The 115,343-nt window shown below is 53.7% G+C and carries 102 protein-coding genes, 1 pseudogene and 1 other annotated feature (2 of these 104 running past the window's edge); of the genes and pseudogenes, 60 read left to right on the top strand and 43 right to left on the bottom strand.

All coding sequences use genetic code 11. The features are described 5' to 3' along the window. The 7 genes from BJF97_RS19520 to BJF97_RS19490 all read left to right on the top strand — a co-directional run. A protein-coding gene (locus BJF97_RS19520) for a proline iminopeptidase-family hydrolase (RefSeq protein ID WP_032693720.1) crosses the window boundary here: on the top strand, nt 1-104 show its 3' end. Its footprint begins 796 nt before the window's first position; 104 of the gene's 900 nt are visible here — the last part of the coding sequence; its start codon lies beyond the left edge, outside the window; it ends in the stop codon at nt 102-104. After that, complete coding sequence (locus BJF97_RS19515) at nt 104-1,042, top strand: ABC transporter permease (RefSeq protein ID WP_004852520.1); 939 nt, start codon at nt 104-106, stop codon at nt 1,040-1,042. Before BJF97_RS19520 ends, BJF97_RS19515 begins: the two co-directional genes overlap by 1 nt. After that, nucleotides 1,039-1,884: an ABC transporter permease gene (locus tag BJF97_RS19510; RefSeq protein ID WP_032693721.1), complete on the top strand. Its 846-nt coding sequence runs from the start codon at nt 1,039-1,041 to the stop codon at nt 1,882-1,884. Before BJF97_RS19515 ends, BJF97_RS19510 begins: the two co-directional genes overlap by 4 nt. Further along, nucleotides 1,881-2,855: an ABC transporter ATP-binding protein gene (locus tag BJF97_RS19505; protein WP_032693722.1), complete on the top strand. Its 975-nt coding sequence runs from the start codon at nt 1,881-1,883 to the stop codon at nt 2,853-2,855. The genes BJF97_RS19510 and BJF97_RS19505 overlap by 4 nt, the downstream gene beginning before the upstream one ends. Next, nucleotides 2,855-3,889 carry an ABC transporter ATP-binding protein gene (locus BJF97_RS19500; protein WP_032693723.1) on the top strand — a complete coding sequence of 345 codons (1,035 nt, stop codon included), beginning with the start codon at nt 2,855-2,857 and terminating at the stop codon, nt 3,887-3,889. Before BJF97_RS19505 ends, BJF97_RS19500 begins: the two co-directional genes overlap by 1 nt. Continuing rightward, nucleotides 3,870-5,384, top strand: coding sequence for an ABC transporter substrate-binding protein (locus BJF97_RS19495; RefSeq protein ID WP_025107772.1), 1,515 nt, complete (start codon nt 3,870-3,872; stop codon nt 5,382-5,384). Before BJF97_RS19500 ends, BJF97_RS19495 begins: the two co-directional genes overlap by 20 nt. 276 nt (nt 5,385-5,660) lie before the next feature. Continuing rightward, nucleotides 5,661-6,893 carry a dicarboxylate/amino acid:cation symporter gene (locus BJF97_RS19490; RefSeq protein WP_206044987.1) on the top strand — a complete coding sequence of 411 codons (1,233 nt, stop codon included), beginning with the start codon at nt 5,661-5,663 and terminating at the stop codon, nt 6,891-6,893. Nucleotides 6,894-7,189: 296 nt separating this feature from the next. Here BJF97_RS19490 and BJF97_RS19485 read toward each other — a convergent pair whose 3' ends face one another. From BJF97_RS19485 to BJF97_RS19475, 4 genes are all read right to left on the bottom strand, one after another. After that, nucleotides 7,190-7,807 carry a helix-turn-helix transcriptional regulator gene (locus BJF97_RS19485; RefSeq protein ID WP_032693734.1) on the bottom strand — a complete coding sequence of 206 codons (618 nt, stop codon included), beginning with the start codon at nt 7,805-7,807 and terminating at the stop codon, nt 7,190-7,192. Nucleotides 7,808-7,915: 108 nt separating this feature from the next. Then, nucleotides 7,916-8,056 (bottom strand): small membrane protein, encoded by a 141-nt coding sequence (locus BJF97_RS34305; protein ID WP_142394548.1) that lies wholly within the window; start codon nt 8,054-8,056, stop codon nt 7,916-7,918. A gap of 366 nt (nt 8,057-8,422) precedes the next feature. Beyond that, nucleotides 8,423-9,121: a response regulator transcription factor gene (locus tag BJF97_RS19480; protein ID WP_032693725.1), complete on the bottom strand. Its 699-nt coding sequence runs from the start codon at nt 9,119-9,121 to the stop codon at nt 8,423-8,425. After that, nucleotides 9,118-11,079, bottom strand: coding sequence for a sensor histidine kinase (locus BJF97_RS19475; protein WP_223240608.1), 1,962 nt, complete (start codon nt 11,077-11,079; stop codon nt 9,118-9,120). The genes BJF97_RS19480 and BJF97_RS19475 overlap by 4 nt, the downstream gene beginning before the upstream one ends. Before the next feature lie 841 nt (nt 11,080-11,920). Between BJF97_RS19475 and BJF97_RS19470 the strand changes: the two genes are divergently transcribed. Beyond that, nucleotides 11,921-13,204 (top strand): citrate synthase, encoded by a 1,284-nt coding sequence (locus tag BJF97_RS19470; RefSeq protein ID WP_014230079.1) that lies wholly within the window; start codon nt 11,921-11,923, stop codon nt 13,202-13,204. Between the two features lie 90 nt (nt 13,205-13,294). On the opposite strand, the gene yegD is transcribed toward BJF97_RS19470, so the two are convergent. Beyond that, on the bottom strand, nt 13,295-14,647 hold the full coding sequence (gene yegD, locus BJF97_RS19465) for a molecular chaperone (protein WP_032693727.1): 1,353 nt from the start codon (nt 14,645-14,647) through the stop codon (nt 13,295-13,297). A 136-nt stretch (nt 14,648-14,783) separates the two neighbouring features. Between yegD and alkA the strand changes: the two genes are divergently transcribed. The 4 genes from alkA to asmA all read left to right on the top strand — a co-directional run bounded on the left by alkA (nt 14,784) and on the right by asmA (nt 18,935). Then, complete coding sequence (gene alkA, locus BJF97_RS19460) at nt 14,784-15,632, top strand: DNA-3-methyladenine glycosylase 2 (RefSeq protein WP_032693728.1); 849 nt, start codon at nt 14,784-14,786, stop codon at nt 15,630-15,632. 114 nt (nt 15,633-15,746) lie between these two features. Next, nucleotides 15,747-16,388: a uridine kinase gene (gene udk, locus BJF97_RS19455; protein ID WP_070082973.1), complete on the top strand. Its 642-nt coding sequence runs from the start codon at nt 15,747-15,749 to the stop codon at nt 16,386-16,388. Nucleotides 16,389-16,478: 90 nt separating this feature from the next. Next, nucleotides 16,479-17,060: a dCTP deaminase gene (dcd, locus tag BJF97_RS19450; protein ID WP_004852489.1), complete on the top strand. Its 582-nt coding sequence runs from the start codon at nt 16,479-16,481 to the stop codon at nt 17,058-17,060. A 27-nt stretch (nt 17,061-17,087) separates the two neighbouring features. Continuing rightward, on the top strand, nt 17,088-18,935 hold the full coding sequence (gene asmA, locus BJF97_RS19445; RefSeq protein WP_014230076.1) for an outer membrane assembly protein AsmA: 1,848 nt from the start codon (nt 17,088-17,090) through the stop codon (nt 18,933-18,935). A gap of 238 nt (nt 18,936-19,173) precedes the next feature. On the opposite strand, the gene BJF97_RS19440 is transcribed toward asmA, so the two are convergent. After that, on the bottom strand, nt 19,174-20,760 hold the full coding sequence (locus tag BJF97_RS19440) for a TerC family protein (protein WP_032693729.1): 1,587 nt from the start codon (nt 20,758-20,760) through the stop codon (nt 19,174-19,176). A gap of 976 nt (nt 20,761-21,736) precedes the next feature. Here BJF97_RS19440 and galF point away from each other — a divergent pair. The 19 genes from galF (at nt 21,737) to ugd (ending at nt 45,733) form a co-directional block, all read left to right on the top strand. Further along, nucleotides 21,737-22,633 carry a UTP--glucose-1-phosphate uridylyltransferase GalF gene (gene galF / locus BJF97_RS19435; RefSeq protein WP_016946203.1) on the top strand — a complete coding sequence of 299 codons (897 nt, stop codon included), beginning with the start codon at nt 21,737-21,739 and terminating at the stop codon, nt 22,631-22,633. A 474-nt stretch (nt 22,634-23,107) separates the two neighbouring features. Then, nucleotides 23,108-23,737 (top strand): phosphatase PAP2 family protein, encoded by a 630-nt coding sequence (locus BJF97_RS19430; protein WP_016946204.1) that lies wholly within the window; start codon nt 23,108-23,110, stop codon nt 23,735-23,737. Between the two features lie 1,001 nt (nt 23,738-24,738). Next, complete coding sequence (locus BJF97_RS19425; protein WP_032693871.1) at nt 24,739-26,172, top strand: capsule assembly Wzi family protein; 1,434 nt, start codon at nt 24,739-24,741, stop codon at nt 26,170-26,172. A 72-nt stretch (nt 26,173-26,244) separates the two neighbouring features. After that, on the top strand, nt 26,245-27,381 hold the full coding sequence (locus tag BJF97_RS19420) for a polysaccharide export protein (protein ID WP_032693870.1): 1,137 nt from the start codon (nt 26,245-26,247) through the stop codon (nt 27,379-27,381). Nucleotide 27,382: 1 nt separating this feature from the next. After that, the gene (locus BJF97_RS32850) at nt 27,383-27,820 is read left to right on the top strand and encodes an arsenate reductase/protein-tyrosine-phosphatase family protein (RefSeq protein WP_071993378.1); all 438 of its coding nucleotides are present in this window, start codon (nt 27,383-27,385) and stop codon (nt 27,818-27,820) included. 14 nt (nt 27,821-27,834) lie between these two features. Next, nucleotides 27,835-29,997 carry a polysaccharide biosynthesis tyrosine autokinase gene (locus BJF97_RS19415; RefSeq protein WP_032693869.1) on the top strand — a complete coding sequence of 721 codons (2,163 nt, stop codon included), beginning with the start codon at nt 27,835-27,837 and terminating at the stop codon, nt 29,995-29,997. A 110-nt stretch (nt 29,998-30,107) separates the two neighbouring features. Further along, nucleotides 30,108-31,535 carry an undecaprenyl-phosphate galactose phosphotransferase WbaP gene (gene wbaP / locus BJF97_RS19410; protein WP_032693868.1) on the top strand — a complete coding sequence of 476 codons (1,428 nt, stop codon included), beginning with the start codon at nt 30,108-30,110 and terminating at the stop codon, nt 31,533-31,535. 39 nt (nt 31,536-31,574) lie between these two features. After that, nucleotides 31,575-32,486 carry a glycosyltransferase family 2 protein gene (locus tag BJF97_RS19405; protein WP_032693867.1) on the top strand — a complete coding sequence of 304 codons (912 nt, stop codon included), beginning with the start codon at nt 31,575-31,577 and terminating at the stop codon, nt 32,484-32,486. A gap of 464 nt (nt 32,487-32,950) precedes the next feature. After that, nucleotides 32,951-34,738 (top strand): hypothetical protein, encoded by a 1,788-nt coding sequence (locus tag BJF97_RS32845; protein WP_223240602.1) that lies wholly within the window; start codon nt 32,951-32,953, stop codon nt 34,736-34,738. A gap of 27 nt (nt 34,739-34,765) precedes the next feature. Further along, nucleotides 34,766-35,536: a glycosyltransferase family 2 protein gene (locus BJF97_RS19400; RefSeq protein WP_032693866.1), complete on the top strand. Its 771-nt coding sequence runs from the start codon at nt 34,766-34,768 to the stop codon at nt 35,534-35,536. Nucleotide 35,537: 1 nt separating this feature from the next. Next, nucleotides 35,538-36,788, top strand: a complete 1,251-nt coding sequence (locus BJF97_RS19395; protein ID WP_032693865.1) for an O-antigen polymerase — start codon at nt 35,538-35,540, stop codon at nt 36,786-36,788. Continuing rightward, nucleotides 36,781-37,632 carry a hypothetical protein gene (locus BJF97_RS19390; protein ID WP_032693864.1) on the top strand — a complete coding sequence of 284 codons (852 nt, stop codon included), beginning with the start codon at nt 36,781-36,783 and terminating at the stop codon, nt 37,630-37,632. The genes BJF97_RS19395 and BJF97_RS19390 overlap by 8 nt, the downstream gene beginning before the upstream one ends. 73 nt (nt 37,633-37,705) lie before the next feature. Beyond that, nucleotides 37,706-39,136 (top strand): MOP flippase family protein, encoded by a 1,431-nt coding sequence (locus BJF97_RS19385; RefSeq protein WP_032693862.1) that lies wholly within the window; start codon nt 37,706-37,708, stop codon nt 39,134-39,136. A gap of 198 nt (nt 39,137-39,334) precedes the next feature. After that, nucleotides 39,335-40,741 (top strand): NADP-dependent phosphogluconate dehydrogenase, encoded by a 1,407-nt coding sequence (gene gndA / locus BJF97_RS19380; RefSeq protein WP_014838945.1) that lies wholly within the window; start codon nt 39,335-39,337, stop codon nt 40,739-40,741. A 212-nt stretch (nt 40,742-40,953) separates the two neighbouring features. Next, nucleotides 40,954-42,018 (top strand): dTDP-glucose 4,6-dehydratase, encoded by a 1,065-nt coding sequence (gene rfbB, locus BJF97_RS19375; RefSeq protein ID WP_032693861.1) that lies wholly within the window; start codon nt 40,954-40,956, stop codon nt 42,016-42,018. A gap of 13 nt (nt 42,019-42,031) precedes the next feature. Further along, nucleotides 42,032-42,901, top strand: coding sequence for a glucose-1-phosphate thymidylyltransferase RfbA (rfbA, locus tag BJF97_RS19370; protein WP_032693860.1), 870 nt, complete (start codon nt 42,032-42,034; stop codon nt 42,899-42,901). A gap of 31 nt (nt 42,902-42,932) precedes the next feature. Next, the gene (rfbD, locus tag BJF97_RS19365) at nt 42,933-43,823 is read left to right on the top strand and encodes a dTDP-4-dehydrorhamnose reductase (RefSeq protein WP_014230058.1); all 891 of its coding nucleotides are present in this window, start codon (nt 42,933-42,935) and stop codon (nt 43,821-43,823) included. A gap of 15 nt (nt 43,824-43,838) precedes the next feature. Then, a complete protein-coding gene (gene rfbC / locus BJF97_RS19360; RefSeq protein ID WP_014230057.1) occupies nt 43,839-44,393 on the top strand; it encodes a dTDP-4-dehydrorhamnose 3,5-epimerase in 555 nt (184 codons plus the stop codon). A 173-nt stretch (nt 44,394-44,566) separates the two neighbouring features. Further along, a complete protein-coding gene (gene ugd / locus BJF97_RS19355) occupies nt 44,567-45,733 on the top strand; it encodes a UDP-glucose 6-dehydrogenase (RefSeq protein WP_032693859.1) in 1,167 nt (388 codons plus the stop codon). Between the two features lie 573 nt (nt 45,734-46,306). Here the strand turns inward: ugd and BJF97_RS34300 are convergent. Together BJF97_RS34300 and BJF97_RS19350 are read right to left on the bottom strand one after the other, a co-directional pair. Further along, the gene (locus BJF97_RS34300; protein ID WP_139512586.1) at nt 46,307-46,429 is read right to left on the bottom strand and encodes a small membrane protein; all 123 of its coding nucleotides are present in this window, start codon (nt 46,427-46,429) and stop codon (nt 46,307-46,309) included. Nucleotides 46,430-46,900: 471 nt separating this feature from the next. Further along, nucleotides 46,901-47,905 (bottom strand): NAD-dependent epimerase, encoded by a 1,005-nt coding sequence (locus BJF97_RS19350; protein ID WP_032693858.1) that lies wholly within the window; start codon nt 47,903-47,905, stop codon nt 46,901-46,903. A 1,305-nt stretch (nt 47,906-49,210) separates the two neighbouring features. On the opposite strand from BJF97_RS19350, the gene BJF97_RS19345 reads away from it, so the two are divergent. The 7 genes and pseudogenes from BJF97_RS19345 to BJF97_RS19315 all read left to right on the top strand — a co-directional run. Further along, nucleotides 49,211-49,978, top strand: a complete 768-nt coding sequence (locus tag BJF97_RS19345) for an ABC transporter permease (protein ID WP_004138730.1) — start codon at nt 49,211-49,213, stop codon at nt 49,976-49,978. Further along, nucleotides 49,978-50,718, top strand: coding sequence for an ABC transporter ATP-binding protein (locus tag BJF97_RS19340; RefSeq protein ID WP_004852439.1), 741 nt, complete (start codon nt 49,978-49,980; stop codon nt 50,716-50,718). The genes BJF97_RS19345 and BJF97_RS19340 overlap by 1 nt, the downstream gene beginning before the upstream one ends. 13 nt (nt 50,719-50,731) lie before the next feature. Further along, nucleotides 50,732-52,624 carry a DUF4422 domain-containing protein gene (locus tag BJF97_RS19335; protein WP_032693857.1) on the top strand — a complete coding sequence of 631 codons (1,893 nt, stop codon included), beginning with the start codon at nt 50,732-50,734 and terminating at the stop codon, nt 52,622-52,624. Between the two features lie 18 nt (nt 52,625-52,642). Next, entirely contained in the window at nt 52,643-53,797 is a 1,155-nt protein-coding gene (gene glf, locus BJF97_RS19330; protein WP_004852435.1) for a UDP-galactopyranose mutase, read from the top strand. Next, complete coding sequence (locus BJF97_RS19325) at nt 53,794-54,687, top strand: glycosyltransferase (RefSeq protein WP_032693856.1); 894 nt, start codon at nt 53,794-53,796, stop codon at nt 54,685-54,687. Before glf ends, BJF97_RS19325 begins: the two co-directional genes overlap by 4 nt. Continuing rightward, nucleotides 54,688-55,833 carry a glycosyltransferase family 4 protein gene (locus BJF97_RS19320; RefSeq protein ID WP_161505337.1) on the top strand — a complete coding sequence of 382 codons (1,146 nt, stop codon included), beginning with the start codon at nt 54,688-54,690 and terminating at the stop codon, nt 55,831-55,833. 131 nt (nt 55,834-55,964) lie between these two features. Then, a pseudogene (locus BJF97_RS19315) lies at nt 55,965-56,984 on the top strand (glycosyltransferase family 2 protein); the annotation flags it as partial. A 55-nt stretch (nt 56,985-57,039) separates the two neighbouring features. On the opposite strand, the gene BJF97_RS19310 reads toward BJF97_RS19315, so the two are convergent. Beyond that, nucleotides 57,040-58,008, bottom strand: a complete 969-nt coding sequence (locus BJF97_RS19310; RefSeq protein ID WP_077270219.1) for an IS5 family transposase — start codon at nt 58,006-58,008, stop codon at nt 57,040-57,042. 38 nt (nt 58,009-58,046) lie between these two features. On the opposite strand from BJF97_RS19310, the gene BJF97_RS19305 reads away from it, so the two are divergent. Further along, nucleotides 58,047-58,349 carry a hypothetical protein gene (locus tag BJF97_RS19305; protein ID WP_228706690.1) on the top strand — a complete coding sequence of 101 codons (303 nt, stop codon included), beginning with the start codon at nt 58,047-58,049 and terminating at the stop codon, nt 58,347-58,349. An 83-nt stretch (nt 58,350-58,432) separates the two neighbouring features. Here BJF97_RS19305 and hisIE read toward each other — a convergent pair whose 3' ends face one another. From hisIE to hisL, 9 genes are all read right to left on the bottom strand, one after another. After that, nucleotides 58,433-59,032 carry a bifunctional phosphoribosyl-AMP cyclohydrolase/phosphoribosyl-ATP diphosphatase HisIE gene (gene hisIE, locus BJF97_RS19300; RefSeq protein WP_004122447.1) on the bottom strand — a complete coding sequence of 200 codons (600 nt, stop codon included), beginning with the start codon at nt 59,030-59,032 and terminating at the stop codon, nt 58,433-58,435. Continuing rightward, complete coding sequence (hisF, locus tag BJF97_RS19295; protein WP_014230048.1) at nt 59,026-59,802, bottom strand: imidazole glycerol phosphate synthase subunit HisF; 777 nt, start codon at nt 59,800-59,802, stop codon at nt 59,026-59,028. Before hisF ends, hisIE begins: the two co-directional genes overlap by 7 nt. Next, nucleotides 59,784-60,521: a 1-(5-phosphoribosyl)-5-[(5-phosphoribosylamino)methylideneamino]imidazole-4-carboxamide isomerase gene (gene hisA, locus BJF97_RS19290; RefSeq protein ID WP_014230047.1), complete on the bottom strand. Its 738-nt coding sequence runs from the start codon at nt 60,519-60,521 to the stop codon at nt 59,784-59,786. Before hisA ends, hisF begins: the two co-directional genes overlap by 19 nt. After that, a complete protein-coding gene (gene hisH, locus BJF97_RS19285) occupies nt 60,521-61,111 on the bottom strand; it encodes an imidazole glycerol phosphate synthase subunit HisH (RefSeq protein WP_014230046.1) in 591 nt (196 codons plus the stop codon). Before hisH ends, hisA begins: the two co-directional genes overlap by 1 nt. After that, nucleotides 61,111-62,178: a bifunctional histidinol-phosphatase/imidazoleglycerol-phosphate dehydratase HisB gene (gene hisB, locus BJF97_RS19280; RefSeq protein ID WP_014838934.1), complete on the bottom strand. Its 1,068-nt coding sequence runs from the start codon at nt 62,176-62,178 to the stop codon at nt 61,111-61,113. The genes hisH and hisB overlap by 1 nt, the downstream gene beginning before the upstream one ends. Then, nucleotides 62,175-63,236: a histidinol-phosphate transaminase gene (gene hisC / locus BJF97_RS19275; RefSeq protein WP_014230044.1), complete on the bottom strand. Its 1,062-nt coding sequence runs from the start codon at nt 63,234-63,236 to the stop codon at nt 62,175-62,177. Before hisC ends, hisB begins: the two co-directional genes overlap by 4 nt. After that, entirely contained in the window at nt 63,233-64,537 is a 1,305-nt protein-coding gene (gene hisD, locus BJF97_RS19270) for a histidinol dehydrogenase (protein WP_032693853.1), read from the bottom strand. Before hisD ends, hisC begins: the two co-directional genes overlap by 4 nt. Before the next feature lie 39 nt (nt 64,538-64,576). After that, nucleotides 64,577-65,476 carry an ATP phosphoribosyltransferase gene (hisG, locus tag BJF97_RS19265; RefSeq protein ID WP_032693852.1) on the bottom strand — a complete coding sequence of 300 codons (900 nt, stop codon included), beginning with the start codon at nt 65,474-65,476 and terminating at the stop codon, nt 64,577-64,579. 47 nt (nt 65,477-65,523) lie between these two features. After that, nucleotides 65,524-65,646, bottom strand: a sequence feature (His leader region). Next, on the bottom strand, nt 65,622-65,672 hold the full coding sequence (gene hisL / locus BJF97_RS34295; RefSeq protein ID WP_009654477.1) for a his operon leader peptide: 51 nt from the start codon (nt 65,670-65,672) through the stop codon (nt 65,622-65,624). It overlaps the preceding feature by 25 nt. Nucleotides 65,673-65,847: 175 nt before the next feature. Here hisL and BJF97_RS19260 point away from each other — a divergent pair, with 175 nt between their 5' ends. The 4 genes from BJF97_RS19260 to BJF97_RS19250 all read left to right on the top strand — a co-directional run bounded on the left by BJF97_RS19260 (nt 65,848) and on the right by BJF97_RS19250 (nt 69,247). Further along, nucleotides 65,848-66,672, top strand: coding sequence for an SDR family oxidoreductase (locus BJF97_RS19260; protein ID WP_004852412.1), 825 nt, complete (start codon nt 65,848-65,850; stop codon nt 66,670-66,672). 38 nt (nt 66,673-66,710) lie between these two features. Further along, on the top strand, nt 66,711-67,601 hold the full coding sequence (locus BJF97_RS19255; protein ID WP_032693851.1) for a LysR family transcriptional regulator: 891 nt from the start codon (nt 66,711-66,713) through the stop codon (nt 67,599-67,601). Between the two features lie 235 nt (nt 67,602-67,836). Continuing rightward, a complete protein-coding gene (yoeI, locus tag BJF97_RS35700) occupies nt 67,837-67,899 on the top strand; it encodes a membrane protein YoeI (protein WP_096335043.1) in 63 nt (20 codons plus the stop codon). Then, a complete protein-coding gene (locus BJF97_RS19250) occupies nt 67,889-69,247 on the top strand; it encodes an APC family permease (protein WP_070082971.1) in 1,359 nt (452 codons plus the stop codon). The genes yoeI and BJF97_RS19250 overlap by 11 nt, the downstream gene beginning before the upstream one ends. An 89-nt stretch (nt 69,248-69,336) precedes the next feature. Here the strand turns inward: BJF97_RS19250 and BJF97_RS19245 are convergent, their stop codons facing one another. The 4 genes from BJF97_RS19245 to nifL form a co-directional block, all read right to left on the bottom strand. Then, nucleotides 69,337-69,840 carry a nitrogen fixation protein NifQ gene (locus tag BJF97_RS19245; protein ID WP_025107738.1) on the bottom strand — a complete coding sequence of 168 codons (504 nt, stop codon included), beginning with the start codon at nt 69,838-69,840 and terminating at the stop codon, nt 69,337-69,339. Beyond that, complete coding sequence (gene nifB, locus BJF97_RS19240) at nt 69,840-71,246, bottom strand: nitrogenase cofactor biosynthesis protein NifB (RefSeq protein WP_014838929.1); 1,407 nt, start codon at nt 71,244-71,246, stop codon at nt 69,840-69,842. The genes BJF97_RS19245 and nifB overlap by 1 nt, the downstream gene beginning before the upstream one ends. 164 nt (nt 71,247-71,410) lie before the next feature. After that, on the bottom strand, nt 71,411-72,985 hold the full coding sequence (gene nifA, locus BJF97_RS19235) for a nif-specific transcriptional activator NifA (RefSeq protein WP_032693850.1): 1,575 nt from the start codon (nt 72,983-72,985) through the stop codon (nt 71,411-71,413). Then, nucleotides 72,982-74,469, bottom strand: coding sequence for a nitrogen fixation negative regulator NifL (gene nifL / locus BJF97_RS19230; protein WP_032693849.1), 1,488 nt, complete (start codon nt 74,467-74,469; stop codon nt 72,982-72,984). Before nifL ends, nifA begins: the two co-directional genes overlap by 4 nt. A gap of 320 nt (nt 74,470-74,789) precedes the next feature. Between nifL and BJF97_RS19225 the strand changes: the two genes are divergently transcribed. Further along, entirely contained in the window at nt 74,790-75,320 is a 531-nt protein-coding gene (locus BJF97_RS19225) for a flavodoxin (RefSeq protein WP_014838926.1), read from the top strand. Nucleotides 75,321-75,342: 22 nt separating this feature from the next. Here BJF97_RS19225 and nifM read toward each other — a convergent pair whose 3' ends face one another. The 14 genes from nifM to nifH all read right to left on the bottom strand — a co-directional run bounded on the left by nifM (nt 75,343) and on the right by nifH (nt 88,960). After that, on the bottom strand, nt 75,343-76,143 hold the full coding sequence (gene nifM / locus BJF97_RS19220) for a nitrogen fixation protein NifM (protein ID WP_032693848.1): 801 nt from the start codon (nt 76,141-76,143) through the stop codon (nt 75,343-75,345). Beyond that, nucleotides 76,140-76,586 (bottom strand): nitrogen fixation protein NifZ, encoded by a 447-nt coding sequence (locus BJF97_RS19215; RefSeq protein ID WP_014838924.1) that lies wholly within the window; start codon nt 76,584-76,586, stop codon nt 76,140-76,142. Before BJF97_RS19215 ends, nifM begins: the two co-directional genes overlap by 4 nt. Then, nucleotides 76,583-76,843 (bottom strand): nitrogenase-stabilizing/protective protein NifW, encoded by a 261-nt coding sequence (locus BJF97_RS19210; RefSeq protein WP_032693847.1) that lies wholly within the window; start codon nt 76,841-76,843, stop codon nt 76,583-76,585. The genes BJF97_RS19215 and BJF97_RS19210 overlap by 4 nt, the downstream gene beginning before the upstream one ends. Next, nucleotides 76,843-77,985: a homocitrate synthase gene (gene nifV, locus BJF97_RS19205; RefSeq protein WP_032693846.1), complete on the bottom strand. Its 1,143-nt coding sequence runs from the start codon at nt 77,983-77,985 to the stop codon at nt 76,843-76,845. Before nifV ends, BJF97_RS19210 begins: the two co-directional genes overlap by 1 nt. A gap of 14 nt (nt 77,986-77,999) precedes the next feature. Beyond that, on the bottom strand, nt 78,000-79,202 hold the full coding sequence (gene nifS, locus BJF97_RS19200; RefSeq protein WP_032693845.1) for a cysteine desulfurase NifS: 1,203 nt from the start codon (nt 79,200-79,202) through the stop codon (nt 78,000-78,002). Nucleotides 79,203-79,232: 30 nt separating this feature from the next. Further along, nucleotides 79,233-80,057 (bottom strand): Fe-S cluster assembly protein NifU, encoded by an 825-nt coding sequence (gene nifU / locus BJF97_RS19195; RefSeq protein WP_014230029.1) that lies wholly within the window; start codon nt 80,055-80,057, stop codon nt 79,233-79,235. A 194-nt stretch (nt 80,058-80,251) separates the two neighbouring features. Beyond that, nucleotides 80,252-80,722 carry a NifB/NifX family molybdenum-iron cluster-binding protein gene (locus BJF97_RS19190; RefSeq protein WP_014230028.1) on the bottom strand — a complete coding sequence of 157 codons (471 nt, stop codon included), beginning with the start codon at nt 80,720-80,722 and terminating at the stop codon, nt 80,252-80,254. Beyond that, complete coding sequence (gene nifN / locus BJF97_RS19185; protein WP_032693844.1) at nt 80,709-82,094, bottom strand: nitrogenase iron-molybdenum cofactor biosynthesis protein NifN; 1,386 nt, start codon at nt 82,092-82,094, stop codon at nt 80,709-80,711. Before nifN ends, BJF97_RS19190 begins: the two co-directional genes overlap by 14 nt. 10 nt (nt 82,095-82,104) lie before the next feature. Beyond that, complete coding sequence (gene nifE / locus BJF97_RS19180; protein WP_032693843.1) at nt 82,105-83,478, bottom strand: nitrogenase iron-molybdenum cofactor biosynthesis protein NifE; 1,374 nt, start codon at nt 83,476-83,478, stop codon at nt 82,105-82,107. Between the two features lie 586 nt (nt 83,479-84,064). Continuing rightward, nucleotides 84,065-84,727 carry a NifB/NifX family molybdenum-iron cluster-binding protein gene (locus BJF97_RS19175; protein ID WP_032693842.1) on the bottom strand — a complete coding sequence of 221 codons (663 nt, stop codon included), beginning with the start codon at nt 84,725-84,727 and terminating at the stop codon, nt 84,065-84,067. 10 nt (nt 84,728-84,737) lie between these two features. Further along, nucleotides 84,738-84,956, bottom strand: coding sequence for a putative nitrogen fixation protein NifT (nifT, locus tag BJF97_RS19170; protein WP_014230024.1), 219 nt, complete (start codon nt 84,954-84,956; stop codon nt 84,738-84,740). A gap of 39 nt (nt 84,957-84,995) precedes the next feature. Next, nucleotides 84,996-86,558, bottom strand: coding sequence for a nitrogenase molybdenum-iron protein subunit beta (gene nifK, locus BJF97_RS19165; protein ID WP_032693841.1), 1,563 nt, complete (start codon nt 86,556-86,558; stop codon nt 84,996-84,998). A gap of 55 nt (nt 86,559-86,613) precedes the next feature. Beyond that, nucleotides 86,614-88,062 (bottom strand): nitrogenase molybdenum-iron protein alpha chain, encoded by a 1,449-nt coding sequence (gene nifD, locus BJF97_RS19160; protein ID WP_014230022.1) that lies wholly within the window; start codon nt 88,060-88,062, stop codon nt 86,614-86,616. A 16-nt stretch (nt 88,063-88,078) separates the two neighbouring features. Beyond that, entirely contained in the window at nt 88,079-88,960 is an 882-nt protein-coding gene (gene nifH / locus BJF97_RS19155; protein ID WP_004852391.1) for a nitrogenase iron protein, read from the bottom strand. Between the two features lie 404 nt (nt 88,961-89,364). Between nifH and nifJ the strand changes: the two genes are divergently transcribed. After that, complete coding sequence (nifJ, locus tag BJF97_RS19150; RefSeq protein ID WP_025107725.1) at nt 89,365-92,880, top strand: pyruvate:ferredoxin (flavodoxin) oxidoreductase; 3,516 nt, start codon at nt 89,365-89,367, stop codon at nt 92,878-92,880. A gap of 18 nt (nt 92,881-92,898) precedes the next feature. Here the strand turns inward: nifJ and BJF97_RS19145 are convergent, their stop codons facing one another. Then, nucleotides 92,899-93,210 (bottom strand): ArsR/SmtB family transcription factor, encoded by a 312-nt coding sequence (locus tag BJF97_RS19145; protein ID WP_014230020.1) that lies wholly within the window; start codon nt 93,208-93,210, stop codon nt 92,899-92,901. A 238-nt stretch (nt 93,211-93,448) separates the two neighbouring features. On the opposite strand from BJF97_RS19145, the gene fusA reads away from it, so the two are divergent. Further along, nucleotides 93,449-95,551 (top strand): elongation factor G, encoded by a 2,103-nt coding sequence (gene fusA, locus BJF97_RS19140; RefSeq protein WP_014838912.1) that lies wholly within the window; start codon nt 93,449-93,451, stop codon nt 95,549-95,551. 105 nt (nt 95,552-95,656) lie between these two features. Here the strand turns inward: fusA and sbcB are convergent, their stop codons facing one another. Continuing rightward, complete coding sequence (sbcB, locus tag BJF97_RS19135; protein ID WP_014230018.1) at nt 95,657-97,081, bottom strand: exodeoxyribonuclease I; 1,425 nt, start codon at nt 97,079-97,081, stop codon at nt 95,657-95,659. Between the two features lie 180 nt (nt 97,082-97,261). Here sbcB and dacD point away from each other — a divergent pair, with 180 nt between their 5' ends. The 7 genes from dacD (at nt 97,262) to cobS (ending at nt 103,496) form a co-directional block, all read left to right on the top strand. Then, nucleotides 97,262-98,428, top strand: a complete 1,167-nt coding sequence (gene dacD, locus BJF97_RS19130; protein ID WP_014230017.1) for a serine-type D-Ala-D-Ala carboxypeptidase DacD — start codon at nt 97,262-97,264, stop codon at nt 98,426-98,428. Between the two features lie 153 nt (nt 98,429-98,581). Further along, a complete protein-coding gene (locus BJF97_RS19125; protein ID WP_032693840.1) occupies nt 98,582-100,018 on the top strand; it encodes a capsule assembly Wzi family protein in 1,437 nt (478 codons plus the stop codon). Nucleotides 100,019-100,144: 126 nt separating this feature from the next. Next, nucleotides 100,145-100,618 (top strand): DNA gyrase inhibitor SbmC, encoded by a 474-nt coding sequence (gene sbmC / locus BJF97_RS19120; protein WP_014230015.1) that lies wholly within the window; start codon nt 100,145-100,147, stop codon nt 100,616-100,618. A gap of 98 nt (nt 100,619-100,716) precedes the next feature. Then, a complete protein-coding gene (locus BJF97_RS19115; RefSeq protein WP_004103626.1) occupies nt 100,717-101,775 on the top strand; it encodes an FUSC family protein in 1,059 nt (352 codons plus the stop codon). A gap of 168 nt (nt 101,776-101,943) precedes the next feature. Further along, entirely contained in the window at nt 101,944-102,279 is a 336-nt protein-coding gene (locus BJF97_RS19110) for a DUF496 family protein (protein WP_004103624.1), read from the top strand. Nucleotides 102,280-102,472: 193 nt separating this feature from the next. Beyond that, entirely contained in the window at nt 102,473-102,685 is a 213-nt protein-coding gene (locus BJF97_RS19105; protein ID WP_004852374.1) for a bifunctional adenosylcobinamide kinase/adenosylcobinamide-phosphate guanylyltransferase, read from the top strand. A gap of 70 nt (nt 102,686-102,755) precedes the next feature. Continuing rightward, entirely contained in the window at nt 102,756-103,496 is a 741-nt protein-coding gene (cobS, locus tag BJF97_RS19100) for an adenosylcobinamide-GDP ribazoletransferase (protein WP_014838908.1), read from the top strand. Nucleotides 103,497-103,981: 485 nt separating this feature from the next. On the opposite strand, the gene BJF97_RS19095 is transcribed toward cobS, so the two are convergent. Next, a complete protein-coding gene (locus BJF97_RS19095; RefSeq protein ID WP_032693839.1) occupies nt 103,982-105,091 on the bottom strand; it encodes an adenosylhomocysteinase in 1,110 nt (369 codons plus the stop codon). Between the two features lie 185 nt (nt 105,092-105,276). Here BJF97_RS19095 and BJF97_RS19090 point away from each other — a divergent pair, with 185 nt between their 5' ends. From BJF97_RS19090 to BJF97_RS19065, 6 genes are all read left to right on the top strand, one after another. Continuing rightward, nucleotides 105,277-106,008 carry an HPP family protein gene (locus BJF97_RS19090; RefSeq protein WP_014838906.1) on the top strand — a complete coding sequence of 244 codons (732 nt, stop codon included), beginning with the start codon at nt 105,277-105,279 and terminating at the stop codon, nt 106,006-106,008. Nucleotides 106,009-106,388: 380 nt separating this feature from the next. Next, nucleotides 106,389-107,813: a sugar porter family MFS transporter gene (locus BJF97_RS19085; protein ID WP_014230010.1), complete on the top strand. Its 1,425-nt coding sequence runs from the start codon at nt 106,389-106,391 to the stop codon at nt 107,811-107,813. 21 nt (nt 107,814-107,834) lie between these two features. Further along, nucleotides 107,835-108,845 (top strand): Gfo/Idh/MocA family protein, encoded by a 1,011-nt coding sequence (locus tag BJF97_RS19080; protein ID WP_032693838.1) that lies wholly within the window; start codon nt 107,835-107,837, stop codon nt 108,843-108,845. A 23-nt stretch (nt 108,846-108,868) separates the two neighbouring features. Beyond that, the gene (locus BJF97_RS19075; RefSeq protein WP_014230008.1) at nt 108,869-109,318 is read left to right on the top strand and encodes a PTS sugar transporter subunit IIA; all 450 of its coding nucleotides are present in this window, start codon (nt 108,869-108,871) and stop codon (nt 109,316-109,318) included. Next, the gene (locus BJF97_RS19070) at nt 109,315-110,256 is read left to right on the top strand and encodes a sugar phosphate isomerase/epimerase family protein (RefSeq protein WP_032693837.1); all 942 of its coding nucleotides are present in this window, start codon (nt 109,315-109,317) and stop codon (nt 110,254-110,256) included. Before BJF97_RS19075 ends, BJF97_RS19070 begins: the two co-directional genes overlap by 4 nt. A 123-nt stretch (nt 110,257-110,379) precedes the next feature. Continuing rightward, on the top strand, nt 110,380-111,384 hold the full coding sequence (locus tag BJF97_RS19065; protein WP_032693836.1) for a LacI family DNA-binding transcriptional regulator: 1,005 nt from the start codon (nt 110,380-110,382) through the stop codon (nt 111,382-111,384). Here the strand turns inward: BJF97_RS19065 and BJF97_RS19060 are convergent. Further along, complete coding sequence (locus BJF97_RS19060) at nt 111,381-111,770, bottom strand: tautomerase family protein (protein ID WP_032693835.1); 390 nt, start codon at nt 111,768-111,770, stop codon at nt 111,381-111,383. The genes BJF97_RS19065 and BJF97_RS19060 overlap by 4 nt on opposite strands. Before the next feature lie 112 nt (nt 111,771-111,882). On the opposite strand from BJF97_RS19060, the gene BJF97_RS19055 reads away from it, so the two are divergent. Then, on the top strand, nt 111,883-112,800 hold the full coding sequence (locus BJF97_RS19055; protein WP_004852363.1) for a LysR family transcriptional regulator: 918 nt from the start codon (nt 111,883-111,885) through the stop codon (nt 112,798-112,800). On the opposite strand, the gene BJF97_RS19050 is transcribed toward BJF97_RS19055, so the two are convergent. The 3 genes in view from BJF97_RS19050 to BJF97_RS19040 are tightly spaced (at most 17 nt apart) and all read right to left on the bottom strand, a layout consistent with a single transcriptional unit that may run on beyond the window. Then, a complete protein-coding gene (locus BJF97_RS19050) occupies nt 112,793-114,289 on the bottom strand; it encodes an EAL domain-containing protein (RefSeq protein ID WP_228706689.1) in 1,497 nt (498 codons plus the stop codon). The genes BJF97_RS19055 and BJF97_RS19050 overlap by 8 nt on opposite strands. After that, entirely contained in the window at nt 114,276-115,181 is a 906-nt protein-coding gene (locus BJF97_RS19045; protein ID WP_032693827.1) for a fimbrial protein, read from the bottom strand. Before BJF97_RS19045 ends, BJF97_RS19050 begins: the two co-directional genes overlap by 14 nt. A gap of 17 nt (nt 115,182-115,198) precedes the next feature. Next, nucleotides 115,199-115,343: the final stretch of a fimbrial protein gene (locus BJF97_RS19040; protein ID WP_025106063.1), read on the bottom strand. It continues 359 nt past the right edge of the window; 145 of the gene's 504 nt are visible here — the last part of the coding sequence; the start codon falls outside the window, past its right edge; its stop codon occupies nt 115,199-115,201.

Below are 115,343 nucleotides of genomic sequence, written 5' to 3'. Positions count from 1 at the left end.
TTTTTGCCAACAGCAGCCATATGCCGTTTTACGAAGAGCCGCAGGCTTACTACCCGGTGCTGCTCGATTTTCTGGCGCGCCAGCGCGACGCGGGAGGCTATTGATGCATCGTTACCGCTTTCTGCTTTTTCGCCCGCTACAGCTGCTGCCGGTTCTGCTGGGTATCAGCCTGATCACCTTCATGATGGTGCGCGCGATCCCCGGCGATCCGGCGCGTATTCTGCTGGGGGTGCGCAGCACGCCGGCGGCGCTGGCCCGCATTCGCGCGCAGTTTGCCCTCGATGAACCGCTGTGGGTTCAGTACGGCTATTTTCTGCGCAACCTGCTGCAGGGCGAGCTGGGGAAGTCGATTGTATACCGGGTGGATACCCTGAAGCTGATTGCCTCGCGGCTGGAACCGACGCTGTGGCTGGTACTCGGCAGCGTTCTGCTGGCGGTAGCGTTGACGGTGCCGCTGGCGGCGATAGCCGCACGCCAGCGCGGGCGTCTCGCCGATCGGTTGATTCGTCTGTTTACGACCGCCGGGCTCGGATTCCCGGCGTTCTGGCTCGGCATCATGCTGATTCTGCTGTTCAGTATCGTGCTCGGCTGGTTTCCGGTCTCCGGCTACGGCAGCGATTTTTTAGACCAGCTGCACCATATGGTTTTGCCGTGCCTGACCGTGGCGCTGGCGCTGTCGGCGGTATTGATTCGCAACCTGCGCGCCAGCCTGCTGATGGAGATGAATAGCGACTATGTGGTGGCGGCCCGGGCGCGCGGGCAGCAGGAAAGACGTATCTTCTGGCGGCACGTGCTGCCGAACTCGCTGGTGCCGACCATCAATCTGCTGGCGGTGAATATTGGCTGGCTTATAGGCAGTACGGTGGTGATTGAAAGCGTGTTTGCTATCCCCGGCCTCGGACAGCTGCTGGTTAAGGCGATTTTTAGCCGCGACTACATGGTGGTGCAGGGCGTGGTAATGGTCTTTGCCCTTGCCACCGTGGCGGTCAGCCTGCTGGCGGATATTCTGACCGTGGCCCTCGACCCAAGGATAAAACTATGAAGGCGATAGCGACCTTTTCCCGCCTGCGTCAGCGGGCGATCCCGCGTCAGCAGGCGCTCTTCGCCGGGCTGGCGATAGTCGGACTATGGCTACTGGTCGCCTGTCTGGCGCCGTGGATAGCGCCGTTCGATCCGATTGCCCAGGACGCCTCTTCCAGCCTGCTGCCGCCGGGCGGCGCGCATCTCTTCGGTACCGACAACTTTGGCCGCGACGTTTTTTCCCGCGTGCTGTGGGGGGCGCGGGTCGATCTGCAAATCTGCCTGCTGGGGGTCCTGTTCCCCTTTATGCTCGGCACCACCCTGGGGGCGCTGGCGGGCTATCTCGGCGGCGTGGCCGACGCGCTGGTGATGCGGGTTATTGATATCGTGCTGGCCTTTCCGTTTCTGGTGCTGATGCTGGCGATTATCGCCATCCTCGGGCCGGGGCTGAGCAGCTTTTATATGGCGATGGCGATGGTGGGCTGGGTCTCCTACGCCCGGCTGGTACGCGCTCAGGTACTGACGCTGAAACAGCGCGATTTTATTCTGGCGGCCCGCAGTCTGGGCTACGGCCATCTGCGGATTTTGTTCCGCCATCTGCTGCCCAATGCGCTAACCGGAGCCATCATTTTTTCGATGTCCGACTGCGTTCTGGTGCTGCTGAACGGGGCCTCGGTGAGCTATCTCGGGCTCGGCGTGCAGCCTCCTACCGCTGAATGGGGGATTATGGTGGCCGAAGGGCAGAGCTTTATCACCACCGCATGGTGGATAACCACCTTTCCGGGGCTTGCCATCGTGCTGCTGGCGATGGGCTTCAGCCTGCTGGCCGATGGGCTGGGCGATAAGCTAGGGGAACGCGTATGAGCTTGCTGAAGGTAAATCAGCTGACGGTTATGCGCGGCGAGGATGTCGCGCTGGTGGATAACGTCTCGTTAACGCTTGAAGCCGGGGAGATGCTTGGGCTGGTTGGCGAAAGCGGGTCGGGAAAAACCGTGACCTGCCGGGCGCTGATGCGCCTGCTGCCGGGGGCCGGACTGCGGATTACCGGCGGTGAGGTTCTGCTGGACGGCCGGGATATCTTGTCCCTCAGCGAAGGGCAAATGTCGGCGGTGCGCGGCCGGGAAATCGGCATGATTTTCCAGAACCCGACCAGCCATCTCAATCCGGTGATGACCATTGGAGAACAGATTGCAGAAAGTCGCCGCCTTCACTTTGCGGCAAACCGCCGTCAGGCGCGGGAGGATGCGCTGGCCTTGCTGCGCCAGGTCGGTATCCCGGACCCGCAGAATCGGCTCAATAACTATCCGCACGAATTTTCCGGCGGCATGCGCCAGCGGGCGATGATCGCCGTTGCCCTCGCGCCGGAACCCCGGCTGCTGATTGCCGACGAACCGACCACCGCGCTGGATGTCACCGTGCAGATGCAGATTCTGCGCCTGCTCAGCGACCTGCGCGCCGAGCTGGGGCTGGCGGTCATTATGATCACCCACGATCTCGGGGTGGTGGCGCAAACCTGCGACCGGATTGCGGTGATGTACGGCGGCAGGCTCTGCGAGGTGGGCGACAAACGCGAAGTGCTCGCCGGGCCGCTGCACCCTTATACCCGCGGGCTTATTGATTGTCAGCCGGCCAGCGAAGGCGGACGGGGGAGGCTGACGATCATCGACGGCCAGCCGCCCAGCGCCGACCACTTCCCATCAGGGTGTCGCTTTCACCCGCGCTGCCGCCGCGCCGATGAGGCGTGTCAGAGCCAGCCATTGCTGCGTTACGGGCAGGATTGCCATAGCCACGCGGTGGCCTGCCATCACATTTTGCCAGCACGGCAGGAGGGATAATGGTTAACGCTCGCTGGCCGCTGCTCGAGGCCGATAATCTTTGCGTCACCTTCCCGGTTTCCGGCGGCCTTTGGCGGCCGAAGCGGGTCGTACACGCGGTAAACCGGGTCACGATGCAGATCTTTCCTGGCGAGACGCTGGGCCTTGTCGGCGAATCCGGCAGCGGTAAGAGCACGCTTGGCCGAGCGCTGTTACAGCTTGAACGGGTTGCCGATGGCGAGGTGCGGTTCGCCGGACAGCGCATTACCCATGGCTTAACCAGCGATATTGCCCGTCTGCGCCAGCAAAGCGCGATGATTTTCCAGGATCCCTATGCCTCGTTGAATCCCCGGCAGACCGTAGGAGAAAGCATCTCCGAGGTGCTGCGCGTGCATCAGAAAATCCCGCGCGGGCAGGAAGCGCTGCGGGTTGCGGAACTGCTCACCCTGGTCGGCCTGCGTCCGCAGCAGGCCAGCGCGAAACCGTCTCAGCTAAGCGGCGGCCAGTGCCAGCGCGTCGGTATTGCCAGAGCGCTGGCCATGGAGCCGCGGCTGATCGTGGCCGATGAGTGCGTCGCGGCGCTGGACGTCTCTATTCAGGGACAGATCGTCAACCTGCTGATGGATCTGCGGGAAAAGATGGGGCTGGCGATTCTGTTTATCGCCCACGATCTGGCGATTGTGCGGCGGCTCTGCGATCGCGTTGCGGTGATGTATCTTGGGAGAATTGTGGAAGAGGGGCCGGCAGAAGCGGTCTTCACTCGACCGCTGCATCCCTATACCGCCGCGCTGGTCTCGGCGATCCCGGAAATCGACCCGGATAAACCGCTGCCGAAAAATTTGCTGGGGGGCGAGCCGCCCAGTCCCGTAGCCGTTCCACAAGGCTGTGCATTTCATCCGCGCTGCCCTTATGCGCAGGTGCAGTGCCGCACCGGCGCACCACCACCAACCCGGCAGATTGCCGATCGCGCTTATGCCTGCGTGCTCAACCTCGCGGGCGATGAGACCGTTTTTCCGTTAACTGGGGGATCTTTTGATGAAGCACAGGCAGATTAAGTTACTGGCGGCGAGCGTTTTTCTGGCGCTCAGCGTGGTGAGTGAAATAGCTCAGGCGGCCGGCGTATTGACCATTGGCCGCCGGGAGGACAGCACCACGTTTGACCCGATAAAATCGGCGCAAAATGCGGATAACTGGGTCTTTTCCAACGTCTTTGACCCGCTGGTGCGGGTGGATAAAAGCGGGACGAAGCTGGAGCCGGGCGTGGCCGAGAGCTGGACGATTTCCCCGGATGGCAAAGTCTATACCTTCAAAATTCGCGAAACCCGGTTCTCGGACGGTACGCCGCTGACCGCCAGCGATGCGGCGTTTAGCCTGATCCGTATCCGCGATGATGAAGGCTCGCTGTGGCGGGATTCCTATAGCATTATTGCCAAAGCGGAAGCCACGGACCCGCGCACGCTGGTGGTGACGCTGAAATCGCCTTCAGCGCCGTTCTTATCGCAGCTGGCGCTGCCGAACGCTTCGGTGATTTCCCAGCAGGCGATGAAGGCGGAAGGCGAAGAGGCGTTTGCCGAAAAGCCCGTGGGCTCCGGCGCGTTTAGCGTGAAAGAGTGGCTGCGCGGAGAAAAGATCGTGCTGGTGAAGAACCCGAACTTCTGGCAGGCGAAAAACGTCAGCCTGGATGGCGTGGAGTGGTTAACCATTCCGGACGACAATACCCGCATGCTGAAAGTGCAGGCCGGCGAACTTGACGCCGCGCTGACCGTGCCTTTCTCGCGCATTGCATCGTTACAAAAGGATGCCAATCTGAAGGTGGAGCTGGATCCTTCTACTCGCGAGGACCATCTGCTGATCAATCATTCTCACGGCGCGCTGGGCAAGGTGGAAGTCCGTCAGGCGCTGGACTTCGCGATTGATAAAGACGCGATTGTGAAAACCGTGACCTTTGGCTACGGTCAGGTCGCCAATTCCTATATTCCCGCCGGAGCGCTTTACCACTATCAGGATAATCTTCGCCGGCCATACGATCCGCAAAAGGCCAAAGCGATGCTGAAAGCGGCGGGTGCTGCCGACCTGAAGCTGAACTATGTGGTCAATGCCGGGGATGAAGTCGATGAGCAAATTGCCATTTTGCTACAACAGCAGCTGGCAAAAGCCGGGGTGACGGTGAATTTGCAAAAAGTCGACCCGAGCCAGAGCTGGGATATGCTGGTGGCCGGGGAGTACGATATATCGGTGATGTACTGGACCAACGATATTCTCGACCCCGATCAGAAAACCACCTTCGTGCTGGGTCACGATGCCAATATGAACTATATGACCCGCTATCATAACGACCAGGTTAAAGCGCTGGTGGCCGCCGCGCGCGTTGAAATGGACAGTAAAAAGCGCGAGCAGATGTATATCGACCTGCAAAAAATGGCCAAGGCCGACGTGAACTGGGTCGATCTGTATTACAGCCCGTACCGCAACGTCAGCCGCAAAAATATCGATGGTTTTTATCAGAATCCGCTGGGACGTTTCTTCCTGGAGGATACCGTAAAACACTAATGCCTCTTTGCGCCGGTTGTCTTCTGACGCCGGCGCCTTTTTCATCTTACCGGCGGCGCGGCACAGTTTGATGCACATCAACGAGCACATTAACTTTTACTATAAAAACTAAAAAAGAGTTGTAACCCCGCCTGCTTTTATTCAATTTATGTGGTGAATGTTTAGTGTATTTCAATAAATAAAACATATATACATTAAAAAACAACACGTTAAATAAATTAGGGGTTAATTTTTGTGGCAAGTGCAAACAAACTCACGCTGTTCATCGTCATCTTCATGCTGTTGGGGATCCTCTCCGGCGCGGCCATCCACGCTTACGCCGGGCAAACGACTATTACCGCATGGTCGGAAAACATTACGCTGCTTACCGACGTGTTTCTGCGCCTGATTAAGATGGTCATTGCGCCGTTGGTGTTCAGTACCCTGACGGTGGGGATTATGCGGCTGGGCGAAACGGCGACCATTGGGCGGGTCGGCGGTAAAGCCATGGTGTGGTTTATTACCTCGTCCATTCTCTCCATTCTGGTCGGGCTGGTGATTGTTACCCTCGAGCATCCCGGCGCCGGTTTGAACCTGGCGATCCCGAAAGAGTCCGTGGATACCGGGCTGGCGGTGAGCGGGATGAGCCTGAAAGGCTTTCTGACCCATACCATCCCCACCAGCATTACCGAGGCGATGTCCAACAACGAGATTCTGCAAATCGTGGTCTTCTCTATGTTCTTCGGTATAGCCGGGGCATCGCTGGGGGAGAAATTCAACGCCCCGCTGGTGGCGGCGCTGAACGTGGTTTCCCATATTATGCTGAAGGTGACCGGGTACGTGATGTACGTCGCGCCGCTGGCGATTTTCGCCGCGATCTCTTCGGTTATCGCCTCGCAGGGGCTGGGGATCCTGCTTAATTACGCCTCGTTTATCGGCGGATACTATGTCGCGATTCTGCTGACCAGCGCGGTGCTGCTGGCGGTGGGGTATATGGTGCTCAAAAAAGAGGTTTTTCGCCTGCTGAACATGCTCAAAGATCCGGTGCTGGTGGCGTTCACGACCAGCAGCTCCGAGGCGGCCTATCCGAAGACCCTGGAGCGTCTGGTGGAATTTGGCTGCTCGCGTAATATCGCGTCGTTTGTGCTGCCAATTGGCTACTCCTTTAATCTGGTCGGTTCAATGGTGTACTGCTCTTTTGCCGCCATGTTTATCGCCCAAGCTTACAATATTCAGCTGAGCTTTAGCGAGATTACCGTAATGATGCTGACGCTGATGCTGGCTTCGAAAGGGATTGCCGGGGTACCGCGTTCGGCGCTGGTGGTGCTGGCGGCGACCATCCCGAGCTTCAATATTCCGGTGGCGGGTATTTTGCTGCTGATGGGGATTGACCATTTTCTCGATATGGGGCGTTCAGCGATTAACGTACTGGGTAACGGGATTGCGACGGCGATGCTGTCAAAAAATGAAGGTCTGTCGCAGAATGAGGTACCTGAGGCTGAAGTCGCGCCTCAGCAGGCGCAAGCCTGATCGTCGGGCGGCCTCTCTGACGGGGTCGCTTTTTGCGCAGAAAAAGAGGCCCCTGACAGGCACGCCAGGGGCAATGTGACGAAGTAACAGATTCCCTGGTAGAGGCATTTTTTATTGTATAAAAATACGCTCCGGTATTTTCATACCAGGGAACCGGGTCATGTTACCCGCTGCCCGTAACGCCTGAGTAGATGTTTTTCATTTTACCGATCTTTTTCGGAATCCCGTTCCTCGCAAGCCAGCAAATTCTTAATTTTACGGTACATAATGCGAGCGTCGATGGCGCGTGCGCGCGTTTACCAGCGCTCTTTTAATAAGTTAATAAACTGGAAAAAGTCATAATTGTTATTAAGACTGTATTTTTCCATAATTTTGCTTTTGTGCCAGGTGATGGTTTTGGGGGTGACTTTGTTGAGAGCAGAAATTTTACCGATATCGAAGCCATGAATAATGCCGGTGGCGACGGCTACCTGCGATTTGGACAACATCTTATGCGGGCAGTTTGTGCAAATTAGCGGCGAGTCGATCCTCTGCGTCAGAGGAAGCAGTTCACTTCTTTTCAGCTCGTGGGCAATAATTTCAAACATCTTATCGATATTAACGGCTTTGATTGAGACAAAGGTAACGCCCTTAAGGCAGTTGACGATCAGCTCCTTTTCCGGAAGTTTGTCATAGCTGTGTAATATAATCACCGAACTGTTTTTTTTACGGTTCTTAATACTGGTATTGCACAGATAGATCTCGCCGGGAAGAACTTCAGCGATGATGATATCCTTATCTAAAAAATCATTATGCTTATAAGAAAAAGCGGCTTTAAGGTTGCCGCTGCGGCTGATGAGCTCATTGACTATGGCAACCAACGACTCTCGGAGAAAAGTATTCCTGGTGTTGATAGCGATGTTTATTTTTTTCATGGCGTTATTTTCCTGATAAATCAACATAACGCCATGTTGTGATCAATCCTCCGGGCGTATGCGGTGGCTGCTGCTGGACAGATTTGGTTATTATTCGCGGGGCTTTAGTTATTTTCTGCGCGATGAATTCTTAGTTGAAAACGGAATTTTTTGTTTTCTCCTGTCTCTGATATAGGAAACAAGGCTGTAAACAGACACGCAAAGGCAAAATATGCACAGCAATAAGGCTAACCATGTTTGCATGGCCATGATAGATATCCTTTAACTTAATTTTAGGTGTTAAAAATGTACCTCGCCGGCACGGGAATATTTTTATACTCTTCTTTAAACCGTGCTCGCGATACGCGTACGAAAAGCGCGCGGCAAGCGTCCTGAATTCAGCTATCGCTGGATCAGCAATAGTCGGTTCGCTCAGGGACGCTTTGGGCCGGTACGCTCACGACGCCATGTCAATGTAAGAAAATTCTTAATGTGCTGTCAGTCTCATTTCTCTCATTCCTCTCAAAAACTGAAAAAAATTAACAAGAGGAGCAAAACTGAAAACAACTTCGCAATGACGCCGCGCGGATGGCGGAATACTGACCGGCAGCGCTGCTGCTGCCGGCCGGGGAAAGGTCAGGAGAGAAACGCCAGCCCTTTGCCAAAAATCGCGCGAATCGGCAGGGTGATACCGTGAAGGCGGGCCTTGTGGCGCAGGCGGCTGATCACGACGTCGATTCGGTGCAGTTCCGGTTCGCCTTCATCGGTAAACAGAGAGGTGTGCAGGTCAACCTTGCTGCAGACCTCATTGCGGTTACGCATTAACACTTCCAGCAGCCGGTACTCTTGCTGCGTGAGCGGCAGGGCCAGCCCAGACGGCGCCACAAGGTGCTCGTTCTGGAGCACCCAGTGAGACGGCGCTGGCCGCTCTGCTGATAGCGCCGGGTTGACGCGTTCCGTCGGTTTTTGCTGGCGAAGCCGGGAGCCAAGCGCCTGAATACTCTCCGCGAGGTCGGAAAAGTTGACCGGCTTGATGAGGTAGAGATCGGCGCCGGCGTTTAAGGCCTGGAGCCGATCCTGCTCATGCCCTCTGGCGGTCACCACCACCAGGCCGAACTGGCCAATTTCGTGCAAATAGTCCAGCACGCTAAAGCCGTCCTCACCCGGCAAGCCAATATCGATAAGCACAATATCAACCGGATCGCGATGCAGCTGCCGCCAGAAGGCTTCGGCGCTGCGCACGCCCCAGGCATCGAAGCCGCGATGGCGCAGAAAAGCCAGCAGCTCGTCGAGTAAATCAGCGCTATCTTCGATGATTGCGACGCGTAATGTCATGATGTGTCCTTCTGCTGTCCGTTAGCCGGGAGCGTGAGCGCAAATTTGCATCCGGTCGACGTGTTCTCTGCCAGCCACAGGTCCCCGCCGTGAGCCTGGATGATTTGTCGGGCGACATACAGGCCAAGCCCGGTCCCGGCCGGCGTTGCGGTATCCGTTTCGCCGCGCCGATAGCGCTCGAAAATATGCTCGACCTGTTCAGGCGGGATGCCGGGACCGCGATCGCCAATGCGTAATTCCACGTGTTTTTCCTGCGGATAAATCTCGATGCTTATCTCCCCGGAGGCGGCATATTTCACCGAGTTGTCGAGCAGGTTGGCGATGGCGATACACAGTAGCCCGCTATCAATAAACAGCACCGGTGAAGGGGAGTCCGGACCCACAGTTTGCCCCTCAAGGGTGACATCCAGATAATGGTTAAGCGAAAGATCCACGACCGTCGCGGCCATATAGATGACCGGCAGCAGCGCTGCATCCTGCTTGTCGGCGTGCAGGTCCCTGGAGGAGAGCCGGGCGTCGGCCAGGCAATTATCGGTAAGCTGTACCAGACGGGTTGTCGCCCGCTGCATGCGGTCGAGGCGCGAGCTCTGCGTCACCGTTGCGGGGCACAGGCGCAGGTTTTCCAGCGCGGCCTGGAGGATCGCCAGCGGCGTTCTGAACTCATGCGCCACCATTCCCATAAACTGGCGCTGGTGGAAGCTGGCCTCGCGTTCAATCTGTAGCTCTCGCGCCAGCTGCTGCTTGCGTACCAGAGTCCGGTTTTCCGCCCGCACCCGCAGTACGGCGATGATCAGGACGGTGACGATATGAATAATCAGCGCGTACTGCCAGGTGGAATAGACCCCATTATGAAACGGAATGACGCCGTGGATAGAGAGCAGTGCCAGCCCGGCGGAGACGACATATATCGGCGGCAGCAGCCCCAGCAGCAGCGTATTGATATCAATCGCTTTGCGCCGCCACAGCATCCATGACGTGATTAACAGAATAGGGGCGGCGATAAAAAATATCCCGGCCTCTATCTGCATCGCCAGGCCGTAAAAGCCCAGCGGAATACTGATTTGCAGAACGATGTTTAAACCGATCGCCGCCAGCAGCAGTTGATGCAGCCGCGGCATATTTTTCTTGAGATCGAAAACTTCGCTATGCAGCCACAGCGCGGTGGCGTAGCTCACTAGCGACAGGCAGCTGATCATATAATCCTGAACCGGCAGCAGGGCGCTGCCAAATAACCACTCCGGGTAGCCATGCAGGGCCGCGACGAGCGGATAGTTTAGCGAGAACAGGCAGATCCCCCACAGCAGGCGCCGACGCAGCGCGATGGCAAGCCACAGGGCGATGCCGCTGGCAATTACCGCCAGGCCAAAATAGAAGCTCCAGAAAGCGGTATCGAGCGTGGCCGAACGCACGAACTCCTGCGGCGAGGAGAGCGTCGCCAGCAGAATCAGGGTGCTGCTGCTCTGGAGACGGAATACCATCTCGTAGCCAGCCGCCGTCGGCGGGGGCGGCAAAATCAGAACGCTTTCGCGGTAGTCGAGATCGTTATCCCGGGCAGACGCATGGTCGCCAAACTCTTTCTGTCGCCATGGACTGTCGCTGCCGTAGGGGCGATAAAACACGGTCAAACGATCGACAAACGACGGACCGAGCTGCAGCCAGCGCTGTTCGCCAGCAAATAAGGCCGCCGGGAGCGAAGTACGTAGCCAGTAGGCCTTTGTCGAGTAGCCGAACGACGGGATAAGCGGCGCCGTTTTTAGCACCTCTTCAGGGAGTGAAAGAAAGGCGTTGAGGGTCAGCGTGTCGCTGGCGTCGGCGTACCAGTAGACCGGAATATCAATACCCAGCTGGCGGACCTCCGCGCGGGCTGGCACCCCTATCTGCAGAGCGATAATGACGCCGCACCATGCCCAGAAATGCGCGCTGCGGCTCCTGCGAATAAGATCATAAAAAGCGCACAAACGATTCAATCACGCCCCCTTGTGGCATGGATTAATCAATCAGACGGTATAAACGCAGAGGAACGCTGCCGCAGGCACAGGTACCCCTCCGCATTCGGGAAATAAACGTCCAGGACCGGGCAACGCAGCATTCTGCTGGTGCCGAAGATATTATTCCAGCGTTATCTGCACGCCGGGTAACTGGCCAGACCTGCTGTAAGAAGATTCTCAATCAACGTTAACGTAGGGGGGAGGTGCATAATAAGCAACCTGAAAGTTCAGGCGCAGCATACGAGTTTATGATGTTATGCCATAAATTGACGCGACAGCTATATAAAATTGGCATTAGATTATTTAATCAGCGCATATAAAAGCAGCGGGTTATATTCAAGTTTAATTTACGCTGAAATAACGATAACGGACAATATCTGCGGCGAGTGAGGCGCATTTGGCGATGAATCCACCGCGGCTGATGGGATGACCGGTCGCACAGACCCTCATAAAAGACCGCCGACGAGCGTGTGATAAAAAACTGACACCGGCAGTCCATGGCACCGCGTGCGAGTAGCGGATTTATGCGGGCAAAAAAATAAAATGGTTATATATTGACCTGTGATGAAATAAAATCAGTATTCTAAGGCGTGATAGTAGAATTTAGATGAGGGTAATTTCGGGGTAAGCGTATTTTATGCGGTTGAAAGGGCGATTTTCTGTTTCTTCCCCACCCGTAATAGCGGTCCTTTATCAATGTTTTGGTTATTTACATCAAAGAATCCGCGGACGACTGTGGTTATGTTGGTTATTCCGCCTGGAAAAATGACCAGGTAAATCATTCACTCGTTGTGCAAGGAGACCTGACAGGATGACGACGAAATCGCTAACGCTGTCTTTGGATGAACAACAGTCCATTCCGTTGAGTACGGTCTCAGGGACGCAGGGCTATCCCGGCATGGATATTCGTCCGCTGGCGTCCGCAGGTATATGCAGTTTCGACCCCGGTTTTGCTAACACCGCAGGCTGTACGTCGGCCATCTCCTGGATTGATACCGAAAACAGCGTTTTGCTGCACCGCGGCTATCCGGTCGATCAGCTGGCTCGCCAGTGCGACTTCCTTGAGGTAGCCTGGATTCTGCTGCGGGGCGATGCGCCTGACGAAGCCAGCTATCAGTCGTTCAAAAACACGATTACCCGCCATAGCCTGGTACACGAGCAGATTGGCCGCATGTGCAGCAGCTTTCGGCGCGACTCGCATCCGATGGCCTTAATGTGCGCTCTGGTGGGCACGCTGGCGGCGTTCTATCACGATGTGCTGGACGTTGAAAATCCTGAGCACCGCGCGCTGGCCGCCACCCGCCTGCTGTCGAAAATGCCGACGCTGGCGGCGATGAGCTATAAGTTTTCTATTGAGCAACCGGCGCAGTATCCGCGCAACGATCTTTCCTACGCGGGGAATTTCCTGCATATGCTGTTTGCTATCCCGGCGGAGCCGTATCAGCTGAATCCGGTGATTGAGCAGGCGATGAACCAGATCCTGGTGCTGCACGCCGACCACGGCCAGTGCGCATCGACGACCACCGTCCGGGCGGCGGGCTCCTCCGGGGCGAATCTTTTTGCCTGCATTGCCGCCGGACTCGCTTCTTTATGGGGACCGGCCCACGGCGGGGCGAACGAAGCCAGTATGCGGATGCTGGAGGAGATCAACACCGTCGACCAAATTCCGGCGTTCCTGAGCAAAGCGAAACGCGATCCGCAGGCGTTTCGTCGTCTGGGATTCGGTAACTCTCGCTACCGTCATCTTGATCCGCGCGCCGCTATTTTGCGCGAAACCTGTCACCGGGTGCTGAAGGAACTGGGGATGTCCGATATGCCGCTACAGGTGGCGATGGCTCTTGAAGAGGTGGCGCTGACCGACCCCTACTTTGTTGAAAATGGCCTGTCGCCGAGCGTGGATTTCTACACCGCGGTGATCCTTAAAGCGATGGGGCTGCCTTCATCGATGTTTGTGGCAATTACCGCCGTAGGCAGAACGCTTGGCTGGGTGGCGCACTGGAACGAAATGCACGAAGCGCCGCTGAATATATATCGTCCCCGGCAGATTTATACCGGCGAAAAGCGGCGGGATTACGTTTCGCGGCGTGAAGGGTGACGGCAATCGGGAAGATTTAGCCCGGCTCGCGCTGCGCTGAGCCGGGCTACAAATTCACTGCGTTCTGTGGTGCGGGAACGCAGCGGATGTTTAGCGAAACATCACCTGCGCCCAGCGGGCCAGCCCGGCGGTAACCGAGCCAAAATCATCGCCTCCGGCAACCGGAATACCCGGCAGGTGCGCCGCCAGCGCTTTTTTAATCAACGGCGAGCGAGCGCTGCCGCCGGTCAGGTAAATCACGTCCGGTTTTTCATTACTGTTATCCAGCGCCAGCTGAACCTGCTCCATGATCCGGGCCAGCGGCTGATCCAGCGCAGCTTCCAGACCCTGCTGGCTGATGGCTGTCGCCAGCTCGTCGCTAATAAACGGCAGCCCGGCGGTGACGCTCGGCTGCGCGGAAAGGGCGATTTTACTCTCTTCCGCGCTGCGCACCAGGCGATAGCTCAGGCGCTGACGCCAGACCTTCAGCAGCAGCGCGACTTTTTCGCTATCGCGGGCGCTGCGCAGCAAATCGTTAAGCAGGCGACCGTTGGCGGCGCTGTAAAAGTCGGTCTGCGCCGGCACGTCGTTAATGGCCACCGCATTCCACCACGGCAGAATCGGCAGCGCAATGCCTTTTTCGGTATCGCCGCCCATCCCCAGCAGCGGCATCAGGCATTTAAAGGCCAGGGCGATATCCAGGTCGTTACCGCCGACGCGGCAGCCGCTGTGGCCGAGCAGGCTTTGCTGGCGATCGGCTTTTTCCCGCCACTGCGGCCCCATCAACAGCAGCGAACAGTCGGTGGTACCGCCGCCGATATCGACGACCAGCACGCGTTTTTCTTCACTCAGCGTCGCTTCGAAATCCAGACCGGCGGCGACCGGCTCAAACTGAAACACGACGTCGCGAAAGCCCGCGCGCTTTGCCGCACGTTCGAGAATGCCCTGCGCCTGGGCGTTGGCATCATCGCCGCCAAGCCCCTGGAAGTTAATCGGCCGTCCGATAACCGCCTGGTCGATGGTTTCCGGCAGCTGCGTTTGCGCCTGGAGTTTGATATGCAGCATCATGGCGCACACTAAGTCTTCAAACAGCGCTACCTGCTGCGGCTTGAGCCCGCTGGCGCCGAGAAACGATTTCGGCGACTTTACGAAGTAGACTTCTTGCGGATCTTCAACGTACTGATGCAGCGAAGCGAGACCAAACTGCACGCTGTTGCCGAGTACGTCGATATCTTCCTCGCGGTTGAAGCTTATCGCGCGACGCAGCAGCGCCTGGTTTTCATCGCCGTTGGGCGGGACGTCGTGATGGCGGTAGAGCCACTCGCTGACCGCTTCGCGGGTCGGCGCGCAAAGCATTGATGGCAATAGTGAACTACCGTTTTCCAGCGTCAGCAGCTGCGGCGTATTGTTGCGCATCACCGCCACTGAACAGTTAGCGGTACCGTAGTCAAAACCAATAAACATAGCCTGCAAAATCCCCATGCCGGTGAAGAAGGGGGGCGACTTTAGCGGATTGACGGCACTGCGACAACTGGAATTTAAAAGCAAGGCGCAGGCGGCGCGGAGCCGCTATGATTGAAGCGCTAAAAAAGGAGAAATGATGACGCTGCTACCCTGGCATTCCCCCTACGACTGGCAATGGATGTTTCATTTTCTTGGCGCGCGTACGGTGCAGGGGATTGAAACTTTTGCCGGCGACAGCTATTGCCGCAGCTTCGCCCTGAATGGCCACGCCGGACTCATCACGGTGACGCCGGATGACGCCGCGCAGGGCATGCAGGTGACGCTTTCCGCCGGGCTGCAGCCGGTCGCGGAGGCGTGCCTGGCGCGGGTTGCGCGTTTATTTGATTTATCCTGCGACCCGCAGCAGATTGCCCTGACGCTGGGAAGCCTTGCGCTGCCAAGGCCGGGGCTTCGTCTGCCGGGCTCGCTGGATGCGTTTGAACAAGCGGTACGTGCGGTGCTCGGCCAGCTGGTGAGCGTGGCCATGGCGGCAAAGCTCACCGGGAAAGTGGTGGCCGCCTTCGGGGAACCGTTGTCCGACGCGCCGGGCTTTTATCTCTTCCCGAGCGCGCAGCGGCTGGCGCAGGCCGATCCGCTGGCGCTAAAGGCGCTGGGCATGCCCCTGCGGCGCGCGGAGGCGCTGATCCACCTGGCGCAGGCGGCGATCCGCGGCGATCTCCCCCTCTTCGCGCCGGAGAATATCGATGCTGGAATAAAGCAGCTGCAGACGCTGCCCGGCATAGGCCGCTGGACGGCGAACTATTTCGCGCTGCGCGGCTGGCAGGCGCCGGATATCTTCCTGGCGGATGATTATCTGATTAAACAGCGTTTTCCCGGCATGACGCCGGCGCGGATTGCGCGCTATGCCAGCCGCTGGCACCCCTGGCGCTCGTACGCTTTACTGCATATCTGGTATACGCAAGGCTGGTCGCCGGTGGAGGAATAGACCCGGGAGGCGCTTAGCACTGGTATCGACGCGCTGAAATCCCTATAATTGCGGCGTTTGGCGGTCAACCGCCACCCTTCCTACATTCCCAGGTTAATCAGGTCGCAAAAATTTATGACTGATACGTCTCATCAGTGCGTCATTATAGGCATCGCCGGCGCATCGGCTTCGGGCAAAAGCCTTATCGCCAGTACGCTATATCGTGAATTACGTGAACAGGTCGGCGATGAACATATCGGCGTTATTCCGGAAGACAGCTATTACAAGGATCAAGGTCATCTGTCGATGGAAGAGCGTGTAAAAACCAACTATGACCACCCAAGCTCCATGGATCATAGGCTGCTGTTTCAGCATTTGCAGATGCTGAGAAGCGGCCAGCCGATAGAGTTGCCGGTGTATAGCTACGTTGAGCATACCCGTATGCCGGAAACCATCCATATTGAACCGAAGAAAGTCATCATTCTCGAAGGGATTCTGCTGCTGACCGACGCCCGCCTGCGCAACGAACTCAGTTTCTCCATTTTTGTCGACACCCCGCTGGATATCTGCCTGATGCGGCGCATCAAGCGAGACGTTAACGAGCGTGGGCGTTCGATGGATTCGGTAATGGCGCAGTACCAGAAAACGGTGCGCCCGATGTTCCTGCAGTTTATCGACCCTTCCAAACAGTATGCCGATATTATCGTGCCTCGCGGCGGTAAGAACCGTATCGCCATCGATATATTGAAGGCCAAAATCAGTCAGTTCTTTGAATAACACGAACGAATTGTGTAACGTGCAAAGAGAAGCCAATTTGCCCTTATCCCCGGAAGGCGTAGGGGCGCAATGCCTTAAAGGAGAACGTTCATGCGTCTGTGCGACCGAGATATAGAAGCCTGGTTGGATGAGGGGCGTCTGGCCATTAACCCGCGCCCGCCCGTTGAGCGCATTAACGGCGCGACGGTCGATGTTCGGCTGGGAAATAAGTTTCGGACTTTCCGCGGGCACACGGCGGGCTTCATTGACCTGAGCGGGCCTAAAGCGGAAGTCAGCGCGGCGCTGGATCGCGTGATGAGCGAAGAGATTGTTCTGCCGGATGGTGAAGCGTTCTTCCTGCATCCGGGCGAGCTGGCGCTGGCGGTGACCTTTGAATCGGTCACCCTGCCGCCGGATCTCGTCGGCTGGCTGGATGGCCGTTCTTCGCTGGCGCGTCTGGGCCTGATGGTGCACGTCACCGCGCACCGCATCGATCCGGGCTGGTCCGGCTGCATCGTACTGGAATTCTATAATTCGGGTAAGCTGCCGCTGGCGCTGCGTCCGGGGATGCTGATCGGGGCGTTAAGTTTTGAGCCGTTATCCGGGCCGGCGATGCGGCCTTATAATCGCCGCGAAGATGCGAAATATCGCGACCAGCAGGGCGCGGTAGCGAGTCGAATCGACAAGGATTGATAATTTTAGCGGTTTGCTGAGGATGCCATGAGACGAATTCTGACCACGCTGATGATCTTACTGGCGGTAGTTGTCGCCGGTCTTACCGCGCTGGTATTGCTGGTCAACCCCAACGATTTTCGCGCCTATATGGTTAAAGAGGTGGCGGATCGTAGCGGCTATCAGCTCGAGCTCAATGGGCCGCTGCGCTGGCACGTCTGGCCGCAGCTCAGCATTCTCTCGGGCCGCATGACCCTGACCGCGCCGGGCGCTGAAGAACCCGTTATTCGCGCGGATAATATGCGCCTTGACGTCGGGCTGCTGCCGCTGATCTCCCATCAGCTGCAGGTCAAGCAGGTGATGTTGAAGGGCGCGGTGATCCAGCTGACCTCCAAAACCGAAGCCGTGCGTAGCAAGGGGGCTCCGGTCGTCCCGCACGACAATACGCTGCCTCAGGTGCCGGAGGATCGCGGCTGGTCGTATGATGTCCAGAAGCTACAGATTGCCGATAGCGTGCTCTTTTTTCAGCATGAAGATGGCGAGCAGGTTACGGTGCGCGATATCCGTTTGCAGATGGAGCAGGACAGCAGCCATCGCGCCACGGTCGATTTCTCTGGTCGGGTGAACCGCGATCAGCGCGATCTGGCGCTTTCCTTCTCCGCCCAGGTGCAGGGCGGTGATTATCCTCATTCTCTGAAGGCGGATATTTCACAACTGAACTGGCAGCTTCGCGGCGCGGAGCTTCCCCCCGAAGGGATTAGCGGCCAGGCCAGCATGCAGGCCAGCTGGGTCGAGGATGCGAAAAAGCTCAGCTTCGATGGGCTGAACTTAACGGCTAACGGCAGCACCATTGCCGGCAACGGCAGCGTCGTGCTGGGCGACCAGCCTGACTGGACGCTGAACCTTCAGGCGGGCACGCTCAACCTCGATAGCCTGCTTTCTCATGCCTCCGCCTCTGGCGATAATAGCGTTAACCAGCAGGGACAAAGCCAGAACAGGCAGCTACGCCCGGTTATTGCGGATAACGATATTCAGCAGGATTACAACGCCCTGCGCGGTTTTAACGCCCGGCTGAACCTGACGGCTGACCAGCTGCAGTGGCGGGGAATGCACTTTACCCAGGTGAAAAGTGAAATCAGCAACCAGCAGGGGCTGCTGACGATTCATCAGATGCAGGGGAGTCTGGACGGTGGACGACTCTCGCTCCCCGGCTCGCTCGACGCGCGGGGCGCAACGCCGCATGCCTCTTTCCAGCCGCAACTCGACAACGTCGAGATCGGCTCGATTCTGAAAGCGTTTAATTATTCGATAAACCTCACCGGTAAGCTCTCGCTGACCGGTGAGTTCTCCGGCGGCAAGATTGATGCCGACGAGTTCCGCCGCAGCTGGCAGGGGCAGGCGGTAACGCAGCTCACTGATACGCGCACTGAAGGGCTCAACTTCCAGCAGCTGGTACAGCAGGCCGTCGAGCGCAGCACCAACGTTCAGGCGCAGGAAAATTACGACAATGCGACCCGACTGGACTCTGTCAGCACCGAGTTTGCGCTGAATAATGGGCTGGTCACCTTGACGCATATGCAGGGCCAATCTGACATGATGGCGCTGACCGGTCAGGGTGAGCTCAACCTGCTGAAAGAAGATTGTGATATGCTCTTCAACGTCCGGGTACTGGGCGGCTGGAAGGGCGAAAGCAAACTCATCGACAGGCTCAAGCAGACGGCGATCCCTTTGCGAATTTATGGTAACTGGCAGACGCTGAGCTACAGCCTGCAGGTTGACCAGATACTCCGCAAGCAGCTGCAGGATGAAGCCAGGAAACGGCTCAGCGAATGGGCTGAACGCAATAAAAACACCCAGGACGGCAAGGATGTGAAGAAGCTGCTCGACAAACTGTAAGTTAGCCAGGAAAAGCAGAAGAAGCGCATCGTGCTAAGATTGCCGGCAATGCGCATTCCTCTGGAATTGCCGGCGGCGCTTCGCCTGCGCGGGCCTACGGCTAAAGAGGGATGCGTTGAGCGTTTAGGTTTTGACGGCCGGGTAAGGCGATAGCCACTACCCGGAAGAAAGATTAGCAGACCCTTAAAAATCGGTTAACCGCCTGCGTCCGGCTTTTGATGCATCATCGAAGAGAGCATCACACTTCATAGTCCAGTTCATCTTCATCCTGCGCCGGCGGCACTATCAGTACTTTTTGTACCCGATGGCTGTCCACCTGCAGCGTGCGCAGCACGTAGCCGTCAAGTTTCACTTCTTCACCTTCCTGCGGCACATGCTGCAGGTACTCCATCAGCAGACCGGCAACCGTATGGTATTCACGTTTCTCATCCAGCGGCAGAGGAACGGACTGGACCAGGTCTTCCAGCGGCATATGCCCGTTGACCGTCCAGCTCCCGTCGCCGTTTTTGTGAATATCGTGACGGGCATCGATCTCTTCTGCTTCATTAGGCAGATTTCCGGCGATGGTCTCCATGACGTCGCTGAGCGTCACAATCCCCTCTACGGAGCCAAATTCATCGACCACAAAGGCGAAGTGGGTTCTGGCTCTGCGGAACTGCTCCAGCGCAGGAAGCAGCGGCAGCGTTTCCGGGAACACCAGCGGCTGACGAATCAGAACCTGCAGATTGAGCGGTTCATGACGTAATGATTGCTGCAGAAGATCGATCACGTGCACGACGCCAAGCATATCCTCGTCATCATCGCCGCCGGTAACCACGAGGCGGGTATGCTGATTTTTGTCGAGTAAGGCGCGAATCTCCTCTTCCGGCGCGCTGAGATCAATATGTTCAATGTCATGACGCGAGGTCATGATGCTGCTGACGGTACGCTGATTGAGATTCAGTACCCGCTCAATCATCCGCCGTTCCTGCGGATTGAAGAGTGGGTTATCGTCGCGATCGGCAATCAGCGAGGCGGTCTCGCTATCCAGCTCGCTACTGTCTTTGCGCCCGCTCAACAGATTCATCACCGCTTCGGTAGTTCGCTGGCGTAGCGTCAGGTTGGCCGAGAGAAAGCGATGGCGGTTAAAAATCGCCAGCTGGTTGAAGGATTCAATCATGACCGAGAAGCCGATAGCCGCGTACAGGTAGCCTTTAGGAATAGGGAAACCAAAGCCTTCGGCAATCAGGCTAAAGCCGATCATCAGCAGGAAGCTCAGACAGAGAATAACGATGGTCGGATGGCTGTTAACAAAGCGGGTGAGGGCTTTACTGGCCATCAGCATCAGGCTAATGGCAATAATCACCGCAGCCATCATGACTGCCAGGTGGTCAACCATGCCGACCGCGGTTATCACCGAGTCGAGAGAGAAGATGGCATCAAGCACCACGATTTGCGCTACCACCCCCCAGAACCTGGCGCCTTTACGCTGGGTCGGGTTATCGCTATCTTTCCCTTCCAGCCGTTCGTTAAGTTCAACGGTGGCTTTGAAGAGGAGGAATAATCCGCCAAACAGCATAATCAGATCGCGGGCGCTAAAGCTCAGATCGTGCCAGGTCATGAGCGGTTTGGTTAGCGTGACCAGCCAGGAGATCGAAGCCAGCAGCAGCAGGCGCATCACCATTGCGAGTAGCAGACCGGTGATGCGGGCCCGGTCTCGCTGCGCGGGGGGAAGTTTTTCCGCGAGAATGGCGATAAAGACCAGATTATCAATACCGAGTACCAGTTCAATAACGACAAGCGTAATGAGCCCGGCCCAGATAGAGGGGTCGGCAATCCATTCCATATTCAGTTAAAACCTTTACAACCTAAGAGTGCCATGAATCGATCATGGATAAGCTATAGATAAAATGCAATATTTTCTGCTGTTAATTAGCTCAGCCCCGAACCCGCCTCCCAATAAACCAGCAAATAAAAGAGTCAGTTGTGCAGGATATAACCTTTCCACAATGCGCCCATGGGATGGGACTTATTAATTAACGCGCGAAATTTCAGCGATACGGGCGGAGACGGTGCGTACGATTTTAAGCCAGATGTCACCCGAGCGGTGAAGGACCATGCTGCTCTGCAGCAGAAGGCGGATACGTTACTTAGATAACGCGAGAGTCAATCAATAGATTTGATGTATATATCAACGATTTTCTTGAATTTGGATTTTTATACTACTTAATGTCGTGGCTTGCCGTAGATCAATTTTTGCAGGACGATGTAATGAGCGTTATATGTGATGGCAAGCGGTAAAAACAGCAGCGAAGAGGGTTTAAGTCAGCGGGCTACCCGTCGTTTTTTTCAGCAATATCATTGCTGACCGTGAAGTCAGACATGACGGGTAATTGGCTGCAATTCAGGCGCTTTTGTACGTTAAATAATTTTATTATCAATATAATTGATTATTTGGGCTGGATTTTTATTTTTTTGCAGTCACTTGTTCTGTGTCAATTCATGATGAAAGATTACAAGGTATTAAAAGAGAAATGATGGAGAAGCGATGAGCGTCATTACGCTACCTTATGAATAAAATAAGGTGCTGCTGGTGAGTAACTCATTGTAATTAAATGGAAATTCTTTAGAAACCATGCGTATAAGAATTTTCTTAAAACTGTCTATTGGTATGTAGACTTTGCGTGTATTCTTAAATTCAGCGTGTAATTTCAGAATTTGACGGACAGAATGGCAGGTATCAAGCGTGTATCATCACTGATAAATGCCAGTGATACATACAAACTGACAGGATCAAAAGGTTTATAACCATACGGGTGGATATGAAAATGGTGAGTTTGAAAGCAGTTATACCGGTAGCAGGATTAGGGATGCATATGTTGCCCGCCACCAAGGCCATTCCGAAAGAGATGTTGCCGATCGTCGACAAGCCAATGGTGCAGTACATTGTTGATGAAATTGTAGCTGCGGGTATCAAGGAAATCGTGCTGGTGACGCATTCATCCAAGAATGCCGTAGAAAACCATTTCGACACCTCCTACGAACTGGAAGCATTGCTTGAACAGCGCGTAAAACGTCAGCTTCTGGCGGAGGTGCAGGCTATCTGTCCTCCTGGCGTAACGATCATGAACGTGCGTCAGGGCCAGCAGCTGGGTTTAGGTCACTCCATTCTTTGCGCGCGCCCGCTGATTGGCGATAACCCGTTTGTGGTGGTGCTCCCGGATATCATTCTGGACGACGCCAGCGCCGACCCTCTGCGCTATAACCTTGCCGCGATGGTGGCGCGTTTCAATGAAACGGGTCGTAGCCAGGTGCTGGCCAAACGGATGGAAGGCGATCTCTCCGAGTATTCCGTTATCCAGACTAAGGACGCTCTGGAATCGGCGGGGCAGGTTGCCCGAATCGTTGAGTTCATCGAAAAACCTGATGAACCGCAAACCCTGGATTCCGACCTGATGGCGGTAGGGCGCTATGTGCTTTCTGCCGATGTCTGGGCTGAACTGGAGCGTACCGAGCCGGGCGCCTGGGGACGTATTCAGTTAACCGATGCGATCGCCGAGCTGGCGAAAAAACAGTCAGTCGATGCGATGTTAATGACTGGCGACAGCTATGACTGCGGTAAAAAAATGGGCTATATGCAGGCTTTTGTCAGCTACGGGCTGCGTAACCATAAAGAAGGGGCAAAATTCCGCGAGAGTATTAAGAAGCTGCTGGCGTAGTTTTCGCGTCAGTGCTTATTAGCGCGTGAGAGTGAACGGTCCGAATTATCTGATGACGAAAAGAGGATTCGAGGCCGTTCACAACGTCAGATTCACAATATCAGATACTGCGCGTAGAACTGGTTAATAGCCCTATAAATACAATAAGTTAGCTGATTTTATTGTTATAGTGTATCGCTTTTGAACGCAGCAAATGTTCGGAGACTTCTGGTAGTCGAATAAGACGTAGCATGATGAAATGGTCAGACAAGCAAAATTTACTCTTTGCTGATAATTACTTACTAAGATTTTTCTTAAGTAAGCGGCCCTTAGTCAAGGTGTAACATGAAAATAAAACTTGACTGAGATCATGTTTGCGCATTAAACAACGGTAGCGTGTGCATATTAATGTGAACTTAAGGATTGCATATGCCCACACAAATGTCGCGGGAAAGGCGTTGCGAACTGGAGAGATCGTCAAAGGATGAAAGATAAATGAACTGGCAGGTTGTCACTTTTTTTGGCGATAGCACCGTACTGTTACCCAGTGCGGCAGTATTGTTTATCGTGCTTTTTCTGCGAAAAGATTCAAAGCAGCTGGCCTGGCACTGGGCGCTGCTGTTCGGCATAACCGGCGCAATTGTCTGCGCATCAAAACTGGCATTTATGGGTTGGGGTATTGGGATTCGCGAGCTGGACTTCACTGGCTTTAGCGGCCACACCGCATTATCTTCAGCTTTCTGGCCAATCCTCTTATGGCTGCTGTGCGCGCGTGCTACACCAGCTCTTCGTTTTACTGCTGTCATAGTGGGTTATGCTCTGGCCGGACTGGTTGGCTACTCCCGACTGATGGTCCACGCACATTCAACTTCTGAAGTCATTGCCGGCTTACTGCTGGGAGCCGCAGGCAGCGCAATTTTTCTGCTGCTACAGTCACGCGTTCGCGCCACTCATACAGCGCGGTTATCCTTTGGCAGTCTGGCGAGCATGGTGATTATCCCGGCGCTTCTGCTGAATACGGGGGCGAAGGCGCCAACCCAATCTTTGCTGAACGAGATTGCGGTGAAGATTGGCCCACTGGAAAAACCTTTTACCCGAGCCGATCTGCATAAGCGATTTTACTGATTCAGACAAACGTGGAAAAGATGAAGGATTCAGAAAGAATCATGTCGTGTTCACATTGTATGCAATATGAAATTTATGATGAAAGTGTCAGTAGCGGCGATATTTCATATCCATGAAATAAATTTGTGATGGGTCATTCTGCGCAATAATTAGCGCAATGATAATCAGCCAGGATGTTTCCTAAATAAGTTTTCTGGCTAAATATCGAATTTATTAATGATAACAACAGCGTGGCATACTTCTTTTTACTATCAATTTTTGTAGTTGACTAACTATAATTAACTTGAAGCTAAGTCAACACACTTTTTGTGGTGAAAAAAGCAATAAAATCATAAAGTTGAGATTATTCAGTTGCTTTGTACTGGTTCCATTTTTACGTGAAGAGCAGAAAACAATAGCGTTATCGGCAATTGGTTCGTGGCGCTGGCAACGTAACTGATAATGTGAGATTACGCTCCCAATTGAGGGTAGAATCTCGTAAACTTATGGCCGCGAAATTGTTTGCTTTGATGGATTAATCGCCGATTTATCGGAATCTACGATCGAATTTACAGGGAAAGAAGTACAGTGCATTGGTAGCTGTTAAGCCAAGGGCGGTAGCGTACCTGCGACCAGGCCTTTTCTCTATATCACATCTCATTTTATGCGACAGAAATTCCTAAAGTGGACTCGATGCAGGTGATTCTCTTCGCAACCTGTATATACTAGCGAGTTGTCATCAAATCAGGACGTATTCGTCTTGAGGCGGGCAGATAAACTGCGGGTATGAGGTGCGATGGAATAGCCTTCAATAACAATTTCGCATACATTGTGTACTGCAGGTAGCCTGCGAGTAGAAAACGAGCTTTAGCACGGCGTTCCGATCGGCATGCTTTCGTTTTCTCGGGCCAATACCTGTAGACCAAACATAGCAAAGGTTGGCGTCAGAGGGCGCTGCATCTATCAGTGTTCCCCTTGTCGCGCCAGCTTGCGAAAACGGGGCTTTAAATGGATCTTGTACAATGATAAAAATTGCGCGAATCGCACTCGCATTAGGGCTGTTTACTTCTGCCAGCTCACTTGCCTATGCCTCCGGGTTAGTGATGAATGACAACGAACTGCGCAACGATCTGGCGTGGCTCTCCGATCGAGGCGTTATTCATCTCAGCCTGTCGACCTGGCCGCTGAGCCAGGAAGAGATTAACCGGGCCCTTAAGAAGGCAAAACCCTCTTACTCTTCCGAACAGGTTGTTCTGGCGCGAATCAACCAGCGCCTCGACTCTTTAAAAGCGGATTTTCGGGTGAGCGGCTATACCTCAACGGATAAGCCCGGAACGCCGCAGGGCTTTGGTCAGAATCAGCCTGCGGATAGCTCTTTATCATTAGCCTTTAATAACAGCGGCGAATGGTGGGATGTGCACCTGCAGGGCAACGTTGAAGGTGACGAACGCATCAGCAACGGTTCACGTTTTAATGCTAACGGCGCCTATGGCGCGGTTAAGTTCTGGAACCAGTGGCTCTCATTTGGTCAGATGCCGCAGTGGTGGGGGCCGGGTTATGAAGGCAGCCTGATCCGCGGTGATGCGATGCGGCCAATGACCGGCGTTTTAATGCAGCGTGCTGAACAGGCCGCACCGGAAACCTGGTGGCTGCGCTGGATTGGCCCGTGGCAGTATCAGATTTCCGCCAGCCAGATGAATCAATATACCGCCGTACCGCATACCAAAATTATCGGCGGGCGTCTTACGTTTTCTCCTTTCCAGTCCCTTGAACTGGGCGCATCGCGCATTATGCAGTGGGGCGGGGAGGGGAGACCGGAGTCGTTTAGCAGCTTCTGGGATGGTTTTACGGGTAAAGATAACACCGGTACAGCGAATGAACCGGGTAACCAGCTAGCGGGTTTTGATTTTAAATTTAAGCTAGAGCCTACGCTTGGTTGGCCGATTAGTTTCTATGGGCAGATGATTGGTGAAGATGAATCTGGCTATTTACCTTCAGCGAATATGTTCCTTGGCGGCGTCGAAGGACATCATGGTTGGGGCAAAGATGCCGTCAACTGGTATCTTGAAGCGCATGATACGCGGACGAATATGAGCCGAACCAACTATAGCTACAGGCACCATATCTATAAAGATGGCTATTACCAGCAAGGCTATTCACTCGGTGATGCTATGGGAGGTGATGGTCAACTGTTTGCAGGTAAAGTCGAACTGGTTACGGAGGATAATCAACGTTGGAGCGCGCGTTTAGCATATGCGAAGGTTAACCCCGAGAATCAGACAATTAATAAGGCGTTTCCTCGTTCGGATACGTTGAAAGGTGTGCAATTGGGATGGAGTGGGGATGTGTATAAATCGGTAAGACTGAACACCTCTCTCTGGTATACAGATGCAGACAATAGCGATAGTGATGACGTGGGTGCGAGCGCGGGGATAGAAATCCCATTTAATTTATAGCCTTAACACAGCTTTGGAAATAGGCTGTTGTTTGGGAGTTAGAAACTTTTGGTTTACTGATGATGTGACATTATGAAGAAAAAAATTGTTAGATTTTCGGCATTGGCGTTAACAATAGGATTTTTATCTGGCTGTACTATCATGCCTGGTCAGGGGTTGAATAGCCTTCGTAAGAACGTCGTTGAGCTGCCGGATAGCGATTACGACCTGGATAAACTGGTTGATGTATATCCAATGACTCCTGGGTTAATTGAAAAATATCGCCCAGACGCGATTTTGGCTCGTTCAAATCCAAAATTAGATGATTTAATACGTAATTATGAGTATCGAATTGGTATCGGCGACGTGTTAATGGTCACCGTTTGGGATCATCCTGAATTAACAACACCGGCTGGTCAATATCGTAGCGCAAGTGATACGGGCAACTGGGTGAATTCTGATGGGACTATCTTCTATCCGTATATTGGTAAAGTTCAAGTTGCAGGAAAAACTTTAAGTCAGGTTAGACAAGACATTGCCAGTCGATTGACAACATATATTGAAAGTCCACAAGTCGATGTTAGTATTGCCGCCTTTAGATCGCAAAAGGTATATGTAACTGGCGAAGTTACAAAATCAGGTCAGCAACCTATCACTAATATTCCATTAACAATTATGGACGCGATCAACGCTGCAGGAGGACTTGCTCCTGATGCTGATTGGCGTAACGTTGTTCTTACACATAATGGTAAAGATACAAAAGTCTCTTTATACGAGTTAATGCAAAAAGGTGACCTTACTCAGAATCACTTACTTTATCCCGGAGATATTTTATTTGTTCCTCGAAATGATGAACTGAAAGTCTTTGTTATGGGAGAAGTAGGTAAGCAAACGACATTAAAAATGGATCGGAGTGGCATGACATTGGCTGAGGCATTGGGCAATGCTGAAGGAATGTCACAGTCTATGAGTGATGCAACAGGAGTTTTTGTTGTACGCCAATTAAAAGGTGATAAAAATGGTAAGATCGCAAATATTTACCAATTAAATGCTCAAGATGCATCCGCAATGGTTCTTAGTACAGAATTCCAGTTACAGCCATACGACATTGTCTATGTAACTGCAGCACCTCTTGTGAGATGGAATCGAGTTATATCTCAGCTTGTACCGACTATAACTGGAGTACATGATATGACTGAAACCATTCGCTATATTAAGAGTTGGCCATAATATGTTTGATTCAATTTTAGTTATATGCACAGGTAATATTTGCCGTTCTCCGATAGGCGAACGGCTTTTAAGAAAACTGCTACCCACAAAGGTGGTTGATTCGGCTGGAACTAACGCAATGGTTGGTTATAGCGCAGATCTAAATGCTTGCAAAATTGCTTCATTACATAATCTTTCGCTTGAAGGTCATGTAGGTAAGCAATACTCGGCTGCATTAGGGCGTCAGTACGATCTCATACTTGTAATGGAAAAAGCACATATAGAACAAATCGGACGTATTTCTCCCGAAGCTAGAGGGAAAACAATGCTATATGGTCACTGGTGCAACCAAAGAGATATCCCAGATCCTTATCGAAAAAGCGAAGAAGCATTTGCATCAGTATATAATTTAATAGAATTGGCCGGTGAACGATGGGCTGAGAAACTAGGCGCTAAATAATCAGGAATATTTTAATGTCACCAGTTATTAATAAACAACCATCTCAGGAATCTGATGAAATCGATTTTGGTCGCTTAATCGGTGAGTTGATTGACCATCGCAAATTGATAATATCAGTAACATCTCTATTTACACTTATTGCACTAATATATTCCATTTTTTCTACACCTGTGTATCAAGCTGATGCATTAATTCAGGTGGAGCAAAAACAAGGTAACAGTATTTTAAGTAATTTAAGCCAAATTTTACCAGATAGCCAACCTCAATCTGCTCCAGAAATTGCATTACTGCAATCCAGAATGATCTTGGGTAAAACGGTTGATGATCTGAATTTACAGGCCGTCATCAAACAAGATTACTTTCCTATTTTTGGACGTGGCATAGCAAGGTTGCGAGGAGATAAACCAGGTAGCTTAACTGTCTCCCGTTTTTATATTACAGGTAGCTATGACGACATTCCTAAAATTAAAATAACAGCGCAAGATAATAATAACTATACAGTAGAATATAATGATGAAACATTCAGCGCAAAGATTGGTAGTTTAATCAATAAAAATGATATAACGATTAAAATTGATAAAATAGATGCGGAACCTGGTTCTAGTTTTACTATTTATTACATATCAAAATTAGATGCAATAGCCGAGCTACAGAAAAAGTTCAGTATTGCTGAGCAAGGGAAAGATACAGGTATATTAAACCTATCCCTTACAGGGGATAACCCGAAGCTAATAAAGGAAATTATCAACAGCATTAGTGAAAACTATCTCGCTCAGAACATCGCAAGGCAAGCCGCACAAGATGCGAAAAGTTTGGCATTCTTAAATGAACAATTACCAATTGTAAGAAGCGATCTTGATACTGCTGAAAGTAAGCTTAATCAGTATCGTAGGCAAAATGATTCGGTTGATTTGTCATTAGAAGCTAAATCTGTACTTGATCAGATAGTAAATGTTGATAATCAGTTGAATCAATTGACTTTTAGAGAATCTGAGATATCGCAGCTATATACAAAAGAACATCCAACTTATAAAGCATTGCTTGAAAAACGAAAAACTTTGCAAGATGAAAAGTTAAAACTCAATAAAAAAGTTTCTGCAATGCCTGAGACCCAGCAAGAAATTTTACGCTTGAATCGAGACGTTGAGTCTGGACGGGCTGTATTCATGATGTTACTTAATAGACAACAGGAGCTGAATATAGCAAAATCTAGTGCTATAGGTAATGTCAGGATTATTGATAATGCGGTAACTCAGCCCGAGCCAGTCAAGCCTAAAAAAATATTAGTTATCATAGTCGGCTTAGTTCTTGGCCTTTTGGTTTCAGTTGGTGTTGTTTTGTTACGCGTATTCTTACGAAGGGGTATTGAAACACCTGAGCAACTCGAAGAGTTGGGTATAAACGTATATGCAAGTATTCCTGTTTCAGAGTTACTAACTCAAAAAGCTACCAAGGTGGAGGGGTGGAAAAGGAAGGAACAATCTGAAAGTCAAACGTTCCTTGCTATCGAAAATCCAGCTGATATTGCAATTGAAGCAATTAGAGGATTACGTACAAGCCTTCACTTTGCGATGATGGAGTCCAGAAATAATATTTTAATGATATCTGGTGCTAGTCCTAACGCTGGTAAGACCTTTGTTAGTACCAATTTATCCGCGGTAATAGCGCAAACTGGAAAATCCGTTCTTTATATTGATACCGATATGCGTAAAGGTTATGCACACAAGCTCTTTGCGTTAGATAATAATCATGGTCTTTCGGAAATATTATCAGGAAAAGTTGAAGTCTCTCGAGCTGTCAAAAAAGTAACTAGTGCAGGTTTCGATTTCATTTCGCGAGGACAAGTTCCTCCTAATCCTGCTGAATTGCTTATGCATAGGCGTTTTGGCGAGATATTAGCTTGGGCCGAGCAAAATTATGACATTGTAATTCTCGATACCCCACCCATATTAGCTGTCACTGATCCTGCAATTATTGGTCATTATGCCGGTACTACATTACTTGTTGCAAGATTTGAAAAAAATACAGCGAAAGAAATTGAAATAAGTGCAAAACGTTTTGAAAATAGTGGTGTTATTGTGAAAGGTTGCATTTTGAATGGAGTGGTGAAGAAAGCTAGTAGCTATTATGGATATGGCTACAATAACTATGGCTATTCGTATAATGATAAAGAGTAATATTGATTAAAACACTAACCCCAAGTTATTTTAACTATGCTTGGGGTAGTGAAAAACCAAATATTATATCAATATGATAATATTTATTTGATTAAATTTGAGAGGATTTCATGAGGCTTCTCGTAAAGAATGTTATTGTTAGTATCGCATTGGCTCTATCAGATTTTATTTCATTTATTCTATCTTTATATATAGCACTGGGCATTCTATCAATTAGTGTTGAGAAAAGTAATTATTTATTATTAACAAATGAAACTGATGGATGGTTTTTACTTCATTGGGTGCTCGGAGTATGTTGTATTGGTTGGTATTCAATCAGATTGAGACACTATTTTTATCGTAAGACATTCTGGTTTGAGCTTAAAGAAATACTTCGCACTCTAGTTATTTTCGCAATAATCGAAATTGCTGTAATGGCTTTTGCTACTTGGTCATTTTCTCGTTATTTATGGATAATGACTTGGCTATTGATAATGGTCCTTGTTCCATTATCAAGGATGGTAACTAAATCTCTATTGAACAATGCGGGGTTGTGGCAAAGAGATACCTGGATAGTAGGTAGTGGTGAAAATGCTCGGGAGGCATATAAGGCTATTAGCGGCGAGAAAAATTTGGGTTTAAACATTGTTGGTTTTATTTCGAGTCCTGGTGGTGTGCCAGCAAAAGACACAATTGATGATATTCCTGTTATCGAAAATAACTTAGAATGGCTTATTGATATCGATCCTAAAACGCAGTTCATTGTTGCAGTAGAGTCCCATCAAAGCGACATAAGAAATGCTTGGCTCAGAACCTTTATGATTAAAGGTTTTCGCTACGTTTCCGTTATTCCAACATTGCGTGGTATGCCACTTGATAGCACTGATATGTCATTTATCTTTAGTCATGAAGTGATGATATTCCGTGTCCAACAAAATCTCGCTAAATGGTCATCAAGGATCCTTAAAAGAGTTTTTGATATTATTGGTTCCTTATCTATAATTATAATCCTTTCACCAGCCTTATTATATATAAGCCGAAAAGTCAAAAAAGATGGAGGGCCAGCAATATATGGCCACGAAAGGATTGGGAAAGGAGGCAAACCTTTCAAGTGTTTAAAATTCAGATCAATGGTTATCAACTCTAAAGAGGTTCTTGAAGAACTTTTAAATAATGATATTGAAGCAAAACAAGAATGGGATCTGACTTTTAAGTTGAAAAATGATCCTAGAATAACAAAAATAGGAGGTTTTCTCAGAAGGACAAGTTTAGATGAGTTGCCACAGTTATTCAATGTGCTTAGAGGGGAAATGAGTTTGGTTGGGCCAAGACCAATTATAACCGCTGAGCTGGAGAGATATAATGAAGAGGTTGACTATTATCTCTTAAGTAAACCAGGTATGACAGGACTGTGGCAAGTTAGTGGGCGTAGTGATGTAGATTATGAAACTCGAGTTTATCTTGATGCTTGGTATGTTAAAAATTGGTCAATGTGGAATGATATCGCTATTCTATTCAAAACAATAGGTGTTGTATTAAAAAAAGATGGCGCATATTAATTTGTAATCTTTATACTATCTTTCAGGATAAATTTATAAATGAAATACTATATTGCTATCCCAACATATAATGGTGGGGAATTATGGCATACTACAGTCGAAAGCATTAAAAAGAATGTCCCTGAAAATACATTTGTGCATGTAATTGACTCAGGTAGTAAGGATGATACTGCAGTAATAGCAAAAAATAATGGCTTTGATGTGGTTTCAATTCAAAGTTCGGATTTCAATCATGGTGGAACTCGCAACCAAGCGATTAATAACTATATCGATAATTATGATGTGGTTATATTTTTAACACAGGATGCGATACCTGAACCTGGTTTTATTGATAATATTATGTCTGTTTTTCAAGATGAAGAAGTTGTATGTGCCTATGGTCGGCAATTACCACATTCAGACGCAAGCCCATTGGCACAGCATGCTAGGTTATTTAATTACCCAATTAATGGATATATTGCTTGTAAGGCCAACATACCATCGATGGGCTTGAAAACAGTATTCATGTCAAACTCTTTCTCAGCTTATAGATTGTCAGTCTTTAAAGAATTAGGCGGATTCCCTTCAAATACAATATTATGTGAAGATATGTATTTTACTGCTAAAGCAATATTGGCAGGTTATAAAGTAGCCTACGTACCTGAAGCGAAGGTACATCATTCTCATAATTACTCACCGATAGAAGAATTTAAACGCTATTTTGACATTGGTGTATTCCATACGGATGAACCCTGGATTAGACATAGTTTTGGTGGTGCCGGAGGAGAGGGGAAACGTTTCATAATTTCTGAGCTTAAGTATTTAATAAAAAATTCTCCATCGTGGATACCTGTATCATTTCTATATAATGTGATGAAAATTATAGGTTTCAAAATGGGGAAAAACTACAAGGTTTTACCAAAGTATTTAATTAAAAAATTTAGTATGCATAAAAGGTTCTGGAACTTTTAAAATATAATAGTTTGGATTTTTATATTTCATTTTGGATAGACATTTTTATTGCTACGGGCAAGAGTTGAAACAAAATAATATTCAGCTCATGAAATGTTTTTTAGCTTGATATGCCGGGCAATGTCACGTTTTATTGCTCGGCGAGTTTTAGATTGGATATTATTAGAATAATTAATGTCTATATTTAAAGAGTGTTCAATAAAACTATGTGCTTTCCTGGTTGAGAGTTAATATAATATACCCAAGATTCTAATGTTCGTAAATAATAAGAATTAACTAATCATTATTTTGATATCTGTCAAAAATAATGATTGGATGATTAAATGATATAAAATTAATAATAAACTTTTATAATTTTACATTAGTTATTGTTGAGGGTTTTTCTTGGTATAACACACCTATTATAATTTTTGATTATGCGGTTTTTACTGGCCCTGAAGATTTTGTATAGTAGTGAGGCTAAAATGAGACGTAGAGATTTACTAAAAAGTATAGCATTTTCGCCATTGGTTTTGAGCGTGCCATCAAAAGGTAAAGAAGGTTTTAAATCTGAAACCGATCCTTTAGCGTGCCAGAGTAATAAAAATTCAGTTACACCAGAAATGTTTGGAGCTAGGCCAGATGGGGTTTTTAACAATAAAGAAGCTATTGAAAAAGCTCTACAATATGCTTATCTTAACGGAATGAGTTGTACCTTTTTAAAAGGTGTATATCACAGCGATGATATAAGTATTAATGTTCCGGTAAAAATTAATATACCAAATGGAAGCTATCTAAATTTCGAGCTTTCTATCGCAGGAAGTCTTTTTTCTGCTGAAAGTAATTCAAGAATAAAAAAAGGGTGGAAATCTTTTTCTACAGGAACTAATACGTTCTCTAATGAAAACCTTAAAATAAAAACGGGCGATGTGGTTTCTGTTTCTCTAGATGATCAACATGGTGGAAGTTCACAGTTCGGAAATGAAAATGGCATTGATATTTTAAATGTTGTAGATGTAAATGAATCAAATTTTATAGTTAAAAACGGAACCCGATTTCCTTATACATATCCTATCATAAGCAAACTGAAAAGCGTTGTTGCCTTTAAGGGGGGCCTGCATAAAGGTTCATATACGATTGTTGGCGACTTCACTAGCAAGTTTAGTTCGGGTGATATTATTAGGATTGAAAACGTTGATGGCACCGATAGCGTCGGTGGTGGAAAAAATTATTTTGAATACGTTAAAATTAAATCTATCGATGAAACTCATATAATCTTGAGTTCGCGTACTATCTACTCGCACTTGAATCCATGGCTTATAAGAACTAGTTTTTTAAACGAAGTTGATGTGACTGGTCAAGGCCGCATAAAAAAATTAGTATTAAGAAATATTAATGATCTAAAGGTATCTTCTTTATCTATAGATCGTCTTATTATTTCTAATTGCTACAGTATTAATGTTAATAATTTGAATGTTACTGGACTCAGTGAACCATCAACAGTTAATATAACGTACTGTTTTGGCAAAAGTATAATACAGAATCTAAAGATTGCAAATTCAGAAAGTAGTAGTGATAATTCAACTTTGAAGGTTATGAGTTCACCACAACTTGTTTTGTCAAATATAGTCATAAGTGATTCAAATTCATATTCAAATAAACAAAGTAATTATTCTCTCTTTGTCGATGCTTTATATACGCCATATTCCTGCTGGAATGATAATATAATTCTTAACAATGTTATTTGTGAGCGGCCGAGATCCAATTTCAAACGTGGAATTTGGTTTTACGGTTTACGGAATTCAGTTATTGAATCTATAGTCGGGGCTGATGTATTTCTTCAAGGTTCAGTGGATTGTTTTTTTAATAATTTCAATATATCAGAGTATAAACTAGAAACTAAGGACTTAGTTAGGTGTAATTTAAGTTTTAAATGTCAGAGTGCAATTATCAGAGGTGGTACAGGCAATATGCTAAAGTTGGATTTTGGTGGCCCCTCGTCTGATGATTCTCCGGTTAATAGTTATTGCTGCAAATTTACAAAGGGAACAGTAAATCCTGAAACAGGAACTAAATATATCCGAGGTGATAATAATCATCTTAACTTCAATAACCCTACCCGACAAAATAGTGGTAATGACATAGAAATTGAATTCCAAAATGATTTAACTATTGAGTCAATGAATGTGTCTTTTCTAAAAGTTAAAAATCATTTAAGCATAGGCAAGGAGGTTTCAAATGTTTATGTTAAGAGTGATTTTCAGAAAATGTAATATTTAGTCAAATTTAAGGTGTTGTTAATGGATATAAGTGTAGTTATACCATGTTATAATCGAGAAGGCAGTATTCTTTCTGCAGTACTTTCGGTGTTGAATCAGGTTGGGAATCATAATGTTGAAGTTATAGTCGTTGATGATGGTTCAACAGACAGTTCAATTGACATAATTAAGGATTTAAATATCAGGATTTTGAAAACAAATGGTAGAACTGGAGCCTGTAATGCAAGAAATATAGGGATTTCAGCAGCTAGTCATGATTGGGTTGCTTTTAATGATAGTGATGACTATTGGAGAATAGATAAACTAAATTATATTGAGAAAGTTATCAACTCAAATGACGTTACCATTGATTACATCTTTCATCCATTTGTGCGCATGGTTGGACTGAAGTCTATGGTTGGTGGGGTTTATAATGGTTCATCAGGTGTTATTAATGAAGATTTTGTGAAAGAATTATTAGCATGTAATATGATTAGTACTCAATGCTTAATTGCAAAAAAAAATACATTGATTGAATGTGGCTGTTTTGATGTTGAATTGAAGAGGTTTCAGGATTGGGAGTTGGCATTAAGAATCGCCGCTAAAGCAAGAGGTTTTTATATAGCAGAACTTTTGTCTTTATGTATTGAGTCACCTGATTCAATATCAAAAGGATTCAAAAAGGGGATAATTGCTCGTCAATACATTCTTGATAAACATCGTTCTCTATTTTTAAAAAATAAGTTGTCAATGTTTAAGTTTTTATTTTCACTTCAGCTTCGAAGCATCGTTAGTGTATTAAAGAGAGACTGAAATGGCTATAGTAAATGCTATAAGGAATTTTAGGATAAATAAGGGAAAGTTAACGTCTCCGTTATTTACTTTTTGCTTTATATGGCTTGGTGTCTTTATTCTTTATTCTTTGAGTTTATCAGACCTATTAATTTTTCCTATAAGTGAAATTGGGGTTACAGTCACAATAATTATTGTGCCTTTCCTGGCGGGGTATTTTCTTTTTTCCTTTGTGAATAGGTTGGCTCCTAAGAAGAAGAAGAATGGACCATACCATGTGGTCGATTTCCAATCAGGCGCCAAAAAAGCTTTAAAGAAAACAAGAAATTTGACGTGGTTTTTTTTCGCACTTGTTGTGGTTGAGATTGCTATTGCCGGCTATATACCTTTAATATCAATGGCTATGGGGCATACGGTCTCCCAATTTGCTTTTGGAATTCCTTCATTACATGGCTTTGTCCTTGCTTTTGGCTGCCTTTTAGTTGCATCTAATTATTATGATTATATATGCTTTAAAAATAAAAAATCCCTATGGTTTGCCTTATTCATTATTTCTATCTTTGTACTTCTTGTCACTAGAAAAATGATTATGGTGTCATTTATACAATTGGGAATGATACATCTCATTACGACAAAAGTTAAACCAAAAACTATTTTTTTAGTGGTTCTATCTGTATTGCTTGTTTTCTTATTATTTGGGTATATCGGAGATATTAGAACTGGCAGGCAGCTCTTTATACAATTGGCACATCCAAGCTTTGAATATCCTGATTGGATGCCTAGTGGTTTTATGTGGGCTTACATTTATATTGTAACTCCAATAGTTAATTTAACAAATGCTATACACATGGGACAAACAGATACAAACCTCAATTTTCTGTGCAGTCTTTTGCCGAAAGTAGCTAGGGGGGCATTACAATGTGCCGTTACAGATGAAGATGCATTTGCCAGATCCTATCAAATTAGTGGAGCATTTAATGTTGGCAGTGGATATATCGAGATTTTTCTTTCACAGGGAATTCTTGGGATGGCGATTTTCAGTTTTATACATGGCGTAATCTCATCTTACGTGTTTAACCGAGTTAAAAAGAAAAAATCTACAATTTTACTCTTCTCTGTAATTAGTCAGATCAATTTACTGCTAATATTTGGTAATGGTTATTTCAATCTTAATGTGTTAGCACAGCTCCCAATGGCCATGCTTTTTTTTAATAATAAAAGAATAGATTATATTTATGATGCAAATAGTGACGATGGAGTAATTCGTGAATAATGTAATTGCGGTTATTTTATATGGTAAGGATTTCTCCTCTTCTTTAACTTTGATTAATTTATTGAGAGTTGAGTTTCAAAACGCTCATCTCGTAGTGATAAATAACGGGCCAGTTAAAATTGCGTTTGATTCAGCATATCAAGCATTGAAAAAAAAATTTATTGATGTGACTTATTATGAATACTTGGAAAACAGATCTTTGGCTGTGATTTATAATACTGTCATTAATAATTTTAACAATTATGAACGATTTATTTTCTTTGATGATGATACCAATGTATCTGATGACTTCTTCAAAGATATGCTTAAAAATTACAATAATCAAATAGGACTACAAATTCCTAGGATTGTTGATTCAGAACAAAAGCTAATACATTATCCATTATGCAATGGTCACGTATTTGATAAGGTAATCCCTTATATTTTCGAAAGTCATGAAAAAATCATTTCAATTGGCTCTGGCTTAGTCATTTATAAAAGTCTTGTTGAATCTTTTAATGCGGAGGAGCTTACCCTCTTTGACGAACGTTATGCCTTATACGGTGTTGATTACAGTTTTTTTCGCAGAATTGAAAAAATAAAAAATCGTTACAACATTCATATCCAAATATTTAGTACAATGGAACACTCACTTTCAAAAACTTCTACAACTTTTTCTGATTGGCGTCACCGCGAACATCTTTATGACTATGCGATTTCTTGTCGCTTTTATTCTAAGTCGATTTTTCATATGATTTTAGGTATGTCAAGGTGTATTTTTAAAGAAGTTATTGCTGGGAGATATAAAAGTTTAAAGTTACTTACTTTAACTTTTATTAAGGGACATCATCCAAGATGTCACTGATCTTGTAGCACGATGTACCCTTTTTTTTATGGCTTCGTTGCATGCTTAATGCATAATTAAAGGTTTGCCTAATATGACATTGCTTTCAAATGCCAAATGGAATATGGCATCACAATTTATTAAAATGTTGGTGCAACTAACAAACATAGTCTATTTAGCCAAGATTATCCCACCAAGCGAATATGGATTAATGGCAATGGCACTTGTTGTTGTTAATTTAGGTATTTTGTTACGAGATTTAGGTACGTCAGCTGCATTAATACAAAAAAGAGATCTTACAGAATCTCTAATAAATACAGTCTTCTGGTTAAACCTCCTTATGGGGTTAGGTCTCTTTGTACTTGTTTTTGCTGGCTCAAGCGTAATTTCAAATATTTATCATCAACCGAAGTTAACTCTCGTACTGATGTTGCTAAGTTTTACATTTCCACTTTCCAGCTGCGCTGCTGCACATCTTGCTCTGCTTGAGAGAGATTCAAAGTTCAAAACAGTCTCTAGAATAGAAATTTCTTCCTCTCTTACTTCGTTAGTATTAGCAATTACTCTAGCTAATTTGGGGTATGGTGTTTTTAGTCTTGTTGGACAAGCTGTAATACTTAATTTGATGTCGGCTATTCAATTTTGGCATGCTTCAAAGTGGCGTCCTTCATTTAAAATTTTCATCCATTATAAAGATTTAAAAAGTATTTTTAGTTTTAGTGCAAATTTATCCATGTTTAATTTTATAAATTATTTTTCACGAAATGCAGATAGCTTTATAATAGGGAAGTTCATGTCTGCTTCAATTTTGGGTAGCTACAATCTTGCATATAGAATCATGCTTTTCCCGTTACAAAGCCTTACTTTTGTTGCTACAAGGTCTCTTTATCCTATATTGAGTAAACAACAAAATAATAATAAAGATATATCAAAGATATATATGAATTGCGTTTATGTTGTTTTATTTATTACATGTCCTTTAATGTCTGGTTTGGCATTCTATAGTGAGCCTTTTATCCGATTGGTATTTGGAGAGGAATGGCATCTTACTGGTATTGTATTAAAGTGGCTTGCTCCGACAGCAATAATACAAGCAGTACTCAGTACTTCTGGTTCGGTGTTTATGGCTAAAGGCCGTACAGATACTTTATTGAAGTTAGGTATAATAGGAATGATATTACAGGTGGGTGCTTTTATAATTGGCGTCCAATATTCGATAACGACATTTGCTATGTGTTATCTCATTGCCAATATAATAAATTTCTTCCCTGTTATGTTCTTTCTAATGAATTTGTTGGAAGAGAATCTTATTGTTTTTTTTAAAAAGAACTATTCAATTGTTTTAGCTACGTTAGTCATGTTAGCTTATCTAAAAATCATTGATTATTTCTTTTTTTCTGGGGTTGTTAATAGTCTCTATTTGCTAGCGTCATTGTCATTTACAGGTGCTATAGTTTATTTTGTGGCATCTTTTATCCTATCTGCCTCACTTCGAAAGATAGTTCTTGCAAAGGTAAGAGGATGATTATAAATATTAATAGGCTATTTTCCCTGATGTTTGGGTTTTTTTAACTCCTCTTTGGATAACTAAGTGATTTTAGATTTTGTCACATCTACATGAACATTTTTGTTATACATTTGATATAAAAAATATAGTATAACTAGGTACTGGTTTAGGTCAGTATTAGTGTGAAATTGTTTTATTCGCCAACAGGAGTATGTAATGTCCAAGCAACAGATCGGGGTTGTCGGTATGGCAGTGATGGGGCGTAACCTTGCGCTCAACATCGAGAGCCGTGGTTATACCGTCTCCGTTTTCAACCGCTCCCGTGAAAAGACCGAAGAAGTGATTGCCGAGAATCCCGGCAAGAAGCTGGTCCCACATTATACAGTGCAAGAGTTTGTTGAGTCGCTCGAAACTCCACGCCGTATCCTGTTAATGGTGAAGGCGGGCGCAGGCACTGATAGTGCCATCGACTCTCTGAAGCCTTACCTGGACAAGGGTGACATCATCATCGATGGTGGTAATACCTTCTTCCAGGATACGATTCGTCGTAATCGTGAGCTTTCTGCTGAAGGTTTTAACTTCATCGGGACCGGCGTGTCCGGCGGTGAAGAAGGGGCTCTTAAAGGTCCTTCGATCATGCCTGGCGGTCAGAAAGAAGCTTATGAACTGGTTGCTCCCATTCTTAAGCAGATTGCAGCTGTCGCTGAAGACGGTGAGCCGTGCGTAACTTATATCGGTGCTGATGGTGCTGGTCATTATGTCAAAATGGTTCACAACGGTATTGAATACGGCGATATGCAGCTTATTGCAGAAGCCTACGCTTTACTGAAAGGTGGTCTGGCGCTTTCTAATGAAGAGCTGGCGCAAACCTTTACCGAATGGAATGAAGGTGAGCTTAGCAGCTATCTCATTGACATCACTAAAGACATCTTCACCAAAAAAGATGAAGAGGGCAAATACCTGGTCGACGTGATCCTCGATGAGGCGGCAAACAAAGGTACCGGTAAATGGACCAGCCAGAGCTCTCTTGACCTCGGCGAACCGCTGTCACTTATCACTGAATCTGTATTCGCACGCTACATCTCTTCGCTTAAAGATCAGCGTGTGGCTGCTTCGAAAGTCCTTACCGGACCGCAGGCGAAGAGTGCAGGCGATAAAGCGGAGTTCGTTGAGAAAGTTCGCCGTGCTCTGTATCTGGGCAAAATCGTCTCTTACGCTCAAGGTTTCTCCCAACTGCGCGCGGCTTCTGATGAATACCATTGGGATCTGAACTACGGTGAGATCGCGAAAATCTTCCGTGCCGGCTGTATCATTCGTGCTCAGTTCCTGCAAAAGATTACTGATGCCTATGAGCAGAATGCCGGCATTGCCAACCTGCTGCTGGCACCATACTTCAAGCAGATCGCCGATGATTATCAGCAAGCCCTGCGCGATGTTGTCGCATATGCTGTGCAGAATGGTATTCCGGTTCCGACATTCTCTGCTGCCATCGCCTACTACGATAGCTATCGTTCCGCAGTCTTGCCTGCTAACCTGATTCAGGCGCAGCGTGACTATTTCGGTGCGCATACCTATAAGCGTACCGATAAAGAGGGTGTGTTCCACACTGAGTGGATGGAATAAACTTTATAGTGTCATTTGCCCGGGGTATTAACCCGGGCATAAATTTTCAAAAAATAGAATTCCTCTCCTCTAATTAGTACTCCCTTATCCTAATTTTTTAAAAACGTAATTTGCAAATGTTTTTCTAAAGGAAATCATTTAATATGATACTCATATCCTAAGGAATATATTTCGAATTTTATTAGGCTCTGGTAATAAAAGGTAAGTTAAATATGAAGATCCTTGTCACTGGCGGTGCAGGTTTTATTGGTTCTGCAGTTGTTCGTCATATCATTGAAAACACCTCCGACGAAGTACGCGTAATAGATTGCCTCACCTACGCCGGTAACCTGGAGTCCCTGGCGCCGGTTGCTGGTAATAAACGCTACTCGTTTTCTCAGACAGATATCACTGATGCCAAATCTGTGGCAGAGCAGTTCAGCGATTTCCGTCCGGATATTGTGATGCACCTGGCCGCAGAGAGTCACGTGGACCGCTCTATCGATGGGCCTGCTGCCTTTATTCAGACCAACCTGATTGGAACTTTCACCCTGCTGGAAGCGGCCCGCCAGTACTGGTCAGCTCTCGATACGGCGCAGAAGCAGACTTTCCGCTTCCACCATATTTCGACCGATGAAGTCTACGGCGACCTGCATGGTACCGATGATCTGTTCACCGAAGAGACCCCGTACGCGCCAAGCAGCCCGTACTCTGCCTCCAAGGCCGGCAGCGACCATCTTGTCCGCGCCTGGAACCGTACCTACGGCCTGCCGGTGGTGGTGACCAACTGCTCCAACAACTACGGCCCGTATCACTTCCCGGAAAAACTTATTCCGCTGACCATCCTCAATGCCCTCTCCGGCAAACCGCTGCCCGTCTACGGCAATGGAGAACAGATCCGCGATTGGCTGTACGTGGAAGATCACGCCCGGGCGCTATACAAAGTGGCGACGGAAGGCCGCAGTGGTGAAACGTACAACATCGGCGGTCACAACGAGCGTAAAAATATTGATGTCGTGCGCACCATTTGCGCCATTCTCGATAAAGTGGTTGAACAGAAGCCGGGCAATATCAACCAGTTTGCCGATCTGATTACGTTTGTGAAAGACCGTCCGGGTCACGACCTGCGTTATGCCATTGATGCGGCGAAAATTCAGCGCGATCTGGGCTGGGTGCCCGAAGAGACGTTTGAAAGCGGAATTGAAAAAACGGTCCACTGGTACCTGAACAACACGACCTGGTGGCAGCGCGTGCTGGATGGCTCCTATGCCGGTGAACGTCTTGGCCTGAACAACTAAAAAGGAAAGAAGTATGAAAGGTATTGTACTGGCCGGCGGATCCGGCACGCGTTTATATCCGATCACCCAGGGTGTTTCCAAGCAGCTACTGCCCATTTATGACAAGCCGATGATTTACTACCCGATTTCTGTTCTGATGCTGGCGGGAATCAAGGATATCCTGATTATCACCACGCCGGAGGATATGCCCGCATTTCAGCGTCTGCTGGGTGACGGTTCTCAGTTTGGGGTGAATTTCAGCTATGCGATTCAGCCGTCGCCGGACGGTCTGGCGCAGGCCTTTATCATCGGCGAGAAGTTTATCGGTAATGATGCCTGTGCATTAGTCCTGGGCGATAACATCTACTTTGGTCAGAGCTTTGGCCGGAAACTGGATGCGGCGGCCAGCAAAACATCCGGAGCTACGGTATTCGGCTACCAGGTTCTCGATCCGGAACGTTTCGGTGTGGTGGAGTTTGATGAGAACTTTAAAGCGCTGTCGATTGAAGAGAAGCCGCTGAAGCCGAAATCTGACTGGGCGGTGACCGGACTCTATTTTTATGACACCGATGTGGTGGCAATGGCGAAGGAAGTTAAACCCTCCGCGCGCGGGGAGCTTGAGATTACCACGCTGAACCAGATGTATCTGGATCGGGGTGACCTGCAGGTTGAACTGCTGGGCCGTGGTTTTGCCTGGCTGGATACGGGAACCCACGACAGCCTGATTGAGGCCTCTCAGTTTATCCATACCATCGAGAAGCGTCAGGGGATGAAAGTAGCCTGCCTGGAAGAAATTGCTTATCGCAAGCAGTGGCTGAGCGCGGAAGGGGTGGCGGCACAGGCCGAACGATTGAAGAAAACCGAGTACGGTGCTTACCTGAAACGTTTGCTGAATGAGCATTAATGGCTGCCGGTCATCATTGGGATATTAACGTATGAAAATTTTACTGATTGGCAAAAATGGTCAGGTGGGCTGGGAACTGCAGCGTGCGCTGTCCACGCTGGGCGAAGTGGTTGCCGTGGACTTTTTTGATAAAACGCTGTGCGGTGATCTTACCAACCTGGAAGGGATCGCGCAGACGGTCCGTACGGTAAAACCGGATGTAGTGGTGAACGCGGCTGCCCATACGGCGGTGGACAAAGCGGAAAGCGAGCGCGAGCTTTCCGATCTGCTGAACGACCGGGGCGTGGCGGTGCTGGCAGAAGAGTCAGCGAAGCTGGGGGCGTTGATGGTGCACTACTCAACGGACTATGTGTTTGACGGCCAGGGAAGCCACTATCGTCTGGAAGATGAAGCGACCGGGCCGCTGAACGTGTATGGCGAAACCAAACGAGCCGGGGAAATCGCGCTGGAGCAGGCGAATCCGCGCCATCTTATTTTCCGTACCAGTTGGGTATATGCCACCCGCGGGGCAAACTTCGCTAAAACGATGCTGCGTCTGGCAGGTGAGAAAGAGGCGCTGTCGATTATTAACGATCAGCACGGTGCGCCAACCGGCGCAGAGCTGCTGGCGGACTGTACGGCAATCGCCATTCGTGAAGAACAGCGCAACCGTGCTGTAGCCGGGACCTATCATCTGGTGGCCAGCGGGGAAACCAGCTGGGCGGAGTACGCGGAATTTGTTTTTGAGGTGGCGCGGTCGCACGGCGCAGAGCTGGCAATTAAAGCAGTAAGCGGTATCCCGACCACGGCCTACCCAACGCCGGCAAAACGTCCGCTGAACTCGCGGCTGTCGAATGAGAAATTCCAGCGTGTATTTGGTGTGACGCTGCCGGACTGGCGTCAGGGCGTGGCGCGCGTGGTAACAGAAGTTCTGGGCAAGTAAACGGGCAGAAATATTATGAATATTATTAAGACAGATATCCCTGAAGTGCTGATTTTTGAACCTCGTGTCTTCGGCGATGCGCGCGGTTTTTTCTTTGAGAGCTTCAGCAGTAAAGTATTTGATGAAGCAGTGGGGCGGAAAGTGGAGTTTGTTCAGGATAACCACTCTCAGTCGCAGAAAGGCGTGCTGCGCGGACTGCACTACCAGCTTGACCCGCATGCCCAGGGCAAACTGGTTCGCTGCATTGAAGGCGAGGTGTTTGATGTGGCGGTCGATATCCGCCGTTCATCGCCAACGTTTGGTAAATGGGTGGGGGCGGTACTGAGCGCGGAAAACAAGCGTCAGCTGTGGATCCCGGAAGGGTTTGCCCATGGCTTCATGGCGTTGAGCGAAACGGTTCAGTTTGTGTACAAGGCTACGAACTATTATGCGCCGCAGTCTGAGCGGAGCATTATCTGGAACGATCCGGAGATTAATATCCAGTGGCCGGAGATTGCAGACTGTACGCTCTCTTTATCTGATAAGGATTTGCAGGCTCATACCTTAAAGACAGCTGAAGTATATAAATAAGCATAAAATATAGCTTCATTTACTGTATAGGCCCTTTATAGGCCTATACAGTATTTCAGAGACCTTTGGTGTCTTGCTTGACTTACATTGTTCCTGAGAGTAGAAACATCAACAGTTTTGCTTAATTTGCGGCCATCCGCCGCCGTCCAGTTAACTGATTAAAGTGTGATCGAATGAAAATTACTATTTCCGGTACCGGTTATGTTGGTTTATCGAATGGCATCCTGATTGCGCAAAACCACGAAGTGGTGGCGCTGGATATCATTCAATCCAAAGTTGATATGATTAACCAAAAGATTTCTCCGATTGTCGATAAGGAGATCCAGGAATATCTGGCGGAAAAACCGTTGAATTTTCGCGCGACAACTGACAAGCATGATGCCTATCGTGATGCAGATTATGTCATTATCGCTACGCCCACTGACTACGATCCGAAAACGAACTACTTCAATACTTCGACCGTTGAAGCCGTTATTCGTGATGTTACCGAGATTAACCCAGATGCGGTAATGATTATTAAATCCACCATTCCCGTTGGCTTTACGCGTGATATTAAAGAGCGCCTGGGCATTGATAACGTCATTTTCTCTCCTGAGTTTCTGCGTGAAGGCCGCGCGCTTTACGACAACCTGCACCCGTCTCGTATCGTCATTGGCGAACGTTCAGAACGCGCGGAGCGTTTTGCTAATCTGCTGAAAGAAGGCGCGATTAAGCAGGATATCCCGACGCTGTTTACTGACTCTACCGAAGCTGAGGCAATTAAGTTATTCGCCAATACCTATCTGGCGCTGCGCGTAGCCTACTTTAATGAACTGGACAGCTATGCTGAAAGCCAGGGTCTGAACAGTAAACAGATCATCGAAGGCGTGTGTCTCGATCCGCGAATCGGTAATCACTATAACAACCCATCCTTTGGCTACGGCGGCTACTGCCTGCCGAAAGATACCAAGCAACTGCTGGCAAACTACGAATCTGTGCCGAATAACATCATCGGTGCCATCGTAGATGCTAACCGCACGCGTAAAGATTTTGTCGCTGACTCTATCCTGGCACGCAAGCCTAAAGTGGTTGGTATCTATCGCCTGATCATGAAGAGTGGCTCCGATAACTTCCGAGCTTCCTCAATTCAGGGCATCATGAAGCGTATCAAAGCCAAAGGTATCCCGGTCATTATCTACGAACCGGTTATGCAGGAAGATGAGTTCTTTAATTCCCGCGTGGTTCGTGATTTCGACGCGTTCAAACAAGAAGCTGACGTGATTGTCTCAAACCGAATGGCTGAAGAGCTGTCGGATGTCGCTGACAAAGTGTATACCCGCGATTTGTTCGGTAGTGACTAAATCCCCCCTCTGGCCGGCAGATGCGCTGTCGGCCAGAATTTTCCTCTCTCCTGAAGGGTTCAGCTATTCGCCTGACAAATCGTATTGTCCCTCTTCCCCGGCCCAACTCCCTAAAAAACGTGACCTCGCTTAAATTCTTCAATCGATCATCTTGTCCCAACCATTGAGGTCGGATATGTTAAATTCACCTTGTGAAGAGCTACCGTCACTGTGATGTAGACGCTGGAGATAAGCGCCGGAAGGTAAAACAGAGCCTGCTTGCAGGCTTTTGTTGTTTCTGGATCCCGGGTTCTCAGCCGTACTGCGTTGCGGTGAGGCGCTGATTGATATTGACACGGGAAGTTGCGGGATCTTTCAAGGGAAGGGCGCAGGCATAGCAAACGCAAGCCATTCATGGCCATGAGAAGAGCGTGCTGATGCTAAGGATATAGTATCAGTTTAATATGACATTTTTATTTTAAAAAGATATCCAATGCCAGCTGTAAAGACTATGCGTATCCCCACCGCTGGCAGTGTTTTATTCTTATATTATTATTTCCTATGCCTGTATTATAATTATATTAAGTTTTCTTTTCACCACTTTCGTTTGTTAAAAGTCAGCTTGGTCTTTTTCTGATCTTTGATATAAGAAATCAGAAAATAGACTGAAACAATCAACAGGATGGCAGCAACTACTAAGAAAATTATGTTTGCCATAATGCGTACCAGAATGAAAGGAATGTTATAAATCCGTTTGCCTGCGAACTAATATCTCTGCAAAAGCATGCCTTTGCCTGCTTAACATAGCCTGAATTTAAGAAAATTCCTATATGGTGTTTGTGGTTTTTTTTTGAGAAAAGTGGAAAAAACTTTTTCATTACCGTTACGTTGAATAATAGCGCTGTGGCCGACTTTGCTGGCAGACTGATAAGCTGGGGATTGTTTGCTTTATAAGGTAATGCTCTTCAGTGAGGGTAATGGAAGTGGCTTAGATGAGAGTTTGTTGAAGGTTTTGTTTGCTTCGTGTTAAATCTGCGTTTAGGTATTGTGTGGTTTCAGCGGCAGGCCATGAATAAATGGCGTCTCTCAACTCGCAGCTGGATGGATAAGTTTATCCAATGACCATTTCCGATATAAAAAAGCCGCAGTAGCGTTCTGCTGCGGCTAAATCCACAATGCCTGATATGACTACGCCTTGTAATAGGCTTTATACCAGTCAACGAAGTTCTTCACCCCCTGGCTAACCGTCGTTTGTGGCCTGAATCCCACCACATCATACAGCGGCCTGGTATCTGCGCTGGTTTCCAGCACATCGCCGGGCTGTATTGGCATCATATTTTTCTCCGCCACCATCCCCAGAGCCTCTTCCAGAGCAGTGATGTAATCCATGAGCTCAACCGGTGAGCTATTCCCGATGTTATACACCCGGTATGGCGCCGAGCTATCCGCTGGTGAACCCGTTTCAACGGTCCATTCCAGATTAGGCTGCGGGATAATGTCCTGCATCCTTACAACCGCCTCAACGATATCGTCAATGTAGGTGAAGTCGCGCTTCATCTTGCCGTAGTTGTAGACATCAATACTCTTGCCTTCCAGCATGGCTTTCGTAAACTTGAACAGCGCCATATCCGGACGGCCCCACGGGCCGTAGACGGTGAAGAATCTCAGTCCGGTGGTTGGAATGCCATAAAGATGCGAGTAGGTATGCGCCATCAGTTCATTCGCTTTCTTGGTGGCGGCATACAGCGAAACCGGATGATCAACCGAATCCTCCGTAGAGAACGGCATTTTACGGTTCAGGCCATAGACCGAACTGGATGAGGCATAGAGCAAATGCTCAACGTTGTTGTGTCTGCAGCCTTCAAGAATGTTCAGATAACCAATCAGGTTAGCGTCAGCATAAGCGAACGGGTTTTCCAGGGAGTAGCGAACTCCTGCCTGCGCGGCGAGATGGATCACGCGGTTAAATTTCTCGTTAGCAAAAAGCCGGGCAATACCTTCACGATCCGCGAGATCGATTTTGTGAAAACTGAACAGGGGAGATTGCAGTAAATCCAGACGGGCCTGCTTAAGATTGACGTCATAATAGTCGTTCATGTTGTCGAGGCCGACAACCTCATGACCCGCCTCCAGAAGGCGCTTGCAGGTATGAAAGCCGATGAATCCTGCGGCTCCAGTTACTAAAAATTTCATATTCATCCTCTGGGGTGACTGTGTCCCGCTATCTATTCGTTGATTTTACACTGGCTTGCCGCGTGGATCACCTGCTTTACCGTTGCTGATTATGTTCATGTGTTCGCTGGGGAAGCGCTGGCGTCCGGATAGTACCGAGAATGTACTGGCGTTCTGTAGTTTGAATGAAATTCATTATCCGTGCTTTATGATTAGCAAGATAATGATTGCGTATGGTTTGATCGTGTACTCAGGATTCCCTGTTCTGCCCAAACGGTTTATGCCCCGGAGAAATAACGCAGATTAAAATTGATTTTATGTTTGAGTTTACAATTATTTCACATCGAAGGCAGGTTTTTAAGGTTTTCCTTTTTAAATCAAGTGGTTATTTTTGTTGTCGAATTTTGTTTAAATTATGTTTACCTCCTGAATCATTTGCAATATGAATTGATTGGCAACGTATTTTCATTTTTATTCCTATAGACCAGCGCTATAATGCTGCTGCTCATTTGCATGACCATTGTGTTGTCAGCTTAATCAGCTATCCTGTGCGCAGCATTAAATATGACACTAAACTGATTGTTGGCGTCATTTCAATCAATATTGGAGCACAGTTTGCGCTGATTCATCAGAAGATGAATGGGTAGATAACGGAGACAGAGCCCTCTGACGCATGAAAAACAGGCTTGTCAGAAGAGCGAATTGAGAAATTCCTGATGGATGAGGCGAAAGCAAACAGCGAGAGTGTGCCCCTGCTTGAATCTTTATCGTTTTCAAGCGAGCAACAGCCGGTGTCACGGGCGGCCACTTTTTCGACAGCCGCTGTTTAACGTCAGGACGGCGTTGAGCCAGTGCGCTGTGGTTGTGATAACAGGCGCTGGAGGTTTTGACAGACAAGATAGATGAATCATTACGCAGTTTGGTTGCGACAGCCAAGGGCGGTAGCGTGATTTAAAGCTATCTCATAACATTAAGGGGAGGGGGTATCTGACTGTAAAATAGCAGTTTTTACTGTTTGTCATGAAACAGCACATTAACTGGTCATCTCCAGGTCAGCATCTCACTTGTCCCAGTTCGGTATGCAAGATCTACAATGGTCGGCTGCTGCCAATGCATTAAAGCGGAGACAAAACTCGGGAAAATCTTGCTTTAATCTATGTGCTTAGGTTTTCAGCTCGTATGCTCAAGTCACGGTATCTACCGGCAATCTATAAGTTCGGGCGTTAGAGCTATCGCAGCTGACGGGGGTTTAGTCAGCTACAACGCGAAATCTAAAGTGCATAACAAAATGCTTAAAATTTCGTAGAATAATTTATGAGTATAAAAATGAAGTATAATCTAGGGTATTTATTTGACCTGCTTGTTGTTATCACTAATAAAGATCTAAAGGTACGGTATAAAAGTAGCGTGTTTGGTTATTTATGGTCAATTGCCAATCCTTTGCTTTTTGCGATGATCTACTATTTTATTTTCAAACTGATCATGCGTGTTCAGATACCTAATTATACCCTTTTTCTAATAACGGGGCTGTTTCCTTGGCAGTGGTTTGCAAGCTCAGCAACAAATTCACTTTTTTCATTTATTGCTAATGCGCAAATTATTAAAAAAACTGTATTTCCGCGCTCAGTTATCCCGCTCAGTAATGTCATGATGGAAGGGTTACACTTCTTGTGTACCATTCCTGTCATCGTCGCTTTTCTTTTTGTATACGGTATGCGTCCTTCGCTTTCGTGGCTGTGGGGAATACCGCTCATTGCTATCGGGCAGGTGATATTCACCTTTGGTATATCCATAATCTTTTCAACGTTAAATCTATTTTTTAGAGATCTGGAAAGATTTGTGACTCTCGGTATTATGTTAATGTTCTACTGTACGCCCATTTTATACGCATCCGATATGATTCCGGCAAAATATAGCTGGGTTATTGACTATAACCCTCTGGCGAGTATGATTTTAAGCTGGCGCAACTTATTTATGGATGGGGTGTTAAACTATGAGCATATTTCAGTATTATATTTGACGGGTATAGTGCTGACGGTTATCGGTCTGAGTATTTTTAATAAATTAAAATATCGCTTTGCAGAGATCTTGTGATGGAACCAGTAATTGATTTTAATAATGTGACAAAAGAGTATCCACTTTACCATCATATTGGCTCAGGTATTAAAGATTTAATATTTCATCCCAAAAGAGCATTTCAATTACTGAAGGGCCGCAAATATCTTGCTATTCAGGATGTTTCTTTTACGGTCGGTAAAGGAGAGGCCGTTGCGCTCATCGGGCGAAATGGCGCAGGCAAAAGCACATCTTTGGGGCTGGTTGCCGGCGTGATAAAACCCACAAAAGGATCGGTCACCACCCGTGGGCGAGTCGCTTCAATGCTTGAGCTGGGCGGCGGCTTTCATCCAGAATTGACGGGGCGCGAGAACATTTTTCTTAATGCCACACTTCTTGGGTTACGCCGTAAAGAGGTGCAGCAGCGAATGGAGCGCATCATTGAATTTTCCGAATTAGGGGAATTTATCGATGAGCCGATCCGCGTCTATTCTAGCGGTATGCTAGCGAAGCTTGGTTTTTCAGTTATCAGCCAAGTTGAGCCTGATATTCTGATTATCGATGAAGTGCTTGCCGTCGGCGATATTTCTTTTCAGGCCAAATGTATCAAGACGATTAAAGAGTTCAAAAATCGTGGCGTGACAATATTGTTTGTTAGCCACAACATGAGTGATGTGGAAAAGATATGCGATCGGGTTGTCTGGATCGAAAATCATCGTCTGCGGGAAATCGGTTCTGCTGAAAGAATCATCGAACTTTATAAACAAGCAATGGCCTAAATCTGGTAATTAAATGAATAGTATTAAGATCTATACCTGTCATCATAAGCCGAGCGCATTCCTTAATGCATCGATTATCAAACCATTGCATGTAGGTAAAGCCAACTCCTATAATGATATCGGCTGTATTGGCGATGATACCGGTGATAATATTTCGTTTAAAAACCCCTTTTACTGTGAGTTAACAGCACATTATTGGGTTTGGAAAAATGAATCTCTTTCTGATTATGTCGGCTTTATGCATTATCGCCGACATCTGAACTTTTCCTCAGAGCAGAGCTTTCCGGAAGATAATTGGGGCGTCGTTAATTCACCCGTTATTGATGCAGAGTATGAAAAGCAGTTTGGTTTAACCGACACGGCAATCCAGGATTGTATTTCAGGGTTTGACCTGCTGTTACCAAAGAAGTGGTCTGTGACCTCTGCCGGCAGTAAAAATAACCTCGATCATTATGAGAAAGGTGAGTTTTTACATATAAAGGACTATCTGGCTGCCCTGGAGGTTGTCGAAGAGCTTTATCCGGATTATAAAGCGGCTATTCAGCTGTTTAACAATGCCACAGATGGCTATTATACGAACATGTTTGTGATGCACAAAGATATGTTCGTAGATTATTCAGAATGGCTCTTCGCGATTTTGACTAATCTTGAAAGCCGCATCTCTATGAATAATTATAACGCGCAAGAAAAGCGTGTTATTGGACATATTGCTGAGCGTCTTTTTAACATTTATATTATTAAGCAGCAGCAAGACCGGGCCCTGAAAGTTAAAGAACTTCAGCGCACTTTCGTGACGAATGAGACATTCAACGGCAAGCTGGAACCGGTTTTTCCTCACGCTGCGCCGATAGTCATCAGTTTTGATGACAACTATGCCATCAGCGGTGGAGCCTTAATCAACTCCATTGTTCGCCATTCTGATAAAAACACCCATTACGATATTGTTGTGCTGGAAAATAAGGTGAGTAACCTTAACAAACAGCGCTTACTAAAACTGGTCTCGGGACAGCAAAACTTTTCACTGCGTTTCTTTGATGTGAATGCCTTTACTGAATTGAATGGCGTACATACCCGCGCACACTTTAGTGCATCAACCTACGCTCGCTTGTTTATTCCGCAGCTTTTCCGTGAGTATGAGAAGGTCATTTTTATCGATTCCGATACTGTGGTGAAGGCGGATCTTGCGACTTTGCTTAATGTCGACCTCGGCACAAACCTTGTTGCCGCCGTTAAAGATATCGTGATGGAAGGCTTCGTCAAGTTTGGTGCGATGTCGGAATCGGCAGATGGCGTGATGCCCGCCGGCGAGTATCTGCAAAAAACGCTTAAAATGACCAATCCGGATGAGTATTTCCAGGCGGGAATTATCGTTTTTAACGTTGTCCTGATGGTGCAGGAAGATACCTTCTCCGCGCTGATTAAGACGCTGAAAGAGAAGAAGTACTGGTTCCTCGACCAGGACATCATGAACAAAGTCTTCTATGGCCGGGTTGAGTTTTTACCGCTGGAGTGGAATGTCTATCACGGTAATGGCAATACGGATGACTTTTTCCCCAATCTCCAGTTCGCAACATATATGCGCTTTTTAAAAGCCAGAAAGAACCCGAATATGATTCACTATGCCGGGGAGAATAAACCGTGGAATACGGACAAGGTTGACTTTTATGACGATTTCCTGGAAAACGTTATCAATACGCCATGGGAAAAAGAGACCTATTTCCGTCAGTTATCTCCGGTAAATTCATCAAGTCCTGCGCAAACTGCAGTGCAAACGCCAGTTCTGCTTCAGACTAAGATCAAAAAAGCGTTGATGCCTTTCCTCAATAAATATGCTCCTGTCGGTTCACCGAGGCGAAACACGATAACAAAATACTACTATAAAGTTAGACGCTCAATTCTTGGTTAAGGCTGCTGGAGTTATATTATGAACAGTAAAAATATTCTCATCGTCGGAGCGGGTTTTTCCGGTGTGGTTATCGCACGCCAGCTCGCTGAACAAGGTCATCACATCAGAATTATTGACCAGCGTGACCACATAGGCGGTAACTCCTATGATGCGCGCGATCCGCAAACCGACGTTATGGTTCACGTTTATGGCCCGCATATCTTTCACACCGATAATGAAACAGTGTGGAACTATGTGACTCAGCACGCTGAGATGATGCCGTATGTGAACCGTGTCAAAGCAACCGTGAATGGCCAGGTGTTTTCTCTGCCGATCAACCTGCATACCATCAACCAGTTTTTTGCGAAGACCTGTTCGCCAGATGAGGCCCGGGCGCTTATTGCCGAAAAAGGGGACAGTTCGATCCTGGAACCGAAGACCTTTGAAGAACAGGCTCTGCGTTTTATCGGCAAAGAGCTCTATGAGGCGTTCTTCAAGGGCTATACCATCAAACAGTGGGGGATGGAGCCTTCGCAGCTTCCCGCGTCGATTCTTAAGCGTCTGCCGGTTCGTTTTAACTACGATGATAATTACTTTAACCACAGATTTCAGGGCATGCCGAAACTGGGTTATACGAAAATGATTGAGTCAATCGCCAATCATGAAAATATTACCATCGAACTTCAGCAATCGTTTAACGCTGAAGAGAGAGAACAGTACGATCACGTGTTCTATAGCGGGCCGCTGGATGCTTTTTATTCCTATCAATATGGTCGCCTGGGCTATCGTACTCTGGATTTTGAAAAATTCACCTGGCAGGGCGATTATCAGGGCTGCGCGGTAATGAATTACTGCTCGCTGGATGTTCCTTATACCCGTATCACTGAACATAAGTACTTTTCGCCCTGGGAATCCCATGAGGGATCGGTCTGTTACAAGGAATACAGCCGCGAATGTGGCGAAAAGGATATCCCTTATTATCCGATTCGTCAGATGGGGGAGATGGCTTTACTCGATAAATATTTGTCCCTCGCGGAAAATGAAAAGAATATGACTTTTGTTGGCCGCCTTGGAACCTATCGATATCTGGATATGGATGTTACTATCGCTGAAGCATTAAATACAGCTGATAAGTACTTGTCCTCCCTTAGCAGTAATGAGTCTATGCCAGTATTTACGGTTTCTGTGCGATGAATTGCTCCGCATTAATAGTCACGTATAATCGTTTAGAGAAGTTAAAGCTGACTATTGCCAACACGGTGAAATTAAATTTTACAGCGATTGTTGTTGTCAATAACGGGTCCACGGATGGAACCCAGGCCTGGTTAGCCACCCTTAGCGACCCGCGAGTGATTGTTCTTAATCTGCCATCCAACAGCGGTGGCGCGGGTGGCTTTAAGGCCGGGAGTCAATATTTATGCGACAACGTCGATAGCGACTGGGTTTTCTTTTACGATGATGACGCCTGGCCCGAGAGCGATGCGCTGGAAAAATTTGCCCAGCTAGAAAAGGCTAACTGTCGGGTGTTCACCGCTTTGGTCAAGGATCTTCAGGGGCAACCCTGTCCGATGAACATGCCTTTTGCCAAAGTTCCGTCGTCGTTTATGGACACATTACGCTACATCAGAAATCCTGCGGAGTTTCTTCCGTCGGTTTCCCGGGCGTGTGCGGTACAGACGGTTTCCTTTGTCGGTATGATTATTCAGCGAGATGTGCTGCAAAAGCATCTCCACAGTATTCACGACGAGTTATTTTTATATTTTGACGATCTCTATTTTGGCTATCAGCTGACATTAGATGGCGAAGCTATTCGCTATTCTCCCGAGGTCATCTTTACCCACGATGTGAGTATCCAGGGGAAATGTATTGTTCCCGAATGGAAGGTTTATTATCTTTGTCGAAATCTTATTTTGGCGAAGAGAATTTTTCCGCGAGTTGCCATTTTTAGCCGTCTCTCAATCCTTTTACGGTTGATTAAATATGTATCAATATTGCCATGGCAACGCAATAAATTGTTATATTTTAAATACTTGCGTCGTGGAATTATCCATGGTGTAAAAGGAATCAGCGGTAAGAATCATTAAGTGGATATAGCAATGAAAAAACTGTGTTATTTCATAAACTCGGATTGGTATTTTGATTTGCACTGGATTGATCGTGCGATCGCCGCCCGAGATGCTGGTTATGAGATTCACATCATCAGTCATTTTGTCGACGGTAAAGTGCTGAATAAATTTAAAACATTCGGTTTTAAGTGTCATAATGTCCCACTTGATGCTCAATCATTTAATGCATTAACTTTCTTTCGGGCCTTTTTTGCCTCCCGAAAGCTCATTAAAGAAATTAATCCCGACCTTTTACACTGTATCACTATTAAACCCTGTCTGATCGGTGGGCTCCTGTCCAGGACAAACAACCGTCCCGTCATCGTGAGTTTTGTCGGTCTGGGTCGTGTATTTTCAGGTGATACGGGTTTGCTTAAGCTATTGCGCAATATCACCATCATGGCCTACAAATGTATTGCCAGTAATAAGCGCAGTATATTTATGTTTGAGCACGATAAAGATCGTAAAAAACTGGCGGGTTTTGTCGGGATTGACTATCAGCAGACTATTGTCATCGATGGCGCGGGTATCAATCCGGAGATCTATAAATATTCTCTGGAGCAGGAGCGTGACGTTCCGGTTGTGCTGTTTGCCAGCAGAATGCTCTGGAGTAAAGGGCTCGGGGATTTAATTGAAGCCAAGAAAATCCTCGAAGCAAGAAATATTCATTTTACGCTAAACGTTGCCGGGATACTCGTTGAAAACGATAAGGATGCCATATCCCTTGCGGTGATCCAGCAATGGCATAAAGAAGGTCTGATTAACTGGTTGGGTCACAGCTCTAACGTCTGCGACTTGATCGAGGAGTCGAACATCGTGGCATTACCTTCGATCTATTCCGAAGGCGTGCCGCGTATTCTGCTTGAAGCTTCCTCGGTTGGCCGGGCCTGCATTGCCTACGATGTTGGCGGCTGCGATAGCCTGATCATTAATAACGATAACGGCATTATCGTGAAAAGTAACTCTCCGCAGGAGCTGGCCGATAAGCTTGAATTCTTGTTAGCCAATCCCAAAGCACGAGTAGAGATGGGTATCAAAGGACGGCAACGCGTTCAGGATAAGTTTTCTAGCGGTATGATCATTAGCAAGACCTTAAAGACTTATCATGATGTGGTTCAGGGATGATGTAACGCAAGAGATTACAGCTTCATGTAAATCAAACACCTCCGAAGCGGTTGCATTTTAAGCTATGTAACTGCTCAGCAAACGCATGATGAGTTTAATGATTGCGTGCCTCTTATTTTGAAGGTGATTGAATGTCTGATGAATCAAGTAACGTTATTGTATCCGTTATTATCCCTGTCCATAACGCCGCGGAGTATATTGCTGAGACGCTTACTACGGTGTTAGCCCAGTCTTTAAAAGAGATTGAGATTATCCTTGTTAACGATAGCTCAACGGATAATACTCTGGATATTATCACTAAAATAGCCAGTGAAGATTCGCGAGTCCGGGTTATCACCAATCCGAGCAACGTCGGTGGCGGCGAATCGCGAAATATCGGCTTACGAGTAGCGACCGGCGAATACATCATTTTCCTCGACGATGACGATTACGCCGATAAAGAGATGTTAAAGAGAATGTCCGACCGGGCTACGGCCCTGCAAACGGATGTTGTTATCTGCCGGTGCCAGTCAGTCGATTTGCAAACCAATACCCGTTCTCCCATGCCTTTGTCGGCGCGTGAGGATTTACTGCCTGAAAAAGAGGTCTTCTCTTCACGGGAAATTGCTGACGATTTTTTCAGAGCCTTTATATGGTGGCCATGGGATAAGCTCTTCAGACGCGAGGCTATCCTGGCAATGGGCCTGGAGTTTCAACCGCTGAGAACCACAAACGACCTGTACTTTGTGAGTTGTTTCATGCTGTTAGCAAATCGCATCTCTCTGGTTGATGAGATCTTAATCTCTCATACTATCCACCGCGCTGAGTCGCTTTCCTCCACCAGAGAAGATTCGTGGCACTGCGCGCTGGAGGCATTAACTTCGCTACGTTTGTTTATGCAAGATCGTGATTTACTGGCGTCCAGAAGTCGTGATTTTAATAATTACGCCGTTGTTTTTCTTGAGTGGCATCTCAATACGATTTCTGGCAGTACGTTTAACCCGTTGTTTAACCAAGTAAAGTCGTTCATCTTATCTTTAGAAATCGATCGTGATGATTTTTATGATGACTTTATCAAAGCTGCGTATGCCCGGATCGTTAATCAGTCAGCGGAAGAGTATATTTTTTCGCTGAAAGACAGAGCGTTATGCGAGCTTGAACATGCACAAATGGGCTTTGTTGAATAAATAAGATTTCTTGCGAACGACCCTGTAGCTGGCTGGATTTTCAGGCAATACGCACGCTTTCTGGCATCCCAGCCTTTGTCATCCTGTTCAACGCACGCACCATGGCCATAGCTTCCGCTACCTGACCATCGTAGTCACGCAGCGTCAGTGAATCTCCCAACAACTGCTTCATTCTGTACATTGCCGTTTCCGCTATCGAGCGACGGTTATATTCCGTTGTCCATTTCCACCATGCATTGCTTCCGCTCAGCCGCTGATTAGCAACGGCACGGTTGCGGTCTGCGTACTCACAGGGCCAGTAACCTGCTCCTTTTCGGGGAGGAATAAGCGCGCTGATTTTTTTGCGGCGCAGTTCATCGTGACAGAACCGGGTATCGTAAGCCCCGTCTGCCGCGGCTGCCCTGATTTTTCTGTGAGTCTGCCGGATAAGGCCCGGGAAGGCTTCTGAGTCCGTGACGTTATTCAGCGACAGGTCTGCACAGACAACTTCATGTGTGTTGCTGTCAACAGCAAGATGCAACTTTCGCCAGATACGACGGCGCTCTTTGCCGTGCTTTCTGACTTTCCATTCGCCTTCACCAAAGACCTTCAGCCCGGTGGAATCAATCACCAGGTGTGCGATTTCACCCCGGGTGGACGTTTTGAAACTGACATTAACCGACTTTGCCCGCTTACTGACACTGGTGTAATCCGGGCAGCGCAACGGAACGTTCATCAGGGCAAAAATGGAATCAATAAAACCCTGCGCAGCCCGCAGGGTCAGCCGGAATACGCGTTTAATCACCAGAACGGTGGTGATGGCGAGATCAGAATAGCGCTGGGGCCTTCCTCGTGATGAAGGCGTTGCCGACTCATACCAGGCCTGAATCGCCTCATCATCCAGCCAGAAAGTGAGGGAGCCACGGTTGATGAGAGCTTTGTTGTAGGTGGACCAGTTGGTGATTCTGAACTTTTGCTTTGCCACGGAATGGTCTGTGTTGTCGGGAGGATGCGTGATCTGATCCTTCAACTCAGCAAAAGTTCGATTTATTCAACAAAGCCGCACAAATGATGAACTCAACGCTGCAGGAAGAAATGACTTCTCTTAAACAGTCGACGGTATCTCAGCGAAGTGAAATTGATGTTCTGAAGGCGCAGGTTAGCGATAAAACCACCATTATCCACGAGCTTGAACAGCGGAATACGCGTTTAGAGGACGAGTATCAAACTCAGCAACAGAAATTGCTCAGCATTGAAAATGCGTACCAGGAGCTGACTCAGCGCTATACAGATTTGGTTTCATCTTTATCATGGAAAATGACGAAACCATTGAGGCTAGTTAAAGAAATAACCGCACGAAAAAAGTCATGACGATGATAAACAGGTGATATCAACCAGCGCGCTGGCGATGTTGATATTGCAAGGGAGGCGTCATGCCGCCTCCCTTTGATGACTTACTTATGCCTGCTCCGCAGGTTTTCCACCACATCCGTTAAATTCAGCCCCTGATCCTGCAGCAGCACCAGCAGGTGATACATCAAATCCGACGCTTCATTCTTCAGTTCGAACTGGTCATGCACCGTCGCGGCCAGCGCGGTCTCAACGCCTTCTTCCCCCACCTTCTGCGCAATACGTTTGGTGCCGCTGGCGTACAGCTTCGCGGTATAGGAGCTTTCCGGATCGGCGTGTTTGCGTTCCGCCAGCAGCTGCTCCAGCTGATATAAGAACAGCCACTGATGGCCGGTTTCGCCAAAGCAGCTTGAGGTGCCTTTATGGCAGGTTGGGCCAATCGGATTAACCAGCGCCAGCAGGGTATCGTTATCGCAATCCGGGGTGATGCTCACCACGTTGAGGAAATTGCCTGAGGTTTCCCCCTTGGTCCACAGACGCTGTTTGGTCCGCGAATAAAAGGTCACCTTGCCGGTCTCTTCGGTTTTCGCCAGCGCATCCTGATTCATATAGCCCAGCATCAGCACTTCACCAGAAACGGCGTGCTGCACGATGACCGGCATCAGACCGTCGGTTTTTTGCCAATCCAGCTGTTCACTTAACATACCCTAATCTCCACGCCCTGTGCTGCCAGGTACGTTTTCAGTTCACCAATGTTGATAATTTGCTTGTGGAACACCGAGGCAGCCAGCGCGCCGTCGACGTTGGCGTCGCGGAAGGCTTCCAGGAAGTGCTCCATGGTGCCCGCGCCGCCGGATGCAATCAGCGGCACGTGGCACACGGCGCGGACCTTGCTTAACTGCGCCAGATCGTAGCCGTTACGCACGCCGTCCTGGTTCATCATATTGAGGACGATCTCGCCGGCCCCGCGCTTTTGCACTTCCTGCACCCAGTCCAGGGTTTCCCACTGCGTCACCCGCGTCCGGCTCTCATCGCCGGTATACTGGTTGACGTGATACTTACCGCTCGCGGCGTCAAACCAGGTATCGATGCCCACCACAATACACTGCACGCCGAAACGGTCGGCCAGGCGGGTAATCAGCGTCGGATCCGCCAGGGCAGGGGAGTTGATGGAGATTTTATCCGCGCCGAAGGAGAGAATTTGCGCCGCATCGTCCAGCGACTTAATGCCGCCGGCGACGCAGAACGGAATGTCGATCACTTCCGCGACCCGCGACACCCAGCTTTTGTCCACCACGCGGCCGTCGCTGGAGGCGGTGATATCGTAGAACACCAGCTCATCCGCGCCTTCGTCGGCATAGCGTTTTGCCAGCGGGACGATATCACCGATGATTTCGTGATTACGGAACTGCACGCCTTTCACTACCTGGCCGTCGCGAACGTCGAGACAGGGGATTATCCGTTTTGCCAGCATTGAATGGCCTCCGTTACGTTAAATTTACCTTCCAGCAGCGCCCGGCCGACAATCACCCCGCGCACTCCGGTTCCGCGCAGCGCGGCGATATCATGCAGATCGCCAATGCCGCCGGAAGACTGAAACGCGACCTGTGGATAGCGGGCGCAGACTTCTTCATACAGCGAGACGTTAGACCCGGCCAGCGTCCCGTCGCGGGAAATATCGGTACACAGCACGTGCTGCAGGCCGACGGACTGATAGCTCTCCACCAGCTCCTCCAGGGTTACGCCGGAGTTCTCCTGCCAGCCGCTGACCGCCACCTGCTTATTGCCTTCCGCGTCGATCCGCACGTCAAGCGCCAGCACCAGATGCTGCGGGCCAAAACGCGTAAACCAGCCTTTCACCACTTCCGGCGACTTCACCGCCGTCGAACCCACAACCACGCGCGCTACGCCTGCATCAAGCAGGGCGGCCACGTCTTCTTCCGTCCGCACGCCGCCGCCAACCTGCACCGGCACGTTCACGCCGGCAACCAGCGTTTTCAGCAGCGGGATCTGGCGCTTCGCCGGATCTTTCGCCCCGGTCAGGTCGACCAGGTGCAGCACTTCGGCCCCCTGGGCGGCATAGGATTGCAGGCGCGGCAGCGGGTCGTTACCGTAGTCGCGCTGCTGACCGTAATCGCCCTGATGGAGACGGACGACCGTGCCGTCAATTAAATCTAAAGCAGGAATGATCATCACATCTCCAGGAAGTTTTTCAGCAGCTGCGCCCCGGCGCTGCCGGAGCGTTCAGGGTGGAACTGGACGCCAAAGAAGTTATCTTTCTGCACCGCCGCGGTGAAGGCCTCGCCGTAGCTGCACTGGGCGATGGTATTGACGTTGACCGGCATCGCATAGCTGTGGACGAAGTAAAAATACGCCCCGTCTTCAATGCCGCGAAACAGACGATCGCCCGCTTTGGCGTATACCCGGTTCCAGCCCATATGCGGTAGCGGCAGGCCGTGGTCGGTCATTTTCGGCACGTCCTGGTCGATAATGCCCAGCAGGTCAACGCCGTTATTCTCCTCGCTGCGTTTTCCCAGCAGCTGCATGCCGAGGCAAATGCCCAGCACCGGCTGGGTACAGGCTTTAATCAGCTCGATCAAATCGCGCTCGCGCAGCTGGTCCATCGCCGCCTGAGCCGTGCCCACTCCCGGCAGAAACAGTTTATCGGCGCGTAGCACCACATCCGGGTCGCGGCTGACCTGCGGCTCGTAGCCGTGGCGGCTCACCGCGGATTTCACCGAATTGAGGTTGGCGCAGCCGGTATCGAGGATCACCACGTTCATCAGAGTACCCCTTTCGAAGACGGCAGCGTGTCGCCCTGGACGCGAATCGCCTGGCGTAGCGTGCGGCCGAAGGCCTTAAACAGGCTCTCAACGCGGTGGTGGTCGTTTTTGCCCTTGGTTTTCAGGTGCAGAGTGACCGCCATGGTATACGAGAGCGAGCGGAAGAAGTGTTCCACCATCTCGGTGCTCAGATCGCCAACGCGCTGATAGGTAAAGTCGGCTTTGTATTCGAGGTGCGGACGGCCGGAGATATCCAGCGCGCAGCGGGCCAGGCATTCGTCCATCGGCAGCACAAAGCCGAAACGGCCGATACCGCGCTTGTCGCCGAGGGCCAGCTTCAGCGCTTCGCCCAGCGCGAGCCCGGTATCTTCCACGGTGTGGTGATCGTCGATATAAAGATCGCCGCCGACGTTAATCTCCAGGCGGAAGCCGCCGTGGGTGGCGATTTGGTCAAGCATATGATCGAAGAAGCCGACGCCGGTGGAGATTTTGCTGCCGCCTTCGCGGTCCAGCCACACTTTCACATCCACCTGGGTCTCTTTGGTGATGCGCTCAACGTGGGCGTAGCGGTCGCGGCGGGTTAGCTGTTCGCAAATGGTTGGCCAGTCCAGCTTTTCGCGGTCATAGCGCAGGCCGGTAATGCCCATGTTATCCGCCAGCTGGATATCGGTCGCGCGGTCGCCAATCACGTAGCTGTTGGCGGTGTCCATCACCCCTTGCTCCAGCCACGGCAGCACCAGTTTGGTTTTCGGCTTGCGGCAGTCGCAGTTATCCGCCGGGAGATGCGGGCAAATCAGCACCTCGTCAAAGTTGACGCCCTGCGAGGAGAAAATCTGCATCATCAGGTTGTGCGGGCCGTCGAACTCGTCCTGCGGCAGGCTGGCGGTTCCCAGCCCGTCCTGATTGGTGATCATCACCAGCTTGTACCCTTCCTGCTGCAGCTTCAGCAGGGCCGGGATCACCTGCGGCTCAAACGCCAGCTTATCGAAGCGGTCTACCTGAAAATCAACCGGTGGCTCGGAAATCAGCGTACCGTCACGGTCAATAAAGAGAAACTTCTGGGTCATACATTCTCCGCAGTCAAAGCGTCAATGACGCGCTGGCTCTCTGCACGGGTACCGATAGTGATACGCAAACAGCCGCTTAATGAAGGTTGTTTATTCTGGTCACGTAAGATAATGCCCTGATCCCACAAAGATTTAAATACCGCGCTGGAGGCGGTGATCCGCGCCAGAACGTAGTTGCTCTCGGAATCGAACACCTCTTCAACGCAGGCAATGCTGCGCAGCTGGCTGACCAGATAATCGCGTTCGCCGAGGATCTGCGCCACGCGCGCGCGCATGGCGGCAATGCCTTCCGCGCTGAGCGCCTGGGCGGCGATGTCGGCGACCGGCGTCGAGAGCGGATAAGGTGCGATAACCTTCATCAGCACGTTAATCACCTCGGCGTTGGCGAGGGTAAAGCCGCAGCGCAGTCCGGCCAGGGCGAAGGCCTTGGAGAGGGTACGCAGAATCACCAGGTGCGGATACTCGTTGAGCCAGGTCGCCAGCGTGGCCTGCGGGCAGAACTCAATATAGGCCTCATCCGCGACCACGATGGCTTTACCGCGCGCCATCTCCAGCAGGGTGCGAAAATCTTTCGGGTTGATAATCTGCCCGGTCGGGTTATTCGGGCTGCAGACGAACACCACTTTCACGCCGTCAAGATTGGCCGCGATACCCGGCAGATCCAGCTGCCAGTCGGCGAGGGTGGGCACCGTACGGCAGGTCACGCCGATGGTTTCGGCGCTGACGCTGTACATGCCGTAGGTCGGCGGACAGTAGAGCACCGCGTCCTGGCCCGGCTCGCAGAAGGCGCGGATCAGCAGTTCAATGCCTTCATCGGCGCCGCGGCTGACCAGCACCTGCTCCGGCTTGACGCCCGCATACTGCGCGTAGCGTTCAATGACCGCTTTCGGCTGCGGTTCCGGATAGCGGTTCATCGTCTGCTCGGTCAGCTGAAACGCGACCGCGGTCGGGAATTCGTTGGCGTTCAGCCAGACGTCGCCTTTACCGCCCAGACGGCGAGCAGATTGATACGGCGTCAGCGCGCGGACGTTGGCGCGGGCTAAATCTTCGATGCTCATGCTTGCTCCTTAAGGGCTGCGACGCGCAGCGTAACGGCGTTTTTGTGGGCGTCCAGACGCTCGGCGGCGGCCAGAATCTCAATCGTTGAGGCGAGGGCGGCAAACCCGTCGCGCGACAGCTCCTGCACGGTCATGCGTTTCTGAAAATCCGCCAGGCCGAGGCTGGAGCAGGTGGCGGTGTAGCCGTAGGTCGGCAGCACGTGGTTGGTGCCGGAGGCGTAATCGCCGGCGGATTCCGGCGACCAGTCGCCGAGAAATACCGAACCGGCGCTGGTAATGCCGTCGACCAGTTCGCGGGCGTTGCGGGTCTGAATAATCAGGTGCTCGGGACCGTACTGGTTGGAAATCTCCACGCACTGGGCGATATCGCGCGCCACGATGATGCGGCTGGCGGAGAGCGCCCCGCGGGCCGTTTCCGCACGGGACAGCGCGGCCAGCTGGCGCTCAACGGCTTGCGCGACGCGGGTGGCCATCTCGCTATCCGGCGTCAGCAGGATCACCTGCGAATCCGGGCCGTGCTCCGCCTGGGAAAGCAGGTCGGAGGCGACGAAATCCGGAGTGGCGCCGCTGTCGGCGATCACCAGCACTTCCGACGGCCCGGCGGGCATATCGATAGCCGCGCCGTCAAGACGCTGGCTGACCTGGCGCTTGGCTTCGGTCACGAAGGCGTTGCCCGGGCCAAAGATTTTATCGACCTTCGCCACCGATTCGGTGCCGAACGCCAGGGCGGCAATCGCCTGCGCGCCGCCGACGTTAAAGATATTGCGCACGCCGCACAGCTGGGCGGCATAGAGGATTTCATCGGCAATCGGCGGCGGCGAGCATAGCACCACCTGCTGGCAGCCCGCGATGCGCGCCGGCGTGGCGAGCATCAGCACCGTGGAGAACAGCGGCGCCGAGCCGCCGGGAATATATAAGCCGACGGAGGCGATAGGGCGGGTCACCTGCTGGCAGCGTACGCCCGGCAGGGTTTCCACATCGACGGCCTGCAGCCGCTGCGCGTTGTGGAAGGTTTCGATGTTTTTGACCGCCACGGCCATCGCCTGCTTGAGCTCGTCGCTCAGGCGCGCGCCGGCGGCGGCAATCTCTCCATCGCTGACCTTCAGCGCCTTGACGTCGGTTTTATCGAACTTCGCGCCGTATTCGCGCAGGGCCGCATCGCCGTTGTCTTTAACGTTATTCAGGATCTCCGACACCGTCTTGCTGATGCTCTCGGAGGCGGAAATGGCCGGGCGCGTTAAGAGCTGTTGCTGTTGTTCTGCGCTACAGCCGTTCCAGTCGATAATTGTGTTGAAGCTCATGGTTGTTTCCCCTGTTTATCCCGTGACCGACCCGCCGGTTTACTCCATCATCTTCTCAATCGGCAGGACCAGAATGGAGCTGGCGCCCAGCGCTTTCAGTTTTTCCATGGTTTCCCAGAACAGGGTTTCGCTGCTCACCATGTGCATCGCCACGCGCTGCTTGTCACCCGCCAGCGGCAGAATGGTCGGGCGCTCGGCGCCGGGCAGCAGGGCGACCACTTCTTCCAGGCGCTCGGTCGGCGCGTGCATCATGATGTATTTTGATTCGCGGGCCTGAATCACCCCCTGAATACGGGTCAGCAGGCGGTCGATCAGCTGCTGTTTGCTATCGGCCATCTCGCCGTCGCGCTGGATCAGGCAGGCTTTGGAGCGGAACATCACTTCCACTTCGCGCAGGCCGTTTGCTTCGAGAGTCGCGCCGGTTGATACCAGGTCGCAAATCGCGTCGGCCAGACCGGCGCGCGGAGCCACTTCAACCGAGCCGTTCAGCAGGCAGGATTTGAACGAGATCCCTTTCTGGTCAAGGTAGCGCTTCAGCAGGTGCGGGTAGGAGGTGGCGATGCGTTTGCCGTTAAGCGCCGCCGGGCCGTCCCAGGGTTCATCCGCCGGGGTCGCCAGCGACAGGCGGCAGCCGCCGAAGTCGAGACGGCGCAGGGTGAAGTAGCGCGGGTCTTCGCCCTGAGCGCGGCGGCTCAGCAGCTCTTCCTCCAGCACGTTTTCGCCGATAATCCCCAAATCGACCACGCCGTCCATGATAAGGCCCGGAATATCGTCATCACGCACGCGCAGAATATCGATGGGCATATTTTCCGCCAGCGCGATCAGGCGCTGGGTGTGCAGATTCACTTTGATGCCGCAGCGGCTGAGTAATTCGCGTGAATCTTCGCTTAAACGCCCTGATTTCTGAATAGCTATGCGTAAACGGCTGTTGTCTAACATTCTTATTTTCCTCTGTAACCCTGTCTGAATCTGTCCGAATTCGGTCCAAAAAAAAGCCCCCGGAAGTGAATCTTCCGGGGGCTCTCTTTGCGTTCATGCACCACTGGAAGATCCAAACGTCTTCCAGCACACATCGCCTGAAAGACTAGTCAGGATGATGGTGATGATGGTGGTTTTTAAATTGAACGCTGTTCATAAAATTCTCTGTGAATGACTATGCATTTGATGCCTTTTAACCTAAACCACTTCGCTCGCATAAAGCAAGGGCTTTTTTCTATCATTAATTGATTTCATATTGACCTAAGAAATTGTCAGCTGCCGCCGGCTGGCGTAGCCTTAAGTCAGCACAGCGAAAATTCAGGAGCAAGGGGATGAAAAAGGTCGCAATTGTAGGTTTAGGATGGCTGGGTATGCCGCTTGCGCTGTCGTTGATGTCGCGGGGATGGCAGGTGACCGGCAGTAAGACCACGCAGGATGGCGTCGAGGCGGCACGGATGTGCGGCATCGACGGCTATCCGCTGCGTCTGGAGCCGCAGCTGGTCTGCGACACCGAAGATCTGGATGCCTTAATGAACGTTGACGCGCTGGTCATTACCTTACCGGCGCGGCGAACCGGACCGGGAGAGGACTTTTATCTTCAGGCGGTACAGGAGATCGTCGATACCGCGCTGGCGCATCACGTGCCGCGCATCATATTCACCAGCTCAACGTCGGTTTACGGCAACGCCAGCGGCACGCTGAAAGAGAACTCGCCCCGCAACCCGCAAACCGCCAGCGGGCGGGTGCTGAAAGAGCTGGAGGACTGGCTGCATAACCTTCCCGGCACCTCGGTGGACATTCTGCGCCTCGCCGGGCTGGTGGGGCCGTCCCGTCACCCGGGGCGCTTTTTTGCCGGAAAATCCGCGCCGGACGGCCAGCACGGCGTCAATCTGGTGCATCTTCAGGATGTGATTGCCGCGATCGAACTGTTACTGCAGGCTCCGAAAGGCGGGCGCATCTATAATATATGTGCGCCTAAGCATCCCGCGCGCGGCGTCTTTTATCCGCAGATGGCCCGCGAGCTTGGGCTTCCCGTCCCCGTATTCTCTGATAACCCGGAGAACGGTAGCGGTAAGATCGTAGATGGCAGCCGTATTTGCAACGAACTGGGGTTTGAGTACCAGTACCCCGACCCGCTGGTCATGCCGATGGAGTAATGCGCCAGCGGTGAATCGCGTACCGTAAGGGGGTAGCGATGAAACCACTGCTGGATGTGCTCGTCATTCTTGATGCCCTCGACAAAGAGGGCAGTTTTGCCGCCGCCTCGGCGAAGCTCTATAAAACGCCGTCGGCGCTGAGCTACACCATTCATAAGCTGGAAAGCGATCTCAATATTCAACTGCTTGACCGCAGCGGCCACCGGGCGCGCTTTACCCGTACCGGGCAGATGCTGCTGGAAAAGGGGCGCGACGTGCTGCACACCGCCCGAGAACTGGAAAAGCAGGCCGTCAGGCTGCATCAGGGCTGGGAAAATGCACTGATACTCAACGTCGACGCCACCTTTCCGTTCCCGCTGCTGGCTCCCGCGATCGCGGCGTTCTATCACCAGCATCACGCCACCCGCCTTGAATTTCGCCGCGATAACACGGGCGCAAACTGGCAGATGCTGATGGAAGGGCGGGCGGATCTTCTGCTCGGCGTGCTGGGCGACCCGCCGGCGCTCAGCGGCTGCGGCTCTGTTCTGCTGGGAGAGGTGGCGCAGGCGTTTGTTGTTGCGCCCCGGCATCCGCTTGCGCAGATTGCCGGCCCGCTGGGCTGGCGGACGTTGCGCCGTCATCGGGCTATTGTGGCCGACGGCGCGTGGCCGCAGATTGACGCTCAGGATAGCCTGGCGGTATTCGATCTTTCCGCCCGGCTGACGCTGCTGTGCGCCGGACTGGGATGGGGCTATTTGCCGCTATTTCAGGTACAGCCTTTCATCGCCCGCGGCGAGCTACAAATATTAAAAACGACGGTGCCTGAACCGGTCAATCGCGCGTGGATAGGCTGGAATGAAGATATTTGCGGCCAGGCGGGCGAGTGGTGGCGAAAGGAGATATTAGCAAATAGTGCTATCCATCAGGTCTATAATACTAAAATCGTATGAATATTAATCTGTTAGAGAATCGCCGTAATTATTAAGCCTTGTAACATCTTGTCATCGTGCCTGTAGTTGTTGCAAAATACGCGTCCTGAAAATCAGAAACTGGCCGACGCTTTTTTAAAGTGTCGGTTATTTTTTTGGTTGAAAGACACATCATTCAATACCAAGAGGCCGGGCTTCGTACCGGATAGATATTTACTAAAAACCGACAGTGGTTGTCGCTGAGGAATACAAAGAAATGGGGCAATTTTTTGCTTACGCGCTGGCGTTCACCGTAAAAGGGGATAACTATGTCGCATAACGCTACTCCAAAAACCTCTCGCGTGGAATTACGTAAAACGCTTACGTTGATTCCGGTTGTCATGATGGGCCTGGCCTATATGCAGCCGATGACGCTGTTCGATACGTTTGGTATCGTCTCTGGATTGACTGATGGTCACGTTGCGACGGCTTACGTCTTCGCGCTGATCGCCATTCTTTTCACGGCGCTGAGCTACGGTAAACTGGTTCGCCGTTTCCCGTCGGCGGGTTCCGCTTATACCTACGCGCAGAAATCCATTAGCCCGGCCGTTGGCTTTATGGTTGGCTGGTCATCGCTGCTGGACTACCTGTTCATGCCGATGATCAACATTCTGCTGGCGAAAATTTACTTTGAAGCGCTGGTGCCTTCTATTCCATCGTGGATCTTCGTTGTCGCGCTGGTGGCCTTTATGACCATCTCCAACCTGCGCAGCATCAAGACCGTGGCGAACTTCAACACCCTGATCGTTATCCTGCAGATGGGCATCGTGGCGGTGATTGTTGGCCTGATTATCTACGGCGTTATGCACGGCGAAGGCGCGGGCACGCTGACCAGCACCCGTCCGTTCTGGTCTGAAGGCGCGCACGTGGTGCCGATGATTACCGGCGCGACCATTCTGTGCTTCTCGTTCCTCGGCTTCGACGGTATCTCTTCGCTGTCTGAAGAGACCAAAGACGCAGAGCGCGTGATCCCGAAGGCTATCTTCCTGACCGCGCTGATTGGCGGCCTGATCTTTATCGGCGCTTCCTACTTCCTGCAGCTGTACTTCCCGGATATCTCGCGCTTTAAGGATCCGGACGCATCGCAGCCTGAAATCATGCTGTACGTGGCGGGCAAAACCTTCCAGTGGGGCGTGCTGATTTTCTCCAGCGTCACCGTACTGGCGTCCGGCATGGCCGCGCACGCGGGCGTTTCCCGCCTGATGTACGTGATGGGCCGCGACGGCGTGTTCCCGACGCGCTTCTTCGGCTACGTGCATCCGAAATGGCGGACTCCGGCGTGGAACGTGCTGCTGGTTGGCGCAATTGCGCTGCTGGCGATTAAATTCGACCTCGTCACGGCGACGGCGCTGATTAACTTCGGCGCGCTGGTGGCGTTCACCTTCGTTAACCTGTCGGTGATCTCCCAGTTCTGGATCCGTGAAAAGCGCAACAAAACGCTGAAAGACCACTTCAACTATCTGGTTCTGCCGGTGTGCGGCGCGCTGACCGTTGGCGCACTGTGGATCAATCTGGAAGAGAGCTCCATGATTCTCGGCCTGATCTGGGGCGGTATTGGTCTGGTCTACCTGGCCTGCGTGACCAAAAGCTTCCGCAACCCGGTACCGCAGTACGAAGACGTTGCCTGATCGCGTTTGGTGATGTGAAAAGCCGGAGGGAGACCTCCGGCTTTTTTGTTTCTGGCGTTCCGCAGGCCGGGCAGGAGCCCGGGTAACCGCTACTCAAAACAGACGCTGCGCTCCCGGCACTCGTCGCAGCTTGGCGACCGGCAGATAACTTCCCCCTGCTGGAGCAAACAGCGCTGACGGTAAAAGAACTTTTTCCAGCGCATATTGTGTTCGTTCATCACCACCAGCTGCGGAAAGCAGTCGATCATCAGCAGGCGCAGTTCAGCGCGCGACGCAAGGCCCAGATCCTGCCAGAGATGGTTAAACGCCAGCGAAACCTCGGCGATAATCTGCGCCATCGGCCCGGCCTCCTGCTGCATCCAGCCCGCCAGCCACGCGCCCAGCTGCTGGCGCTCCTCCTCGCGGGTAGCGTTGAGTTCGCTCATCAGGCGGCGGCGGGTTAGCGCCTCGCCGTCCAGCGGCGTCTCCGCCTCGCCCAGGCGTCGCCGCAGCGCCTGCCAGTCGCGCGGGCTAAGCCCCATGCGCAGCGGAAAGCTGCCTTTCCCCGCGTGGTACAGCAGCCATAAGCGCCGCAGCCAGTCGAGCGGCGGCATCAGGCGACCCCCTTATGCGGCAGCGCGGCAGGCCAGCTCCCCCGGCGCTGCTGCCACCACGCGGGCAGCACTTCGGAGACCGGCCGCCATGCGCCGTCAACGCACGGTTCAATGCCTTCCTGTTCCAGCATTTGCCACGGCGTATGGCCGATACGCACGCAGAATACGGCTTTAACGTCCGCCAGCAGTTCGAGGATCGCCGCGAACCGGGCCGCGTTATCCTGCGGCTCGCACTCTTCGCGCCCCTGACAATATTTAGGCGTAAACCGTTCGTTGACCAGCACCATGCCGGCGGCCGAGAGGCTGTAGATAGAGAACCGGTCGGTGTGGCCAAAGTGGCAATCAATCACGTCCCCGCGGCTTGACGCCACGGCGACCAGGCAGGCGTCATCGGCTTCAGATTCGCCGCGGGTGGCAATGCTGGCGTGCAGCTGCGCGCGCTGGTGGAGGATCGGCAGCCAGGCCGGGAGGCTCTCCGGGGCCGGAAGCTGGGTAAACTGCTGGCTGCGGTCTTCGCCAAGCATCCCGATGGCGTCGGCGCGGCACTGGTGGCAGTGGGTCATCTGCGGCATCACTTCTCCGCACCGGCTGCGGGTGGCGGCGAGCGTCTCTGCGTCCGGCTCCGGCTGGCCGTTGAGGCCAAACACCGTGCCGTGCTCCGGCCTGGCGATCAGCGGCATAATATTATGGATAAACGCGCCGCTGGCCCGCAGCGCGCGGCTCACGTCGGCCATGCCGCTATCGTTGATGCCGGGGATCAGCACCGAATTTATTTTCACCAGCACGCCCTGGGCGGTCAGCCTGCGCACGCCCTCCAGCTGACGGGCAATCAGAATCTCTCCCGCTTCGCGTCCGCTGTAGCGCTCGCCGTCCAGCCATAGCCAGGCGTAGATTTGCGCGGCAATCTCCGCGTCGAGGGTATTAATGGTGACCGTAACGTGGTCAACCCCGACGTCCAGCAGGCGGTCCACCGCGTCGGGCAGCATCAGCCCGTTGGTCGACAGGCATAACTTCAGGTCCGGCAGCTGTTCGTGGATCAGCTCCAGGGTACGGAAGGTGCGGGCAATATTGGCGAGCGGATCGCCGGGGCCGGCGATGCCGACCACCGAAAGCTGCGGGATCGCCTGTGCGACCTGACGCACTTTGACGACCGCCTGCTCAGGCGTGAGCAGCGTTGACGATACGCCGGGGCGGGACTCATTGCTGCAATCGAATTTGCGATTACAGTAATTGCACTGCAAATTGCAGGCGGGCGCGACGGGCAGATGCATCCGCGCAAAACGGTGATGCCCATTACGAGAGTAGCAGGGGTGCGCGGCAGCTTTATCGGCCACAAGCGGCGTCAGGGCGCTGTCATCCGCCGGGCGGCAGGCTGGGCCGCCAGAAAAAGAGGAGCAGGAAGTCATGGTCATACCTTCGTGGTTGGGCGATACCTTCCTGCTGCAAATGCTATACCAGAGGGGGTTTTTGCAACGCTATGAAAAATAATCGCTTTAACTGACTGCCGGCCAGGTAAAATTGTCGTAATTCCGCCGCGCTGGCGACAATGTCCTGAATCTCACATAACGCTTCACAGCCGCGGCATGGTGATATCCATGATCTGAATGCGATACGCCACCTGACGCGGCGTCATCCCGAGCAGCCGCGCCGCTTTGGCCTGCACCCAGCCCGCTTTCTCCAGGGCGGCGATCAGCCGCTGGCGCTCGTCGAGGCTGTTGTCGAGCCAGCCGTCTTCAGTCTGGCCGCCGTTGGGCAGCGCTTTCGGCGGGTTATCGCGATGGTTGAACAGAATCACGTCCCGGTCGATCAGGCCGCTTTCCGACATCACCGCCGAACGTTCGAGACAGTTTTCCAGTTCGCGGACGTTTCCCGGCCAGCTGTACTCCATCAGCAGGCGAATTGCCCCATCGCTGATGCGCAGCGTTCGCCCCTGGCCGTGGGCGATTTTACGTACCAGAAAATGCGCCAGTTCAGCGATATCCTCCTGGCGCTCGCGCAGCGGCGGCAGCGCGATAGGCATTACGTTCAGGCGGTAGTAAAGGTCTTCGCGGAAATGCCCCAGCCGCACCTCCTCTTCCAGATGGCGGTTGGTCGCCGCGATGATGCGTACGTTGACGCGCAGGGTTTCATCGCCGCCGACGCGCTCCATCTCTCCTTCTTGCAGAATTCGCAGCAGCTTGGCCTGAAACGAGGCGCTGCTTTCACCGATTTCATCCAGGAATAGGGTGCCGCCGTCCGCCAGCTCAAAGCGGCCTTTCCGCTGGCGCACCGCGCCGGTGAACGCGCCTTTCTCATGGCCGAACAGCTCGCTCTCCAGCAGATTGTCCGGCAGCGCCGCGCAGTTAAATTTGACGAATGCGGCGGCGGCGCGCGGGGAATTATGATGAATGGCGTTGGCGATCAGCTCTTTCCCGGTGCCGCTCTCGCCGCGCACCAGCACCGTGGTATCCCAGCGGGAGACCTGACGGATAATGTCCATAATCTGCCGCATCGCCGGGCTTTTGCCGACCATATTCTCCAGGCCGAAACCGCGCGAAGGGGTACAGGCGCGCGTGCGCTCAACTCGGGGGCTCTGCTGCTGCGGCTGCGCGGCGGAGGTCGGCAGAATCATCAGGCGAATCGTCTGGGCCACCAGATTGGCGACGGTTTCGAGAAAGCGCGTGCAGGCGGGTAGCCGCTCTTCCTGACGCGCCATCGGCTGCGCCGCCAGTACGCCGATGGGCCGGGAATGAGGGCCCATCAGCGGAACGGCGATAAACGGCAGGTCGTAGTCGTACAGGCTCAGACGATCGAGAAAGCGCTGGTCATCGGCGACGCGCGGCAGCACCAGCGACTGGCCCTGCGCCAGCACGGTACCGACCAATCCTTCCCCCGGCCGGTAGCGAATTTGCGTACTGCCGGGCAGCGTCTGGTTTTCCGTTTGCTGTAGCGCTTCGATGCTCAGGATCTCCTGCTGGCTGTCGTACAGGCAAATCATCCCGTGCTGCATAAACGCATCGTTATGTAAAACGCTCAGCACCTCCTGCAGGGTTTTGCTCGCTTCGGTAGCGCGGCTCAGCACCACGCTTATCCGCTGCATGGCGGTAAACTGTTGGGAGAGATCGAAGCGCCTGACGGTGGTGTCCGAATCGGATTTATGGATCATTGCTCACCTCCGGTCAGGGTATCAAAGAGCGGGAATCGCAGAACGAGGCTGGTGCCTCCCTGCGGGCGCGAAGCCAGTTCAATCGCGCCGCGGTGGTAGGCGACCAGCGTTTGGATCAGCCGCAGCTCCATCCCTTTGCCGGGAGAGTTTAAAGCATCGGGGGAGTGGGCGTAGCGCACCTGCAGCAGCGGTACATTGTCGTTGAGATACAGCGAGAGCCAGCCCTCGTCCTCTTCGGCATAAAGCTCGATCTCCAGCGGTACGGAGGGCAGTTCAGCGGCGAGGGCCAGCGTCCGATCGAGCCATAAACTTAAGCAGGCCAGCATCTGGGTACGCTGGCCGAAGCCGACCAGATGCGGCGATGCCATGTCAACCCGCAGCCGCGAGCGGTCGTCAAAGCGGGTGCGGTAGAGGGCGTACAGGTCGTCAAAGAAGGGCTGAAGCGGCCAGACGGCGCTGCTTTCCAGTTCGAGAGAAGGGCGGCAGCGCTGCAGTCGCGCCATGGCCTCTTCGCCTTCGCGCCACGCCGCGTCCAGCGCCACGTTGCCGCTGCCTTCGCCGTTCAGCCGACGGGCCGCCGCCAGCATATTGATCGGGCAATTAAGCTGAATCAGCGCCGCGTCCAGCGACTCGCGAATGGCGGCCAGCAGCTTTCCGGCGGTCATCTGCTGCTTCAGACGGTCGAGACGGCCCTGCTCCTGCTGCTGGCGCTGCTGGGTGCAGTCGGCGATCACCACCAGCGTGCGCGCCGGGGCGCTGTCGACAAAATAGCGGCTGGCCTCTTCGCTTACGCCGGGCAGCCCCCAGCAGGTCACCGACAGCCAGCGCACCGCGCCGCGAACCACTACCGGCAGGATTTGCTCCGCGCCGGGCCCCATTTTGCGCGGTGAAATCTGGAGCTCGACCAGCAGCTCTTTTCCGCCGCAGTCCGCGCAGTACGTTTTGTAGGCGAGATTATCCATCACCACCCGATCCTGCTCATCCACCACGACCACGGCGGCGGGGATGTTGTTGAGCACCGCCTCCATCAGCGTCATATGATTGCGCAGCCGCTGTTCCAGGGTATAGCTGACGCTGATATCCCGCTGCATCGCCAGATAATGCTCCAGCTCGCCCTGAGGATTCAGCACCGGCGTGATGTCGATATCCACCAGATACAGGCCGCCGTCGCGGCGCTGATTAATCAGCTGGCCGCGCCACGGCTGGCGCTGAAGCAGGGTTTGCCACATCTGCTGGTAGATTTCTCGCGGCGTCTGGCTGCTGGCCAGCAGGCGCGGGTTTTGATTGAGCAATTGCGCCAGCGAATATCCGCTCTGGCGGCAAAACGCCGGGTTGGCGTAGATAATATTCGCCCGGGCATCGGTGAGGGAAATGGCTACCGATGCCTGTTCGACCATCGTAAAAAATAGCCCCGGATGTTGTTGAGTCAGCGCACCGGCAATCGCCTCGGGTACGGCGTTATCGAGCATCATATTCAGGGTCATCGCAAACTCCTGTGTCGCAGTTATGACAATTTGTCCGACACCGTGACGAGAACGCCGCGGCGTTTGTCGAATCTCGATAACCATGCAAAGCGTGCGCCCTTATCGGCGTGATAAGCAGAAACATTGATCCGGTAGGGGAAAAACCAGCGCTTTTTTCATTTTAAGCGCCCCGCCGGCCCCGCTGCGGGCGGCGGGAGGGCGCGGAAGCGATCGTTTTGGGGCAGGGGTGAGCCGCGATAGTGCAAAGAAACCTGGCACAGCCTTCGCAATACCTCTGCGAGAACGCGTATTTTCAACCCCCTTTCCGACAGGAGCGCAATATGGCGAACATTGGTATTTTCTTTGGCACCGATACCGGTAAAACCCGCAAAATCGCGAAAATGATCCACAAACAGCTGGGCGAGCTGGCGGATGCCCCGGTCAACATTAACCGCACGACGCTGGACGACTTTATGGCCTATCCGGTGCTGCTGCTGGGCACGCCGACGCTCGGCGACGGCCAGCTGCCGGGGCTTGAGGCCGGATGCGAAGGCGAATCATGGAGCGAATTCATCAGCGGCCTCGACGACGCCAGCCTGAGCGGGAAAACCGTGGCGCTGTTCGGCCTCGGCGACCAGAAAGGCTACCCGGACAACTTCGTTAGCGGGATGCGTCCGCTGTACGACGCTCTGCGCGCGCGCGGCGCGCAGATAATCGGCAGCTGGCCAAATGAGGGCTATGAATTCAGCGCCTCTGCGGCGCTGGAAGGCGAACGCTTTATTGGGCTGGTACTGGATCAGGATAACCAGTTCGACCAGACCGAAGCGCGTCTGGCGAGCTGGCTTGAGGAGATTAAACGCACGGTGCTGTAGGCGTTAACGGGTAGCCGCGAGGCTACCCGCACAGGCCCGGCTGACGGGAGATCGTTTGTTCCAGCCACTGGCGCTGATGGCGCTGCTGGCTCTGCTGCCAAAGATAATCGCGCGCGCTCTCCAGCGCCTGCTGCGGCTCCATGGGCGCGGCGGGACGAATTGCTTCACACCATAAAAGATGCCACCCCAGCTCGCTGGCGACGGGGAGGCTCAGGGCGTTTTCCGTCAGTGAAAACAGCGCCGTCTCGAGCTGGGGATAGAGCAGCCCGCGGCTAATCCAGCCCAGACGGCCCTCTTCCAGGGCGCTTGGGCAGTGGGAATGGCGGCGAGCCAGCGGAGCAAACGCGTCCCGGGAGACGTTGATTTGCCGATACAGGCCGAGGATCCGCCGGTGTACGGCTTCGCGGTCGCCATCGACCGTCAGCAGCAGGTGGCGGGTCAGACGCTGCTCCGGGCGCATAAACTGCGTCTGGTGGCGCAGGTACCAGGCCTGCACCGTAGAGAGATCCGGCTGCGGCGCCTGGCGGGCGATATCGGTAAAGCCGACCTCCAGTCGGGCGTGATGCAGCACGATGGCTGCGCGCTCCGGCGGCGTAAATTCCCCCTCGTCGAGCCAGACGGCAAGGGAGGCGGCGATATTCTCCAGCAGCGCCGCCGGAATATCGCTTTCCGGGACCCGCGCGACGATCGCCTGCTCCATGCGGCACTGACGTTGCCAGGCCTGTTCAAAAGCCTGCGTATCGGCCGGCTCCAGGGCCGTCGGGTCGCTATTCCAGCGGCTGCGCGCCAGCCGCTGCCGGGCAAAACGTTGCCATGGGTTCATTCTTCTCTCTCCTCTATAAGGGTGATGGCCCGCGCCGGAACCCTGAACCAGCGGCCGCTAAAGTCCACGGTGTAGCTGTCGCCGGTCTCTCCGCGATCGGTCGCCTCGATGCGTCCCCGCTGGCCGACGGCCACGACGACTTCGCCGTTGACCGCGAGCGCCATCTGGCAGGTCACGCTATCCCCATATTGCAAGTTTCCGGCCAGCCACGGCTGGGTGATGGGGATCAGCTCCTGTTCGCGGCAGCCGATGATCCGATCGCTCTCCGGAAAGTGGATCTGGTAGATAATTTGATCCTGCAAAAAAACGCCCCAGTCGCGCACAAAGCCGGTGCTGCCGCGCCTGACCAGCAGCGCGCCGGGGGAGAAGCCCGCCACGGTGCCGTCGTTACGAATCGCGCGTACGACGCGGACCTCTTCGCTAAAGGTGAATTTCGGTCTCATGTTCCGCTCTCCTGAAACTGTTGCTGATAGCTCTCCGCGAGCAGTCGTCGCGCCAGCAGCCAGTGAGCGCGGGCGTTTTCCTCCAGCCGGTTTTGCAGCGGCACCTCGGCGCGCAGTTTGCGGTGAAAGGTTGCCAGCACCGGCAGGCAGCAGCGGCCAAGCAGCTCGGGCTGGTAGGGGACGGAGAAAAACTGGAAAAAGGATTCGGCGGAGCGAAGTTCGTCCACGCCGGGAATTTGATAAAACCACTCCATCATTACCCCCTCGCCCGCAGGGCGGATTCACCGCACAGCTCGTCGTAGATAGCCACCAGCTCATAATCTTTCGGGCTGCGCTTCCAGTTCTCGGCGAAGCGGCGGATGGCGGGCAGCAGCTGGTTAATTTGCGCGGCGTTAAGGTGATAGCCCATCTGGTCAAATACGCCGTTGACCGCCTGACGCCCGGAGTGTTTACCCAGCACCAGCCGGTAGCTGCGGCCCATCAGGGAAGGGGCGATCGACTGATAGCTCTCGCTGTCGCGCAGCAGCGCCGCCACGTGGACCCCTGATTCATGGGTAAACACCAGCTCGCCGACCAGCGGCTGCTGCGGGTCGATGGCGCGCTGGGCGGCTTCGGCGACCCTCTGACAGAGCGCGGGCAGCGCCGGAAAATGCACGCCGGTCTTCACGCCGAGGCAGCGCTCCAGGCCCAGCGCGACGGTTTCCAGCGCCGCGTTGCCCGCCCGCTCGCCGAGGCCGAGGATCGTCGTATTCACGCTGGTGGCCCCGGCGCTTACCGCCGCCAGCGTATTGGCGGTGGCCATACCCAGGTCGTTGTGGGCGTGCATTTCGATTTCTCCGGACCAGACTTCGCGCAGGGCCGAGATTTGCGCCGCGGTGGTGAGGGGGTCGAGCAGGCCGACCGTGTCGGCATAGCGCAGGCGGGCGGCGCCGCACTGCTGCGCGACCTCGGCGATAGCGCGCAGGGCCTGGACGCCGGCGCGCGAGGCGTCCTCGCAGCCGATGCATACCCGCAGACCGAGCGTATGCGCAAGGCGGATAAACATCGCCAGCCGCTCCAGCAGCACCGTCAGCGGCTCGCGCAGTTTGTACTGCCGCAGCTTATCTGAAGCCGGAATCGAAATATCCACCCAGTCAACGCCCAGATCGGCGCTCTGGCGGATTTCCAGCGCGTTCATCCGGCACCAGGTCATCAGCGTCGCGTCGGGCAGCTGGCGACGCACCAGCTGGATCCGCGCGATCTCCTCGTCCCCCATCGCCGGGGTGCCGACCTCCATCGCCGTAATCCCTGCGGCATAAAGCGCCTCGGCAATGGCGACCTTTTCGCTGGTGCGAAAGGCGACGCCGGGGCTCTGTTCGCCGTCGCGCAGGGTGGTATCGTTAATCAGCACGCGTCCCATCAGCCACCTCCGCCTTAGCCGTAAACCGGCGTGAAGACGGCGTCCGCCGGGCGCGGCTTGCCGTTGTGCCAGTAGGGCGACAGCGCGCGCAGCCGGTCGATAATCGGCGGCAGCGCGGTGACGACGTAATCGATCTCTTTCTCCCGGGTGTAGCGCGAGAGGGAAAAGCGGATGGTGCCGTGGGCGGCGGTATAGGGGATATTCATCGCCCGCATCACGTGGGAGGGTTCCAGCGAGCCTGACGTGCAGGCGCTGCCGCTGGAGGCGGCGATCCCGGCCTGGTTGAGCAGCAGCAGAATGGCCTCTCCCTCAATAAACTCAAAGGCCAGATTCGCCGTGCCGGGCACCCGCGGCTGGCTACCGCCCATCACCATGACCGACGGCACGCAGGCCAGCAGGCGATGCTCCAGCCTGTCGCGCAGCTGGCCGATATGCGCCATTCCCGGCAGATGAATATTCGCCAGCTCGCAGGCCGCGCCCATGCCGACGATTCCGCAGATATTTTCCGTCCCGGCGCGCCGACCGTACTCCTGATGACCGCCGCGCAGCAGCGGGCGAAAGCGCGTTCCCCGGCGCAGATAGAGGCAGCCTACGCCTTTTGGTCCGTGAAACTTATGCGCCGAGCAGGAGAGCATGTCGATGCGGGTCTCGCCCACGGCAATCGGCATTTTGCCCACTACCTGTACCGCATCGCAGTGAAACAGCGCCCCTTGTTCATGGGCCAGCTCCGCCATTTCGGCGATCGGGAAAAGCACCCCGGTTTCGTTATTCGCCCACATCACGCTGACCAGCGCGACGCGCGGGCTGAGCGCGGCGCGGAACTGCGCCATGTCCAGCGCCCCCTCGCTATCCACCGCGACGCGATGAATCAGGTAGCCCTGGCGCTCCAGGTGCTCGCAGGCCGCCAGCGTCGCCGGATGTTCGACCGCGCTGGTGATAATTTCGCGCCGCTCCGGCAGCAGGGCGATGGCCGAGGCGATGGCGGTGGCGGTAGCTTCGGTGGCGCAGGAGGTAAAGATGATCTCGCTGGGATACTCCGCGCCCAGCAGCGCCGCGGTCTGTTGATGCGCGCGCTCCAGAGCCGCCTGGGCCGGTAGGCCAAAATCGTGTATCGACGAGGGGTTGCCGTAAAAGTCGGTCAAAAAGGGCATCATCGCTTCCAGAACCATTGGGTCCAGACGGGTGGTGGCGTTGTTATCGAGATAAACCTGTTTCATCTTGTCCCCCTAGGGTCAGTTAACCGCGGCTCAGGCCGCCACCACTTCCATATAACAGCCGGTACGTTCCATCAGTTTTTGCTGCAGCCAGGCCAGGGTCATATCGGTCATCATGCAGCCGCTACAGCTGCCGGAGAGGCTGACGGTCACCTGGTGGTTGGCGACGCTGAGCAGCGACATATCGCCGCCGTCGGCCTGAATATGCGGGCGCAGTTCAGCGATGGTCTCGACGACGCTCTGCCAGTGCGGATCTTTGCCGCTGGCCGCAGCGGGCGGCGTCTGCGGCGGCTGCGCGAGGATCTCCGCCAGCGCCAGCTCGATTTTTTCGTGGCAGGCGGTGCAGCCGCCGCCCGCTTTGGTGTAGTTGATCACCTCTTCAAGGGTGGTCAGGCCGTTGTTCTGCACCGCGCGGCGAATGTGTCCTTCATCGACGCCGAAGCATTTGCAGATCAGCTTGCCCTCCTCATGCTCCTCCTCCAGGCTTTCGCCGCGAAAGTTGGCGATGGCCGCGCGCAGGGCCTCCTGGCCCATCACCGAGCAGTGCATTTTCTCCGGCGGTAGCCCGTCGAGATAATCGGCAATCTGCTGATTGGTTATCTGCCCGGCTTCGGCCAGGGTATGGCCGATAATCAGCTCCGTCAGCGCGGAGGAGGAGGCGATGGCGCTACCGCAGCCGAAGGTCTGGAAGCCCGCTTCCTGGATAATTTCGCTTTGCGGGTCAACGCGCAGCATCAGGCGCAGCGCGTCGCCGCAGCTTAATGACCCCACATCGCCTACCGCGTTGGCGTTGTCCACCACGCGCGCGTTGCGGGGATTAAAAAAATGGTCTTTCACTTTCTCGGAGTAATTCCACATGCTGTCAGCTCCAGGGATGATGACGGAAAACGCCGGGGCGCGGTTCACCGCAGGAGTGCGGTGGCGTTAACGAACTAGCAAATGCGATACCAGAGAATAAAATGCAATATTTTCAATTTGTTATATTTTTCCCTGACAAGACGCGCCCGACAGTGTCGGGATGTTTTGTGGGCTTTGTCACACAAACGACACGGCTAGCGGCGCGGGTCCGGTTCTTCATGCCACTCCTGTTCCTGCAGCAGACGGGTAAAGCGCTCCGGGTCGCGCTGGCGCGCATTTTTGCGCTGCCCTTTGTCGTACCAGTAAAGCTGGATCTCCTGCAGTAAGCCGACGATGGTGGTATCGGCGGGAACGCGTTCGGCGCGGACGCCGACCTGCAACAGCTGACGAAAAACCGCGTCGCCAATCGCCACGCAGAACAGCGTGACGCAATCCTCAAGGGCGTGGATCCGCCTGGCGATCTTCTCCGTCTGGTGGCCGTTCTCAACGGAGAAATCAACCACCCGGATCAGGGTGACCCGATCCGCCTTGACGCCATATACCACCAGCCGCGGCGTGGCGCCAAAATGCTGATCGACATGACGATAGTCGGAACTGGCGAAGGCGACCTTCATAGACCACTCATCGGAGTGGACCATATCAAACTGACGGTTAATCGGCGGCATAGGCGCCTCCTGTGGAGAGTGAAGATTCGGTGTTCTGGCGAAGCGGCGATCGGTAGCGGGCGAGGTGGTGATGGCGCTCGCGCATCAGGTTTGCCAGCTCGAACAGCGTATCGCGCATTCCGCTGTACCCCTGACGCACCCGGCGGAATTCACCGAGCTTGTCAAAGATCGGAAAACCCGCGCGCACCAGCGGCAGCGCAAACTGCTCCGCCAGGTCGCAGGCGTGGGAGTTGGCCACCAGCAGGTCGGCGGGTTGGGCGCACAGCAGCGTTTGCAGATCCTCCAGATCTCCCGGCACCACGCGTTCCACCGGCAGCTGGCGCAGGCTGGGATGGCCGGTAGGAGCCACCAGCGGGCCGGGCTGCATCCCCTGGCTGTTGGCGAAATCACACCACGCCGCCAGCAGATCGCCTTCCGCCGCTATCGCCATGCGCTGGCCCTGAAGCCACATATGACAGTCGATCATCGCATCCTGCAGCTGGCCGCGCTGGCGCTCCAGCCACGCGGGAACGGCGCGTCCGGAAATTTTCGCCAGTTGATGAATAAAAGCGTCGCAGCGATCGAGGGTCATCAGGTGCGGCAGGGCGATAACCTCGCCCCGGCAGCGCGGGGCCAGCAGCGATGACGCGCGGTGGAGGGAGACGCCAATGGCGAAGCTGCACAGGCTTTGTCCCATCTGTTCTATCTGGCGCAGCGGCGTCCCGCCCTGGGTCAGCGGCAAGAAATCGCCCTGCGCCAGGTGCCCATCCATCGATTGCGCCAGGTCCGGCAGGATTATCGGCTGCAGACCAAAGGCTTCGACGCATCGGCGCAGCCACTCGATATCGCCCGGCGAGCAGAGGTGGCTGACCAGCAGGTTGACCCGGCGATTGCGCTGAGCCGGGCGCGGCGTCGGCGCAACCCACTGCTCAATGGCGCTCTCGAGCACCGCGCTGAAGCCGTTTTCCATGGAACCATAAAAATCCGGCGTGTTAACGGTTAAAATCGCCACGCCCTTGTGCCGGGGATACTCTTCGCGAAACTGGCGAACCACGCGGGAAATGTCGCTGCCCTGAGCCTCAGACAGCCCGGTGCTGAGCAGCACGATAGCCTGCGGCGCGTTGCGCTGGCAGAGGGTGTCCAGGGCGGTGAAAATATTGCCGTCCGCGCCCATAATCGTCGAGGTGGGGTCCATCGCCGTCGACTGCAGGGGAACCGGGTCGTGGAAGTGTTGAATAAAAAAGACTTTGGCGAAGGCGCTGCATCCCTGCGCGCCGTGGACCAGAGGGATGCTGTGTTCAATCCCGAGGCTGGCGAGGATTGCGCCGAGCGGCTGGCCGGTCTTGATCGGGCTGACCGCCAGCGGTTTATCGGTGCGGAAAATGTCTGCCATGGTGAACTCCTTAGTGCCACGGGGCGCGGGCATGGGTTTGCGGCCAGATGGGACTGTCGATGGTCTGACACAGCTGGCGGGCGAGGGTGACGATCCCCTTGTAGCCGGCGAAGGCGTGTTCGCGCTCCTGATTGATATCGAGAAACGGCAGCCTGGCTTTATAGGCGGTGTACATATTGCGTCCGCCGGCAATCATCAGGTCGGCCTGATAGCGATAGACCACATCCAGCAGCGTGCGGGCGTTGCCTTCTTCCAGCATTACCGCCTCTTCGCCCATCAGCTCGCGGATCCGCTGTTTATCCTCTTCGGTGGATTTACGCGTGCCGGTTGCCACCACGGTCATGCCCAAATCCTGAAGCGCCGAGACCACCGACCAGGATTTCACCCCGCCGGTATAGAGCAGCGCTTTGCGACCGCGCAGCCGTTCGCGCCACGGTTGTAGCGCCAGTTCCGCCGCCTGTTCCTCCCGCGCAATCAGCGCTTCGGTGCGCTGGCTAAGGTCGTCATCGTCCAGCAGCGCCGCCAGCTGACGCAGGGCGTCGGAGGTGGCGCGGATCCCGTAGAAGCTGCCTTCGAACCACGGCGTGCCGTAGCGCTGCTCCAGGGCTCTGGCGACGTTAATTAGCGCCCGCGAGCAGACCAGCATATTGGCCTGCGCCCGATGCATGGTCTGGATCTCGGCGAAACGGCCATCGCCGGAGAGGCTGCCGAGCACGCGGATCCCCAGCTCGTCGAGCAGCGGCTGAATATGCCAGAACTCGCCGGCAATATTGAATTCGCCAATCAGGCCAATATCGTGACGCTGCTCCGGGGCAAAGGGCGTGCTCTCCGGCCAGGGCGCGGGCTCGCGCTGACCGATTACCCGTTTCACCATGACTTCGCCGGCCAGCCGGTTACCGAGATTTTTACTGCCGTAAAAACCGGCCGCGTCAATGGCGATAACCGGTACGCCGGTGGCGGTCTGCGCGGCTAGGCATACCGCTTCCAGGTCATCGCCCTCCATGGCCGGTACGCAGGTGTTGTAGATAAAGACCGCCGCCGGGTGATAGCGGGCGACGATATGGCGAACGGCGTGAAACAGGCGACGTTCGCCGCGGCCCATAATCACGTCCTGTTCGTTGAGATCGGTGGTGAACCCGAGCCGATTCAGGGTGGGGCCGGAGCTGGCGCTGCCGCGGTTATCCCAGGAGCTTCCGGCGCAGCCGATGGGGCCATGGACCAGATGCGCCACGTCGGCAATGGGCAGTAGGGTTATCTGCGCGCCGTCGAACGCGCAGCCGCCGGCGGTGGCGCCGGGTTTGGGCGCGCTGCAGCCGGATTTTTGTTTATGGTTGTGTTCACAGGCCGGTTCATCCAGCAGCGCCAGAATTTCATTTCCCTTCATAGTGACCTCGTTGACGGTGGGGGATGAGGGGGAAGATGCAATTCGCGCTCCATAAGCGGCGCCTTGATATTTAAAGAAAAAGGGTTGTTGGCTTTGCGACAAAGCCAACAATCGGACAAGGGATGGCGGGGCGTGTCTTGTTTTGGCGAATAATTGTTTTGGCGAATAATAAGATAAGTGGAATATTCCGTTCACGGCGATATCGCGCTGGCATGGCTATTTGTTGCTGGAAGGCTGGCAGCGAGGGGGTTAGGCGCATCAAGAAAATTGGCGAGAACGCAGGCGCGCATCCAGGACTGGCCACCAGGACGGTGGCCAGAGGGCGGTCGAGACAGGGAGGTCGAGTCCGCCCGTTCCGCCAGATGAAGCCGGAGTGGAGCGTACCGCGCAGCGGCAATTTTCAGCGCGATGCCGGGGGTCATGGGGGGCGGGCGAAACGCCCCCCATGCCGTTCACCCGCAGCGGTCGTCATCAAGAAGCCCGGAACAACCGTGAACGGAATATTCCCCTGACCGTAACGTGGGGAACGCGTCCATACGCAAAAAAAAGCCCGCGGGGTCAGCGGGCAACAAGCACAAAACAGGGATTAAAAAACGCGCGCCTCCAGAGGGTTCTCCCGGTTAAGCCGCTTCGCCAGCCACGGCGGCAAACGGCCGGCCAGCAGCGTATTGATCGCCTTGCACTGGGCATGAATCGTCGTCCCGGGCTGCGCTTTCATCGGGTGGATCCGGTGGCGGATCAGCCGGGCGGCGGCGGGCCCGCCGATCTCCTGACAAAACAGCAGTTGGCAGTCTTCAATCAGCCGGGCGCGCACTTCGCTGGCTTCCTGCTGGGTGGGCGCGGAAGGATAGCGGCGCCGATCGTGCAGCCAGCCGCCTTGCTCATCGAACGCGTAGATAAAAAACAGCCGCCCCTGGCCGAAATGGCCGTTAATCATCAGGCCATCCTGGGAGCAAAACGCCGCCAGCAGCTGCGGCGTTCGCTGGGCAGGGTGAACGATGCGTAAATGGATGGGCAGCGCGCCCTGCAGGCTTGCCATCACCCGCGACCAGCGAGCGGGGGACATCACCGCCGTCGCGGAGGGGAAGCTGGCGGCCAGCTGCGGCTGGGCCAGGGTCGCCAGCCGCGCCGGGGTCAGCGTCTCGCCGCACTCCTGCGCCAGCCAGTCGACAATTTGCGCCGGCTGCAGGTCCGGCAGGGACTGAAACAGCGCCAGCATGCGCCAGAAAAGGGTATCGTTGTCGGACATCTCCAGCTCCTTATATCAACGCGCCGCGCGTCGCGCGCAGGCTTATCGGAAAGGCGGGGCGCCCCGGCTGCGGATTGACGTAGTAGCGGCGTCCCCCTTCCAGCGAAATCGCGCCGCCCCAGCGTTCAGCGTCGTTATGCTCAATCTGCAGCACTCGCGCCTCCAGATCCTGTTTCGCGATATAGGCGTACAGGTCCGCGCCGCGTTCACGGAAAATCACGATGGGCATACTCCCTCCTGGCCCCGCATGACGCGGGGCGCCTGATGGTTAACGGACGAGATCGAAACTGTAATCGGTTTTGCCCAGCTGGCTGGTATCGCTATCCAGTTTCTCCAGCACGGCGTTTACCAGCGTCGTCACAATGTTCATCGCCCCTTCATAACCCCAGGTTGTCTGGCGGTGTAGATGGTGGCGGTCGAACAGCGGAAAGCCGAGGCGGATAAGCGGTACTTCAAAGGCTTTGCCCTTCGCCAGGGTGTCGCGCTGGATAAACTTGCCGTAGGAGTTGCCGATCATAAAGTCCGGCTGACGGGTGAACATCAGCGAACGGAAGTGCCACAAATCGCAGTTGATAAACACTTCGCTGTCGCGCCCGTACGGCGAGGCATCAAGCATTTTCTTCATCGCTTTTTGCCAGCGTTTGTTGGCGTTATGGCTCAGGATCACCGTCGGCTCGCAGCCCAGCTCCAGCAGGAAGCGGGTGAGGCCCATCACGAAGTCCGGGTCGCCGTACAGGCCAAATTTCTTGCCGTGCAGCCAGGTGTGGGAATCGAGCATCATGTCAACCAGCCGGCCGCGCTCAAGGGTGAGGGCGTCGGCGATCGGCTTGCCGCTAAGCTGGCTGACGGTCATCAGCAGTTCATCGGTAGCGGCCAGCCCCAGCGGAATCGCGACCTCGGTGGCGGGCTGGTTCCACATCTCCTGCACCACTTTTTTGCTCTTCAGCAGCTGCCACGGCTGCAGAAGCAGCGTATCGATGGCGTCAGGGGCCTCTTTCATCTCCTGCTGCGTGGTGCCGCCGGAATACATCCGATAATGGCCGTCGGCGGGCGTGTCGAGAACTTCTGACGGATCGGAGAGCAGGCTGCACGGCACCGCCATCTGTTTCATCATCCGCTTTAATACGCGGAAGTTGCCGAGATAGGTTTCAAAGCCGGTCACCAGATTGAGCTTCTGCAGTTTGCCCGGCTGCCCCTGGTAGCCCGCGGTGAAGGTTTTGGCGAAGCCTTCAAACATGTTGTCCCAGCCGGTGACGTGGCTGCCGATAAAGCTTGGCGTATGGGCATGGGGCACGGCGATGCTGCTATCGACGAAGCCATCTTTTTTGGCGTTGGCGATAAACGCCTGCAGGTCATCGCCGATGACTTCCGCCATGCAGGTGGTGGAAACCGCGATGATCTCCGGCTTGTACAGCGCGCTGGCGTTTTGCAGACCCAGATTCATGTTGTTGTTGCCGCCGAAGACCGCCGCGTCTTCGGTCATCGAGTCGGAGACACAGGCGATCGGCTCTTTGAAATGGCGGTTAAAATAGGTGCGAAAGTAGGCCACGCACCCCTGTGAGCCGTGGACGTACGGCAGGGTATTGGCAAATCCCAGCGAGCAAAGCACCGCGCCAAGCGGCTGGCAGGCTTTCGCCGGGTCAACGGTCAGCGCCTCGCGCTGGAAGTTCAGCGCTTCATACTCGGCGGTGGTGGTCCAGGTAAAGACCTCCTGCACGCGCTGGGCATCGTGCGCTTCCTCCAGCTGCCGCTTATTGCGGAACAGCTCCTGGTATTCATCCTGTTCGAATAGCGGATAGCAGCTATTAATTTTATCAATCGTTTGGCTCATGGTGTTCTCCTCCCGCGCCACAAATCGGTGAACAGACGGGACAGTGAGTGGGCAATCACGCAGACTTCAGCCACGGCGCGGTGAGTTCGTTCCACGCCGGGTTGTTCAGGGTCATATCCATATCGCGGGCGAAAATGGCGAAACCATCGTAGCCGTGGTACGGGCCGGAATAGTCCCACGAGTGCATCTGGCGGAACGGCACGCCCATTTTCTGGAAGATATATTTTTCCTTGATGCCGGAGCCGATAAGGTCGGGCTTCAGCGCCTTAACGAACGCTTCCAGCTCATAGCTGCTGGCGTCATCGAACAGCAGCGTGCCCTCTTTCAGATCCGGCAGGGTGCGGTCGTAGTCATCGTTATGGGCAAACTCGTACCCGGCGGCGATGATCTCCATGCCGAGATCCTCGTAGGCGCCGATAACGTGGCGTGGCCGCAGGCCGCCCATATAGAGCAGCACCTTACGCCCCTCCAGGCGCGGGCGATATTTGGCGATAATCGCCGCCATCTGCCCCTCATACCGGGCGATCACCGCTTCGGCGTTCGCGCGAATGGTATCGTCAAACTGGTCGGCGATTTTGCGCAGCGATTCGGCGATTTTGGTCGGCCCGAAGAAGTTGTACTCCATCCACGGAATCTGATGTTTCTCCTCCATATGGCGGGCGATATAGTTCATCGAACGGTAGCAGTGAACCAGGTTCAGCTTGACGAATGGGGTGTTCTCCATCTCCACCAGCGTGCCGTCGCCGGACCACTGCGCGACCACCCGTAGCCCCATCTCTTCAAGCAGGATGCGCGAGGCCCAGGCGTCGCCGCCGATGTTGTAGTCGCCGATGATCGCCACATCGTAAGGGGTGGTTTCAAACGGCTGTCCTTCGCGATTGTTGAGGATCCAGTCGCGCACCACGTCGTTGGCGATATGGTGCCCCAGCGACTGCGACACGCCGCGAAAGCCTTCGCAGCGTACCGGGATCACCGGTTTATCCAGCGCTTTGCTGCTGGCGTTGGCCACCGCGCTGATATCATCGCCGATCAGCCCCACCGGGCATTCCGACTGTATGGTGATCCCTTTGGTGAGCGGGAACAGCAGCTCCATCTCTTCAATCAGCTTGCTGAGCTTTTTATCGCCGCCGAAGACGATGTCGCGCTCCTGAAAATCAGAGGTGAAGTTCAGCGTGCCGAAGCTATCGACGCCGCTGACCCCGGTGTAGTAGTTGCGTCGTCCGGCGCGGGAATACTGGCCGCAGCCGACCGGCCCGTGCGAGATGTGGGCCATATCCTTGATTGGCCCGAATACCACCCCTTTCGAGCCGGCGTAGGCGCAGCCGCGCACGGTCATCACGCCGGGTTGTGATTTGCGGTTAGAGATAATGCACTTGCCGACGCTCTCCATTTGCGGATCGCTGACCATCATGTGCTTTCTGCGCTCTTTTCGCGCGGTTTCCGGGAACACCTCCAGGACTTCCTGGATCAGCGCCAGATTACGTTCGCCCGTTGCGTTGGTCATCATTATTGTCCTGTGCTCAGGCCGCGCTTTCTTCGGCGGCGGTTTTACCAATGATGCTGGTGTCTTCCTCTTCCATGATGCCGAACTCCATCAGCAGCGACTCCAGCTCATCCATGGTGCAGGGTGTCGGCACCACTTTCATGGTGTTGTTGACGATCTTCTGCGCCAGGGTGCGGTATTCGTTGGCCTGCTGGCAGGCGGGGTCGTACTCGATAACCGTCATTCGGCGGATCTCCGCGCGCTGCACGATGTTGTCGCGGGGGACAAAGTGGATCATCTGGGTCCCGAGCTTTTCCGCCAGGGCCATGATCAGTTCGTCTTCACGGTCGGTCTGGCGTGAGTTACAGATCAGGCCGCCGAGGCGCACCTTGCCGGATTTAGCGTATTTAACGATCCCTTTGGAGATGTTGTTGGCGGCGTACATCGCCATCATTTCGCCGGAGCAGACGATGTAGATCTCCTGGGCTTTGTTTTCGCGAATAGGCATGGCGAAGCCGCCGCAGACCACGTCGCCGAGCACGTCATAGAAGACAAAATCGAGATCGTCCTCGTAGGCGCCTTCTTCCTCAAGAAAGTTGATCGCCGTGATCACGCCGCGCCCCGCGCAGCCTACGCCTGGCTCCGGGCCGCCGGATTCCGCGCAGCGCACGTCGCCGTAGCCAATTTGCAGCACGTCTTCGAGCTCGAGATCCTCGACCGAACCGACTTCCGCGGCCATCTCCATAATGGTGTTCTGTGCTTTAGCGTGCAGGATCAGGCGGGTGGAGTCCGCCTTCGGATCGCAGCCGACGATCATCACTTTTTTACCCATCTCCGCCAGCGCGGCGACGAGGTTCTGCGTAGTGGTGGATTTGCCGATACCGCCTTTACCGTAAATAGCGCATTGACGCATGGTCATGGTGACTTCTCCTGTGGTTGAGTGTTTGCCAGCAGAGAAGTGCAGGGAACATACCAGCCGTGCCTGTTTATTTATTTATCTGATTTTTATGAATTTATTAATTCATTGCCGCGCAGGGCGTAAAACAAAACGGCACAATAAGGCGACCAAATGTGGGAAACAGAACAATTCCGCCTGCCGGGGCCATTGTGGCGGTTTGTCGTCTGTTCAACAGCTTGTCGTCCCCTGTGTCTTGTTCCACGCAATCTCTCGGCGCGCTGCGTTGCCTTTATCTTCATAACGCGTTGAATTCGCGCTAACTCTTATGTCATCCGCGAGCTGGCACAGGCTGTGCTTGAGGCAACAACTGGGTTTGCCGCTTATTTGAGGCGGCGAAGATGCCTCTCACCTTCGAGGATTGAACAATGTCCGGAAAAATGAAAACAATGGATGGCAACGCCGCGGCGGCCTGGATCTCTTATGCCTTCACCGAGGTCGCGGCGATTTACCCCATTACCCCTTCCACGCCGATGGCGGAAAACGTCGACGAGTGGGCGGCGCAGGGGAAAAAGAACCTTTTTGGCCAGCCGGTGCGCTTAATGGAGATGCAGTCGGAAGCCGGCGCGGCAGGCGCGGTACACGGCGCGCTGCAGGCCGGGGCGCTCACCACCACCTATACGGCCTCCCAGGGGCTGCTGCTGATGATCCCCAACATGTACAAAATCGCCGGTGAACTGCTGCCGGGCGTCTTTCACGTCAGCGCCCGGGCGCTGGCGACCAATTCGCTGAATATTTTTGGCGATCACCAGGACGTGATGGCGGTTCGCCAGACCGGCTGCGCGATGCTGGCGGAGAATAACGTGCAGCAGGTGATGGATTTGTCGGCGGTGGCGCATCTGGCAGCGATTAAGGGACGCATCCCGTTTGTTAACTTCTTCGATGGTTTCCGCACCTCGCACGAAATTCAAAAAATCGAGGTGCTGGAATATGACCAGCTGGCGACGCTGCTGGACCGGGCCGCGCTCGACAGCTTCCGCCGTAACGCGCTGCATCCGGATCATCCGGTCATCCGCGGAACGGCGCAAAACCCGGATATCTACTTCCAGGAAAGAGAGGCGGGTAACCGTTTTTATCAGGCGCTGCCCGACATTGTCGAAAGCTATATGGCGCAAATCAGCGCGCTCACCGGCCGGGAGTACCATCTGTTTAACTACACCGGCGCGGCGGACGCCGAACGGGTGATTATCGCGATGGGATCGGTCTGCGATACCGTTCAGGAAGTGGTGGATACGCTGAACGCGGCGGGAGAGAAGGTCGGGCTGCTCAGCGTGCATCTGTTTCGCCCTTTTTCGCTGGCCCACTTTTTCGCTCAGCTGCCGAAAACCGTACAGCGGATTGCCGTGCTGGACCGTACCAAAGAGCCCGGCGCTCAGGCCGAACCGCTGTGCCTGGATGTGAAAAACGCCTTCTACCACCACGACGATGCGCCGCTGATTGTCGGCGGCCGCTACGCGCTTGGCGGTAAGGACGTTCTGCCCAACGATATCGCGGCGGTCTTTGACAACCTCAATAAACCGCTGCCGATGGACGGCTTTACCCTCGGGATTGTCGATGATGTCACCTTTACCTCGTTGCCCCCGCGCCAGCAGACGCTGGCGGTCTCGCATGATGGCATCACCGCCTGTAAATTTTGGGGCATGGGCTCGGACGGCACCGTCGGGGCCAATAAAAGCGCGATCAAAATCATCGGCGACAAAACGCCGCTCTACGCGCAGGCCTACTTTTCCTATGACTCGAAAAAATCCGGCGGCATTACCGTTTCGCATTTGCGCTTCGGCGACCGGCCGATCAATTCGCCCTACCTGATCCATCGGGCCGATTTTATCTCCTGTTCGCAGCAGTCCTACGTGGAGCGCTATGACCTGCTGGATGGGTTAAAGCCGGGCGGGACCTTTTTACTCAACTGCAGCTGGTCCGATGCGGAGCTGGAGCAGCATCTGCCGGTCGGCTTTAAACGCTATCTGGCGCGGGAAAATATCCATTTTTATACCCTGAACGCCGTGGATATCGCCCGCGAGCTCGGGCTGGGCGGGCGCTTTAATATGCTGATGCAGGCGGCGTTCTTTAAGCTGGCGGCAATTATCGACCCGCAGACCGCGGCGGATTACCTCAAGCAGGCGGTTGAAAAAAGCTACGGCAGCAAAGGGGCGGCGGTGATCGAGATGAACCAGCGGGCGATCGAGCTGGGCATGGCCTCGCTGCATCAGGTGACCATTCCGGCGCACTGGGCGACGCTGGATGAGCCCGTGGCGCAGGCTTCAGCCATGATGCCGGATTTCATCCGCGATATTCTGCAGCCGATGAACCGCCAGTGCGGCGACCAGTTGCCGGTAAGCGCGTTTGTCGGCATGGAAGACGGCACCTTTCCCTCGGGCACCGCCGCCTGGGAGAAACGCGGGATCGCGCTGGAAGTGCCGGTCTGGCAGCCGGAGGGCTGCACGCAGTGTAACCAGTGCGCCTTTATCTGCCCCCACGCGGCGATCCGCCCGGCGCTGCTCAACGGCGAAGAGCAGGACGCCGCGCCGGCCGGGCTGTTGAGCAAACCCGCTCAGGGAGCGAAGGCGTACCACTACCATCTGGCTATTTCGCCGCTGGATTGCTCCGGCTGCGGCAACTGTGTGGATATCTGTCCTTCGCGCGGCAAGGCGTTAAAAATGCAGTCTCTTGATAGCCAGCGCCAGATGGCGCCGGTCTGGGACTATGCGCTGGCGCTGACGCCGAAGAGCAATCCGTTCCGGAAGACGACGGTCAAAGGCAGCCAGTTTGAAACCCCGCTGCTGGAGTTTTCCGGCGCCTGCGCGGGATGCGGCGAAACGCCTTATGCCCGCCTGATAACCCAGCTGTTTGGCGACCGGATGCTGATCGCTAACGCCACCGGCTGCTCTTCAATCTGGGGGGCCAGCGCGCCGTCGATTCCCTATACCACCAACCACCGCGGCCACGGCCCGGCATGGGCGAACTCGCTGTTTGAGGATAACGCGGAGTTTGGCCTCGGCATGATGCTTGGCGGCCAGGCGGTGCGTCAACAAATCGCCGATGATATGACCGCCGCGCTGGCGCTACCGGTCAGCGACGAACTTAGCGACGCGATGCGCCAGTGGCTGGCGAAGCAGGATGAAGGCGAGGGTACCCGCGAGCGCGCGGACCGGCTCAGCGAACGGCTGGCGGCGGAAAAAGAGGGCGTGCCGCTGCTGGAGCAGCTGTGGCAGAACCGCGACTATTTTGTGCGCCGGTCGCAGTGGATTTTCGGCGGCGACGGCTGGGCCTACGATATCGGCTTCGGCGGTCTCGATCACGTGCTGGCGAGCGGGGAAGACGTGAATATTCTGGTGTTTGATACCGAGGTTTACTCCAATACCGGCGGGCAGTCGTCTAAATCGACCCCGGTGGCGGCCATCGCGAAGTTTGCCGCGCAGGGCAAACGCACGCGGAAAAAAGATCTTGGCATGATGGCGATGAGCTACGGCAATGTGTACGTGGCCCAGGTCGCCATGGGCGCCGATAAAGATCAGACGCTGCGCGCGATCGCCGAGGCCGAAGCCTGGCCGGGACCGTCGCTGGTGATTGCCTACGCCGCCTGCATTAACCACGGGCTGAAAGCCGGTATGCGCTGCAGCCAGCGCGAGGCGAAACGGGCGGTTGAGGCGGGATACTGGCACCTGTGGCGCTATCATCCTCAGCGGGAAGCGGAGGGCAAGACGCCGTTTATGCTCGATTCCGAAGAGCCGGAGGAGAGCTTCCGCGACTTTTTGCTTGGCGAAGTGCGCTACGCCTCGCTGCACAAAACGACGCCGCATCTCGCGGATGCGCTTTTTAGCAGAACCGAGGAGGATGCGCGCGCCCGTTTTGCCCAGTATCGGCGGCTGGCCGGTGAGGAGTAGAGGCCGGCGCGCAGGCCTTTAGCTATCGTGCTGCATGACCTTAAGCAGCGTATCCAGCAGGCCGGGAAAGCGCGCGTCTAAATCTTCCCGGCGCAGCGAAATCAAATTCTCCCGCCCCTGAGGCCGCTGCCAGATCACACCGCTGTCGCGCAGGACGCGCCAGTGGTGGGTCATGGTCGACTTCGCCACATCTTCATGACGCAGGGCGTTACAGCTCTGCTCGCTGCCGTCGGCAAGGATACGGATAATCTCAAGCCGCAGCGGGTTGCCGAGAGCGAAAAGGACATTTTCGAGGCGAATTTGTTCACGTTCGGGGTGATTGGCGATCATAATATTCCTGTGTCGGCGGCGGCGCAGCTCCGTGAGCAGCAGCCTGTATCGGCGGCTGGCCGGTAATATACCGAAACTGCTTTTCTAAAGCCACGCGGGTCGTCGCAGCTTCACGAATAGTAACGATAGCAAAAATAGTTCGAATATACTCGTACAGTTGTACTATGATAGATGCCGTTATATGAACGGCGGCCAATTCCGGCCGCCTGTTAACAGTCACAATGACTAAGGACGCATCATGCCCCGACCCATCCCCCTCGAACGTTATCGCAACATCGGTATCTCCGCGCATATCGATGCCGGTAAAACCACCACCACCGAGCGCATCCTGTTTTATACCGGGATGAGCCACAAGCTGGGGGAAGTACACGATGGCGCGGCAACCACCGACTGGATGGCGCAGGAGCAGGAGCGCGGGATCACCATTACCTCCGCGGCGGTGAGTTGCTTCTGGCCCGGCATGGACCGCAGCTTCGAGCCGCACCGGATTAACATCATCGATACCCCCGGGCACGTGGATTTCACCATCGAAGTGGAACGCTCCATGCGCGTCCTGGACGGCGCGGTGATGGTTTACGACTCCGTCGGCGGCGTGCAGCCGCAGTCGGAAACCGTCTGGCGGCAGGCGAATAAATACCACGTTCCGCGGCTGGCCTTCGTCAACAAGATGGACCGCCCCGGCGCGGACTTTTTCCGCGTGGTGCAGATGATGATCGATCGCCTGAAGGCCAATCCGGTGCCGATTGCGATCCCGGTTGGCGCCGAAGAGCACTTCACCGGGGTGGTGGATCTCATCAAAATGCGCGCCATTTTATGGGACGACGCCACCCAGGGGATGACCTTCAGCTATGCGCCGGTGCCTGACGACCTCGTGGAAACAGCCCGGCTGTGGCGGGAGAAAATGGTCTCGGCGGCGGCGGAAGCCAGCGACGAACTGATGGACAAATATCTCGAAACCGGTGAGCTGGACGAGGCGGAGATCGTCGCCGGTCTGCGCCAGCGCACGGTGAAGGGGGAAATCCAGGCGGTGCTGTGCGGCAGCGCGTTTAAAAACAAAGGCGTGCAGCGGATGCTCGATGCGGTGGTTGAGCTGATGCCGTCGCCGCTGGATATCCCGGCGATTCAGGGCGTGGATGAGAAAGGGCAGCCCGCTGAACGTCATCCGGGCGACGACGAACCGTTCTCGGCGCTGGCCTTCAAGCTGATGACCGACCCCTACGTCGGACAGCTGACCTTTATCCGCGTCTATTCCGGGACGTTGAAAAAAGGCGATGCGGTGTGGAATCCGGTGAAAGGTAAGAAAGAGCGCATCGGACGCATCGTGCTGATGCAGGCCAACGATCGCCATGAGGTGGATGAACTGCACGCCGGGGACATTGCCGCCTGCGTCGGCCTGAAGGATGTCACCACCGGCGACACGCTGTGCGACCCGGATGCGGTGATTACCCTCGAGCGGATGGAGTTTCCGGAGCCGGTGATTTCGCTGGCGATTGAACCGAAAACCAAAGCCGATCAGGAGAAAATGGGTATCGCCCTGCAGCGGCTGGCGGCGGAAGATCCGTCGTTTCGTCTGCATACTGACGAGGAATCCGGCCAGACGATCGTTTCCGGGATGGGCGAACTGCATCTGGAGATTATCGTCGACCGCATGAAGCGTGAGTTTGGCGTCGAGGCGAATATCGGGCGTCCGCAGGTGACCTATCGCGAGACGATCCGCAAAACGGTCAAAGAGGTGGAAGGCAAATTTGTCCGCCAGTCCGGCGGTAAAGGGCAGTACGGTCACGTGGTGCTGACCCTGGAACCGCTGGCGCCGGGAAGCGGTTTCGTGTTTGAGGACGCGACCAAAGGCGGCGTGGTGCCGCGCGAGTACATCCCTTCAGTGGAAAAAGGGCTGCGCGAAGCGATGGGCACCGGCGTGCTGGCGGGCTATCCGGTGGTGGATATCAAGGCGACCCTGACGTTTGGTTCGTATCACGACGTCGACTCGTCGGAGATGGCTTTCCGGATGGCGGCGATATTTGGCTTCAAGGAAGGGGCGCGCAGGGCCGACCCGGTTATTCTTGAACCGGTGATGCAGGTGGAAGTGGAGACCCCGGAAGAGTACGCCGGGAATATCATGGGCGATCTCTCTTCCCGTCGCGGAATGGTGCAGGGGATGGAGGAGCGGTTCGGCAGCCAGATTATCCGCGCCGACGTGCCGCTGGCCGAGATGTTTGGCTATTCCACCTCGCTGCGTTCCATGTCCCAGGGCCGGGCGACCTACAGCATGGAGTTCCACCACTACGCGGAAGCCCCGCGCAACGTGGCTGAGGCGATTATCGCCAGCCGCGCCAAAGGCTAAGCAACGTTCCCGGGTGCGACGCGAGGCGTCTTGCCCGGGCTACGAGTCCTGCCATCGTTTGTAGCCCGGGTAAGGCGTTAGCCGCAACCCGGGAATTTCTGCCAATCAAACAATATCCTGCGCGTACTGCCACAGCGCCTTCAGCTGCGCCAGCTTCTCTTTATCGTCCGCATACTGCTGGTACAGCATCTGCAGCTCATCGGCGTAGGCCTGCAAAAACTCCGGCGTAAAGACCTGGCGACGGTGCTCTAACCAGCGCTGCTGCTCGGCTTCATCCAGCGTGCCGGGATAGTTGCGCGCGCGATAGTTGAACAGCAGGCGCTCAATACGCTTATCGGCGAAGGTAATATCCAGCGCCGGCAGGTTACGCGGCTCGGTTTCGAGCACGATTTTCATCGCCGCGCGGTCGGCATCGCTGAAAAAGCCGTTATACAGCTGCGTATCGACGTTATCGGACGGCACAAACGGCTCCGCTTCGGCAAAAATCGCCACCGCTTTCTCGCGCACCTGCGGATTGGCCCGCAGCAGCTGGGCGTTCTCCAGACAGCGCTGGATATTGATGCCCAGCCGGTCGGCATCCTGCGGACGCAGGGTGTTTTGCTGCGCCAGCACCGGGCATTTATTCAGGTGGACCAGCTTAATCGGCACCGCGGGCAGGTCGCCCAGTTCGCTTTTCGGCGTATACAGCCGCTCGCGCAGGGTGTCGGCATCGAGCTCCAGCAGGGGGGCGATGTCTCCGGCCAGGTCGACCATAATCACCGCGTTACGGTTGTCCGGGTGCCACGCCAGCGGGGCGACCAGGCTGGTGTTGCCGCGCGCCGCGCCGAACATGCCGGAAACATGCACCAGCGGTTTGATTTGCGGCACGTCAATCAGCGTCGCCAGCTTGCGCTTGTTGCGGTGGGCGTAAAGATAGTCGAACAGGCGCGGCTGCTGGGTTTTCACCAGCTTCGCCATGGCGATAGTGGCGTAAACGTCGGCCATCGCGTCGTGGGCGTTGCTGTGTTCGATGCCGTTAGCGACGGTCAGATGCTCCAGCCGGAAGCTCGGTAAGCCCTCTTCGTTTTCCGGCCAGTTGATCCCTTCGGGGCGCAGCGCATAGCAGGCGCGCATCACGTCCAGCAGATCCCAGCGGGAGTTGTCGTGCTGCCAGCTCCAGGCGTAGGGATCGTAAAAATTACGATAGAGAATGTTGCGCGTCACTTCGTCATCGAAGCGCACGTTGTTGTAGCCGACGATGCAGGTTTTCGGCACCGTGAACAGATCGTGAACGCGGCGGGCGAAAGCGGCTTCGTTGTCGCCTTTGGCATTGGCCTCCTGCGGCGTTATCCCGGTGACCATGACCGCCTGCGGCTGCGGCAGATAGTCATCGGCGAGCCTGCAGTAGAAGACTTCGGGTTCGCCGACGATATTCAGGTCTTCATCGGTGCGAATGGCGGCAAACTGCGACGGTCGGTCGAGCGAGGGACTGGTGCCGAAGGTCTCGTAATCGTGAAATAAAAACCCGGGCTGGCTGGCGCTATCTTGCATAATCTGTTCATTATTCCTGGTGGCGAGCAGCCTTCATGGTAAACGATTTGCCGGGCCATCAGAAGGGTATCCCCTTTGTCCCGCGTCGGCGATGTCATATTTTCTTGCAATTAAACCCTGATTTGAAACGAGAAGTTCCGTAAAAAGGACGGCGAATCTGTCAATTTAGAGGATATGCCGTTGAAAGGCCGTTTTTTTATTGCTGTATCTTTGCTCGCTGCGAGCGTTTCCTGCGCATTTGCCGCCAATGATTTTCCCGTCAACGTGACGCCTCCTTCTATTCAGGCCGGTTCCTGGGTGCTGATGGATTACACCACCGGCCAGATCCTGACCGCCGGTAACGAGCATCAGCAGCGCAATCCCGCCAGCCTGACCAAACTGATGACCGGCTACGTGGTCGATCGCGCTATCGACAGCCACCGCATCACCTTTGACGACATCGTCACCGTCGGGAAAGACGCCTGGGCGCAGGGTAACCCGGTCTTTAATGGTTCTTCGCTGATGTTCCTTAAGCCCGGCGATCGGGTCAGCGTACGCGATTTAAGCCGCGGGCTGATCGTTGACTCCGGCAACGATGCCTGCGTGGCGCTGGCGGACTACGTCGCCGGCGGCCAGCCGCAGTTCGTCGCGCTGATGAACAGCTACGTGGAAAAACTGCATTTGCAGGATACCCATTTTGAAACCGTCCACGGTCTGGACGCGCCGGGTCAGCACAGTTCGGCCTACGATCTGGCGGTGCTCTCGCGGGCGATTATTCACGGCGAGCCGGACGTCTACCATATGTACAGCCAGAAGAGCCTGACCTGGAACGGCATTACCCAGCAGAACCGCAACGGGCTGCTGTGGGATAAGACCATGAACGTCGATGGTCTGAAGACCGGCCACACCTCAGGCGCCGGCTTCAACCTGATTGCCTCCGCGGTGGACGGCCAGCGCCGGCTGATTGCGGTGGTGATGGGGGCCGACAGCCCGAAAGGGCGTGAACAGCAGGCGGCGAAGCTGCTGCACTGGGGCCAGCAAAACTTCGATACCGTCCAGGTCCTGCAGGACGGCAAGCAGGTCGGCGTTGAGCGTATCTGGTATGGCGATAAAGAGCAGATTAAGCTGGGGACCGATCAGGACTTCTGGTTAGCGCTGCCGAAGTCGGAAGTCTCGCGCATTAAGGCCAAATACGTGCTGGATAACAAAGTGCTGGAAGCGCCGATCGCCGCCCATCAGCGGGTTGGCGAAATCTCCCTTTACGATGGTGATAAAGTGGTGGCCCACTGGCCGCTGGTGACGCTGGAAAGCGTTGGCAAGGGCGGCGTGCTGTCGCGCTTTAGCGATTATCTGCATCAAAAACTGTAACTTCTCCGCCGCTCCGCCCGGAGCGGCATCTCGTAGCTGTTTGATTATTATGCCGCTTCGGTTGGCGCTTCGTTTACTTTCACTCCATTACCTTACCCGGTCACCCTTCAGGAAAAAGCCTGGCGCTTGTGCGCCATAAATGGAGCTGGGAAAATGAAATACTTTGCGCGTAGTGCGCTTTCTCTGGGACTTTTCGCCGTTTTTAGCACTTCTGGTTTTGCCTCCGGCCTCGTTCTGGCCGATAACGAATTCCGCAATGATTTAGCCTGGTTATCCGACCGCGGAACCCTCTCTTTAAGTTTGTCCACCTGGCCTTTGAGCGAAGAGGAGATTAAGCGCGCGCTGGCCAATGCCCATCCGACAACGTCCGCAGAGCGGGTGGTTCTGAGCCGGGTAAATCAGCGTTTAAGGGCGCTCAAAGCCGACGTGCGCGTTACCGGTTACAGTTCCACTGATAAGCCGGGAACTCCGCAGGGGTTTGCCCAGTCTTATCCCGCTGACCAGTCGCTTTCTCTCGCCCTGAACAACAGCGGCGAATGGTGGGATCTGCACCTGCAGGGCAATGTTGAAGGCGACAAGCGCATCAGTAACGGTTCGAGCGTGAACGCCAACGGCGCGTACGGCGCGGTTAAGCTGTGGAACCAGTGGCTGGCGTTCGGGCAAATCCCCCAGTGGTGGGGGCCGGGCTATGAAGGTAGCCTGATCCGCTCCGATGCCGCGCGTCCCATGACCGGTTTTCTGCTGCAGCGCGCCGAACAGCGGGCGCCGGAAACCTCATGGCTAAGCTGGATTGGCCCCTGGCAGTACCAGCTTTCCGCCAGCCAGATGAACCAGTACGCCGCCGTACCGCATACCAAAATCTTCGGCGGCCGCCTGACTTTTTCACCGCTCACCTCGCTGGAGCTGGGAGCCTCGCGCGTTATGCAGTGGGGCGGCGAAGGGCGGCCTTCCTCATTCAGCAGCTTCTGGGACGGCCTCACCGGCAATGATAACACCGGCGACTCGGCCGACGATCCCGGCAACCAGCTGGCCGGTTTTGATTTCAAGCTGAAGCTGGCGCCCACCCTCGGCTGGCCGGTGAGCATTTACGGCCAGATGATCGGCGAGGACGAAGCCGGATATTTACCCTCGGCGCACCTCTATCTTGGCGGCGTGGAAGGGCATCACCAGTGGAACAGCAATGCGGTTAACTGGTATCTGGAAGCCCACGATACCCGCTCGAACATGGGCCGTACTAACTACATCTATAACCACTTTATCTATAAAGACGGCTACTACCAGCAGGGCTATCCGCTGGGCGATGCGATGGGCGGCGACGGGCGTTTATATGCCGGTAAGGTGGAGCTGGTAACCGAAGATAATCAGCGCTGGAGCGCGCGGCTGGTCTACGCTGAGGTCAATCCAAAAAACCAGCGAATCAATAAAGCCTTCCCGCGCGCCGATACGCTGAAGGGCGTACAGCTGGGCTGGAGCGGCGATGTTATGCCAACGGTACGCCTGAATACCTCCCTGTGGTACACCGACGCTAACCACAGCGCCAGCGACGATGTTGGGGCCAGCATCGGCGTTGAGCTACCGTTCAGTTTATAATCGTATGGCGGCGATTTTTTCATCTTCTTGCCGCGCGGATTTGTGAATTGCCGCACATACTGTGGGTGATAGTACTGCTAATTTATGTGTATATACATACAGTATTTTATCAACAGTGGAGGCAGCATGGACTATAACGTTAAATCCGTAGGCAAGAAGAAAATTGCTGGTTTTCATCTGGTCGGTCCCTGGGAGCAGACGGTAAAACAGGGGTTTGAACAGCTGATGATGTGGGTCGATAACAGCCAGGTGCCGGCGCAGGAGTGGGTGGCCGTTTACTACGACAACCCGGACGAAGTCCCGGCGGAAAAGCTGCGCTGCGATACCGCCGTCACGGTGGCGGACGACTACCAGATTCCTGAGGGTAGCGAAGGCGTGATGATGACCGAAATCGCCGGCGGGGATTATGCGGTTGCCCGTGCCAGAGTCGAGAATTTTGACTTTGCGACGCCGTGGTACCAGTTCTTCGAGAGCCTGATGGAAAGCAAAACCCATCAGATGGCGATGAAGCCCTGTTTTGAAGTCTATCTTAACGATGGTAACCAGGACGGCTACTGGGATATTGATATGTATGTCGCGGTCGAGCCGGCCGTGAAGTAGAACATTGTCCCTTCGTTTGACAAGGTTTATTACATTCGCGTGATGCTTGCGGCGAAAAAGCAGTTACAATTGGCCTTTTCGTTGTGTCGGAGTAGGTTGTGCGCGCGGATAAATCACTTAAGCCATTTGAAATTCGGCTGTATCGCCATTACCGCATCGTCCATGGCGTGCGAATAGCATTGGCCTTTGTGCTCACCTTTGTGCTGGTGCGCCTGCTTAACGTTCCTGAAGGCACCTGGCCCCTCATCACCCTGGTGGTGGTGATGGGGCCTATCTCCTTCTGGGGAAACGTCGTACCGCGCGCGTTTGAACGTATCGGCGGCACGATCCTCGGCTCGGCGCTCGGGCTGGTGGCGCTCAAGCTGGAGCTTATCTCTCTGCCCATTATGCTGCTGTGGTGCGCGGTGGCGATGTTCCTCTGCGGCTGGCTGGCGCTGGGCAAAAAGCCCTACCAGGCGCTGCTGATCGGCATCACCCTGGCGGTAGTGGTCGGCGCGCCGCCGGGTGATATGACCACCGCGCTGTGGCGAAGCGGCGACGTTATCTTCGGCTCCCTGCTGGCGATGCTGTTTACCGGTATCTGGCCGCAGCGGGCCTTTCTGCACTGGCGTATCCAGATGGCCAGCTACGTCACCGCCTTCAACCGTCTGTATCAGGCGGGCTTCTCGCCGAACCTCGTTGAGCGTCCGCGTCTGGAAAAGCATATGCAGAAGGTGCTTAACGATGTGGTGAAAATGCGCGGATTAATTACCCCCGCCAGCAAAGAGACGCATATCCAGAAGGCCATCTTTGAGGCGATCCAGACCGTCAGCCGTAACCTGGTGTGCATGCTGGAGCTGCAAATCAACGCCTACTGGGCGTCGCGTCCCGGCCACTTCGTGATGCTCAACGCCCATACGCTGCGCGAAACCCAGCAAATGACCCAGCAAACATTGCTGACTATCGCCCACGCATTGTATGAGGGCAATCCGCAGCCGATTCTTGCCAACAATGAAAAGCTCAACGAAATCGTGGCCGAACTGCGCCAGCTCATCAAAGAGCAGCAGGACGACAATTTCTCCGAAACGCCCATTCACGGTTATGTCTGGTTAACTATCGAGCTGGCGCGCCAGCTCGAACTGCTGTCGCATTTAATCTGCCGTGCGTTGCGTAAATAAAGACCAGACTCACGTGGTTTTTCCATCGCTTGCTTCGATTCAGCAGCGTTTAGGGTTATGATAACGGCAAAGGAAAAAACATTGTCATCAGCGGCTGCTAACAGTTATGTTAGCCCTATGTAGCAGTCGCTTTAGCGAATCCGAATCTCAAATATTAGGGGTATAAAAATGGAAACAACTAAGCCTTCTTTCCAGGACGTACTGGAGTTTGTTCGCCTGTACCGTCGTAAGAACAAACTGCAGCGTGAAATTCAGGACGTTGAGAAAAAGATCCGTGATAACCAGAAGCGCGTACTGCTGCTGGACAACCTGAGCGACTACATCAAGCCGGGCATGAGCGTTGAAGCTATTCAGGGCATCATCGCCAGCATGAAGAGCGATTACGAAGATCGCGTTGACGATTACATCATCAAAAACGCCGAGATCTCCAAAGAACGTCGCGATATCTCTAAAAAGCTGAAAGCGATGGGCGAAGCGAAAGTCGAAGATAAATCTGCCGAGTAAGCCCCGTTAATGCGCTCCGGCGGCGCTCGCCGCCGGAGTTCCTCTTCTTCCTCTTGCGTGACCTCACAGTTCCTTAGCAAAAACGCCCGCGCGACGCTGAACCTTTACCCAGGAATTTGGTATACTTCCGCCGTAAACATATTGATATCGGAAGGGTTTATCTCATGCTGTCCCTGCAACAGGTGCCGCCGCGATGATACTGATGACCGGCGACGCGCTTAGCGGCCAACGCCGTGACGCCGAATCTTTACTCAACTCTTTCGTTTCGGCGATCTTCATCGCTACCTCCCGGCTCTCCGACAACCAAATGGCCGCGCGCATTCAACACCACCGTGATACCCGGCTTGCCCACTGGCGGCTGGAAGAACGCGGGCAGGCTTTCTCCGCGCGGCAGCCGCGCGGATAAGTCAGGTCACGGTCGGTGGCGGGCGTGAATAACCGCTGCCGCGGGGTTTATCGACAGGAGTCATCACTCAATGATTAAGTCTTTTTTTGCCGCATTATCATTTATCAGCCGCCTGCCGGTCCCGGCGCGTTTATCCCAGGGGCTGGAAATTGAACAATATCAACGCAGTATCATTACATTTCCCCTGGTGGGGCTGCTGCTGGGGGCGATTGCTGGCGCCGTTGTGATGCTGCTGCAGCCGTGGTGCGGCGGCCCGCTCGCCGCGCTGCTCGGCGTGCTGGCGCTGGCGCTGTTGACCGGCGGGTTCCATCTTGATGGGCTGGCGGATACCTGCGATGGCATCTTTTCCGCCCGCCGCCGCGAGCGGATGCTGGAAATCATGCGCGACAGTCGGCTGGGCACTCACGGCGGGCTGGCGCTGATTTTTGTGCTGGTTGCCAAAGTGCTGGTGGTCAGCGAAGTGGCGCTGCGCGGCACGTCGGCGCTTGCCGCGCTGGCTGCCGCCTGCGCCGTCGGCCGCGGTATGGCGGTGCTGCTGATGTATCGTCAGCGCTACGCCCGGGAAGAGGGGCTGGGCAACTTATTTATCGGCAAAATCACGCTGCGGCAGATGCTGATTACCATGGGGATCGCGCTGGCGCTGGCGACGCTGCTGCTCGGGGTCAACGGTCTGCGGGCGGCGCTTATCACTCTGGTGCTGGTTTGGGCGCTGGGTCAGGCGCTGAAGCGTACCCTGGGCGGGCAAACCGGTGACACATTAGGCGCGGCGATTGAGCTGGGCGAAGTCATATTTCTGCTGGCCCTGCTGTAGGCATTGATTTATTCCCGGTGGCGCTGCGCTGACCGGGCTACCAGTCCACCGCTGTCTGCGGGCCGGTGCCCGGACAGGCGCAGCGCGCCGCCTGCGGGGAATGTGCCGGAGTGATGAATAGGCGTGGTTTCTCCCCGGCTCGCGCTGCGCTTAGCCGGGCTACAAGTCCACCGCTGTCTGCGGGCCGGTGCCCGGACAAGGCGCAGCGCGCCGCCTGCGGGGAATGTGCCGGAGTGACGGATTGGCGTGGTTTCTTCCCGGTGGCGCTGCGCTGACCGGGCTACCAGTCCACCGCTGTCTGCGGGCCGGTGCCCGGACAAGGCGCAGCGCGCCGCCTGCGGGGAATGTGCCGGAGTGATGGATTGGCGTGGTTTCTTCCCGATGGCGCTGCGCTTAGCCGGGCTACAAGTCCACCGCTGTCTGCGGGCCGGTAGTCCGAACAGGCGCAGCGCGCCGCCTCCGGGAAAATTATTCAGCGCACGTGCTTACAGCGCTTTTTGCCATACGCTCTGCGGCAGGAGGTAAACGTCCGCCGGTGCCGTCATGCCGTCGGTCACGATATGCTGAATGCCGCTTGCCATTACCGCCAGGGTCACGTCAAAGGCGTTCAGGCTATCGCCAAAGCCCGCGGTCAGGTTGAGCATTGAACCGTTCGCCATCAGATAAACGGTTTTATCGCCCATCCGGTAAGCGTTGATATAGGGCATGACCTCTTCATGACGGAACTGGCGCAGGTACTCACAGTCAATCTCTTCCGCCACGTGACCCACGTTGAGAATAAACACCCCGTCTTTGGACTTATCCAGCGCCTGGCGGTTAACGACTTTTTTACCGCCGGTCGCCGTGGCCACCACGTCCGCGGAGGCAATCGCCTCCTGTAATTCAACGACGTGCCAGCCATCGTAGGCCGCCTGTAGTCTCCGCGCCGGGTCGATTTCCGCTACCATCACCTGGCCGCCGAAGGCCTTCGCCGCCGCCGCTACGCCCTGGCCAACCAGACCATAGCCGATGACCAGCACTTTTTTCTCATGCAGGGTCAGGTGGGTCGTCTGGAAAAAGGTGTGCCAGGCGGTCAGGCCGACCATATGACGGTTGTGCAGTCCCTCTTTTACCGGCAAATCATCCCAGTTAAAAATCGGGTAGCCGGGGCGAATATCGCCCAGGCGGCTAACGCCAGAGCCGGTCGCCTCAAGGCCCGCGACGATGTTGCCAAACTCCCCGCGCTGATGCAGTAGGGTGGTAATATCCGCGCCCATTTCGCACAGATGCGTCGGCTGCCAGGCAATCGCTTTTTCCCAGGATTGCTGCCAGTCGGCGTCGCTCATATCCCGCCAGGCGCAGGCTTCCGCGCCGCGCTCCACCAGCCAGGCGACCATGTCATCCTGCACCGTCGTTGGGTTACAGGTGGTAAGAAAAACCTTCGCCCCTTTCTCCAGAATTCCCTGCACCAGGGGGATCATTTTCATATCGAGGTGCATACAGCAGGCGAGACGCACCTGGCTGAGATCCGGCAGGGCGGCGACCTGACGCAGGGTGCGCGGCATATTCTGACTGGCCCATGCGATCTCTTTCTCTAATTTTATCTTGTTATTCAACGTGTTTGACCTTCAATCCATAGAATGCTGATACCCAGAGGTGAGGGGATTTTAACGTAGCGCGCGCCGTTTTTACATTCACAAAATGAATGACGAAAAGCCACGACAAAGACATGGTTGTTAAAATAAGGTTAAAAAAAGAAAATGAAACATAAGTTCTTATTATGACGTAAGCGAGCTACACGATGTTAAGCGTTTTACCCGGATCGCTCTTTTCGCGGATCCGCATTTTCCTCGGTCGCCTCAAGCCGCACGCCCTGCCGGTTGCCAGAAAACATATTGTTCTGGCCTCTCTCGGCGCCGGAACGGGACTGGCGGTGACCAGCATGTTCAGCCACTGGCTGTTAGGCGAGGTCAATATCTGGTTTATCGCGCCAATGGGCGCATCGGCAGTGCTGCTGTTTGGCGTCCCGAGCAGTCCGCTGGCCCAGCCGTGGTCGATTGTCGGCGGCAACGTGCTCTCGGCGCTGATTGGCGTGACCGTGGGAATGGCGATCCCGAACCTGGCGCTGGCCTGCGGCGTGGCGGCGGGGCTGGCGATCGCCGGTATGTATTTCCTGCGCTGCCTGCATCCGCCGGGTGGGGCGGTGGCGTTAACGGCGATCCTCGGCGGGGCGGGGGTGCAGAGTGAAGGCTACCACTTTGTTCTGACGCCGGTATTGCTCAATTCCCTGATGCTGGCGCTGCTGGCCATCGTCTTCAACAACCTGGTGGGACGACGCTACCCGCACCCGCTGGCCGCGGAAGAGGTAAAGGCCAAAGCCGTACCGCTGGGCCTGTCGGTGACCCGCGATGATATTCACGCGGCCCTGCTGGACGGCCAGTTTCTCGATATCGATGAAGACGACGTGCAGGAGCTGCTGGAAAATATTGAACAAAAAGCCAGACAGCGTATCGCCAGCGCCCGGCAATCCTGATGAGCTTTTCGGCTCTCTGGGGAACGCGGATTAACCCACGGGTTCCCCTTTTTATTGCCTTCCTCCCCGGCCATTAGCCTGAACCAGGCATTTTTCTCCCCCCGAAAGCAACAAGCTCTGCGGATCGTGACTGCGATCGACAAAATTGGCCATTCAATGAGCAAAAAGTTGACGCCCTTAACGAAATGAATATTTCAAAATAACTTGTTATGGATTTTTTAATCCGGCGGAGTATAACAAGTTGTTAAATAATGCACCCGGGTGCAAAAAGGTGCAAATGTATTCCTGATGCCAGAATCTGCCGTATCTGGATCGGCAATGTGATCTTTTTATTCATAAAAACAAAACGATAGAACGCTCATCCCTGACAGGACAACAAAATGACCGATCATGTGATAACTGAAAGTCGTAAAACAGATAATGATAAGAAAATCAGATTAATAACCCTCGTCTCAACCATCGGTGGACTGTGCTTTGGCTACGACACCGGGGTTATTTCCGGCGCGTTGATTTTCATGAAAAACGATCTTGGCCTCACTCCTCTGCAGGAAGGGCTGGTGACATCGTTTTTATTATTCGGCGCGGCAATCGGCTCTGTCGGCGGCGGCTGGCTGTCCGACCGACAGGGACGGCGGAAAAATATTCTGTGGGTGGCGGTGATTTTTATCTTTGGCGCCCTCGGTACCGCCGTCGCCTGGGATATGTCGTCGATGATAATCGCCCGCTTTATTCTTGGCCTGGCGGTTGGCTGTGCGTCAGTGACGGTGCCGATTTATATTTCCGAACTGGCGCGACCCGCGCAGCGTGAACGGCTGGTGACGGTCAACGAACTGATGATCGTCACCGGGCAGTTTCTCGCTTACTCCGTCAACGCTTCCATTGTCAATTTCTATCCCGACATGTCGCACAACTGGCGGCTGATGCTGGCCATTCCGGCGCTACCCGGCGCGCTGCTGTGGATTGGTATGCTGGTAATGCCGGAGTCTCCGCGCTTCTTCGTGCGTAAGGGGCAAATAGACAAAGCGGTTGCGGTGCTGAAAACGATTCGTCGGCCCGAAGAGGTGGAGCAGGAGATCCGCGATATCCAGCAGGTGAGCCAGATTGGCATCAACCATGGCCGATTTGTTGACGAGCTGAAGAGAAAATGGGTACTGCAGCTGATTTTGATCGGCCTGATGATTGTGCTGGCAACGCGCGTAACCGGCGTGAATACCATTATGTACTACGCGCCGACGGTGCTGAAAGCCACCGGACTTGGCGATGCGGCGGCGGTGACCGGCGCCGTGGCTAATGGCGTCGTCTCTATTCTGGCCACGCTACTGGGGATGCTGTTAATTGGCAGGCATTCCCGACGGAAAATGTTCTTTACCGGACAGATCGGCGTCACCCTTAGCCTGGTGTTGATTGGCCTCTCGTTCAAGCTCTTCTTCCATATGGAAACCGTCGATGGCGTCAGCGGCTTGCACGCCAACTTTACCGGTGCCAGCTACATCATTCTCGCCCTGATGCTGGTGTTCCTGACCTTTATGCAGGGTTGGATCGCACCGGTGTTCTGGCTGATGCTCGCGGAAATCTACCCGCTGCGGATGCGCGGTCTGGGAATGGGTTTTGCGGTATTCGGTTTATGGATATTTGACTTCATCATTCAGTCTATTTTCCCGATTTTACTCAACAGCTACGGCGGTGGAATGACCTTCGGCTTCTTCGCGGCTACCAACGTCATAATGCTGATTCTGCTGGTGAAGTTCCTGCCGGAAACCCGCGGGTTAACCCTCGAACAAATTGAACAAAAATTCAGATTCTGATTTAGCAACGTGGAGGAATATATGACAGTTAATATCGGTTTAATTGGTTTGGGTATGATTGGGCGCGACCATCTCCAGCGTTTCCAGACGGTTATCCAGAACGCCAGGGTCAGCGCCGTCTGCGATATCAATCGTAATGTGACCGACGCTATTGCCCGCGAATATGGCGCTCAGCCCTATTACGATGCAGTCGAGATGATTCAATCAGACGACGTGGATGCGATCTTTATTTGCTCTATTGGCCCGGTACATAAAGAACAAATTCTGGCGGCCATTAAAGCAGGTAAACCGGTGTTTTGCGAAAAGCCGCTAACCCCGACCGCCAATGAAGCCAAAGCGATTATTGATGCTGAAGTAGCCTACGGCAAACGTATGCTGCAGCTGGGCTTTATGCGCCGTTTCGACCCGGGGTACAACCAGCTAAAAGCCACTCTGGATAGCGGTGAACTGGGGGAAATATTGCTCATCCACTGCGCCCATCGCAACGCTTCCGTGCCGGAGAGCTACACCCTGGAGATGGCGATTAACGATTCGGCGACCCATGAAATCGATATTATCCGCTATCTGCTTAACGAAAATATCGTTTCGGTGCGCGTCGATAAACCGCAGAAGAAAACGCGCAGAGCCTGCGCGCATCTGCAGGATCCGTTGATTGTGATTTTTGAAACTGAATCCGGCGTACGTATTGATGATGAGCTGTTTGTTAACTGCGATTACGGCTACGACATTCGCTGTGAAGTGATTGGCGAAAATGCCATCAGCGCGTTGACCGAACAGGCACTTACCACCGTCCGTTCGGCGCAGGGTTATAGCCGCGCTATCTCCAAAACCTGTATGGAACGTTTCGCCACCGCCTACGATCGCGAGGTGCAGAATTTCGTTGATCGGGTAAACCTGGGGGCGGAGATGAGCGGGCCATCATCGTGGGACGGATTTGTCGTGGCGATGGTATGCGATGCCGGCCTGGCGTCGCTGAAGGATGGCGAAAAGCACGCCGTCTCTCTGCCGGAGTGTCCGGCGCTCTACCGCTGACCCATTAACGAAGGGAGAGGCGCATGTTAACTCTGAAACCAGAAGATATTTTTATTGGCTGTCGGGCGAATTCAAAGAAAAAGGCGCTGCGTATTGCCGCGGATTCCCTGCAGGCCAGCGGCTACGTCAGCGAGGGTTTTTTTGAATCAATGGTGGAGCGCGAAAAGGCGCTCTCTACCTGGCTCGGGGCGGGGGTCGCCATGCCCCACTGCAGCAAGGAGGGCATTGATCTGGTGCGGCAAACCGGTTTCCAGCTGCTTCAGTTTCCGGATGGCGTGGGCTGGGGGGAGGGTAAAGTGGCCTTCCTTGTGGTCGCCGTGGCGGCAAAAAACAATGAACACATTGATGTTATAGCGGATCTGGCAGACCTGCTTGATGACGAAGTGAAAACCACGCTGCTGGCCAGCGCCGACAGCAAAGACGCGTTTATGCAGATCCTCGAAGGACACTCATTTAAGAAGGATAGAATATGAAACTGGCACTCTGTACCGATGTTCTCGCCGGCCTGGCGTTCCCGGAAATGCTCGATCGCGTCAAGCAGTACGGCATTGAGGGCGTGGAGATGACCGCAGGCGGCTGGTCGCCTTGTCCGCATGTTAAAACTGAAGAACTGCTGGCTTCTCCGGCAGCGCTGGCGGCGTTTCGCGGCGAGCTGGAAAAGCGCGGCATGGAGATCGTCGCGCTGAACTGTTCGGGTAACCCGCTGGCCCCCGGCGCCCTTGGCGAGAAGCACACCGCCAGCAGCTACCGTACCGTCGAACTGGCGGCGAAGCTGGGAGTGAAAAAGATTGTCATGATGAGCGGCCTGCCGGGCGGCGGGCCGGACGATAAAATCCCTAACTGGATCACCTCGACGGTTTCCTGGCCGGACTATATGCCAGGCGTGATCGATTACCAGTGGAACGAGGTTGCTATTCCCTGGTGGCAGGCTTTTACCCGCCATGCGGCTGAACACGGCATCGAACAGATTGCCCTCGAGGAATTCCCCAGCCAGCTGGTTTACAACCCGAGCACGCTGCTGCGCCTGCGTGAGGCGGTTGGCGACATCATCGGCATGAATCTCGATCCGTCGCATCTGATCGCCATGGGGGCAGACCCGATTGCCGCAGCCCGTAAGCTTGAAGGGGTGATTTATCACGTCCACGGCAAAGACGCGCGTATTGAACGCGGGCTGGCGGATGTCGACGGCTTACTGGAATACCAGCCGGTTACGCAGACCAAAACCCGCACCTGGAACTACGTGGCGGTTGGCTGTGGACAGGATTTGAAGTGGTGGAAAGAGTTCTTCTCGGTGCTGCGCATGACCGGATATAACGGTTATGTGTCGCTGGAGATGGAGGACCTGACGATGAGCGTTGAAGCAGGGCTACGGACGTCTATTGATGCCCTCAACGCCACATTAAGTCAGTGACAACGGGCCGCGTTTTCCCTCCGGGGGGCGGGAGAACGCGGCGCGTTTTTTGTTGAGCGGATTTTATCTTGCTGTATTTTACGTTCTATTGGATGTTTTTTATCAGGAACGTTAAAACCGAGTATGAGCGCCCCTAAACGACAAAAAGCGACCGCCAGCGACGTTGCGTTACTGGCTGGCGTCTCCAAATGGACGGTTTCCCGGGCATTTACCCCCGGGGCTTCTATCCAGCCCAAAACCCGGGAAGAGGTGATGAAAGCCGCTAATATTCTGGGATATCGACCAAATTTACTGGCGCGTAGCCTGACGCAAAAGCAAACGCATATTATCGGCGTGGCGGTCGACGAGCTGCGCAATCCCAATATGGTGCTACTGCTTAACGAAGTGACCCGCCAGCTGCAGAATCGCGGCTACATGGCGCTGGTGATTAACGTTACCGACGAAGAAAACACCCGCACGGCGATGGCGCTGGCTTACCAGCTCCAGGTTGACGGTATCTTGTTTATGGCCACGGTCCTGACGCCGGAACTCATCGCGATTGCCACTGAAATTCATCGCGTTCCGCTGGTGCAGATTGGCCGTAATACCGATCATCCGGAAATCCAGGTGGTCAATATTGACGGCTGGATTGCCGGAAAACAGCTTGCCGAACTGCTGCTGGCGCAGGGGCATCGCACTTTTGGCTATATGAAAGGGCCGGATACCGCCTCGCACCATTTAATGAGGATGGAAGGATACGAAGCGGCGCTGGAGCAGGCAGGTTGCCGGCTTGATACTCTGCTGGTTGCCGGACAGTATTTACGTACCCGGGGATATGCGGCAATGAGCGAGTATCTGGACGCGACGTCCGCAGGCGAAAGAGTGGATGCCCTGTTCTGTGAAAATGATATTCTGGCGATAGGCGCGCTTCAGGCGCTGCGCGAGCGCGATTTAACGATGGGTATTGTCGGTTTCGATAATATCGATGAAGCGGCGGCGCCGGAATGGCAGCTTACTACTTACGATCAGCGGCGCGAGCGGCTGGTGGAAGAGGCGTTGAATCGGCTCATCGATGCAGCTGAAGGGCCGACGGCGACCTGGCGCACCGGGGAACCCATCGTGCGCCAGTCCCATCGCCGCCAGGGCTAAAGTTCGCCGGTGATGTACTGCGCCACGCCGTGAGCAAAACTCCAGTCCCCTTTGTGGTTGCTGATTACCGAGATCATCAGGTCATCGCCGCTCAGCCCGCAGTGCTCCCGGAGCTCAGCCTGCAGGGTGGCATAAAAAAGCTGCTTCTGCGCTTCGCTGCGCGGGCTGGTATATACCCTCACCACCACCACGTCCCGGCTTCGCGTCAGCCCCAGCCCGGTATCTTCAATAATCATATGATGAGCTTTGTTTTCGTGAACAATCTGGTAGCGATCGCGCTCTGGCACCTTGAACGCCTGCACCACGGCGCGATGTGCCGCATCCAGCAGGGTTTTGATCTCGTTTTCGCTGCGTCCTTCAATGATATCAAACGTCAGTAATGGCATAGCAGATGGTCCTTATTGTCGGGTTACCTTAGTGAGAGAGATGCTAACCCGTGCTGAAGCCGGCAAAAACCGCTATATTTGAACTCATTGTTTTTACCTGTGAACAATTACTATGCGCGAGATCCGCCCGGAAATTTACTGGACCCACCTGTACTGGCTTACGGTGCTGGAGGAGCAAAAAAGCTATACCCGCGCCGCGGAAAAGCTGGCGGTCAGCAAATCCGCCATCAGCCAGAAAATTAGCGAGCTGGAGCGGGTTACCGGTAAAACTCTGGTGCACCGAACCACCCGCAGCGTGACCTTAAGCGAAGATGGTCTGCGGCTGGTGGCGGAGCTGAACGAGCCGTTTGGGCAGATTCGCGAGATCTTTACCGGCACCTGCGACGAGGAAGGCGGCCCCCTGCGCGGTACGCTGCGTCTGACCGCGCCGGTCGCATTTTCACGTCAGCAGCTGGTCCCGGCCATCACCCCTTTTCTGCACCAGCATCCGCAGCTTCATCTCCAGCTGGAGGTGACCGACCGACTGGTGTCGCTCGCCAGCGAGGGGTTCGACCTTGCTATTCGCCACTGTCGCCGCGAGCTGCTGCCGGAGACCCACGTGGCCTGGCCGCTGTGCCGTACGGCTACCCTGGTGGTCGCCTCGGCGGACTATATTCGCCGCTTTGGTCGCCCCGATTCGCCTGACGCGTTGCGTCAGCATCAATGCCTGACCTACCCGCGCGGGCCGCAAAGCCCGCACTGGACCTTTGAGCGCGACGACGAGCGGGTGAGCGTGAAGGTGCAGGGGCCGTTTGCCACCAATAACAGCGAATCCCTGCGCGACGCGGTGTTGGCGGGGCTGGGCGTTGCCTTACTGCCGGATTTTAGCGCCAGGGAAGCGATTGGCCGCGGGCTGGTTCAGGAGCTGCTGCCGGGATGGCGGCCGGTGGATGCGTTTGCGGAAAGTCTGTACGTCATTCGCCCCTACACGCCGCGCGTATCGCGGGCGGTAGAGACGTTTAGCCGCTATCTGAAGGCGACCTTCAGCTGATATTTTCCAGCTGCTGCGCCAGCGCCTCGCGAAAGCGGGGCAGCAAATCGGCGCCTTCTGAAACCAGCTCCGCCACGTTCTCCCTGCCTACCGGCGCCGAGAGGTAGCTGCCCTGAAAGCGGTCGACTCCCAACGCCTGCAGTTTGTTGAATTTCTCAAGGCTATCTACGCCTTCGGCAATACAGCGGCTGCCGGTCAGCTGGCAGTAGAAGATAAGGCTTCTGATCAGCGCCAGCGCGTGCGGATCGTGCTGCATATCGTTGACGATGCTCATATCCAGCTTGTAAGCGCTGAATCTCATCGTGCGCACCGGAAACATTACGCTGCTTTGCGAGAAGCAGTCATCAAGCATGATAGGGAAGCCGCGCTTTTGCAGGCGGGCGATATTTTCGGCGATTTTGCCGTGACCGTTGAGGTCGGTATTTTCAGCAAACTCCAGCACCAGCCTCTGCGACCTGTGCGGCTGACGCAGCTGCTGGCGCGCGGTTTCCATCATGCGAAGCAGGTTCTCGTTACCGGCGACGGCGGCGGGAATATTCACGGCGAAATAACACTCGCCGGAATGCTGATTAATATTCTGCACCGCTTCCTGAAGGACAAACGCGGTGAGCACCAGCCAGGCATATTCCGAGCGTATTTGCGGTAAAAAATCGCCGGCAGCCAGCACGCTGCCGTTTCGGTTCCAGCGGGAGAGGATCTCCATTCCCTTTACCTGCTGGTGTTCATCGGTAATGGGCTGAAATACCGGAAAAATCTGTCGGCTGTGGATCGCATGGACAAGTTCACGCTCGAAAGCGGAAAGGGCGGCGATGCTCTCGCTTTTCTGGTCTCTTATCTGGCTGCCGGGAAAGCGGGCGGCCATTTCAGGGTGGTGTTCCACCATTTTTTTTAATCCTGCGGTTCTTTGATTGTAGAGCGTCTTGTGGCTGATGCCGCGGCGTTGAGCCTGAGCGCTGACGCGGTAGCCGCAGAGTAAACCGAGGATAGCGTCCAGCTCCGGCCGGGTGATCCCGGCGGGGCGCTTGCCGAGCGCTCGCGTCTCATCCTCTGCCAGCTGCTCAAGAGAGGGGTATTCTTCGAGTACGGCGTCGCGCAGCAGCGCCGCCAGGCAGGGGACCGGCAAATCGGAAGCGGCGGCCCGTACGGCGGTAAGCAAACGCCGGTCTGCGACCTGATGCACCAGGGTGGGCCACAGCCAGCTTGCCGGGCTGCGGCTCAGGAACAGCATGGGCAGCGGCGTGGGGGACCGCGCCAGCAGCGCGGCGGCCCGCTTCAGGGTTGCCAGTAGCCCGGCGGGGCCTTCCGGGAGAAACACCACCACGCGGCGAACGCCGGCAGGCAGGGGCGGCGTCTCCGGGGGCAGCACAACGGGCCTGGCTCCTCCCTTCGCTATTATCCCGCTCAGCCCCTCGGCAGCCAGCGAACAGGGCGACAGGATAGCGACGAGCGGCTGCCCGCCGCCGGGGGGCGGGAGATTATTCGTAAACAAAAGTCACTCCGATAATCGACTGCACGTTACCCGCGGTCACCTGCCCGCTGGTGCGCGCGTAGTTGGCGGTTAATCCGAGGCTGACCGCCGAGGTGCCTACGTTGCCTAACGACACCGTGCTGTTGGCGGGTACGACGCTACCGTTGCGCGTCAGCTGAACGCCCACCCCCTGGGCAGGGGACGCTGAGGCGGTATTGGTAAATATCGAGTTGCCCGCGTTCTCCGTGGTGCCGGAGAGGTAATAGCCGAGATTCTGGTTTTGCGCGCAGTAAACCGTCAGCGGAATGGCGGCGGATGCGGGATATTCCGGCAGCGTCACCGTCACATCGCGAGCAGAAACGTCGCAGCCGCCGGTTGGCACCACGACGTTATTGTTGGCGTAAATGTTCCACACGAACTGGAAGTCGTCGTTATCCTTATTGTTGGTCTGATGCAGGATCAGGACCGCGATCAACGACCCGGCGGAAATGGCGACGCCGCCTGCGCTACTGACGGGCGTCAGATAGAGGACGGTAGGCCAGGGGCTATCAACAATGGAGCTATAGGTCATACGCGCCGTTTCGCTGGTGGTTGGAAACGGGTAGCTGATGCCGTTATACCTGACGGTGCCGGAAAAGCTCGACAGCACCCCGCCGTAGGCCGAGCCGCGCTGCAGCGTTACGTAGTCGATCATGGAATCCGGAAAGTCGTTATGACAGAAAATCTGCGTCGAGAGATCCACCACCAGGTTCTGCCCGACGCTGACCGCCGGCGCGAGGTTCACGTAAACGTTCGCCGATCCGCCGCCGATGGGGATTGTCACCCCGGCGGCGGTTTTACAGGCGAACGACCAGGCGTTAAGCGACCAGCCCGCCAGCAGCAGCGTTAACAGCAGGGTGATTATCTTTTTCATTACTCTGTTCTCCTGGCTCAGGCGTAGGTATAGGTGACGTTAATCACCGCCTGAATAGTTCCTTGCGTCGCACCGCCGTTGACCGTCAGCGCTCTGACCTGTAGCGGGAAGCTGGCGGACTGGGTGGCGTCGTCGACCTGTACCTCTTTTCTCGCGCCAGTG

The organism is Klebsiella sp. LTGPAF-6F, from assembly GCF_001753185.1.
Classification (GTDB): Bacteria; Pseudomonadota; Gammaproteobacteria; order Enterobacterales; family Enterobacteriaceae; genus Klebsiella; species Klebsiella michiganensis.
Note: the sequence above shows the minus strand (reverse complement) of the source record. Positions and strands in the feature narration are given on the sequence as shown.

Coding starts and splice junctions, on each gene's coding strand:
- BJF97_RS19515 (WP_004852520.1), top strand. CDS start 104: ATGCATCGTTACCGCTTTCTGCTTTTTCGCCCGCTACAGCTGCTGCCG.
- BJF97_RS19510 (WP_032693721.1), top strand. CDS start 1,039: ATGAAGGCGATAGCGACCTTTTCCCGCCTGCGTCAGCGGGCGATCCCG.
- BJF97_RS19505 (WP_032693722.1), top strand. CDS start 1,881: ATGAGCTTGCTGAAGGTAAATCAGCTGACGGTTATGCGCGGCGAGGAT.
- BJF97_RS19500 (WP_032693723.1), top strand. CDS start 2,855: ATGGTTAACGCTCGCTGGCCGCTGCTCGAGGCCGATAATCTTTGCGTC.
- BJF97_RS19495 (WP_025107772.1), top strand. CDS start 3,870: ATGAAGCACAGGCAGATTAAGTTACTGGCGGCGAGCGTTTTTCTGGCG.
- BJF97_RS19490 (WP_206044987.1), top strand. CDS start 5,661: ATGCTGTTGGGGATCCTCTCCGGCGCGGCCATCCACGCTTACGCCGGG.
- BJF97_RS19485 (WP_032693734.1), bottom strand. CDS start 7,807: ATGAAAAAAATAAACATCGCTATCAACACCAGGAATACTTTTCTCCGA.
- BJF97_RS34305 (WP_142394548.1), bottom strand. CDS start 8,056: ATGGCCATGCAAACATGGTTAGCCTTATTGCTGTGCATATTTTGCCTT.
- BJF97_RS19480 (WP_032693725.1), bottom strand. CDS start 9,121: ATGACATTACGCGTCGCAATCATCGAAGATAGCGCTGATTTACTCGAC.
- BJF97_RS19470 (WP_014230079.1), top strand. CDS start 11,921: ATGACGACGAAATCGCTAACGCTGTCTTTGGATGAACAACAGTCCATT.
- yegD (WP_032693727.1), bottom strand. CDS start 14,647: ATGTTTATTGGTTTTGACTACGGTACCGCTAACTGTTCAGTGGCGGTG.
- alkA (WP_032693728.1), top strand. CDS start 14,784: ATGACGCTGCTACCCTGGCATTCCCCCTACGACTGGCAATGGATGTTT.
- udk (WP_070082973.1), top strand. CDS start 15,747: ATGACTGATACGTCTCATCAGTGCGTCATTATAGGCATCGCCGGCGCA.
- dcd (WP_004852489.1), top strand. CDS start 16,479: ATGCGTCTGTGCGACCGAGATATAGAAGCCTGGTTGGATGAGGGGCGT.
- asmA (WP_014230076.1), top strand. CDS start 17,088: ATGAGACGAATTCTGACCACGCTGATGATCTTACTGGCGGTAGTTGTC.
- BJF97_RS19440 (WP_032693729.1), bottom strand. CDS start 20,760: ATGGAATGGATTGCCGACCCCTCTATCTGGGCCGGGCTCATTACGCTT.
- galF (WP_016946203.1), top strand. CDS start 21,737: ATGAAAATGGTGAGTTTGAAAGCAGTTATACCGGTAGCAGGATTAGGG.
- BJF97_RS19430 (WP_016946204.1), top strand. CDS start 23,108: ATGAACTGGCAGGTTGTCACTTTTTTTGGCGATAGCACCGTACTGTTA.
- BJF97_RS19425 (WP_032693871.1), top strand. CDS start 24,739: ATGATAAAAATTGCGCGAATCGCACTCGCATTAGGGCTGTTTACTTCT.
- BJF97_RS19420 (WP_032693870.1), top strand. CDS start 26,245: ATGAAGAAAAAAATTGTTAGATTTTCGGCATTGGCGTTAACAATAGGA.
- BJF97_RS32850 (WP_071993378.1), top strand. CDS start 27,383: ATGTTTGATTCAATTTTAGTTATATGCACAGGTAATATTTGCCGTTCT.
- BJF97_RS19415 (WP_032693869.1), top strand. CDS start 27,835: ATGTCACCAGTTATTAATAAACAACCATCTCAGGAATCTGATGAAATC.
- wbaP (WP_032693868.1), top strand. CDS start 30,108: ATGAGGCTTCTCGTAAAGAATGTTATTGTTAGTATCGCATTGGCTCTA.
- BJF97_RS19405 (WP_032693867.1), top strand. CDS start 31,575: ATGAAATACTATATTGCTATCCCAACATATAATGGTGGGGAATTATGG.
- BJF97_RS32845 (WP_223240602.1), top strand. CDS start 32,951: ATGAGACGTAGAGATTTACTAAAAAGTATAGCATTTTCGCCATTGGTT.
- BJF97_RS19400 (WP_032693866.1), top strand. CDS start 34,766: ATGGATATAAGTGTAGTTATACCATGTTATAATCGAGAAGGCAGTATT.
- BJF97_RS19395 (WP_032693865.1), top strand. CDS start 35,538: ATGGCTATAGTAAATGCTATAAGGAATTTTAGGATAAATAAGGGAAAG.
- BJF97_RS19385 (WP_032693862.1), top strand. CDS start 37,706: ATGACATTGCTTTCAAATGCCAAATGGAATATGGCATCACAATTTATT.
- gndA (WP_014838945.1), top strand. CDS start 39,335: ATGTCCAAGCAACAGATCGGGGTTGTCGGTATGGCAGTGATGGGGCGT.
- rfbB (WP_032693861.1), top strand. CDS start 40,954: ATGAAGATCCTTGTCACTGGCGGTGCAGGTTTTATTGGTTCTGCAGTT.
- rfbA (WP_032693860.1), top strand. CDS start 42,032: ATGAAAGGTATTGTACTGGCCGGCGGATCCGGCACGCGTTTATATCCG.
- rfbD (WP_014230058.1), top strand. CDS start 42,933: ATGAAAATTTTACTGATTGGCAAAAATGGTCAGGTGGGCTGGGAACTG.
- rfbC (WP_014230057.1), top strand. CDS start 43,839: ATGAATATTATTAAGACAGATATCCCTGAAGTGCTGATTTTTGAACCT.
- ugd (WP_032693859.1), top strand. CDS start 44,567: ATGAAAATTACTATTTCCGGTACCGGTTATGTTGGTTTATCGAATGGC.
- BJF97_RS34300 (WP_139512586.1), bottom strand. CDS start 46,429: ATGGCAAACATAATTTTCTTAGTAGTTGCTGCCATCCTGTTGATTGTT.
- BJF97_RS19350 (WP_032693858.1), bottom strand. CDS start 47,905: ATGAAATTTTTAGTAACTGGAGCCGCAGGATTCATCGGCTTTCATACC.
- BJF97_RS19345 (WP_004138730.1), top strand. CDS start 49,211: ATGAAGTATAATCTAGGGTATTTATTTGACCTGCTTGTTGTTATCACT.
- BJF97_RS19340 (WP_004852439.1), top strand. CDS start 49,978: ATGGAACCAGTAATTGATTTTAATAATGTGACAAAAGAGTATCCACTT.
- BJF97_RS19335 (WP_032693857.1), top strand. CDS start 50,732: ATGAATAGTATTAAGATCTATACCTGTCATCATAAGCCGAGCGCATTC.
- glf (WP_004852435.1), top strand. CDS start 52,643: ATGAACAGTAAAAATATTCTCATCGTCGGAGCGGGTTTTTCCGGTGTG.
- BJF97_RS19325 (WP_032693856.1), top strand. CDS start 53,794: ATGAATTGCTCCGCATTAATAGTCACGTATAATCGTTTAGAGAAGTTA.
- BJF97_RS19305 (WP_228706690.1), top strand. CDS start 58,047: ATGATGAACTCAACGCTGCAGGAAGAAATGACTTCTCTTAAACAGTCG.
- hisIE (WP_004122447.1), bottom strand. CDS start 59,032: ATGTTAAGTGAACAGCTGGATTGGCAAAAAACCGACGGTCTGATGCCG.
- hisF (WP_014230048.1), bottom strand. CDS start 59,802: ATGCTGGCAAAACGGATAATCCCCTGTCTCGACGTTCGCGACGGCCAG.
- hisA (WP_014230047.1), bottom strand. CDS start 60,521: ATGATCATTCCTGCTTTAGATTTAATTGACGGCACGGTCGTCCGTCTC.
- hisH (WP_014230046.1), bottom strand. CDS start 61,111: ATGAACGTGGTGATCCTCGATACCGGCTGCGCCAACCTCAATTCGGTG.
- hisB (WP_014838934.1), bottom strand. CDS start 62,178: ATGACCCAGAAGTTTCTCTTTATTGACCGTGACGGTACGCTGATTTCC.
- hisC (WP_014230044.1), bottom strand. CDS start 63,236: ATGAGCATCGAAGATTTAGCCCGCGCCAACGTCCGCGCGCTGACGCCG.
- hisD (WP_032693853.1), bottom strand. CDS start 64,537: ATGAGCTTCAACACAATTATCGACTGGAACGGCTGTAGCGCAGAACAA.
- hisG (WP_032693852.1), bottom strand. CDS start 65,476: ATGTTAGACAACAGCCGTTTACGCATAGCTATTCAGAAATCAGGGCGT.
- BJF97_RS19260 (WP_004852412.1), top strand. CDS start 65,848: ATGAAAAAGGTCGCAATTGTAGGTTTAGGATGGCTGGGTATGCCGCTT.
- BJF97_RS19255 (WP_032693851.1), top strand. CDS start 66,711: ATGAAACCACTGCTGGATGTGCTCGTCATTCTTGATGCCCTCGACAAA.
- BJF97_RS19250 (WP_070082971.1), top strand. CDS start 67,889: ATGTCGCATAACGCTACTCCAAAAACCTCTCGCGTGGAATTACGTAAA.
- BJF97_RS19245 (WP_025107738.1), bottom strand. CDS start 69,840: ATGCCGCCGCTCGACTGGCTGCGGCGCTTATGGCTGCTGTACCACGCG.
- nifB (WP_014838929.1), bottom strand. CDS start 71,246: ATGACTTCCTGCTCCTCTTTTTCTGGCGGCCCAGCCTGCCGCCCGGCG.
- nifA (WP_032693850.1), bottom strand. CDS start 72,985: ATGATCCATAAATCCGATTCGGACACCACCGTCAGGCGCTTCGATCTC.
- nifL (WP_032693849.1), bottom strand. CDS start 74,469: ATGACCCTGAATATGATGCTCGATAACGCCGTACCCGAGGCGATTGCC.
- BJF97_RS19225 (WP_014838926.1), top strand. CDS start 74,790: ATGGCGAACATTGGTATTTTCTTTGGCACCGATACCGGTAAAACCCGC.
- nifM (WP_032693848.1), bottom strand. CDS start 76,143: ATGAACCCATGGCAACGTTTTGCCCGGCAGCGGCTGGCGCGCAGCCGC.
- BJF97_RS19215 (WP_014838924.1), bottom strand. CDS start 76,586: ATGAGACCGAAATTCACCTTTAGCGAAGAGGTCCGCGTCGTACGCGCG.
- BJF97_RS19210 (WP_032693847.1), bottom strand. CDS start 76,843: ATGATGGAGTGGTTTTATCAAATTCCCGGCGTGGACGAACTTCGCTCC.
- nifV (WP_032693846.1), bottom strand. CDS start 77,985: ATGGGACGCGTGCTGATTAACGATACCACCCTGCGCGACGGCGAACAG.
- nifS (WP_032693845.1), bottom strand. CDS start 79,202: ATGAAACAGGTTTATCTCGATAACAACGCCACCACCCGTCTGGACCCA.
- nifU (WP_014230029.1), bottom strand. CDS start 80,057: ATGTGGAATTACTCCGAGAAAGTGAAAGACCATTTTTTTAATCCCCGC.
- BJF97_RS19190 (WP_014230028.1), bottom strand. CDS start 80,722: ATGCCGCCGATTAACCGTCAGTTTGATATGGTCCACTCCGATGAGTGG.
- nifN (WP_032693844.1), bottom strand. CDS start 82,094: ATGGCAGACATTTTCCGCACCGATAAACCGCTGGCGGTCAGCCCGATC.
- nifE (WP_032693843.1), bottom strand. CDS start 83,478: ATGAAGGGAAATGAAATTCTGGCGCTGCTGGATGAACCGGCCTGTGAA.
- BJF97_RS19175 (WP_032693842.1), bottom strand. CDS start 84,727: ATGTCCGACAACGATACCCTTTTCTGGCGCATGCTGGCGCTGTTTCAG.
- nifT (WP_014230024.1), bottom strand. CDS start 84,956: ATGCCCATCGTGATTTTCCGTGAACGCGGCGCGGACCTGTACGCCTAT.
- nifK (WP_032693841.1), bottom strand. CDS start 86,558: ATGAGCCAAACGATTGATAAAATTAATAGCTGCTATCCGCTATTCGAA.
- nifD (WP_014230022.1), bottom strand. CDS start 88,062: ATGACCAACGCAACGGGCGAACGTAATCTGGCGCTGATCCAGGAAGTC.
- nifH (WP_004852391.1), bottom strand. CDS start 88,960: ATGACCATGCGTCAATGCGCTATTTACGGTAAAGGCGGTATCGGCAAA.
- nifJ (WP_025107725.1), top strand. CDS start 89,365: ATGTCCGGAAAAATGAAAACAATGGATGGCAACGCCGCGGCGGCCTGG.
- BJF97_RS19145 (WP_014230020.1), bottom strand. CDS start 93,210: ATGATCGCCAATCACCCCGAACGTGAACAAATTCGCCTCGAAAATGTC.
- fusA (WP_014838912.1), top strand. CDS start 93,449: ATGCCCCGACCCATCCCCCTCGAACGTTATCGCAACATCGGTATCTCC.
- sbcB (WP_014230018.1), bottom strand. CDS start 97,081: ATGCAAGATAGCGCCAGCCAGCCCGGGTTTTTATTTCACGATTACGAG.
- BJF97_RS19125 (WP_032693840.1), top strand. CDS start 98,582: ATGAAATACTTTGCGCGTAGTGCGCTTTCTCTGGGACTTTTCGCCGTT.
- sbmC (WP_014230015.1), top strand. CDS start 100,145: ATGGACTATAACGTTAAATCCGTAGGCAAGAAGAAAATTGCTGGTTTT.
- BJF97_RS19110 (WP_004103624.1), top strand. CDS start 101,944: ATGGAAACAACTAAGCCTTCTTTCCAGGACGTACTGGAGTTTGTTCGC.
- BJF97_RS19105 (WP_004852374.1), top strand. CDS start 102,473: ATGATACTGATGACCGGCGACGCGCTTAGCGGCCAACGCCGTGACGCC.
- cobS (WP_014838908.1), top strand. CDS start 102,756: ATGATTAAGTCTTTTTTTGCCGCATTATCATTTATCAGCCGCCTGCCG.
- BJF97_RS19090 (WP_014838906.1), top strand. CDS start 105,277: ATGTTAAGCGTTTTACCCGGATCGCTCTTTTCGCGGATCCGCATTTTC.
- BJF97_RS19085 (WP_014230010.1), top strand. CDS start 106,389: ATGACCGATCATGTGATAACTGAAAGTCGTAAAACAGATAATGATAAG.
- BJF97_RS19080 (WP_032693838.1), top strand. CDS start 107,835: ATGACAGTTAATATCGGTTTAATTGGTTTGGGTATGATTGGGCGCGAC.
- BJF97_RS19075 (WP_014230008.1), top strand. CDS start 108,869: ATGTTAACTCTGAAACCAGAAGATATTTTTATTGGCTGTCGGGCGAAT.
- BJF97_RS19070 (WP_032693837.1), top strand. CDS start 109,315: ATGAAACTGGCACTCTGTACCGATGTTCTCGCCGGCCTGGCGTTCCCG.
- BJF97_RS19065 (WP_032693836.1), top strand. CDS start 110,380: ATGAGCGCCCCTAAACGACAAAAAGCGACCGCCAGCGACGTTGCGTTA.
- BJF97_RS19060 (WP_032693835.1), bottom strand. CDS start 111,770: ATGCCATTACTGACGTTTGATATCATTGAAGGACGCAGCGAAAACGAG.
- BJF97_RS19055 (WP_004852363.1), top strand. CDS start 111,883: ATGCGCGAGATCCGCCCGGAAATTTACTGGACCCACCTGTACTGGCTT.
- BJF97_RS19045 (WP_032693827.1), bottom strand. CDS start 115,181: ATGAAAAAGATAATCACCCTGCTGTTAACGCTGCTGCTGGCGGGCTGG.